Annotated in this window: 102 protein-coding genes, 4 tRNA genes and 1 pseudogene (1 of these 107 running past the window's edge); 61 read left to right on the top strand and 46 right to left on the bottom strand. The window is 44.5% G+C overall.

Annotation, left to right across the window (positions count from 1 at the left end; all coding sequences use genetic code 11):
• A protein-coding gene (gene sucD / locus AB4507_RS05860) for a succinate--CoA ligase subunit alpha (protein WP_017061945.1) crosses the window boundary here: on the top strand, positions 1–394 show its 3' portion. It extends 479 nt beyond the left edge of the window; the window shows 394 of its 873 coding nt (coding positions 480–873); the start codon falls outside the window, past its left edge; its stop codon occupies positions 392–394.
• 114 nt (positions 395–508) lie between these two features.
• On the opposite strand, the gene znuB is transcribed toward sucD, so the two are convergent.
• Positions 509–1,294, bottom strand: coding sequence for a zinc ABC transporter permease subunit ZnuB (znuB, locus tag AB4507_RS05855; protein WP_017061944.1), 786 nt, complete (start codon positions 1,292–1,294; stop codon positions 509–511).
• Positions 1,294–2,073 carry a zinc ABC transporter ATP-binding protein ZnuC gene (gene znuC, locus AB4507_RS05850; RefSeq protein ID WP_017061943.1) on the bottom strand — a complete coding sequence of 260 codons (780 nt, stop codon included), beginning with the start codon at positions 2,071–2,073 and terminating at the stop codon, positions 1,294–1,296. The genes znuB and znuC overlap by 1 nt, the downstream gene beginning before the upstream one ends.
• A gap of 83 nt (positions 2,074–2,156) precedes the next feature.
• On the opposite strand from znuC, the gene znuA reads away from it, so the two are divergent.
• The 5 genes from znuA to AB4507_RS05825 all read left to right on the top strand — a co-directional run bounded on the left by znuA (position 2,157) and on the right by AB4507_RS05825 (position 9,994).
• Positions 2,157–3,047, top strand: a complete 891-nt coding sequence (znuA, locus tag AB4507_RS05845; protein ID WP_017067380.1) for a zinc ABC transporter substrate-binding protein ZnuA — start codon at positions 2,157–2,159, stop codon at positions 3,045–3,047.
• Positions 3,048–3,316: 269 nt separating this feature from the next.
• The gene (locus AB4507_RS05840; RefSeq protein WP_372132077.1) at positions 3,317–6,679 is read left to right on the top strand and encodes a helix-turn-helix domain-containing protein; all 3,363 of its coding nucleotides are present in this window, start codon (positions 3,317–3,319) and stop codon (positions 6,677–6,679) included.
• A gap of 592 nt (positions 6,680–7,271) precedes the next feature.
• Positions 7,272–7,493, top strand: coding sequence for a ferrous iron transport protein A (locus tag AB4507_RS05835; protein ID WP_372182361.1), 222 nt, complete (start codon positions 7,272–7,274; stop codon positions 7,491–7,493).
• Positions 7,494–9,767, top strand: coding sequence for a Fe(2+) transporter permease subunit FeoB (gene feoB, locus AB4507_RS05830; RefSeq protein ID WP_372182360.1), 2,274 nt, complete (start codon positions 7,494–7,496; stop codon positions 9,765–9,767).
• Positions 9,764–9,994, top strand: coding sequence for a FeoC-like transcriptional regulator (locus AB4507_RS05825; protein WP_017061938.1), 231 nt, complete (start codon positions 9,764–9,766; stop codon positions 9,992–9,994). Before feoB ends, AB4507_RS05825 begins: the two co-directional genes overlap by 4 nt.
• A 132-nt stretch (positions 9,995–10,126) precedes the next feature.
• Here the strand turns inward: AB4507_RS05825 and AB4507_RS05820 are convergent, their stop codons facing one another.
• Together AB4507_RS05820 and argS are read right to left on the bottom strand one after the other, a co-directional pair.
• On the bottom strand, positions 10,127–10,555 hold the full coding sequence (locus AB4507_RS05820; RefSeq protein WP_017061937.1) for an HIT domain-containing protein: 429 nt from the start codon (positions 10,553–10,555) through the stop codon (positions 10,127–10,129).
• Positions 10,556–10,896: 341 nt separating this feature from the next.
• A complete protein-coding gene (gene argS / locus AB4507_RS05815) occupies positions 10,897–12,630 on the bottom strand; it encodes an arginine--tRNA ligase (protein WP_017067376.1) in 1,734 nt (577 codons plus the stop codon).
• Positions 12,631–12,977: 347 nt separating this feature from the next.
• Between argS and AB4507_RS05810 the strand changes: the two genes are divergently transcribed.
• Positions 12,978–13,574, top strand: coding sequence for a VOC family protein (locus AB4507_RS05810; RefSeq protein WP_017070298.1), 597 nt, complete (start codon positions 12,978–12,980; stop codon positions 13,572–13,574).
• 315 nt (positions 13,575–13,889) lie between these two features.
• Here AB4507_RS05810 and purU read toward each other — a convergent pair whose 3' ends face one another.
• Positions 13,890–14,723 (bottom strand): formyltetrahydrofolate deformylase, encoded by an 834-nt coding sequence (gene purU, locus AB4507_RS05805; protein WP_136978848.1) that lies wholly within the window; start codon positions 14,721–14,723, stop codon positions 13,890–13,892.
• Between the two features lie 301 nt (positions 14,724–15,024).
• On the opposite strand from purU, the gene AB4507_RS05800 reads away from it, so the two are divergent.
• The 8 genes from AB4507_RS05800 (at position 15,025) to rnd (ending at position 23,013) form a co-directional block, all read left to right on the top strand.
• Positions 15,025–15,225 (top strand): hypothetical protein, encoded by a 201-nt coding sequence (locus AB4507_RS05800; RefSeq protein ID WP_017062381.1) that lies wholly within the window; start codon positions 15,025–15,027, stop codon positions 15,223–15,225.
• Between the two features lie 160 nt (positions 15,226–15,385).
• Positions 15,386–17,314, top strand: a complete 1,929-nt coding sequence (locus tag AB4507_RS05795) for an ATP-dependent DNA helicase (protein WP_372132009.1) — start codon at positions 15,386–15,388, stop codon at positions 17,312–17,314.
• Positions 17,315–17,373: 59 nt separating this feature from the next.
• Positions 17,374–18,075: a tRNA (adenosine(37)-N6)-threonylcarbamoyltransferase complex dimerization subunit type 1 TsaB gene (gene tsaB, locus AB4507_RS05790; protein WP_017062379.1), complete on the top strand. Its 702-nt coding sequence runs from the start codon at positions 17,374–17,376 to the stop codon at positions 18,073–18,075.
• A 72-nt stretch (positions 18,076–18,147) separates the two neighbouring features.
• The gene (locus tag AB4507_RS05785; protein WP_017062378.1) at positions 18,148–18,453 is read left to right on the top strand and encodes a hypothetical protein; all 306 of its coding nucleotides are present in this window, start codon (positions 18,148–18,150) and stop codon (positions 18,451–18,453) included.
• 35 nt (positions 18,454–18,488) lie between these two features.
• Complete coding sequence (locus AB4507_RS05780; protein WP_017062377.1) at positions 18,489–19,049, top strand: Slp family lipoprotein; 561 nt, start codon at positions 18,489–18,491, stop codon at positions 19,047–19,049.
• A 49-nt stretch (positions 19,050–19,098) separates the two neighbouring features.
• Positions 19,099–19,950 (top strand): alpha/beta fold hydrolase, encoded by an 852-nt coding sequence (locus AB4507_RS05775; RefSeq protein WP_065583833.1) that lies wholly within the window; start codon positions 19,099–19,101, stop codon positions 19,948–19,950.
• 106 nt (positions 19,951–20,056) lie between these two features.
• Complete coding sequence (gene fadD / locus AB4507_RS05770) at positions 20,057–21,751, top strand: long-chain-fatty-acid--CoA ligase FadD (protein ID WP_017062375.1); 1,695 nt, start codon at positions 20,057–20,059, stop codon at positions 21,749–21,751.
• 143 nt (positions 21,752–21,894) lie between these two features.
• A complete protein-coding gene (gene rnd, locus AB4507_RS05765; RefSeq protein WP_372182359.1) occupies positions 21,895–23,013 on the top strand; it encodes a ribonuclease D in 1,119 nt (372 codons plus the stop codon).
• Positions 23,014–23,142: 129 nt separating this feature from the next.
• Here the strand turns inward: rnd and minE are convergent, their stop codons facing one another.
• From minE to minC, 3 genes are read right to left on the bottom strand one after another with little or no spacing between them, the layout of a single operon-like run.
• Positions 23,143–23,406, bottom strand: coding sequence for a cell division topological specificity factor MinE (gene minE / locus AB4507_RS05760; protein WP_010436847.1), 264 nt, complete (start codon positions 23,404–23,406; stop codon positions 23,143–23,145).
• Between the two features lie 6 nt (positions 23,407–23,412).
• Entirely contained in the window at positions 23,413–24,225 is an 813-nt protein-coding gene (gene minD, locus AB4507_RS05755; protein WP_009848498.1) for a septum site-determining protein MinD, read from the bottom strand.
• Between the two features lie 21 nt (positions 24,226–24,246).
• A complete protein-coding gene (minC, locus tag AB4507_RS05750) occupies positions 24,247–24,909 on the bottom strand; it encodes a septum site-determining protein MinC (RefSeq protein ID WP_017063419.1) in 663 nt (220 codons plus the stop codon).
• Positions 24,910–25,128: 219 nt separating this feature from the next.
• On the opposite strand from minC, the gene AB4507_RS05745 reads away from it, so the two are divergent.
• From AB4507_RS05745 to AB4507_RS05725, 5 genes are all read left to right on the top strand, one after another.
• Positions 25,129–25,419 carry a YcgL domain-containing protein gene (locus tag AB4507_RS05745; RefSeq protein ID WP_017062372.1) on the top strand — a complete coding sequence of 97 codons (291 nt, stop codon included), beginning with the start codon at positions 25,129–25,131 and terminating at the stop codon, positions 25,417–25,419.
• 30 nt (positions 25,420–25,449) lie between these two features.
• The gene (locus AB4507_RS05740) at positions 25,450–26,448 is read left to right on the top strand and encodes a lytic transglycosylase domain-containing protein (protein ID WP_017062371.1); all 999 of its coding nucleotides are present in this window, start codon (positions 25,450–25,452) and stop codon (positions 26,446–26,448) included.
• Between the two features lie 135 nt (positions 26,449–26,583).
• Positions 26,584–27,504 carry a LysR family transcriptional regulator gene (locus AB4507_RS05735; protein ID WP_017063421.1) on the top strand — a complete coding sequence of 307 codons (921 nt, stop codon included), beginning with the start codon at positions 26,584–26,586 and terminating at the stop codon, positions 27,502–27,504.
• Between the two features lie 205 nt (positions 27,505–27,709).
• Positions 27,710–28,909 (top strand): NupC/NupG family nucleoside CNT transporter, encoded by a 1,200-nt coding sequence (locus tag AB4507_RS05730; protein WP_017063422.1) that lies wholly within the window; start codon positions 27,710–27,712, stop codon positions 28,907–28,909.
• A 164-nt stretch (positions 28,910–29,073) separates the two neighbouring features.
• Positions 29,074–30,888 carry a cation:proton antiporter gene (locus AB4507_RS05725; protein WP_372182358.1) on the top strand — a complete coding sequence of 605 codons (1,815 nt, stop codon included), beginning with the start codon at positions 29,074–29,076 and terminating at the stop codon, positions 30,886–30,888.
• A 126-nt stretch (positions 30,889–31,014) separates the two neighbouring features.
• On the opposite strand, the gene folD is transcribed toward AB4507_RS05725, so the two are convergent.
• Positions 31,015–31,872, bottom strand: a complete 858-nt coding sequence (gene folD, locus AB4507_RS05720; protein ID WP_017062367.1) for a bifunctional methylenetetrahydrofolate dehydrogenase/methenyltetrahydrofolate cyclohydrolase FolD — start codon at positions 31,870–31,872, stop codon at positions 31,015–31,017.
• Between the two features lie 211 nt (positions 31,873–32,083).
• Between folD and AB4507_RS05715 the strand changes: the two genes are divergently transcribed.
• Together AB4507_RS05715 and AB4507_RS05710 are read left to right on the top strand one after the other, a co-directional pair.
• A tRNA-Arg gene (locus AB4507_RS05715) sits at positions 32,084–32,160 on the top strand.
• A gap of 93 nt (positions 32,161–32,253) precedes the next feature.
• On the top strand, positions 32,254–33,105 hold the full coding sequence (locus AB4507_RS05710; RefSeq protein WP_137001194.1) for a site-specific integrase: 852 nt from the start codon (positions 32,254–32,256) through the stop codon (positions 33,103–33,105).
• Between the two features lie 70 nt (positions 33,106–33,175).
• Here AB4507_RS05710 and AB4507_RS05705 read toward each other — a convergent pair whose 3' ends face one another.
• From AB4507_RS05705 to AB4507_RS05680, 6 genes are all read right to left on the bottom strand, one after another.
• On the bottom strand, positions 33,176–33,928 hold the full coding sequence (locus AB4507_RS05705; protein WP_137001193.1) for a hypothetical protein: 753 nt from the start codon (positions 33,926–33,928) through the stop codon (positions 33,176–33,178).
• 148 nt (positions 33,929–34,076) lie between these two features.
• On the bottom strand, positions 34,077–34,394 hold the full coding sequence (locus tag AB4507_RS05700) for a hypothetical protein (RefSeq protein ID WP_137001192.1): 318 nt from the start codon (positions 34,392–34,394) through the stop codon (positions 34,077–34,079).
• Positions 34,395–34,526: 132 nt separating this feature from the next.
• Complete coding sequence (locus tag AB4507_RS05695; RefSeq protein WP_137001191.1) at positions 34,527–34,823, bottom strand: hypothetical protein; 297 nt, start codon at positions 34,821–34,823, stop codon at positions 34,527–34,529.
• The gene (locus tag AB4507_RS05690) at positions 34,816–35,343 is read right to left on the bottom strand and encodes a hypothetical protein (protein ID WP_137001190.1); all 528 of its coding nucleotides are present in this window, start codon (positions 35,341–35,343) and stop codon (positions 34,816–34,818) included. The genes AB4507_RS05695 and AB4507_RS05690 overlap by 8 nt, the downstream gene beginning before the upstream one ends.
• A 253-nt stretch (positions 35,344–35,596) precedes the next feature.
• The gene (locus AB4507_RS05685; RefSeq protein ID WP_137001189.1) at positions 35,597–36,205 is read right to left on the bottom strand and encodes a recombinase family protein; all 609 of its coding nucleotides are present in this window, start codon (positions 36,203–36,205) and stop codon (positions 35,597–35,599) included.
• Positions 36,206–36,539: 334 nt separating this feature from the next.
• The gene (locus AB4507_RS05680) at positions 36,540–36,851 is read right to left on the bottom strand and encodes a hypothetical protein (RefSeq protein ID WP_372116367.1); all 312 of its coding nucleotides are present in this window, start codon (positions 36,849–36,851) and stop codon (positions 36,540–36,542) included.
• A 468-nt stretch (positions 36,852–37,319) separates the two neighbouring features.
• Between AB4507_RS05680 and AB4507_RS05675 the strand changes: the two genes are divergently transcribed.
• The 3 genes from AB4507_RS05675 (at position 37,320) to aroC (ending at position 39,216) form a co-directional block, all read left to right on the top strand.
• On the top strand, positions 37,320–37,703 hold the full coding sequence (locus AB4507_RS05675; protein ID WP_372116369.1) for a hypothetical protein: 384 nt from the start codon (positions 37,320–37,322) through the stop codon (positions 37,701–37,703).
• An 80-nt stretch (positions 37,704–37,783) separates the two neighbouring features.
• Positions 37,784–37,861: transfer RNA gene (locus AB4507_RS05670), tRNA-Ser, on the top strand.
• Between the two features lie 269 nt (positions 37,862–38,130).
• Positions 38,131–39,216: a chorismate synthase gene (gene aroC / locus AB4507_RS05665; protein ID WP_017062360.1), complete on the top strand. Its 1,086-nt coding sequence runs from the start codon at positions 38,131–38,133 to the stop codon at positions 39,214–39,216.
• Between the two features lie 150 nt (positions 39,217–39,366).
• On the opposite strand, the gene AB4507_RS05660 is transcribed toward aroC, so the two are convergent.
• Positions 39,367–39,990 (bottom strand): trimeric intracellular cation channel family protein, encoded by a 624-nt coding sequence (locus tag AB4507_RS05660; RefSeq protein ID WP_004734183.1) that lies wholly within the window; start codon positions 39,988–39,990, stop codon positions 39,367–39,369.
• Positions 39,991–40,289: 299 nt separating this feature from the next.
• On the opposite strand from AB4507_RS05660, the gene AB4507_RS05655 reads away from it, so the two are divergent.
• The 3 genes from AB4507_RS05655 to AB4507_RS05645 all read left to right on the top strand — a co-directional run bounded on the left by AB4507_RS05655 (position 40,290) and on the right by AB4507_RS05645 (position 41,791).
• Positions 40,290–40,820 (top strand): elongation factor P hydroxylase, encoded by a 531-nt coding sequence (locus tag AB4507_RS05655; protein ID WP_372174726.1) that lies wholly within the window; start codon positions 40,290–40,292, stop codon positions 40,818–40,820.
• Positions 40,821–40,829: 9 nt separating this feature from the next.
• A complete protein-coding gene (locus AB4507_RS05650; RefSeq protein WP_017063425.1) occupies positions 40,830–41,093 on the top strand; it encodes a YfcL family protein in 264 nt (87 codons plus the stop codon).
• A 176-nt stretch (positions 41,094–41,269) separates the two neighbouring features.
• A complete protein-coding gene (locus AB4507_RS05645) occupies positions 41,270–41,791 on the top strand; it encodes an NADPH-dependent FMN reductase (protein ID WP_372182355.1) in 522 nt (173 codons plus the stop codon).
• A gap of 150 nt (positions 41,792–41,941) precedes the next feature.
• Here AB4507_RS05645 and mnmC read toward each other — a convergent pair whose 3' ends face one another.
• Positions 41,942–44,020 (bottom strand): bifunctional tRNA (5-methylaminomethyl-2-thiouridine)(34)-methyltransferase MnmD/FAD-dependent 5-carboxymethylaminomethyl-2-thiouridine(34) oxidoreductase MnmC, encoded by a 2,079-nt coding sequence (gene mnmC, locus AB4507_RS05640; RefSeq protein ID WP_372182354.1) that lies wholly within the window; start codon positions 44,018–44,020, stop codon positions 41,942–41,944.
• A gap of 128 nt (positions 44,021–44,148) precedes the next feature.
• Between mnmC and fabB the strand changes: the two genes are divergently transcribed.
• From fabB to purF, 10 genes are all read left to right on the top strand, one after another.
• Complete coding sequence (fabB, locus tag AB4507_RS05635) at positions 44,149–45,360, top strand: beta-ketoacyl-ACP synthase I (RefSeq protein ID WP_017062353.1); 1,212 nt, start codon at positions 44,149–44,151, stop codon at positions 45,358–45,360.
• Between the two features lie 485 nt (positions 45,361–45,845).
• Positions 45,846–46,979, top strand: coding sequence for a 4-phosphoerythronate dehydrogenase (locus tag AB4507_RS05630; protein ID WP_372182353.1), 1,134 nt, complete (start codon positions 45,846–45,848; stop codon positions 46,977–46,979).
• Positions 46,980–46,991: 12 nt separating this feature from the next.
• Positions 46,992–48,005, top strand: a complete 1,014-nt coding sequence (locus tag AB4507_RS05625; RefSeq protein ID WP_017062350.1) for an aspartate-semialdehyde dehydrogenase — start codon at positions 46,992–46,994, stop codon at positions 48,003–48,005.
• A gap of 207 nt (positions 48,006–48,212) precedes the next feature.
• Positions 48,213–53,060, top strand: a complete 4,848-nt coding sequence (locus AB4507_RS05620; protein WP_372182352.1) for a FimV/HubP family polar landmark protein — start codon at positions 48,213–48,215, stop codon at positions 53,058–53,060.
• A gap of 194 nt (positions 53,061–53,254) precedes the next feature.
• On the top strand, positions 53,255–54,049 hold the full coding sequence (gene truA / locus AB4507_RS05615; RefSeq protein ID WP_004734161.1) for a tRNA pseudouridine(38-40) synthase TruA: 795 nt from the start codon (positions 53,255–53,257) through the stop codon (positions 54,047–54,049).
• Between the two features lie 176 nt (positions 54,050–54,225).
• The gene (gene accD / locus AB4507_RS05610; RefSeq protein WP_017062348.1) at positions 54,226–55,152 is read left to right on the top strand and encodes an acetyl-CoA carboxylase, carboxyltransferase subunit beta; all 927 of its coding nucleotides are present in this window, start codon (positions 54,226–54,228) and stop codon (positions 55,150–55,152) included.
• 42 nt (positions 55,153–55,194) lie between these two features.
• On the top strand, positions 55,195–56,457 hold the full coding sequence (folC, locus tag AB4507_RS05605; protein WP_372132015.1) for a bifunctional tetrahydrofolate synthase/dihydrofolate synthase: 1,263 nt from the start codon (positions 55,195–55,197) through the stop codon (positions 56,455–56,457).
• Positions 56,458–57,033 (top strand): SPOR domain-containing protein, encoded by a 576-nt coding sequence (locus tag AB4507_RS05600; RefSeq protein ID WP_017063432.1) that lies wholly within the window; start codon positions 56,458–56,460, stop codon positions 57,031–57,033. It begins immediately after the preceding gene.
• Between the two features lie 61 nt (positions 57,034–57,094).
• Positions 57,095–57,586, top strand: coding sequence for a CvpA family protein (locus tag AB4507_RS05595; RefSeq protein ID WP_009848678.1), 492 nt, complete (start codon positions 57,095–57,097; stop codon positions 57,584–57,586).
• A 34-nt stretch (positions 57,587–57,620) separates the two neighbouring features.
• Entirely contained in the window at positions 57,621–59,135 is a 1,515-nt protein-coding gene (gene purF, locus AB4507_RS05590) for an amidophosphoribosyltransferase (RefSeq protein ID WP_017062345.1), read from the top strand.
• A gap of 100 nt (positions 59,136–59,235) precedes the next feature.
• Here the strand turns inward: purF and AB4507_RS05585 are convergent, their stop codons facing one another.
• Positions 59,236–60,111, bottom strand: a complete 876-nt coding sequence (locus AB4507_RS05585) for a LysR family transcriptional regulator (RefSeq protein ID WP_017062344.1) — start codon at positions 60,109–60,111, stop codon at positions 59,236–59,238.
• Between the two features lie 228 nt (positions 60,112–60,339).
• Here AB4507_RS05585 and AB4507_RS05580 point away from each other — a divergent pair, with 228 nt between their 5' ends.
• The 7 genes from AB4507_RS05580 to recR all read left to right on the top strand — a co-directional run bounded on the left by AB4507_RS05580 (position 60,340) and on the right by recR (position 66,283).
• The gene (locus AB4507_RS05580; RefSeq protein WP_102332530.1) at positions 60,340–61,443 is read left to right on the top strand and encodes a response regulator; all 1,104 of its coding nucleotides are present in this window, start codon (positions 60,340–60,342) and stop codon (positions 61,441–61,443) included.
• A gap of 148 nt (positions 61,444–61,591) precedes the next feature.
• Positions 61,592–61,729, top strand: coding sequence for a hypothetical protein (locus AB4507_RS05575; RefSeq protein ID WP_017067606.1), 138 nt, complete (start codon positions 61,592–61,594; stop codon positions 61,727–61,729).
• A 74-nt stretch (positions 61,730–61,803) separates the two neighbouring features.
• Positions 61,804–62,175 (top strand): YbaN family protein, encoded by a 372-nt coding sequence (locus AB4507_RS05570; RefSeq protein ID WP_372083709.1) that lies wholly within the window; start codon positions 61,804–61,806, stop codon positions 62,173–62,175.
• A gap of 161 nt (positions 62,176–62,336) precedes the next feature.
• Positions 62,337–62,882, top strand: a complete 546-nt coding sequence (gene apt, locus AB4507_RS05565) for an adenine phosphoribosyltransferase (RefSeq protein WP_017062340.1) — start codon at positions 62,337–62,339, stop codon at positions 62,880–62,882.
• Between the two features lie 18 nt (positions 62,883–62,900).
• On the top strand, positions 62,901–65,123 hold the full coding sequence (gene dnaX / locus AB4507_RS05560; RefSeq protein ID WP_372182351.1) for a DNA polymerase III subunit gamma/tau: 2,223 nt from the start codon (positions 62,901–62,903) through the stop codon (positions 65,121–65,123).
• A 152-nt stretch (positions 65,124–65,275) separates the two neighbouring features.
• On the top strand, positions 65,276–65,605 hold the full coding sequence (locus AB4507_RS05555) for a YbaB/EbfC family nucleoid-associated protein (protein ID WP_017062338.1): 330 nt from the start codon (positions 65,276–65,278) through the stop codon (positions 65,603–65,605).
• Positions 65,606–65,683: 78 nt separating this feature from the next.
• Positions 65,684–66,283 (top strand): recombination mediator RecR, encoded by a 600-nt coding sequence (recR, locus tag AB4507_RS05550; protein ID WP_019823189.1) that lies wholly within the window; start codon positions 65,684–65,686, stop codon positions 66,281–66,283.
• Positions 66,284–66,349: 66 nt separating this feature from the next.
• On the opposite strand, the gene aqpZ is transcribed toward recR, so the two are convergent.
• From aqpZ to AB4507_RS05525, 5 genes are all read right to left on the bottom strand, one after another.
• Positions 66,350–67,039, bottom strand: a complete 690-nt coding sequence (aqpZ, locus tag AB4507_RS05545; protein WP_017070317.1) for an aquaporin Z — start codon at positions 67,037–67,039, stop codon at positions 66,350–66,352.
• 242 nt (positions 67,040–67,281) lie between these two features.
• A complete protein-coding gene (locus tag AB4507_RS05540) occupies positions 67,282–68,088 on the bottom strand; it encodes an endonuclease/exonuclease/phosphatase family protein (protein ID WP_019823193.1) in 807 nt (268 codons plus the stop codon).
• A 79-nt stretch (positions 68,089–68,167) separates the two neighbouring features.
• Positions 68,168–69,796, bottom strand: a complete 1,629-nt coding sequence (locus AB4507_RS05535; protein ID WP_017070319.1) for a PTS transporter subunit IIBC — start codon at positions 69,794–69,796, stop codon at positions 68,168–68,170.
• A 59-nt stretch (positions 69,797–69,855) separates the two neighbouring features.
• The gene (locus AB4507_RS05530) at positions 69,856–71,589 is read right to left on the bottom strand and encodes an alpha-glucosidase (RefSeq protein WP_102320046.1); all 1,734 of its coding nucleotides are present in this window, start codon (positions 71,587–71,589) and stop codon (positions 69,856–69,858) included.
• Positions 71,590–71,657: 68 nt separating this feature from the next.
• Positions 71,658–72,623, bottom strand: a complete 966-nt coding sequence (locus tag AB4507_RS05525) for a LacI family DNA-binding transcriptional regulator (protein WP_017070321.1) — start codon at positions 72,621–72,623, stop codon at positions 71,658–71,660.
• Between the two features lie 140 nt (positions 72,624–72,763).
• Here AB4507_RS05525 and AB4507_RS05520 point away from each other — a divergent pair.
• Positions 72,764–73,105: pseudogene (locus AB4507_RS05520) on the top strand (DDE-type integrase/transposase/recombinase); the annotation flags it as partial.
• A gap of 20 nt (positions 73,106–73,125) precedes the next feature.
• Here AB4507_RS05520 and AB4507_RS05515 read toward each other — a convergent pair.
• Positions 73,126–73,374: a YkgJ family cysteine cluster protein gene (locus AB4507_RS05515; protein WP_017059389.1), complete on the bottom strand. Its 249-nt coding sequence runs from the start codon at positions 73,372–73,374 to the stop codon at positions 73,126–73,128.
• A gap of 159 nt (positions 73,375–73,533) precedes the next feature.
• On the opposite strand from AB4507_RS05515, the gene AB4507_RS05510 reads away from it, so the two are divergent.
• Positions 73,534–73,971: a YcgN family cysteine cluster protein gene (locus tag AB4507_RS05510; protein ID WP_017059388.1), complete on the top strand. Its 438-nt coding sequence runs from the start codon at positions 73,534–73,536 to the stop codon at positions 73,969–73,971.
• A 105-nt stretch (positions 73,972–74,076) separates the two neighbouring features.
• Here the strand turns inward: AB4507_RS05510 and AB4507_RS05505 are convergent, their stop codons facing one another.
• The 6 genes from AB4507_RS05505 to gap form a co-directional block, all read right to left on the bottom strand.
• A complete protein-coding gene (locus tag AB4507_RS05505; protein ID WP_017063436.1) occupies positions 74,077–75,963 on the bottom strand; it encodes a BCCT family transporter in 1,887 nt (628 codons plus the stop codon).
• A 122-nt stretch (positions 75,964–76,085) separates the two neighbouring features.
• The gene (locus AB4507_RS05500; RefSeq protein WP_017070749.1) at positions 76,086–76,439 is read right to left on the bottom strand and encodes a hypothetical protein; all 354 of its coding nucleotides are present in this window, start codon (positions 76,437–76,439) and stop codon (positions 76,086–76,088) included.
• A gap of 275 nt (positions 76,440–76,714) precedes the next feature.
• Positions 76,715–77,668, bottom strand: coding sequence for a ChaN family lipoprotein (locus tag AB4507_RS05495; RefSeq protein ID WP_017059385.1), 954 nt, complete (start codon positions 77,666–77,668; stop codon positions 76,715–76,717).
• A gap of 75 nt (positions 77,669–77,743) precedes the next feature.
• Complete coding sequence (gene rlmA / locus AB4507_RS05490) at positions 77,744–78,559, bottom strand: 23S rRNA (guanine(745)-N(1))-methyltransferase (protein ID WP_372133124.1); 816 nt, start codon at positions 78,557–78,559, stop codon at positions 77,744–77,746.
• A 111-nt stretch (positions 78,560–78,670) separates the two neighbouring features.
• Complete coding sequence (locus AB4507_RS05485; RefSeq protein ID WP_017070751.1) at positions 78,671–79,555, bottom strand: D-hexose-6-phosphate mutarotase; 885 nt, start codon at positions 79,553–79,555, stop codon at positions 78,671–78,673.
• Positions 79,556–79,797: 242 nt separating this feature from the next.
• Positions 79,798–80,793 (bottom strand): type I glyceraldehyde-3-phosphate dehydrogenase, encoded by a 996-nt coding sequence (gene gap, locus AB4507_RS05480; RefSeq protein WP_017059382.1) that lies wholly within the window; start codon positions 80,791–80,793, stop codon positions 79,798–79,800.
• Between the two features lie 319 nt (positions 80,794–81,112).
• Here gap and msrB point away from each other — a divergent pair, with 319 nt between their 5' ends.
• Positions 81,113–81,550 carry a peptide-methionine (R)-S-oxide reductase MsrB gene (gene msrB, locus AB4507_RS05475; protein WP_080582205.1) on the top strand — a complete coding sequence of 146 codons (438 nt, stop codon included), beginning with the start codon at positions 81,113–81,115 and terminating at the stop codon, positions 81,548–81,550.
• A 175-nt stretch (positions 81,551–81,725) separates the two neighbouring features.
• Here msrB and AB4507_RS05470 read toward each other — a convergent pair whose 3' ends face one another.
• Complete coding sequence (locus AB4507_RS05470) at positions 81,726–82,532, bottom strand: DUF2989 domain-containing protein (RefSeq protein ID WP_136979116.1); 807 nt, start codon at positions 82,530–82,532, stop codon at positions 81,726–81,728.
• Positions 82,533–82,645: 113 nt separating this feature from the next.
• On the opposite strand from AB4507_RS05470, the gene AB4507_RS05465 reads away from it, so the two are divergent.
• Entirely contained in the window at positions 82,646–82,927 is a 282-nt protein-coding gene (locus AB4507_RS05465; RefSeq protein WP_010437067.1) for a YeaC family protein, read from the top strand.
• A gap of 143 nt (positions 82,928–83,070) precedes the next feature.
• Here AB4507_RS05465 and ansA read toward each other — a convergent pair whose 3' ends face one another.
• Both ansA and sppA read right to left on the bottom strand, forming a co-directional pair.
• Positions 83,071–84,087: an asparaginase gene (ansA, locus tag AB4507_RS05460; RefSeq protein WP_017059379.1), complete on the bottom strand. Its 1,017-nt coding sequence runs from the start codon at positions 84,085–84,087 to the stop codon at positions 83,071–83,073.
• A gap of 118 nt (positions 84,088–84,205) precedes the next feature.
• Complete coding sequence (sppA, locus tag AB4507_RS05455; RefSeq protein ID WP_372182350.1) at positions 84,206–86,056, bottom strand: signal peptide peptidase SppA; 1,851 nt, start codon at positions 86,054–86,056, stop codon at positions 84,206–84,208.
• Between the two features lie 279 nt (positions 86,057–86,335).
• On the opposite strand from sppA, the gene AB4507_RS05450 reads away from it, so the two are divergent.
• The 3 genes from AB4507_RS05450 to AB4507_RS05440 all read left to right on the top strand — a co-directional run bounded on the left by AB4507_RS05450 (position 86,336) and on the right by AB4507_RS05440 (position 91,211).
• Entirely contained in the window at positions 86,336–88,345 is a 2,010-nt protein-coding gene (locus AB4507_RS05450; protein WP_372182349.1) for an FAD-dependent oxidoreductase, read from the top strand.
• 207 nt (positions 88,346–88,552) lie between these two features.
• Entirely contained in the window at positions 88,553–89,101 is a 549-nt protein-coding gene (locus AB4507_RS05445; protein WP_017059376.1) for an NAD(P)H nitroreductase, read from the top strand.
• Positions 89,102–89,216: 115 nt separating this feature from the next.
• Positions 89,217–91,211, top strand: a complete 1,995-nt coding sequence (locus AB4507_RS05440) for a DNA topoisomerase III (protein WP_137001177.1) — start codon at positions 89,217–89,219, stop codon at positions 91,209–91,211.
• 18 nt (positions 91,212–91,229) lie between these two features.
• On the opposite strand, the gene AB4507_RS05435 is transcribed toward AB4507_RS05440, so the two are convergent.
• Genes AB4507_RS05435 through AB4507_RS05425 form a run of 3 tightly spaced genes read right to left on the bottom strand, consistent with a single transcriptional unit; the run spans position 91,230 to position 93,076 of the window.
• Positions 91,230–92,231, bottom strand: coding sequence for a DUF3080 domain-containing protein (locus AB4507_RS05435; protein ID WP_137001176.1), 1,002 nt, complete (start codon positions 92,229–92,231; stop codon positions 91,230–91,232).
• Between the two features lie 7 nt (positions 92,232–92,238).
• Positions 92,239–92,925: an SDR family oxidoreductase gene (locus AB4507_RS05430; protein WP_108111417.1), complete on the bottom strand. Its 687-nt coding sequence runs from the start codon at positions 92,923–92,925 to the stop codon at positions 92,239–92,241.
• 25 nt (positions 92,926–92,950) lie between these two features.
• Positions 92,951–93,076, bottom strand: a complete 126-nt coding sequence (locus AB4507_RS05425; RefSeq protein WP_017063447.1) for a hypothetical protein — start codon at positions 93,074–93,076, stop codon at positions 92,951–92,953.
• A 110-nt stretch (positions 93,077–93,186) separates the two neighbouring features.
• Between AB4507_RS05425 and AB4507_RS05420 the strand changes: the two genes are divergently transcribed.
• Both AB4507_RS05420 and AB4507_RS05415 read left to right on the top strand, forming a co-directional pair.
• Positions 93,187–94,107, top strand: a complete 921-nt coding sequence (locus tag AB4507_RS05420) for a histone deacetylase (RefSeq protein WP_108111418.1) — start codon at positions 93,187–93,189, stop codon at positions 94,105–94,107.
• Positions 94,108–94,300: 193 nt separating this feature from the next.
• Complete coding sequence (locus AB4507_RS05415) at positions 94,301–96,427, top strand: methyl-accepting chemotaxis protein (protein WP_372182347.1); 2,127 nt, start codon at positions 94,301–94,303, stop codon at positions 96,425–96,427.
• A gap of 75 nt (positions 96,428–96,502) precedes the next feature.
• Here AB4507_RS05415 and AB4507_RS05410 read toward each other — a convergent pair.
• The 4 genes from AB4507_RS05410 to AB4507_RS05395 form a co-directional block, all read right to left on the bottom strand.
• Positions 96,503–96,593, bottom strand: a tRNA-Ser gene (locus tag AB4507_RS05410).
• Positions 96,594–97,011: 418 nt separating this feature from the next.
• A tRNA-Ser gene (locus AB4507_RS05405) sits at positions 97,012–97,102 on the bottom strand.
• Positions 97,103–97,240: 138 nt separating this feature from the next.
• Positions 97,241–99,049 carry a DUF3413 domain-containing protein gene (locus AB4507_RS05400; protein WP_017063450.1) on the bottom strand — a complete coding sequence of 603 codons (1,809 nt, stop codon included), beginning with the start codon at positions 99,047–99,049 and terminating at the stop codon, positions 97,241–97,243.
• 28 nt (positions 99,050–99,077) lie between these two features.
• Positions 99,078–99,305: a YejL family protein gene (locus tag AB4507_RS05395; protein ID WP_004734063.1), complete on the bottom strand. Its 228-nt coding sequence runs from the start codon at positions 99,303–99,305 to the stop codon at positions 99,078–99,080.
• An 84-nt stretch (positions 99,306–99,389) separates the two neighbouring features.
• Here AB4507_RS05395 and yejK point away from each other — a divergent pair, with 84 nt between their 5' ends.
• The 3 genes from yejK (at position 99,390) to AB4507_RS05380 (ending at position 103,158) form a co-directional block, all read left to right on the top strand.
• On the top strand, positions 99,390–100,394 hold the full coding sequence (yejK, locus tag AB4507_RS05390) for a nucleoid-associated protein YejK (protein WP_017061190.1): 1,005 nt from the start codon (positions 99,390–99,392) through the stop codon (positions 100,392–100,394).
• A 105-nt stretch (positions 100,395–100,499) separates the two neighbouring features.
• Complete coding sequence (locus AB4507_RS05385; RefSeq protein ID WP_102398080.1) at positions 100,500–101,903, top strand: Hpt domain-containing protein; 1,404 nt, start codon at positions 100,500–100,502, stop codon at positions 101,901–101,903.
• A gap of 76 nt (positions 101,904–101,979) precedes the next feature.
• Complete coding sequence (locus AB4507_RS05380) at positions 101,980–103,158, top strand: chemotaxis protein (RefSeq protein ID WP_372182346.1); 1,179 nt, start codon at positions 101,980–101,982, stop codon at positions 103,156–103,158.
• Positions 103,159–103,262: 104 nt separating this feature from the next.
• Here AB4507_RS05380 and nhaC read toward each other — a convergent pair whose 3' ends face one another.
• Positions 103,263–104,699, bottom strand: a complete 1,437-nt coding sequence (nhaC, locus tag AB4507_RS05375) for a Na+/H+ antiporter NhaC (RefSeq protein ID WP_017063453.1) — start codon at positions 104,697–104,699, stop codon at positions 103,263–103,265.
• A gap of 500 nt (positions 104,700–105,199) precedes the next feature.
• On the opposite strand from nhaC, the gene asd reads away from it, so the two are divergent.
• Positions 105,200–106,318, top strand: a complete 1,119-nt coding sequence (gene asd, locus AB4507_RS05370; RefSeq protein WP_017629874.1) for an aspartate-semialdehyde dehydrogenase — start codon at positions 105,200–105,202, stop codon at positions 106,316–106,318.
• A gap of 152 nt (positions 106,319–106,470) precedes the next feature.
• Here the strand turns inward: asd and AB4507_RS05365 are convergent, their stop codons facing one another.
• Both AB4507_RS05365 and AB4507_RS05360 read right to left on the bottom strand, forming a co-directional pair.
• Positions 106,471–107,313, bottom strand: a complete 843-nt coding sequence (locus tag AB4507_RS05365) for an ion transporter (RefSeq protein ID WP_029235134.1) — start codon at positions 107,311–107,313, stop codon at positions 106,471–106,473.
• A gap of 149 nt (positions 107,314–107,462) precedes the next feature.
• Positions 107,463–108,101: a YchE family NAAT transporter gene (locus AB4507_RS05360; RefSeq protein ID WP_017061184.1), complete on the bottom strand. Its 639-nt coding sequence runs from the start codon at positions 108,099–108,101 to the stop codon at positions 107,463–107,465.
• A gap of 638 nt (positions 108,102–108,739) precedes the next feature.
• On the opposite strand from AB4507_RS05360, the gene adhE reads away from it, so the two are divergent.
• Positions 108,740–111,445, top strand: coding sequence for a bifunctional acetaldehyde-CoA/alcohol dehydrogenase (adhE, locus tag AB4507_RS05355; RefSeq protein ID WP_017061183.1), 2,706 nt, complete (start codon positions 108,740–108,742; stop codon positions 111,443–111,445).
• Between the two features lie 186 nt (positions 111,446–111,631).
• Here the strand turns inward: adhE and AB4507_RS05350 are convergent, their stop codons facing one another.
• The 3 genes from AB4507_RS05350 to sodB all read right to left on the bottom strand — a co-directional run bounded on the left by AB4507_RS05350 (position 111,632) and on the right by sodB (position 113,929).
• On the bottom strand, positions 111,632–112,315 hold the full coding sequence (locus tag AB4507_RS05350; RefSeq protein ID WP_017061182.1) for an SDR family oxidoreductase: 684 nt from the start codon (positions 112,313–112,315) through the stop codon (positions 111,632–111,634).
• 278 nt (positions 112,316–112,593) lie between these two features.
• On the bottom strand, positions 112,594–113,097 hold the full coding sequence (locus AB4507_RS05345; protein WP_276605597.1) for a VC2046/SO_2500 family protein: 504 nt from the start codon (positions 113,095–113,097) through the stop codon (positions 112,594–112,596).
• A gap of 247 nt (positions 113,098–113,344) precedes the next feature.
• Positions 113,345–113,929: a superoxide dismutase [Fe] gene (gene sodB / locus AB4507_RS05340; protein WP_004734050.1), complete on the bottom strand. Its 585-nt coding sequence runs from the start codon at positions 113,927–113,929 to the stop codon at positions 113,345–113,347.
• Positions 113,930–114,198: 269 nt separating this feature from the next.
• Between sodB and AB4507_RS05335 the strand changes: the two genes are divergently transcribed.
• Complete coding sequence (locus AB4507_RS05335; protein WP_004741702.1) at positions 114,199–114,537, top strand: Grx4 family monothiol glutaredoxin; 339 nt, start codon at positions 114,199–114,201, stop codon at positions 114,535–114,537.
• A gap of 98 nt (positions 114,538–114,635) precedes the next feature.
• Entirely contained in the window at positions 114,636–115,265 is a 630-nt protein-coding gene (locus tag AB4507_RS05330) for a DsbA family protein (RefSeq protein ID WP_017061180.1), read from the top strand.
• Positions 115,266–115,343: the final 78 nt, after the last annotated feature.

Below are 115,343 nucleotides of genomic sequence, written 5' to 3'. Positions count from 1 at the left end.
AGCAGTTAAGCAAACAACAGATGAAGGCTTTGGTCAGTCTACATGTGTTGGTATCGGTGGTGACCCTATCCCAGGTTCAAACTTCATTGATATCTTGAAACTTTTCCAAGAAGACCCAGAAACTGAAGCAATCGTAATGATTGGTGAAATCGGTGGTACTGCGGAAGAAGAAGCGGCTGATTTCATCAAAGCAAACGTAACTAAGCCAGTTGTATCTTACATCGCTGGTGTTACTGCTCCTCCGGGCAAACGTATGGGCCACGCAGGCGCAATCATCTCTGGCGGTAAAGGTACTGCTGAAGATAAATTCGCAGCACTAGAAGCAGCAGGCGTTAAGACTGTTAAGTCTCTTGCTGACATCGGTAAAGGCCTACGTGAAATCACGGGTTGGTAATCAGCTGGCTTTTATCGATTGAGATAGAAGTTAATTGAAACGATATTAAAAAGGCTTGGTCACTGACCAAGCCTTTTTTTATGTTTTCGAGATACGAGATCGTACTGCTAAGTGCTAAGCTCGACTTCTAACCATTTGAGATAGCATAAACATTGCTGCCGCACTGATAACCACAGACGGGCCAGCAGGCGTATCATAGAACCAAGACAAGCTTAATCCACCGAATACAGCGATAGAGCCAATAATTGATGCAAGGAAGGCCATCTGCTCAGGTGTGCTCGAGAACTTCCTTGCCGTTGCTGCAGGAATAATCAGTAGCGATGTCATGATTAACGCACCAACAAACTTCATACCGACAGCAATCACGATACCGACCAATAGCATCAGAATCAGACGCATTAAATCAATGTTGATGCCATCAACCGCCGCGAGATCTTCGTTAACCGTCGTTGATAGTAGTGGTCGCCAAAAGATAGCAAGTACTAATCCAATCACAGCAGCACCCGCATAGATGAACACTAAATCCGTTGGAGATACTGCCAGCAAGTCACCAAATAGGTAGCTCATTAGGTCAACACGAACGTTATCTAAGAAACTGACAGCAACCAAACCAAGTGATAGCGCACTGTGCGCCAAAATACCGAGTAGGGTATCGGTCGCGACCAGCTTTTGTTTTTGTAAAGTCACTAGCAACACGGCCAGCATCAAACAACAAATCAGCAGCGCGAAATACAAGTTAATGTTGAACAGAAAGCCAAGTGCTAAGCCCATCAAAGAAGCGTGAGCAAGCGTGTCACCAAAGTAAGCCATCTTACGCCACACCACGAATGAACCTAGTGGGCCTGCAATTAGTGCAATACCCAAACCCGCCAAAATAGAGGGAAGAAGAAACTCAAGCATTAGTGGTGTCCGTGTTTATGGTTTGAACATTCATGCACGTCGCCTTCGACAGGCTGGCCTGCGAGATCATGATGGTGATGTTCGTGTTGGTGATGATAAAACGCTAGCGTCTCTTGGGTCGCGGTGCCAAAGAGCGCAATATACGAAGGATGGTGTTTGATGTCTGCAGGTGCGCCTGAGCAACAGATGTGGTGGTGTAAACAGATAACATCATCTGTTTTTGCCATCACTAAATGCAGATCGTGTGAAACCATAAATACGGCACAACCAAAGCGGTGGCGAATGGTGTCAATCAAGTCATACAGGTCTATTTGCCCTTGAACGTCGACGCCTTGAGCCGGTTCATCGAGAACCAGTAGATCTGGTCTTCTTAGCAATGAACGAGCAATGAGCACACGTTGGTTTTCTCCGCCAGATAGCTGGTGCATGTTACTCTTCTGCAGATGTTCAGCACCAACAAGCTTCAATGCTTCAAGGATCTCTTGCTGACTGAAATTGCCAGTGAGTTTTAGAAAACGCTCTACGTTGAGCGGTAGGGAATCATTGAGCTTTAATTTTTGTGGTACATAGCCAATTTTCAGTTTTTTAGCTTTTGTTATTGTGCCTGAAAATTTGGTCTGTAAACCCAGTACCACTTTTACTAATGTCGACTTTCCTGCACCGTTTGGCCCAATCAGGGTGGTGATTCTGCCGCGCTCTAAATTTAGAGAGATGTTGTCTAGAACTTTTCGACCGTCAAATTCGACGCTCACAGAATCTAGTTGGATTAAGTTATCCATGAATAGAACTCATTTGCAATTCGCTAATGTTATAATGTAACATTTACCTCAAGCCTAAGCTACTTTTCTATTATCGAGGGATTATGTCACGTTCATCTTTTATACTTGCTACTTTGCTTTTAGCGCCAAGTGTCGCAAGTGCCAATACTATTCTAACAAGCTTTAAACCAATTCAAATGATTGTGACAGAATTAACGCAAGGCGTTAGTGAGCCGGATGTGTTGATGAACAGCAATGCTTCGCCGCATGATTATGCGCTTAAGCCATCGGATGTCAAAAAAGTTCATAGTGCCGATATGGTCATCTGGTTCGGCCCTGACCTAGAAGCCTTTCTGACTAAGGTGATTGGTTCAAAAGAAAATGTTATCAAGATCAGTGATATTCCCGGAATCAACTTGCGAGAGTTCGGACACGAAGAGCATGACCACGATGCACATGAAGGGCACCACCACGGTAGCCATGACCCGCATTTTTGGTTAGGTATCGAGCAAGTTGAAGTAGCTGCAAAATACATCTCAGCTAAGTTGATTGAATCTGATCCAGACAACGCAATGGCGTACCAAGAGAATCTCGATTCATTCCTGATTGCATTGAAAGAGAAGCAACAGTCTATTCGAGAGCAACTTGCACCCGTGAAAGACAAAGGTTACTACGTTTTTCATGACGCGTATGGTTACTTTGAGCAAGAGTTTGAGCTAAATAACTTAGGTCACTTTACGGTGAGCCCAGAGCGTAAGCCGGGTGCAAAAAGCCTGATCGCTATTAAGAAAACGATAGTACGTGAAAACGTTCAATGTGTGTTTTCTGAGCCTCAATTCACTCCTGCTGTGATTGAATCAGTGACGCGCGGAAGTAACGCAAAACAAGGTCAGCTTGACCCTATCGGTTCAACAGTTGAAGTGAAGAGTGGAAGCTATTTCGATTTTCTTCAGCAACTTACAGATAGCTATACAAGTTGCTTAGACGAGAAGTAAGTCATAAACGAGTATTCTTTACTCTACTTTGCTCTCGTTAATTTATGAATCATGCCGCTTTTTGCGGCATTTTCGTGACCGCTAAGATAAAACCTCCTAACAAATAACAAACCTCCTTTCTCCTTTTCTAATTTCCGCTAAAATGGAAAGATAATAATAAGCACAAAAAAACTCAGTTTTTGGTTTAGCAACGATAAGACGTTGTGGTACCCAAAATTTCATGTGTTGTTGCTGTTCAGGATTAAGAGTTGTATCGAATTATCTTCAAAATGTTCATGTTAATGAGCATTTCATTTAGCGTTCTAGCGGTAAATACCTCGCCCTCCGTTTTCTATCCTTTGCCCGCTCAAGCGCAAGGGAATTTCCTTGCGGCTAAAAACTTGTATTTAGGTGCCGGAGGTGGGCTCTGGGTTCATGATGTGCATGGAAAAGTACTCTTTTACGATGGTCGAACTCTATTCCCTCGCAAGGGAAGCTTACTGCAATTTTCTTCGGAAAGAGTCGCCTTTCTGAACGATGAGTTTTGGACATTTTTCGACAATGAGGTCTATCGACATAACCCTGGAATTGGCAACGAATTGGCGTTTAGCCTAAGTCCCGGCGCTGAAATAGCGAATATCGGTGCATCAGGCGATTATATTTGGGTTACTGACGGCAGTAATTTCTATACCTACAACACTCAATCTTTAGAATTCAACACCTACTCTCTACTTAAACTGTACCGATACAATAACAGCAGTGACATTGCGATTAACGACGCTGAGTGGGTACTATCAAAGTGGGTGCTAGCGACCAGTTCTGGCGTTTACCTTTCAGAGAATCAAGAGTTTACCCATGTCACCGCATCAGACAAAAACCATATTGAGACGGTTTATTTTTCGAATGCTCGACGTGAGTTAGTGATCGGTACTTTAAATGGTGCTGTGATTGTTGATCTCGCGAACCCAGACAAAGAGACCATCGTTAAAGGGTCGCATGTTCTCTCGTTGGCCGAAACTTCGGACCAGTATTGGATTGGTACAGAGCACGGCCTTATTAGCTACAACTTTATTACGGGACAAATTACTCGATTCGAACAAGCCGCTAGTCAAGACTTCTCGTTACCGGGTGAGAAAATATATTCGTTGATAAACGATCATGCTGGTGGTATGTGGGTTGCGACAAACAACGGTATCCGATACTTCTCACTGTTCAGCAAAACCTTCTCGAGAACACCCCTAACTGGAATGGGCATGCATTCGAGTAGTGTGGTGATCAATAAAGTACTGCCTGTCAGTGACCAGTTATCTTGGGTCGCGTCTTCAATGGGGCTCTACTTGGTTGATTCTGAAAGTGAAGAGAACCCAATTCGTGTTTACTCTAACCCTGTTAATGATTTTGAGATCTTTGGCTCTTCCATTTGGTTGGCGACCGAACAAGGTATCATCAGTCTAAATACGGAAACACTACAACCCGAAGCCCTTGATTTACCAAGGCCAATTGAGGGAGTGCGTGTTGAAAACCTTGCGCTTCAAGCCGATAACGTTCTTTGGATGACCTCTGGGCAAAACCTCTATTCGTTATCTATCGAAACCATGAAACTGACGAGTTATGGCACTGACTGGTTAGTCGACAAGTTCTTGCCTGCGAAGATCACCGCTCTCAATGTAGGCTTGCTAGGTCGCATCTATATAGGAACGGATCATGGCTTCTACTCGTTCATTGATAAACGAATTAGCTTTAGTCGTTCCAGCGAACGGTTTGGCAAAGTCGTCGATATTGAAAAAGCGAAGGATGGAGCGCAGTGGTTTGCGAGCAGTTATGGCGTGTATCGAATCCCGGATGACAGCTCTATTATTCAAGAAATCACTCTTGTTGAAGACAATATTAGCCCCAACTGCCTGATAAGCGATGACAATGGTGTTTGGTTAGGCTCTTCGAAAGGCATCAGTTATTACGGATTGGATGGGCAACTGCATAAACACATAGGTTCGCCATTTGGTTTGATCACCAATGAACTGGCGGCAGGAGCGTGTGCTCTTTTTTACAGTCAAGATAGCCAACCTTCGAGGCTTGTTTTCGGCTCAAAGTATGGTGTAGTCAGCGCGTTATCTAACGAGTTACTGGTATCAACTACACCTCATAGCCGTGCCTTGTTGAGTAAGATAAGTGTCGACCAACAAACGGTATCACTTGGCGGGAAAACGGCAGAGCTGGATGAGATTCCTTATGGTTCATCGATGGGGTTTAAGCTAGGTATCTTACCAGCAACGTTCGCACCTGCGATGGAATACCGACTGAGCGACGATGAACCTTGGAGTGAGTTTGAAGGGGGCTTGTTAACGCTCGATCATCTTCTTCCAGGGGATTACACACTTGAAGTGAAGCCGGTTAAAGACTCCCATTATCGCTTTGTGTCAACCAATCAAAGCTTCTCGATTGCGGAGCCTTGGTATCTGACCAATTGGGCTGCAGCAAGCTCTCTGATATTACTGATTGGCGTTGTGACTATCTTAGTCTTTTGGCGTTCGCGTTATGTCACTTTTGCCAACCGGCACTTAAAAGCGCAAGTTGCACTGAAGACAGACCAATTGAGGCACCAAAGCCGGATATTACTCGCCACTAATCAACAGCTTAAAAAGCAGCTATCCGTGAAGAATGCGCTTGTGTCTCACACTGCCAATGAACTCTCTTCTGAAGTGAATCATATTGCTGCGATGCTCCCGAATTGGAATGACGAGCTCGGGAAGTCGCCGATTCTAACCTTGAAAAATGGCTTAGCTCAATTGAGTAATACGCCTCAAGGAGAAGGGCAAGTTTGTTACGATATAATTTTAATCTTAGAGGTGGTACTCAAAGCTTGGCAGGATGACTTAACCAAAGCCGGTATTGAACTGGATATTAAAGTCGAAACAAAACAACGATATGTCTCGTTGCTGTATTTTAATCTCGATATTATCTTCAATAGCTTGGTTGCGAGCATCATCAAGAGAAACTTTAAGTCGCAGAGTATGGTGGTTCTGGTTGAAGAGGTTAAGGAGCATCTTGTTGTGACCATTCGAGATCATGGGATGCCTTTCCCTAAACTGGCATCAAGCATGGGTGACAATACCGGAAAGTCGACCGACCTTAACATCGAAAAGCTGCCGCTATTGATGAATCAGAGCGGTGGTGAGCTTAATGCCTTTGTTTCGGAGTCTCAAAATAAGGTTCAGCTTTCGTGGCCAATTGAGTATCAAGTACTCGACAATCTTGAAGCCAGCACAATTGAACAGATTGAAACCATTAAGCTTGCCGCCTCAACACCAGAGCAACAAAAACTGACAGCGGAACAAGAGTGGAAGAACAGAGTGTCGCAGCTTGTGAGTGAAAACTACGCTGATGCCGAGTTCAGTACTGCAACTGCCGCTAAGTATTTGTTTATGTCTGAGAGAAGCTTACAGAGACGCTTTAAATCGGCTTACAACAAGACCTTCAAAGAGCACTTGAATGAAGTACGTCTAGAGCATGCGTGTGAGCGCTTACTCGCTGGAGAGAAGATCTCTGATGTGGCGTTTGATTCGGGCTTCAATGACCCTTCCTATTTCAGTCAAAGGTTTAAGCACCACTTTGGTATGTCACCATCTAAGTTTGCTGAAAACAACGAAGAGTAGTTCGCAGAGGATAGTCTGCTAGAACATAGATAAGATACTTTAGCCTCGACATTCGTGTTGAGGCTTTTTTATGCTTCTACGAGATAAGAGATAAGAGATAAGAGATACGAGATAAATGGGGAGTTTAAAAAGGTTGTTGGGATAATACAAAGGGAAGAAAAAAATATCGTGGCATAGCCGGGGGGACTATACCACGGGTGCCAATGACACCTTCGCTTGCTGCCGGAGTGATATAGCAAAGCCATATCACCTCTGGAATAAAATTAAAGAGAAGTAGTTTCTCTTCGATGGAGTAACTATACGTCCAGCTACTTATTTTACTTATAAAATTAACGACAGATACCTATGAGAAAACCGACATTGTCTCAAGTGGTTGATAATTAATGATTTGTTTTTGTTTGGGAGGGTTTGTACTAGTGAGGTAGTTCTCGCTAGTTGTTGAAAGTAACGTTTTTGACGTAAACGTTTTTAACGAAACTTACGAGTATGTATTTTCGAAAACATTGATTTCACACAATAGAATTGTGGGCATGTATGTGTATCATGGCGTTAATAACAATCTTTCTCATTATCAGTCACGAATTGGGTACTTATGAAACTCTCACAACTAGAGCAAGGAAAGGCGGCTTCTATTGTTGCACTAACAGGTTTAACACCAGACGTAAGGAAGAAACTTATGGTCATGGGTATGTTGCCAAAAACCGAGGTGATGCTTATCCGCCGTGCACCTATGGGTGATCCGCTTCAAGTTGAAGTGAGAGGTGTTTCTATCGCCATTCGTGAAAGCATTGCAGAACAAATCGAGGTTATCTAAATGGATTATCAAGTTCTTACCGTTGGTAACCCGAATAGTGGTAAAACAACACTGTTCAACGCACTGACTGGTGCTAAGCAGCACGTTGGTAACTGGGTTGGTGTCACTGTTGAAAAGAAGACGGGTTTATACTCGCACGCTGGTGATCAGTTTCAACTAACGGATTTACCGGGTATCTACGCACTAGACAGTGGTAATGATGCGAACAGCATCGATGAGTCTATCGCGTCTCGCGCTGTTTTAACTCACCCAGCAGATGTGATCATCAATGTTGTCGACGCTAACTGTCTAGAACGAAGCTTATATATGACATTACAGCTGCGTGAGTTGGGTCGCCCAATGATCGTTGTGTTGAACAAAATGGATGTATTAAAGCGCGAACGTCAGGTGATTAACCTTAAAGCACTAGAGAAAGAGCTAGGTTGCCCAGTTCTAAGCTTGTCTGCAAACGATAAAGGTCAAGTGGTTCGCTTTAAAGAGCGTCTGCATAAACTGCTTGTTCAAGGTGTGAGCCTTGACCCTATCTCTATTGATTACGATGCCGCGTTAGAAGCTCTTATCCCTTCTGTTGAGTCACAATTTGATGATGCTGACGTATCTCACCGAGCGCTAGCGATTCGTGCTTTAGAAAATGATTACTTGGTATTGAATGGTTTAGCCCCACAAACTCGCACTCAAATTGATAGCGTGCGTCTTGGTGCCGATTTCGATATTGACCTTGCTGTTGCTGACGCTAAATACACTTTCTTACATGACCTTTGTAAACGTGTTCGTCGCAGCGAAGGCAAACTAAGCCGTAACTTTACAGAGAAAGCAGACCAATTCATTTTGAACAAATGGGTCGGTATTCCTTTCTTCTTCGTTATCATGTACCTAATGTTCATGTTCTCTATCAATATCGGTAGTGCGTTTATCGACTTCTTCGATATTGGTGTTGGAGCAATATTAGTTGATGGTGGACACCACTTATTAGATGGCCATTTACCAGTTTGGTTAGTCACTGTACTTGCTGATGGTATTGGCGGCGGTATCCAAACGGTTGCGACCTTTATTCCTGTTATCGCAGCGCTTTACCTATTCTTAGCGGTACTAGAAAGCTCAGGCTACATGGCTCGTGCTGCATTTGTACTTGATAAAGTGATGCAGAAGATTGGTTTACCGGGTAAAGCATTTGTCCCACTTGTACTGGGCTTTGGTTGTAACGTGCCTTCAATCATGGCAACTCGTACTCTTGACCAAGAGCGCGAACGTAAACTAGCAGCATCAATGGCGCCGTTTATGTCATGTGGTGCTCGTTTACCGGTATACGCACTGTTCGCGGCGGCGTTCTTCCCAGGTGCAGGACAAAACGTAGTATTCGCTCTGTACATCATGGGTATCGTTGCTTCTGTATTTACGGGTTTGTTCCTGAAAAACACGATCTACCCAGGTAGCAGTGATAGCTTAGTGATGGAAATGCCAGATTACGAATTGCCGACAGTGCAAAACGTAATGTTGAGAACTTGGCAGAAGCTGAAGCGTTTCGTACTTGGTGCAGGTAAAACAATCGTGATGGTTGTGGCTATTCTTAGCTTCCTAAACTCTCTAGGTATGGACGGCAGCTTTGGTAACGAAGATAGCGAAAACTCAGTACTGTCTAGAGCAGCTCAAGTTGTAACACCTGTATTCCAACCAATTGGTATTACTGAAGAGAACTGGCCTGCAACGGTTGGTATCATCACAGGTATTTTCGCTAAAGAAGCCGTTGTTGGTACATTAAATAGCCTATATACAACGCCTTCTGATGAAGAAGCAGCTGAGTTTGACTTAGCAGCAAGCCTGCAAGAAGCGGTAATGACGATCCCTGAAAACCTAGCCGGATTGAGCTACTCAGATCCATTAGGTATTGAAGTTGGCGACTTGTCTGACTCTAATTCTGTAGCAGCAGACCAAGAAGTCGATACCTCTATCTTTGGTAACTTGAAAGACAAGTTTGTATCTGGTCATGCGGCATTCGCTTACTTGATTCTTATCCTGCTTTACACGCCTTGTGTGGCCGCGATGGGTGCTTATGTTCGTGAATTTGGTCAGACGTTTGCACGCTTCATCGCGGTTTGGACGATGGCTCTTGGTTACTTTGGTGCGACTTTCTACTACCAAGCGGCAAACTTTGCTGCGCATCCTGTGACAAGTGCAGTATGGATGGTGGCGATTGCTGGTGGTTTTGTGGTGACGTATCGCGTCTTCAAGAAAGTGGGCAGTAAGCAGAAAGCACTAGAGGTGCAAGTAGTATGATTTTAACTGAACTTCATCAATACATTGATAGCCACGGCGTTGCGGCTCGTAAAGAGCTCGCTGCAAAGTTTGGCATGAGTGAAGATGGCGTCGATGCGATGCTGAGTGTTTGGGTCAAGAAAGGGAAAGTTTCTCGCTTGGTCGATACGAATAAGCATGGTCATACAACGCGTATTCGCTACACCATCAGCAAACAAGATGGTTTGTCGCTTAACGTGATGATGTAGTTCGGTCTTCAGAGTCTCGTTGAAAAAGGCGAGATTAGAAAATGACAAAGCCGCTTATCTAAGATGAGCGGCTTTTTGTTATGTGTCTTTTCTGAAGTGTTTTGCTTTAAAGCTCAATGAGATGAACTCGAATTATGCTTTCTTGAAGATAGAGCTCAGTGACAGAACGTTTTGGATACGAGTCAGGATAGCGGCTTGATCTTCTTCACTGCGCTGTTCGCCTTTTGTATTACCCCATACTGGGCCGGGCCAAGCAATGTCGTCTTTGAAGCGTGCAATATGGTGGATGTGCAGTTGTGGCACCATATTACCCAGCGCACCAAGGTTCAATTTGTCTGGTTGGAACGTTGCTTCTAATGCTTGGCTTACCGCCTGAGATTCATGTAGGAACTGCTGTTGCTCTTTCATTGGTAAGTGGTGCAACTCTTTTAGGTTGGCACGTTTTGGTACCAAGATAACCCAAGGCACTGCGTTATCTTTGTGTAGCAGGGCTAAGCTCAGTGGAAATTCGCCGATAAGTGTGGTGTCTTTCGCAAGTTGCGGGTGAAGTTCGAAGCTCATGATCTTTCCAATTAATTGTTTTACATGAGTATAAGGTCGGAGTTTGAATGTGGCTAGGGCTTACGTTCTCAATAAGCAGATTCCCTATCACGTTCGTCCCTCACTGTAGGGAATGATGGCGAGAAGAGGGATAACGATTTGGTGTGGTTTGATGGCGCATCATTGATGTTGTCTTGGATTCACTACACCTATTCTCGTCATCTCCTAGAGTGACGAATGAGCGTAATAGGAGATCTCTTGCTGTGTAGGTTAGCTAATCGCTTAAATAATCGAGTAAACAAACCTCCAGACAAAAAAAGGTTGACGCTTTCACGTCAACCTTTCTAATTTTCTCGAATCGCTTACATGCGCTCTAGAGTGTCGATACCTAGAAGCGATAGACCTTGCTTGATCGTCTTCGCTGTTAGTGCAGCAAGCTTCAGACGGCTCTGCTTAACAGCTTCGTCTTCAGCAACTAGGATAGGGCACGCTTCGTAGAAGCTAGAGAATTGACCAGCTAGTTCGAACAGGTAGCTACACATGATGTGTGGTTGACCTTCACGAGCAACAGACTGAACTGCTTCTTCAAACTGTAGAAGTTTCGCGATAAGTGCTTTCTCTTTCTCTTCAGTGATTTTGATTTCACCTTCAAGAGAGTCCATAGAAATGCCAGCTTTAGCAAATACAGAAGCAACACGAGTGTATGCGTACTGCATGTATGGTGCTGTGTTGCCTTCGAATGCAAGCATGTTGTCCCAATCGAACACGTAGTCAGTAGTGCGGTGCTTAGAAAGGTCTGCGTACTTAACCGCTGCCATAGCAACAGTGTTCGCGATCGCTTTCTTCTCGTCTTCTGCTAGTTCTGGGTTCTTAGATTCGATTAGCTGCGCTGCACGAACTTCGGCTTCATCAAGAAGATCAGCAAGACGAACAGTACCGCCTGCACGAGTCTTGAATGGTTTACCGTCTTTACCTAGCATCATGCCGAATGCGTGGTGCTCAAGAGAAACAGATTCTGGGATGTAACCTGCTTTACGAACGATAGTCCAAGCTTGCATTAGGTGCTGGTGTTGACGTGAGTCGATGAAGTAAAGAACGCGGTCTGCGCCTAGTTCTTCAAAACGGTATTTTGCACAAGCAATGTCGGTTGTTGTGTAAAGGAAGCCGCCGTCGCGTTTCTGGATGATAACGCCCATTGGGTCACCATCTTTGTTTTTGTATTCGTCTAGGAATACAACTTGTGCGCCGTCATCTTCTTTAGCAAGACCTTGCTCTTTTAGGTCAGCAACAATAGTTGGAAGCATGTGGTTGTACATGCTTTCGCCCATTACGTCATCACGTGTTAGAGACACGTTTAGACGATCGTAGTTGCGTTGGTTTTGAATCATTGTTACGTCAACAAGCTTCTTCCACATCTCTGCGCAGAACTCGTCGCCGCTTTGCAGTTTAACAACGTAGCCACGTGCTTTAACTGCGAACTCTTCGTCTTCATCGTAGAGCTTTTTAGATTCACGGTAGAAGCCTTCAAGGTCAGCAAGTTCCATTGAAACTTCACCAGACTCAGCCTGAACGCGCTCAAGGTTTGCGATAAGCATACCAAATTGAGTACCCCAGTCACCGATGTGGTTAGCACGGATAACGTTGTGGCCTAGAAATTCTAGAGTACGAACTACTGCATCACCGATGATAGTTGAACGTAGGTGACCAACGTGCATTTCTTTAGCAACGTTTGGCGCAGAGTAATCCGCAACAATAGTTTGCGTTTCAGCAACGGCAACACCAAGGCGAGAGTCAGCCAATGCTGCGTCTGCTTGTTTGGCTAGGAAAGCTTCATCTAGGAAGATGTTTAGGAAACCCGGACCTGCGATTTCAACTTTAGACGCGATACCGTCTAGGTTTAGAACGTCCAATACTTTTTGAGCAAATTCTCGTGGGTTAGTGCCTAGTCGTTTAGCAACGCCCATAACGCCGTTTGCTTGGTAGTCACCAAACTGTGGTTTCGCAGATTGACGAACAGCAGCAGGAGAGCCTGCAGGTGCGCCAGCGGCTTCTAGAGCCTGAGATACTTTGTCATTAATAAGTGCTTGGATATTCACACGCGTTTCCTTCAATTCAAGGATGATAAGAGTGGCCGTTAATTCTTGGTCATTAAATTGGTTAATTATGCTTCTAGTTAACGATTTAATGCCAAAATCAGCAGCAGACTCTGTTTAAGTTCACAGAAATGGCGGTAATCATACCAATTTTGTGCGGTTTCTTATAGGTCGAATTGATAGAAAATTAACATTTCCTGAGTGGTTTTTGACAATCGACTTTTAGCAAGACGCGTTTGCATGTTTAAGGAGCGAAAAGAACATAGTTATTGAGTGTTTTTTGTAAAAGCAACGCTTGTTGCAAAAGGCAAAACTGATAACATGCAGCCATTATTTGGAGAACACAGACAATGATGATGAGCCTGAAGCAAGCTGAACTAGAACCACAACAAATGATCGCCCGCCTTGATACTTTTATGGCAAAAATCGAGAGCCTAGGAAATACATTAGGTTTGGATTTAAGCTTTGCTCAAGCGGATCATATTGCGCTGCGAATCAATGACACTGAGCTAGCGAAATCTGCCCATCAAGCGTGGTCTGAGTACGGCTCTATGATTTCTGAGGCGATGATTAATGGTCGTCCAATTGTGGTGTTGGCTTTCGATGAACCCTTGCAAAGCCTTGGCTGGAAAATTGAATGTTTGGAGCTGCCATATCCAGCAGAAGGTAAGATTTACCCAAGCCAAGATTGGGAACATGTAGAGTTTGTGATTCCTTCTCATGCCCAAACAGCTGATGAGTATCTAGCGGATCTTAAAGAAACTTACCCGCAGTTCGCTGCTAACTTTGAAACGCTGGGTGAGCAAGGCGTTAAGATCAAACTCTCTAGCCCGAAAGGCGAGGGTGAACGCTTGAATAACCCAACAGTGGCTTTTAAACATCAAGGGATTTGCATCAAGCTGCATCCACACTCTTTGAAGAAGATTGTGGAATCAGAACAGGCTTAATTTGAATAGAGAGTTGCTAGGAAAGAGATTCCTGATCTCGCCTTGGCTCGTCGGAATGACGGGGTGTTCGATGAAATTTTCCAGAGTCTATCTTTGGATAGTGACAGACTGAGCGTTCGAGAGCGTATGTTAGAGCCTATAGCTCGAAGGTTCATCACCGAGTTCGTCATTCCCGATAGCGACGAAGGAGCGTAGTCGGGAATCTCTCAAAGCGAGTCTGATCATCAGATACAAAAAACGCGCGATGGGCTTTCCCTATTGCGCGTTTTTTATTGGGTTCTAACTGGAAGTCTTACCGGAAATCGAATATCCGATTTACAGAATTACAGTCTTGTTGCCGTAAACAAACACATGATCATTGATCACCTTGTTTAACGCCTTACTTAATACATTCTTCTCTACGTCACGACCGGCTTGTGCCATGTCTTTCGCGCTGAAGTTGTGATCCACAGGGATAACATCTTGCTTGATGATTGGACCTTCATCCAAATCATTCGTCACAAAGTGTGCCGTTGCGCCAATGATCTTCACGCCGCGCTCATACGCTTGTTGGTATGGCTTCGCGCCAATAAATGCTGGCAAGAAGCTGTGGTGGATATTGATGATCTTGTGGTTGTATTTTTCAACAAAACCTGGTGTCAGCACTCGCATGTACTTAGCCAAAACAAGGTAATCCGCCTCGTACTGGTCAATCACTTCTAGCATCTTCTTCTCATGTTCTTCACGGTTTAGCCCTTCGTGAGAAACATGGTGGTAAGGGATGTCAAAACGCTCGGTTAGGCTTTGTAGAATGTCGTAGTTACCGACAACGGCGGCAATTTCAACGTCTAAGCTGCCATCGAAGTTCTTCATTAGAATGTCGCCAAGGCAGTGTGCTTCCTTGGTCACGAGTATCACAACACGCTTGCGAGACGAATCAACAAGCTTACGTTTCGTATTTGGTGGCAGGGCTTGATCTAAATCGGCAAGTAAGGTTTCGTCATTGAAATACCCTTCAAGCTCGGTGCGCATAAAGAAGTGGCCACTTGTGTTATCTACGAACTCATTGTTGTGCACAATATTGAGTTGGTGTTTGTAACAAATGTTGGTGATCTTCGAGATGAGGCCTGGGGCATCAGTACAATGTGTTAGTAAAGTTTTTCTTTCCATTTGCATCTTACTTCCATGAAATGTTGCACTTATTATATGAAATCGGGATTCTTCAAATTTAATGCAGGCCGTCGAACGGTGAACTGAGCCGCAATATCACCGTTATAATTAATCTATTATCAAGTTGGTTTCAACAAATTCTGCTGCTGATTTATCGCTTTGATAAATTGTTTGATATAGAAATATCAGTTTTTAGATAGAAAAACAGGCAGAAGCTTCATTTTTAAAAGTTTTGACCGTAGTACGCATTTGAACTTCAACCGAGGCATTTACGCCTTGGCCAAAAATAGAGGTGATACGTATGGATAAAGAGTTACTAGCCAAAAAACTGTACTGCAAGCGAGTGAATTCATTGGCGAGAGGTACCGAATTAGATGGTCATGTTCTAGATGAAATGTGGGAAAGTAAGACCTCACCAACCGATGCAGCGAAAGCCATACAGCCTGGTGATAACCATTTTGAAGGTGCTCCTTGGCTATCACGTTATCTCAGTCGAAAATAAAAACGATTCTCTAATTCCTATTTCTTCAATTCTTACCTTCAAGGTAACTTAAGCCACGTCAAGCCAAACCAAACACCTCCGGTGCGAAGTCATTCTTGATTCGCGCCGGCTCACTAAACCTGCCATAATTCTCCTTCTCTTTTTCTAAACTTCGTACTCTATGATATCTAAAACGTTTTCTGCTGATGGCGCTCTGGGCAAAGCTATCCCTGGGTTTCAACCAAGACAAGCTCAGTTAGACATGGCTGAAGCGGTTTCACAAGCTATTGAAAATCAAAGCCAGTTGGTTGTTGAGGCTGGAACAGGTACTGGTAAGACGTTTGCTTACCTAGTGCCTGCGCTGCTTAGTGGCAAGAAAACCATCATTAGTACGGGGTCTAAAAACCTTCAAGAACAGCTGTTTCACCGAGATTTACCCTTGATGGTCGATGCGCTTGGCTTTTATGGTCAAGTTGCGTTGCTCAAAGGACGTTCAAACTATTTGTGTTTGGACAGACTCAGCCGCCAAATGATCGAGAGTCATGGTGCTCATACCGATCCAACGCTGCTGGCTCAGTTAGTCAAAGTTCGTAGTTGGTCGTCATCCACTCAAACGGGTGATTTAGGCGATTGTGATGATATCGCTGAAGACAGCCCGGTTATTCCAACCATTACCTCGACCAATGATAATTGCTTGGGTAAAGAGTGCCCAAGCTATACCGATTGCTTTGTGCTTAAAGCGCGTAAAAAAGCGATGGATTCCGATGTGGTGGTCGTAAACCACCACCTTTTCCTAGCTGATTTGGCGATCAAAGAAACCGGATTTGGCGAATTGATACCTGAAGCTGACGTGTTTATTTTCGATGAAGCACATCAACTTCCTGACATCGCCAGCCAGTACTTCGGACAATCGGTTTCCAGTCGACAGATCCAAGAGTTAGCCAAAGACATTGAAATTGCTTACCGAACTGAAGCCAAAGACATGCGTCAGCTACAGAAAGTAGGGGATAGGCTCGTTCAATCGTCAGCCGATCTGCGTATTGTGCTTGGTGATACCGGCTTTCGTGGTAACTGGCGCGAAGCTTTGAAATCCGAGTCGATTGCACGCGAGTTAGTTCGTTTGCAAGATGCTCTGCAACTTGCTGTTGATGTATTGAAGTTAGCACTTGGGCGAAGCCAGCTGTTAGATACCGCTTTCGAACGCGCAAATATGATTAAGTCGCGTATCGAACGTGTGTGCGATGTGTCGATCACTGGCTATTCGTATTGGTATGACACTACACCGCGCCACTTTGCCTTACACATAACACCGCTTTCCGTCGCCGATAAATTCCACGAGCAGATTGAGCTTAAACCGGGCGCTTGGGTATTTACCTCTGCAACCTTGGCGGTATCGGACGATTTTGACCACTTTACTTCTCGATTAGGGTTAAAACCGTCGGCACAGTTTTCACTGCCAAGCCCGTTTGACTATCCAAATCAGGCGCGCTTGTGTGTACCTCGTTATCTTCCAGAACCGAATAGCCCCGGTCTCGCGGATAAGCTAGTAAGAATGCTGACTCCTGTGATTGAGCAAAACCAAGGCCGCTGTTTCTTCTTGTGTACTTCACACAGCATGATGAAAGAGTTGGGGGAGCGATTCCGTGAAACCCTCTCGGTTCCCGTTCTATTGCAAGGTGAGACAAGTAAGCAAAAAACCTTAGCCGAATTCATGGAATTAGGTAACGCATTGCTGGTGGCTACAGGTGCTTTCTGGGAGGGGATAGATGTTAGGGGCGACGCATTAAGCTGTGTTATCATCGATAAATTGCCCTTTACAGCCCCTGATGACCCTTTACTTAAGGCTCGAATCGAGGACTGTAAGCTAAAAGGGGGTGATCCTTTTGCACAAGTACAGTTGCCAGACGCTGTGATTACCTTGAAACAAGGTGTCGGCCGATTGATACGTGACAAGCGCGATAATGGTGCTTTGATTATTTGCGATAACCGATTGGTGACTCGCGATTACGGTGGCATATTTTTGGCGAGTTTACCGCCTATCCCTCGTACACGTGACTTAGGGGTCATTAAAGAATTCTTAGCTAAAGACCATTCAACCGCTGCTGAGTAATTGGCATTGTTGAGTTTAGCCATTATTTTTAGATTAGATAACGAATATTTGAGACACAAATGAGCGCGAAAATTCTTGCAGTAGATACCGCAACTGAAAACTGTTCAGTTGCATTAGTAATTGGTGACCAGGTGTTCGCACGTAGCGAAGAGGCTCCTCGAGACCATACGAAGAAAATTCTACCTATGGTGGATGAAGTACTGAAAGAAGCGAATGTCGCTTTAACCGATATCGATGCTATCGCGTTTGGCCAAGGCCCAGGCAGTTTCACGGGTGTGCGTATTGGTATTGGTATTGCTCAGGGCTTGGCTTTTGGTGCGGATTTACCAATGATTGGTGTCTCTACATTGGCAGCGATGGCGCAAGGCAGCTACCGTAAATTTGGTGAAACTCATGTAGCAACAGCGATTGATGCGCGTATGAGCGAAGTGTACTGGGCTCGTTACAGCCGCGAACAAGATGGTCGTTGGACTGCGGTTGATGCCGAATGTGTAACGCCACCAAGTGAACTGGCTGCGCAGTTAGAAGCAGATTCTGAAATATGGGCGAAAGTCGGTACCGGCTGGGAAGCTTATGCCGAGCATATGGATACACTTGCGATCAACACCAAAGCGTGTGAAGTGCTATTCCCAGAAGCTCAAGATATGGCGTTCCTTGCTCAATTTGCTTACGCAGAAGGTAAAGCGGTTGCAGCAGAAGAATCTGAGCCAGTTTATCTTCGTGACAAAGTGACTTGGAAGAAACTGCCAGGTCGCGAATAATTTTTACAAGGTTCTGATGCAAATTAGGTCTAAATGCGTATTATTTAGATTTGAGAGGACGGATATTTAGTCATGGTATCAATTAACAACTTACCTCCTTCTTCGATAGGCAGCACGTCTAAGCCGAATCGAATTAAAAAGAAGGAGCAGGCAAAAAAATCTGATGCTAGCACTGCGGTTGGGCAACCGACTAAGGTCGCTAATGCTGTTTCTCACTCTATTCGTCAAGTTAAAGAGTCTGAGCTACACAAGGCTCAAATCCAGTATGATCTTCCAGAAGGCCGAGGACGTAAGGCTATGGAAGAGTATATGGATGTAATGAATCAGGCGAAGAAAGAAGAACTTGCAAAGCTTATCGGTGTCGATATCTACATCTAGAGCTTCTTATTAATGCCTGTTTAAGGACCAGAACCATGTCAAATTATCTCTCTAAATTACGCTTAATAGCCTTTTCTCTTGGTGTCTTGGTACTTGCCGGGTGTTCATCACTTCCTAGCGAGCTTGAAGCAAAATCAGAGCCTGTAATTAGCGATTACCAACAGTGGGTCGACCAACTACCGGATGCGCAAAGTGTTCGATTAGGTGGCGTTATCTCTAAAGTGACCAACTTGAAAGATAAGACTCGAATCGAAGTCGCTAATATGCCGATTTCGAGTAGCGGTAAGCCAGATCTAGACGCAGAGCCAAGCGGACGTTTTGTTGGTTATATTGAAGGGTACGTTGAGCCTCTAAGCTTTGCAGAAGGTCGTCTGATTACTTTGGTTGGTCAGTCAATTGGAAGTGAAGATGGAAAAATAGGGGAATACCCTTACACCTTCCCTGTAATGAAAGTAGATAACCAACGCCTGTGGAACATTACTGAGCGCGTTGTTGTTAACGATTTTGCACCAACCTACTACTCGTGCAGAAGTTTACATTGCCGCAGTTTTCAAACGATGCCAAGACAAGGTCGAGTGATACAAGACGTAGAGTAATTAACTTTATCCGATGTTGATTACGCAAACAGATGGAACTACATGTTTGATGATTGAAAAGTCATACTCCCTCGCGAGCGGGACGCTTGCAACACAACAGATTGGCAACCCACAAACGACCGCAACGACGGTCGTTTTTATTCATGGGTGGTTGGATAATTCGTCCAGCTTTAATCAGGTTATGCAGCAAGTCGCCAAGTTTGCGCCCAATGCTCACCTTGTTGCTATCGATCTCTTCGGACACGGCTTCTCGTCGCACAAATCGGGAAGTTACTACCCATTTCATGATTATATTGATGACTTGCATCAGTTGGTGACTAAATTATCGCCAAACAGACTGGTACTGGTAGGACATTCACTTGGTGCATTGATCGCAAGTTGCTATAGTGCCGCCTTTCCTGAAAAGGTGTCAGGATTAATTCAAATTGAAGGTCACGGACCTCTTTCAGAAGCTCCCCAAGAAACGGTTTCTCGCTTGAGAGATGGGGTACTCAGTCGTCTTCGACAGCGAAGAAAGCCTTCACGTCCTCTGGCAAGCCTTGAGGATGCTATTAAGCTGAGAGCTCACGCCAATCAAATCAATGCTGAATTAATTGCTCCTATTGTCGAGCGAGGAATTGTCGAGTTAGATAACTCTTGGCAATGGCGATGCGACCCTAACCTAAAATGTGACTCGTTATATCGAATGTCACAGGCGCACGCTGAAGCGATCATGGCGGCTATTGAATGCCCTCAATTAATAGTTTTAGGAAATGATGGATTCCGACATTTGCAGCATAATCGCTACAAATCAGCCCATAGTTCTCTGAATATAGAGACTGTTCCTGGCGGACATCATTGCCATTTAGAGAGCCCGGAGCTAGTTTCAGAGCTAATTCTTGGTGTAGTTAACAAAATTTAAACAAGTGTTTGAGCCTTTTAGTGCTCATGCACTAAAGCTGTGCTGTAATACCGCAATGATAAAAAGCGGCGAAGCAGTCGTCAGCTGATAAACGAGGAGTAACATAGTGGACAAACCTTGGCTTTCACGTTATCCAAGTGACGTACCAGAAACGATCAACCCAGATCAGTACCCATCTCTTGTAGAAATGTTTGAACAGTCGGTACAGAAGTACGCGGACCAACCTGCATTCGAGAACATGGGCTCGATTATGACATTCCGTAAGCTTGAAGAGCGCAGCCGTGCTTTTGCCGCTTACCTACAGAATGACTTGAAACTGAAGAAGGGCGATCGCGTTGCGCTAATGATGCCAAACCTACTGCAATACCCAATTGCACTATTTGGTGTATTGCGTGCAGGTATGATTGCAGTGAACGTCAACCCACTGTACACACCTCGTGAGCTTGAACATCAACTGAACGATTCTGGTGCAAAGGCGATTGTTATCGTATCTAACTTTGCGAGCACGCTAGAGAAAGTCGTTGATAACACGCCGGTTAAACACGTTGTTCTAACTAGCCTAGGGCAAATGCTGCCACGCGCGAAAGGGACAATTGTCGACTTTGTAGTGAAATACGTAAAAGGCATGGTGCCTAAGTATGATCTGCCGGGTGCTATCTCATTCAGAAAAGCGCTGCACAAAGGTCGTCGTCTTCAATATGTGAAACCGTTCATGGCGGGTGATGACATCGCGTTCCTACAGTACACTGGTGGTACAACAGGTGTAGCGAAGGGCGCAATCCTAACGCACCGCAATATGATTGCGAACGTACTTCAAGCGAAAGGGGCTTACGGTCCTGTTCTGCAAGAAGGCCGCGAGTTGGTTGTAACGGCATTACCGCTTTACCACGTATTTGCACTGACGGTGAACTGCTTACTGTTTGTTGAGATGGGTGGTCGTAACCTTCTAATTACTAACCCTCGTGACATTCCTGGCTTTATTAAAGAGCTGCAAAAGGTTCCGTTTACCGCAATTACCGGCGTAAACACCTTGTTTAATGCGCTAGTTAATAACGAAGATTTCCACGAGTTGGATTTCAGTAACCTACGCCTATCTGTTGGCGGCGGCATGGCGGTTCAACGCGCTGTTGCTGAGCAATGGAAGAAAGCGACAGGCATTCACCTATTGGAAGGCTATGGCTTAACTGAGTGTTCACCACTGGTAACGGGTAACCCATACGACCTGAAAGACTACACAGGTGCTATCGGCCTACCAGTACCATCGACAGAAGTTCGTATTGTTGATGATGAAGGTAAGGTTATTGCTAATGACCAAGTAGGCGAGCTACAAGTTCGTGGCCCTCAAGTGATGCAAGGTTACTGGCAGCGCCCTGAAGCGACCAAAGAAGTGATCGATCAAGACGGTTGGTTATCGACAGGTGACATCGTTAAGTTTGATGACGAAGGCTTGTTGTACATCGTTGACCGTAAGAAGGACATGATTCTTGTATCAGGCTTCAACGTCTACCCGAACGAGATTGAAGACGTTGTGGCTCTGCATGGTAAAGTGCTTGAAGTAGCAGCTATCGGTCAACCTCATGAAGTGTCTGGTGAATTGGTTAAGATCTACGTTGTGAAGCGTGACCCTAGCCTGACCAAAGAAGACATTATCGCGCACTGTCGTGAGCACTTAACGGGTTACAAAATCCCTAAATTAGTCGAGTTCAGAGATGATCTTCCAAAGACTAACGTAGGTAAGATCTTACGCCGCGTACTGCGTGAAGAAAACGATGCAGAACTTGCGAAACGCGCTAGCGAATAATTAGCCCGTTTGCGCGAAAGTACTGCACCAAAACCATTGAGGCGCTTAATCTAAGCGAGCGCTGAAAAATGGTGTTAGAATGCCGACAGTTAATGTCGGCATTTTTGTATCCGGCGATCAAATAGAAACCTGTGAGAGTTTTTGTGGATTATCAAATCATTACCCAATTGAAAGACCTTGAGCGAGTTTGCCAACAAGCACGTGAAGCCGATGTCGTTATGCTTGATACGGAGTTCGTTCGTACTAGAACCTATTACCCTCAATTAGGCTTGATTCAGTTATTTGATGGTGAAACGCTGTCACTGATTGACCCTATTGCTCTTGATGACATGACACCGTTCGTTACCTTGTTGAAAGACGCATCAGTATTGAAAGTGCTGCACGCGTGCGGTGAAGATTTGGAAGTGTTCCAGAACGCATTTGGCTGTACACCAACACCAATGGTTGATACACAGATCATGGCGGCTTTCTTAGGTCATGGTTTATCAACGGGCTTTGCTGCTCTGGTTTCAGAGTTTGTCGGTGTCGATCTCGATAAGAGTGAATCTCGCACAGACTGGCTAGCGCGTCCGCTTTCTCAAAAGCAATTGGACTACGCAGCGGCAGACGTGCATTACCTAATGCCAATGTACAACAAGCTTCTAGAAAAAGTGATGGAAGCTGGCTGGTGGGAAGCGGCTCAGCAAGAGTCTGATTTACAAGTTGCCAAGCGCATTCGTAAAGTAAACCCAGATACAGCCTACCTTGATATTAAAGGGGCGTGGCAGCTTAAACCTAAGCAATTAGCGATCTTACGACCTCTAGCAACTTGGCGTCTAAAAGAAGCAATCAAGCGCGATTTAGCGCTGAACTTTGTCTTCAAAGAACAAGACCTATGGGCTGTGGCGCGTTTTGCGATGAAAGATCCCAAGCACATGGAGCAAGAGGGTTTTGATTACCGCTCTGTGCGTCGCCATGGTGCGAAGATCAGCTCAATCGTAAAGTTAGCGGAACATACACCAGAAGAAGAGTACCCAGCACCAGTAGAACGTCTAATGGACTTCCCTGGCTACAAGCAACTGTTCAAAGTGCTGAAAGATGAAGTGAAAACAGCATCACAACACAGTGGTTTGGCGACGGAATTCTTGGCATCGAAGAAGCAACTTAACCAAATGTTAAGCTGGGTGTGGAAGCACGATCGTAACCCAGAAAAGCTGCCTGATGTTATGCAAGGCTGGCGTTTAGATGCGGTTGGCGAAAAGCTGAGTAAAGCGATCAAATAACCGCTTGCTGCCTTAAAGCCTAACTTAGTTACAGTTATAAACTGCACATACAAAAAAGAGAGCCTAGGCTCTCTTTTTTATTCAATCAATACAAGCAAGTGTATTACCTGCCAATCTTGTTCAGAAAGATTATCGATCTTCTTCTGGAAGCTTAACATTCAACTCTAACACTGAGATGTCGTCATCTTTGTGTTCAAAAGTCAGATCAACCATTGATGGATCGACCTCAACGTACTTGGCAATACACTTCAAGATGTCTTCTTTTAGTTGCGGCAGGTAAGACGGCGCTGGGTCGTCATGGCTGCGTCGTTCGGCAACAATGATCTGCAAACGTTCTTTGGCTAGGTTTGCGGTTGTCTTTTTCTGTGGTCTAAAAAACTCTAATAATGACATTGTGCATTAGCCCCCGAACAGTCGTTTGAAGATGCCTTTCTTCTGTTCCGTTAAGAAGCGGAAGTCAACTTGGCTACCCAGTAGTCGCTCTACAGTATCATTGTAAGCCATACCTGCGTCGGTTGCTTCGTCAAAGATAACGGGAACACCCTTGTTCGATGCATTGAGTACCGCTTGGCTCTCTGGAATCACACCCAGTAGAGAGATGTGCAGGATTTCTTCAACGTCTTCAACACTGAGCATCTCACCTTGAGTAACACGTGCTGGGTTGTAGCGAGTCAGTAGAAGGTGTGTTTTCACTGGCTCTAAGCCGTCTTCTGAACGACGAGATTTAGAGTCAAGAATACCTAGAATACGGTCTGAATCGCGTACTGAAGAGACTTCTGGGTTCGTGGTTACAATCGCTTCATCAGCGAAGTACAACGCCATCAGAGCGCCTTGTTCGATACCCGCAGGAGAATCACAGATGATGAAATCAAAGCCCATTTCATCCAGTTCATCAAATACACGACGAACACCATCTTTTGTTAGTGCGTCTTTATCACGAGTTTGAGAAGCAGGAAGAATGAACAGGTTCTCTGTGCGCTTGTCTTTGATCATCGCTTGGTTCAGCGTCGCTTCACCATTGATAACGTTAACGAAGTCGTACACAACACGACGCTCACAACCCATGATTAAATCTAGGTTACGCAGACCGATATCAAAGTCGATAACTGCGGTTTTCTTTCCTTTCAAAGCCAGACCCGAGGCAATAGCTGCACTGGAGGTCGTTTTGCCTACCCCGCCTTTACCTGACGTTACAACGATAATGCGTGCCATTCTGTTTTCCTTTTATTTCTCTTATATTGCGAGGACATCAACGTGTAATACATCGTTTGCCATACTGAACATGGTTTTCTTCTGCCAGTACTCGCTTTCAATTTGATCGCTGAGCCAGTAATTTCCAGCAATGGAAACCAGCTCGGCTTGTAAGTCATTACAAATTATTTTTGCTTCAGTTTGACCACTTGCACCTGCAATCGCACGGCCGCGTAAAGTGCCATGAATATGGATGCTGCCATCGGCAATCACTTCTGCGCCTGCACTCACATGGCTGAGTATCAATAGATCGCCATCTTTCGCATAAACCTGCTGACCAGAACGAATAGGGGTTCTAATCACCTTGATTGGTGCCATCTTCGCTGGAGCTTGAGATGGCGACTTGCTTGCTGTCATCACTGCAAAACCGGCTTCTTTAGCGAGGTTTTGCATGCGCTTATCAGAACAGCCAGCCACACCAACCGGGATCATGCCCGCTTGAGATATACCATTTTTAAGTTGCACAAAATCGATATCGCCCGCGACTTTGCTGATGTTGATAACAACAGGTGCGGCAGCGAAAAACGTAGGTGCTTGGTCTACTTTCTCTTGAAGAAAAGAGACTGCATTTTCGACTTGATCATCGGATAAGTGCAAAACAGATAGCGTAAAGCTGCTACCTTTTAGATCTGGGTTACTAGACATCGAAAAACTACAGGACCTCAATAGCGGATTGGTACAATTTCTTTATCAATAAAATAAAGGGCATTGCCTGAAACTAGGTTTATCATGTTATATTCCCAAACCAAGCACAGCAAGTAATCTTGTTGTCAAATGGACGTTTTGTTCCCAATATTTCCCTAACATAAACTATTGATCTCGCAAGTGAGAGTTTTGTAGTCATAATCAATTAAAAGGTTTGTCATGCTGTGTTCTATATATAAAAGCTCAAAGAAAGAAGGAACATACCTTTATATCCCTAAGAAGGATGATTTTTCACAAGTTCCTGACGCATTGATGCAAATGTTTGGTAAACCTAGTTTTGTAATGGTAATTAAAATGGATGGCCGTAAACTGGCTCAAGTAAACATCGAAAAAGTGAAAGAATCACTGAATACCGATGGTTTCTTTTTGCAGGTTCCACCACCACCAGTTAACGAACTTGAGCTTCATAAAGAGCGTAAAGCTCAACAGAAATCTCAAGACGAAGAGTGATAGCCACCTCAATTCAAGGAGGAATGATCGTTGAGTAAATTTTCGAAAACCATATTGGCTGTGTCGGCATTACTTTTGGGTAACAGCCTGACCATAAGCTCAGTACAAGCAGAAGAACTGAGCTTCGAGCAATATGTAGAAAAACTAAAACAACAAGGCCGTGAAGAAGGCATCTCTGAAGCGATCATTGATGAAGCCTTTGATGGTGTAACGTTTAAGCCAAGAGCGGTAAAAGCCGACAAAAACCAACCTGAGAAAAAACTGACTCTGGATGAATACATTCCACGAGCGGTTCCAGATTGGAAAGTGAAGCAAGCAAGGTCACTCTACAAGGAGCATTACACCGCGTTAAAGCGTATTGGTGATGAATATGGTGTTCAACCAAGATTCATTGTCGCGCTATGGGGCGTTGAGAGTAATTTTGGTAAGTTCACGGGCAATTACAGCGTTATCGACGCCCTAACGACCATGGCTTATGAAGGACGCCGAGAAGCTTTCTTCCGTAGCGAAGCGATGGCGGCATTGAAGATTCTTGATCAAGGCCATATTGCACCAAAAGAGATGAAAGGCTCTTGGGCTGGTGCGATGGGTCAACCTCAGTTTATGCCAAGCTCATTCTTAGCTTACGCCGCTGATGGCAGTGGTGATGGCAAGAAAGACATTTGGGGCACTGAAGAAGACGTATTTGCTTCGGCGGCCAATTATCTCAGCCAATCAGGGTGGGATGACAAATATACTTGGGGTCGTCAGGTTCATGTTCCGTCAACTGTGTCGATCGATTTACAAGGTCGAGACGAAGACAAAGCGAAATACTTAAAAGAGTGGTCTGAACTCGGTATTAAACGCTATGACGATCGCCCACTGCCAACACTTGATGAAGACATTAAAGCTTGGTTAATCATGCCGGATGATGAAACCGGACGTTCGTACCTCATTTATAACAACTACAATGTGTTAATGAAGTGGAATCGTTCTTACTACTTTGCTTTGGCAGTAAGCCACCTAGCCGACAGAATTAAGTTTGATTAACAGACCTAAGTCGCTTTGAATAGCATTTGGCCTATCATAGGCAGAACGAACTAAAGGACTCTTCGGAGTCCTTTTTGATTTTATATTTCAGAGATTTAATAAGGTGATCTTGTGCTAACAGATAGAGCTGCACAGATGGTGATATTCCATGCGCTGATCAAGCACGAAGGCTTTACCAGTGCTGCAAAAAGCTTGAACGTTTCGGTGTCTCATATCAGTAAGCAAGTCGCTTTGCTTGAAGACTCAATCGGCATCAAGTTGGTACAACGAACCACACGAAGCCTCACGCTGACTGAAGCGGGAGACGTGTTCTATCAACATTGTGAGCAGCTGTTTAACACGGTGAAAGCAGCTCAGATGGATATGGATAGCCAGCGCGATGATATCTCTGGAATACTACGCGTCGGTTTGTCGCAGTCATTTGGCACACTCCATATCATTCCGGCGATTGATCAACTCAGACAGCTTTATCCTCAGTTGAGAATCGAGGTCCACTTGTTCGACTATAAGGTGGACATGATTGAAGAGCGCTTGGATCTCTGGATCACCAACAATGAAGATTTGCCTGAAGGTTACATTGCGCAGCGATTAGCCGACAGTCAGTTTGTGGTGGCTGCGTCACCGGATTATCTGATTAAGGCTGGGACGCCACATGTACCTTCCGATTTGATTGACCATAACTGTCTTATCTATCGCAGCCGTGAACGAGATTACACATCGTGGGCGTTTGACAACGGGCAAGAAAACCTCAGCGTCAAAGTCGCGGGCGATTACTCAGTCGATTTGGCTGAGGCAGTACGAGACGCGGCAGTATCAGGGTGGGGCGTTGCTTATTTGGCGACTTACTTAGTGAAAGAAGAGTTTAGAACGGGCAAGCTCATTCAAGTATTGCCAGAGTGGAGAGCCAGTCAGCTGATGCCATTCTATGCCGTTTACCCGAGCCGAAAGAATATGCCGAAGAAGCTTTCGGCAGTGATTGAGTTCATTAAAGATCATATCGGGTCGCCGACGTATTGGGACAAAAACCTCAAAACTTGCGTTGAACTGCATCGCTAACTGTTTCCTAATCTATAAATATAATTTCCATATGGAAAAAGTACGCTTTTTAATCAAAGTTAATTGTTAAAATTCAATAACTTAATTGTACTCATAGTTAAATCGTGATTACCCCAACATCACATTAACAACCTCAGCTTGCCGCAAACGATTTCCTCTATAGAATGCGTCGCCTTTCCTATCTACAACTTTTAGGTTGACGCACATGGCTTCGCTACTTGGAATTATCACTATTTTAGTTGCCGCTTGGTTACTATCTACGGACAGAAAAAATATTCCACTAAGAACAGTCTCTTTGGCTTTCTTATTACAAATCTCATTCGCGCTATTGGTTCTGTATGTACCAATGGGTAAAGAAGCGTTGAATGCAGCCACGGGTGCGGTATCTAGCTTGATCAACTACGGTCAAGAGGGGATTAACTTCCTATTTGGTGGCCTAACTAATAACGGATTTGTTTTCGCGATTAATGTTCTTGGCATCATTATCTTTTTCTCTGCACTGATTTCAGGCTTGTACCACATCGGCTTTATGCCAAAGGTGATCAACCTTATTGGTGGTGCGCTACAGAAGTTCTTGGGCACAGGTCGTGCGGAATCATTGTCTGCGACTGCCAATATCTTTGTCGGCATGATTGAAGCGCCATTGGTGGTTAAGCCTTACTTAAAACACATGACAGATTCACAACTGTTTGCTGTGATGGTGTGTGGTTTGGCGTCTGTAGCTGGTGGTACGCTAGTGGGTTATGCATCGCTTGGCGTTGACCTAAACTTCCTGATCGCTGCGGCATTCATGTCTGCACCAGCCGGCCTATTGATGGCTAAGATCTTAGTACCTGGCAGCCCAAATGACGCTCAAGAAAATATTGAGTCTGATGTAGAAATTCCACGAGCAACAAACGTAGTTGAGGCGATGGCAGATGGGGCTATGTCTGGACTTCGTATTGCCGTTGCGGTGGGTGCAACACTTCTTGCCTTTATCAGTGTGATTGCAATGCTGAATGGCTTGCTAGGTATCGTTGGCGGCTGGTTTGGCGTAAACCTAAGCTTCGAACTTATCCTAGGTTATGTGTTTGCACCCGTTGCATGGCTGATCGGTGTACCGTGGTCTGAGGCTGTGGTTGCGGGCTCATTGATCGGTAACAAGATTGTCGTGAACGAGTTCGTGGCTTTCATCCAACTAATGGATGCTAAAGAGGCACTAAGTGAGCACTCGCAAGCGATCGTAACTTTCGCTCTATGTGGCTTTGCTAACATCTCTACCATGGCGATTCTTATCGGTGGTTTGGGCAGCTTAGTTCCAGAGCGTCGTTCTTTCATCTCACAATATGGCTTCAAAGCAATTTGTGCAGGTGTGTTTGCTAACCTAATGAGTGCTGCTATTGCTGGTGTTGTACTTTCTCTATAGTTAACTGATCATGACTTTACTCCCCCTATAGTAAAGTGACTGATTAATCACAATAATATTCGGTTAGCGTGAAAAAGAGAGCCTATAGTGTAAGAACGTAGGCTTTCTTATTTCATTGAATAGTTTGTACCACAGGGTGTGGTGCAAACCTTTTAGGGGCACAAATGGATTTGTCGATTACTTCTTCTTTGGCGTTAATTGGACTCTTGTCTTTAGCTTGTCAGCAGCTCGGCTGGCGTTTACGTCTTCCCGCCATTCTCCCTCTCCTTATCGTTGGCCTATTGTTAGGTCCCGGCCTGAATATTCTAAATCCCGATGCCATTTTCGGTGATGTGCTGTTTCCTATGATCTCCTTAGGGGTTGCCATCATCTTGTTTGAAGGAGCATTGACCCTAAATTTCAAAGAAATCAGAGGCCATGGTCGCATGGTGACTCATCTAGTGAGTGTCGGCATGTTGATTACATGGGCGTGTATCGTGGTGGGGGCATACTACTTTGTGGACTTCAGTTGGCCGTTAGCCGCACTGTTTGGTGCATTAGTTGTGGTAACTGGCCCTACGGTAATCGTGCCCATGCTTCGCAGTATTCAGCCTAAATCTTCGTTAGGCAGTATCTTGCGATGGGAAGGGATAGTAATTGATCCGATTGGCGCTCTGTTTGCGGTTCTCGTCTACGAGTACATTGTTTCTTCTGCCGACCCTACCGGACACGTTCTGTCAGCTCTGGGCCTGACGTTAGTCATAGGTTTAGGCTTAGGGATCATCGGTGGCCATTTGATTGCCAAGATGCTGCAAGGGCATTGGGTACCGCACTATTTACGTAATGTGGCTGTGCTGACGCTAATGTTGGCGGCGTTCTCGTTTTCTAATGATCTGAGTGAAGAATCGGGTTTATTAACCGTGACCATCATGGGGATCTGGCTTGCCAACGTGAAGGGCTTGGACATCGAAGACATCATCGAATTCAAAGAAACCCTGACCGTGTTACTTATTTCTGCGTTGTTTATTCTGTTAGCCAGTCGACTCGATTCGGGGGCTTTCCTTTCGATAGGTTGGGGCGGTATTGGGTTGCTAGCGGTGGTTATGTTGGTGGCTCGCCCGTTAAGCGTGTGGATCAGCGGGATCGGTACGGATCTTAATTCGGCGGATAAATGGTTTTTGAGTTGGATGGCACCGCGCGGGATCGTTGCAGCCGCGGTTTCTTCTCTGTTTGCAATCAAACTTCAAGAGAAGCAATTAATTGAAGGCGCAGATTTACTGGTGCCAATGGTGTTCTTGGTCATCATCGGTACGGTTGTGATTCAGAGCCTTACCGCGAGTTGGTGGGCGAGAAGGCTAGGTGTGACTCAAGAGAAGGCACAAGGCGTTATCTTCTTTGGTGCGACTCAGTTTTCACGCCAGTTTGCCAAAGTGTTGGCGACACACAACATCAACAGTGTGCTTGCCGATACCAACTGGGAAAGCATTCGCTTAGCGCGCATGGAAAACTTGAATGTTTATTTTGGTAACCCAGCTTCGAGCCACGCTGAAAATAATCTGGAATTGGATGGAATAGGGCGTGCGATGATCGTGTCGCCTTATCGTCAAACCAACCCGTTAGTTAGCATGCACTATCAAGACGAGTTTGGTGAGAATAAGGTGTTTGAGCTTGAATCCTCAGAGAATAAACATGAAAGGCACCAAGTGAGCCGCGATGGCAATAGAAGTCTGTTTTCGGAAGGGATCACCTATTCTAAGCTTAACTCGTTGATGGCTCAGGGTAGCCAAATTAAAAGTACAGGTTTGACCGAGGCATTTGATTTAAAAGAGTTTAACGCTTTGTATCCTAAAGCCATTCCTCTTGGGGTGATTAATGGCGGTGATTTCCGTTTAATTACACAAGGATCTGAGTTGGAAAAACTCATATCAACGGAGTGTGAGCTTATTAGTTTATTACCGCCTTCTGAACAGACGGAAAAAGTCGAGACTCCAGATAAGTAGCAACGAGCACTTCATCAAAAGCGAGTCACCCCGTTGTAAAAACGAATAGCTAAGTACCAAAGCATCAAAAAAGCCGCAACGTTCATCACGTTGCGGCTTTCTAATTTTATTTATATGCGCTGCGGACTACTTCGAGTGAAATTGCTCGCAAGCGATCATGGTGTTCTCGATTAGGCTCGCAACCGTCATTGGGCCAACACCACCCGGCACAGGTGTGATGAAGCTTGCGCTTTCTTTCGCTACGTCGTATTCAACGTCGCCCACTAGTTTGCCAGATTCTAAACGGTTGATACCAACATCGACCACAACAGCGCCTTTCTTAATCCAAGCGCCAGGAATGAAGTTAGGCTTACCAACGGCAACTACAACAACGTCTGCTTGACGCACGTGACCTTCAAGGTCTTTGGTGAAGCGGTGACATGTTGTCGTTGTACAACCTGCTAGAAGAAGTTCTAGCGTCATTGGGCGACCTACAATGTTTGATGCGCCAACCACAACCGCGTGTTTACCACGTAAGTCGATGTTGTAACGGTCAAGCAGCGTGATGATGCCTTTTGGCGTACAAGAGCGAAGCTTAGGCATGCGCTGAGCCAAACGGCCGACATTGTAGGGGTGGAAGCCGTCAACGTCTTTCTCTGGCGTGATACGCTCAAGAACGTGAGTGCTATCAATGCCAGCTGGTAGAGGCAGTTGAACAAGAATACCGTCGATCTCTGGATCGTCGTTCAGTTGGTCTACCAATGTTAACAATTCGTCTTCTGTCGCAGTGGCTGGCAAGTCGTAAGATTTAGATACGAAGCCAACTTCTTCACACGCTTTACGCTTACTTCCAACGTAAACCTGAGAAGCAGGGTCTTCACCCACTAAAACAACCGCTAGGCCCGGAGCGCGTAATCCAGCTTCAGTACGAGCTTTTACACGTGCAGCTACTTCGGAGCGAACCGTTTGAGAAATTAGCTTTCCATCAATATTTTGAGCAGTCATGAATTTCCTTAGTATTGATATTCAAGTTAGTGGCTGATGTTTTTGGCGCATTATTCCAGAAAATCTTTTTGATTACCATCAAGCAAACGTTTGCTTTGCTCTATTTTCCAACACTTATATGTTTGTTGGCCTTTTTTTACCCACTTAGATCAGAATGTTACATAAAGCCGTTGCTTTACTGATTCGAATTCGTATAATTCGTTCCTGTAGCGCGCCCTTAGCTCAGCTGGATAGAGCACCTCCCTTCTAAGGAGGTGGTCGAAGGTTCGAATCCTTCAGGGCGTGCCATTTATTTAGAAAGTCCCGATAATTCAATGAGTTATCGGGATTTTTGCTTTTTAGCGTCACTGTCCCTTTTCATACCCTTGAGAGGACAGATACTTGAATTTTGATACCCACGTCACACTTTCTCTGCACACACCTATCCCTGTACTGATAGAACAGTACTCAATTCAGAAAGCTCAATACTTCAAAAGCTACCTCTGCACTATCCAATATCGCCTAAAGCGTTTAGCTGAATGGTTCTCAGATAGCTGTGTAAAAGACATTTCTCCAGAGGTTGTGTCTAAGTTTCTACGAGAGCGACAGACACAGGTTAAATCTGGCTCAGTTAGAAAAGATGCCTCGGTGTTACGAGCGATGCTTAACTGGCTGAGAAAGGACATAGGTTTGCAGATACCTGATGTGTTTAAGCACGTTCGCATCCCAAAAGACTACACAGTGCGACAGTTCACACCTACAGATGAACAACTACATAAAGTGATAGGGAATCTCAAAACTCTGGAACTCAAAGACATTTGCTTGCTGCTATCTGAAACAGCTTGTCGGCGCAGCGAAATACTAGGATTAAAGCTCGGTGATGTGTGCCTTGCGGGGCGTTATCTTCAGCTTAGAGATACGAAAAACGGTGAGGATAGGCGAGTTCCATTATCACGACCTGCAATGGCAACTCTTGAGCGCAGATTGCATGAGTTAGACGGATACTCAGAATCAAAACTTTTATTTAGTACTCAACCTATGTACTTGAGTAAAGCCTTTAGAGTTGCTGCTGATGAAGAAGGGTTAAATGATTTTGTGCTTCACTCACTGCGACACTACCGCCTATCTAAGCTCATACAAGCAGGGCATGACCATATGCTCGTAGCGAAGCTATCAGGCCACAAGGATATTCGAGTGCTGAACCGCTATGTGAAAGTTGACGTATCTCAGTTGGCAGTGACACTATTTGACTAAAGAAAACAGATACCTGTTGATGGGTATCTGCTTGTTCTATTTTAGGTTGTACTGAGTCTATGTAGGGCTATCACTTCAGATTGGCTTTTTTCAATTGGTTGCGCACTGTATTAACGTGGCAGCTACATGCTCTAGCTATATCAGTCATTGTGTAACCATCTTTGAATAGGCTGATAATTTTCTTGTTACGTTCTGATTTCGTGATGCTTTTGACTTCTTTGTTTGACAGCGAAGTTTGAGGAATAATCTCTGTTATTTTGTCAACGGTAGCACTGGTTATTCCTGTCTTCACCTTTAGTTCTAGCAATTCAGATTGCATTGCATTAAAACGGTCTTGAATTGCTGTAGTCATTGATACTTTCTCAAGCAAGTGGTTTATTCCATTATTAATTGTCCTATCACGGTAAGAGGCAGGGTCGAGTTCCATTCCGAGGTTCTTCATTTCGAGAGCCTTGCTGTGGCTCTTGTGCTCCTTGCACCCTTTTGAAAATCCTCGTTTGGATTTCTTGTGCATACTACGTTCAACATACTTTCTCTGCTTTTTCCCTTTCAGCCCAAGGGAGCGAGCATATATTGCGACTAACGTTAAAGCATTGACTTTTGGCTTATATTCCTCATCCAGTTCCACCTCTAATCCCGCTTTCATTAGCTTTACAATGTCTTCTGCAAAGACTTGAGGTTTTGCTTTGTAGCCAGATTCTTTGAAAGCGGCTACAACGATATCATTAGCTTCTTCTCTCATCTCTCTTGCTGTTTGTAGTGCTGCTGCAACTTGTGCCTTGGGGCTTAAAGCTTGTTCATCCCATCTATTGGATTTTTCCATTGCTGTACTCCTGTAAGTGATGTTTACCAGAAACGGGGTGGTTTTTTTGTAGGTTTTTTGTAGGTTTTGTTTGTGCTTTGACTGCTGAAGTCCAACTCCAGTTTGGTGGATTAGCCCTTTAGAGCTAAAGGAGGTACACGGTTTTCTTTTATTTCAGAAAGTTAGAGAAGATGAATATCGCCAATTGTTTTTGATGATACTTGTATGCTGTCTTCCCATTGCTTTGGCGCTTCATCTTGAACTTTACTTCTTTGCTTTTCCTTGCTGCTTTTAGTGCTTCACGGCTCCAACAGGTAGACACGCCTTTAGGATTAAACCCTTGAACTTTTAGCCAATCTTTAAAGTTGGTTTGTCTGAAGCTTAGGTACTTCTTTTGATTCGATGGAATGTGAAGTTTGTTAGGCGATTTGTATTTTTTGTTTTTTCGGTAATGGCAATCTAGTTTGATTAGTTTACTTTTTCTCACAGTAATTCCTTAATGACGCTATGCACGCCATAAGCATGTTTTAGATTTGATAGGTAGGTTGATTCCAAAGGGAATCAAGCAGGGTTTAGATTGGGGGGGGCTCCCCAATCACCGGAGCTGCGTTCCTCCGTCTTATCGGTGCATTTTTAGTTTGTTTCGTTGGTCAATTCGGATGCGCTCAAGCTCATTGCCTAGCTTCTTGTCTTTCTTTGTAGGCTCTTCCCTTGCAGTGGTCTTGTTGAGGCGTAGCAGCTTGATAGCATTGTCAATAGTGTCCTTTTGGACGCACATGGTGAGATTGTCGTCCTTGTCAGTACTGTTCTCTGCTTCCGCTTTTTGCTCCTGAATCTGCTTAAGGAGTACATCAGCTACAACATCATGCAGCTCTTGCACTTGTGACGCTGTTCCTACTTTGTTCTTCTTAGCCATTGGTCTTTCCCTTCTTTTTATTTCGATTTTTCAGTAGCTTTGCTTGCTGTACTCGCTCCATGTCCCACCCCTTAAGCTTGACGTACATCAGCTTGAGCTTCCGCTTTCGGGCTAGTGACTGTCGCGTACTACCGTTTATATCTCTAAGGTCATGCTGTAGCTCACAACGTTTACGGTTGTACTCCTTGCGGTTTATAGCCTTCATTCGCTTACGCCATTTGTATTCGTTGAGTGCACACTTTTTAAAATGAATAGGCGTACCGTGAACAGTCATTCTCAGCTTCCACGCATTAGGTTTGATTCCGTCCTCTCTAAGCCATTCCCAATGGCTTGAACTCATATCGGCTAAATTTTTTACAAATGATTCGGATAATCCACATGTTTGGCTTATTTGTTTAGCGGAGAGTCTGGGTCTTAGCACTAGTCGGCCATTTTTCTTGATGAGTTCTTCTTCTGGCTGTGAATACAGCATTTGAATAGCTTTTCTTACTTTGTCTTTACTTACTTTTTGTCTACCCATACCACTTACCTTATTGGTTTTCCTGAAGCTTCTATCTCCTATAGCTACGTTTAATAACCAATCGGTAAGGAAAAGCGAGTAAGGTACGGTGTGAAATATTTCTGAAGCTGTTGATTTTATTGGTCTGTTATTGGTGTGGTGTCTGATATAAAAGTCCGATATATCGTACACATGCACGCTGAAATTAAACTTCAGATAAAAGAAAGCCCCACCGTAAGGTAGGGCTGCCTGTCGGGATTTTTAGTGGTTGTGCTTATAAGGACTTTTTGATGTTGTAGATTGAGCTACGAGTAACGCTATGCTTTCTAGCCATCGCCGCAACAGGTTCCCCATTCGCTAATCCTTGAACGATACTCTTATATGTCTCTGCACCCATCTTCAAAGGTCGTCCACCTTTTACGGCTTTCTCTGCATCTTCCTTTGTTGCTCCTGCTTCAATACGTTTGGCGACACTGTGAGCCTTGCCTGACTGCATACGGTCTTCAATCATGTCCCTTTCCATCTCAGCGAACAAAGCAAGTAAGTGAACCATTGCTTTGCCCATTGGGTCGTTAGCTCCGGTATCTACTCCTTGCTCAATGCATTTCACTGTTATACCACTCGCTTTGAAGGTTTCGAGGTTTAGTAGTACCTGTGACAGTGAACGACCTAGGCGGTCTAGCTTGGTAATTACTACAGTGTCTCCTTCTCGTGCGTACTCAAGGAGGTTATTGATTAGCTCTTGGTGTTCTTGGCTCTTACCTGAATGTTTAGCCTTCCATACTTTGCTACAGCCATAGCTCTCAAGTTTGCTAACCTGTGCATCTAAGTCTTGCTCCTTAGTAGATACACGAGCTAATCCAAGTAATGCGCCATTCTTCATCTGTACAATTCTCTGTAGTTTTGTTCTTTAATTGGAATGCATCATATTTCTGTGGACACAACTCTGTCAATTGGTTTTGTACATGTGCAAAAGTGTTTAGGTTAGGTGGGTTAGTGTTTTGTTCACTCAGCTTTGTGCAGTCTTTTACTTTGTTGAGGTTTTGTTTCTTCGGATTTCGGGAGGGTATTGGGGGACATTAGAAAAAGCACCGCAGCGGAAGCTCTCGCACATTTTCGACCCGTGAATTCTAGGTGTGTTAGTTTGATTTTGGTTATCGGCATCAAGAGAAGACGCCGATATTCTTTTGCATTGTTTTCAGTCTATGGTTAGCTTGTTAGTCTGTCGGATTGTTAGTAAAACGGATGTTACCGAAACCGTCTCGGATAACGTACCCTTGGTCATCAAATGAGACGTTGCCTAATTGATTGGCGAATACAGGGTATACCTTCCACTTTTCAAGAGATACATCGTCCCCGATGCTTTGTCTCCATTTGAGGGCGTAGTCCAGAGAATCGAACACCATATAGTCGGCTGTGTTCTCTAACAAACTACATTCTTGCGAGTTTAGTTCGCTGTAATATTCATGCAGTAGTTCGGAATTGAGTTGGTTTGCATGTTGTGCCAATTGATTTGCTTGGTCACGCATAGCCCACATTATTTGATTATAATGGTCCTTACCTACAGCCATAGATGAAATCTTGATACGTTCAATAAACTTCCCTTGAAGAACATTTTTATTCGAGCATCGTCCAAGCTGAGAATACATCCGTGCATACTCTCTTCCCCAGTCGTAGAACTGTGCGTATTTTCCATCTGGAATAGGATTATAAATCGAGATTATTTTCCTTCCAACTATGTAACTTGTTGGCTCTTGGTCGATGACGTGAGAAGTGTTTGCACATGCAGCTATTGATAATGAGAGCAGTGCTAACAAGGTAGGTTTTATCATGTGGATTTCAGTTTTCTGGTTCATATTGAGTATATAATAACACATAAAATTTGGGGTTTGGGCAGTCGTTCTTATGTGTAAAGTAGACCTTGACGACCAGCAACGCTAAAGTGATTCAAAGCACATATAAGTACAATCAGACATTAATAATTTTAGGTAACTCTTATGAAAAAATACTTCACTATCTTCTGCCTGTTACTACCAAGCGTGACTTTAGCGAAAACTTACACTACAGCTCAGATTAGTTGTCAGCTTGATGAGTATTGGGACCCAACGGAGATTCACAACTTCATTTATACGGATGATAAAATGGTAAGTTATGGCAGTACCTTTGAGCTTGAAGTCATCAAGCCAATGACGGAAGACGAGAATGGCGTCATAATTATGGAGTATAAATTTGCTGACAACGGTGGTATGTACTTTTGGTCATATGACCCTAGATACAAAACATTTCAATATAAGTTCTTAAAATACAAAGAAAATGGCGAGGTTATGTGGGTCGGTACAGGTCAAGAGAACTACAAACGTTGTAAGGCAAGCTTTAGTTAGTTTTCGAGTGGGATACTCTTTACAGCTACAGTAGCACTGTCTTACAATCACGTCTCACTCGGGAAGTGACAAGCTATTAAACGCATGAACTGTATGATTCCTATCGATACTCCCTTCTAAGGAGGTGGTCGAAGGTTCGAATCCTTCAGGGCGTGCCATTATTTAAAGAAACCCGATAACTCTCCGAGTTGTCGGGTTTTTTGCATTTTACATATCATAAAACACTTCTTTTCAAGCGCGACTCATTTTCTTCTGTTATTCGTTTCATTCGGCTTATGTAATAGAAAGTTAAAATTGTTCGTTTTTTGGGGTTTACATCATTTGGTAATAAAGCCACTATGAATTCACGAAGAATAGACAAGTAAAGCTATTAGCCAGTCGGTTTAGGAATCAAACCTTCTGCTCAATAGCTGATTTAGAGGAAGTAATGGCAGGAAACAGTATCGGACAACATTTCCGCGTGACCACGTTCGGAGAAAGTCACGGTATCGCACTAGGATGTATCGTAGATGGGTGCCCACCAGGATTAGAAATTACCGAAGCAGACCTTCAAAGAGATTTGGATCGTCGTCGTCCGGGCACTTCTCGCTATACAACGGCTCGTCGTGAAGCGGATGAAGTGAAAATCTTATCAGGTGTATTTGAAGGCCAAACTACGGGTACTTCTATTGGTCTATTGATTGAAAATACAGACCAACGCTCTAAAGACTATTCCGAAATTAAAGACAAGTTCCGCCCTGGCCACGCTGACTATACGTACCATCAAAAGTACGGTGTGCGTGATTACCGAGGTGGTGGTCGTTCTTCAGCTCGTGAAACTGCAATGCGTGTTGCTGCAGGTGCAATTGCGAAGAAATACCTAAAACAAGAATTTGGTGTTGAAATCCAAGCTTACCTTTCTCAAATGGGTGATATCTCAATTGATAAAGTGGATTGGAACGAGATTGAAAACAACGCTTTCTTCTGTCCAGATGCCGACAAAGTACCAGAATTTGATCAACTGATTCGTGACTTGCTAAAAGAAGGCAACTCGATCGGTGCGAAGATTCAAGTGGTTGCGACTAAAGTGCCAGTAGGCCTTGGTGAGCCAATCTTTGATCGTCTAGATGCTGACATCGCGCACGCTCTAATGAGCATTAACGCTGTGAAAGGTGTTGAGATTGGTGATGGCTTTGATGTGGTTAATCAACGCGGTAGTGAACACCGTGACCCATTAACTCCAGAAGGTTTCAGCAGTAATCATGCTGGCGGTATCTTAGGTGGTATCTCTACTGGTCAAGATATTGTGGCAAGCATTGCGCTTAAACCAACATCAAGCATCACTGTACCTGGTGACACAATCACGAAAGATGGTGAAGCAACGCAGTTAATCACGAAAGGTCGTCACGATCCATGTGTTGGCATCCGTGCGGTACCTATTGCAGAAGCAATGCTGGCTATCGTGCTGCTTGACCACTTGCTACGTCATCGTGGTCAAAACTTTGGTGTGACAACTGAAACACCACAAATCTAATTCTGCTTCTTTTTATTTAGAATAGAATTGGTAGAAACAAAAAAGGGTTGCTTCGTAATGAAGTAACCCTTTTTCACATTAGCAGGATTATTCGTCCGGTTAGCGACTATCGTCATTAAAGACAGCTAGCAGCTTAAGGCTCTTAATCCATTAATGCACTGAACTTTCAGGATCAAGCTGGAACGAAGGCAAACGCCATTTGAATCTTACAGCCGCCATGCGCAGCAAGTAACCAACTACAAGCGTCACAATTGTCGCCGTTACGTCGTTGATGCCAAGCTCAAGCAAACCTAGGTACAAACCTGAAGCGACAAGTGCGACAGACGCGTATAGCTCTTCATGCAACACTAATGGTGTTTGACGACAGATAAGGTCGCGCAGCAAACCACCAAAGACACCGGTGACTAGCGCAGACACCATACAGATCATTGGGTGAAGACCCATGGTCATCGCTACCTTAGTACCAATGATACTGAACACGATAAGCCCTAGTGCATCCAAACGAATGAATAGCCCTTTGAGCTTGATAACCCATTTAGCCAGTCCGGTTGTAATAACACCTGCGATACAGGTGATTGCCAGATACTGCGGGTTTTCAACCCAACCTAAAGGGTAATGGCCAAGTAAGATATCTCGTACTGTACCGCCGCCAATTGCCGTTGCACTCGCAACCAACATTACACCAAACCAATCCATTTTTTGTTTGCCAGCACTGAGAGCGCCGGTCATGGCTTCTGCCGTGATGCCAATGATATACAAAACACTTAGTAGCATTGCTGTAGCTCTATAATATAGGTCTATAAATTGGAGTCTTATAGGCCATAGGGATATAAAAATGAAGCGCGAGTGTAGTAGTAAAAACGCTGATTGACGAATGAATATTTGTACCGTGAATAGGCATTTCAGATTAGCTAAACTAATCATTCACCTCAAAATGGTGTAATCTGGGATCAGCAATCGATTGTCATCGTAAAGTATTATGATGAACCTAATGTCATTGCCAGTGATAGGGCTTTACCGAGCGCTTAAAAAAACGCAAAATGCCCCAGTTCTTTTTATTTAAATTTGATCTTATGACGCACCAATACCCAGATATCATCGACATTTTCAATCAAACCTTTTTCGAGAGCTTTAATACCAAGCTAGAACTGGGAGCGGACGAGCCTATTTACCTGCCAGCCGATGGGGAGGTTTCTCATCACCGTATCGTATTTGCTCGCGGATTTTATGCGTCTGCACTTCACGAGATAGCGCACTGGTGTGTCGCTGGTCCTGAGCGTCGTTTGTTGGAAGATTTTGGCTATTGGTATGAACCTGACGGTCGAACGGAATCGGTTCAAGCTGAGTTTGAAAAAGTAGAAATTCGCCCACAAGCGTATGAATGGATCATTGCGATGAGCGCAGGCTTTCCTTTTAATGTCAGCTGTGACAATCTACACGGCGATTTTGAGCCAGATCGTTTGGCCTTTATGAATAAAGTACATAGCGAAGTTATGGGTATCTTTGAAGTAGGCTTTCCGCCTCGCGTGAAAATGCTCTCTGAAGCATTACGCAGCTTCTACGATGTAGAACCTTTATGTGCTAGCCAATTTATTGTGAAATAAGAGAATATTATGATTATCGAATTTGAAGAAAAACTACTTGAAGTAATTGATGCTCGCATTGAAAACGCATCAGACGATGAACTGTTTGCTGGTGGTTACTTACGTGGTCATATTTCTCTTTCAGTGGCTTCATGTGAAGAAGAAGGCATTGAAGATGTGGCTGAAGTAAAAGCTCGTATTGAACAGAGCCTAGACGACGCTCGCTCTGAACTAACACCAGCAGACCGCACTATCGTTAATGACCTTTGGGTTGAGCTACAAAACCAAGCTTAATCTCGATGTATTAATACTATCCGCTCAGTCCCTTCCTTTCCCATTTTGCTGAGCGAACTGGTTTATTTGAGACTCGTTCGAAATTTTTGAATGAGTCCGTTCATTTCTTGTGATGGTTACATTTTCTTACTACGTTATTCTAATCCCACTTAACGGAATTACAGAAAGGTCACATCATGAAAGTTATCGCATTTGGCGCAAGCACAAGTTCTACCTCAATCAACAAAACACTAGCAACTTACGCAGCAAACTTGATTGAAGGTGCTGAATTAAAAGTCCTAGACATCAACGATTACAATGTTCCTATGTTCAGTGAAGACACTGAAAAAGAGATTGGCCAAGCGGAAGGTGCTCAAGCATTCCTACGCGACCTAGCTGAAGCTGATGCGTTTGTTATCTCGTTCGCAGAACACAATGGTCACTACCCAGCAGCGTATAAAAACCTATTTGACTGGGCGACACGTATTGAGCGTTCAGTGTTTGGCGAGAAGCCGGCGGTTTACCTAGCGACTTCACCGGGCCCTGGTGGCGCACAAACGGTACTTGGTGCAGCGACAGGTTCTGCACCTTACTTCGGTGGCAACGTGCAAGCGTCAGTTTCAGTACCAAGCTTCTACGATAACTTTGATTTTGAATCTGGTTCTATCAGCAACGAAGAGATTGCTCTACAGATTAAAGACGCGGTTGCTAAGCTGTAAATACTGCTCCATTTAGAACATCAGTTTAGATCAACACGAATAACAAAAAGCCCGAGCGACTTAACTTAGTCACGTAGGGCTTTTTAGCTTTTAACTTATTAGTTTCAGATATTCAGAAATTTCAGATGTTCAAAATAGCTGAACTAGAAACTACGGCTTTGATTTAGAATGCTTGTCAGCAACCCATCCAGCCGTTAATGCCTTACCTTTACGCAGTCTGCGTACCCACATTCGACTTGGGTGAATCGCCTCAAGCACATCAACAGGCAAGGGCAGCGGATCGCCACAGATCTGTGATGCTAATACTTCAGTCAATAATGGTGCAGAGCTCAAACCACGTGAACCCAGTCCGATAAAGCAATAAAGGTTAGGGAAGCTTGTTACCGTTTCTACATCCTCAACCGAGTCACGCTGCGGGTTGAAGTTGTGGAGATCTTGGTACTGCTCCTTAATGGCTTCAAAGTCACCAACGTTTCCGACAAACGGAAGGTGGTCACGGCTTACGCTTCGGATACCTTGGCGCGCTAAGTTGTCACTGGTATCGACATCTTTTGTCCATGCTTGGTCTGGTAGTGACCCATGTAGGCGCTCGCCATTGTGCTGCTGAACCTCAATATCAAATTCTTGGTCGATATTGGTTTTGTCGTAGTTCGCACCAATACAGTGATGACCATTGTTGGGGTTCTGTGGCGTCAAATAGCCATCAAAGCACAACACGGTTTTTAGCTGGCTGAGATTTTCCGTGGTCGGAATATGGCTCACTTGGCCTTTAACCGGAGTCAGTGGTACTGGCTGAGTTTGTTCAAACTGAGTGAACTTGTGTCCGTTTGCGACAACTACTTGGTCGTGCTTGGTTTGAATCTCACCTTGAGGTGTATCCATCGTCAGTATCCATTGTTGTTCAGCTTCGAGCCACTCAAGTTGCGTTACTTGATGTTGATAGTGCGCGCTTACTTGGTTGTTCTCTTCTAACTTGCTAATCAAGCCTTGAGTCAGTTGCAGAGGGCTTAGCCAACCACCCAGCGGAAAGTAAACACTCTCTTTATCGACGGGTAAGCCAATCTTTTCGTTGGCTTGCTCTGGCGATAAACGCTGAATCAGGTCGGTGTGGAAGTTGCCTTCCAACATGCGGTTGAGCTTTTTAGTGGAGCCTTGATCCCACATCAAGATGTTCACGCCACACCAACTGTGATCAAATTGAATAGACTGAGCCGCTTGATTAATAAATTGACGAGCAAACAGTAATCCCGGGCCAAACACGCGAGACACGTTCGAGGTCGCTTCGCTTAATAGCGGGTAAATCGCACCTTGGTTGTTACCTGAGGCATTGCCCGCAGCTTGTGGATGTTCACAATAAAGGGTGATGTTTTTACCACGACGGCTTAGCGTTTTGGCTAATGCAGCACTGGCGACACCACCACCAATGATCGCAATGTCTTGGGATTCAGTGTGTTGAGCGAGGTCATACCAAGGTTTGATGTTGGTGTGAGCGTGCTTTTCGCCAAGTCGGCCGGCGATCATTTCTCGCTTAGTACCAAAGCCTTTGACCTTTTTCATTTCAAAGCCAGCTTCAATTAAGCCACGGCGAACAAAGCCAGCAGCGGTGAAGGTGGCGCAGCTACAATCTTGCTTAGCGAGCTTAGCCATGCCGTTGAATAGGTTTTGATTCCACATCTCTGGGTTCTTGCTCGGAGCAAAACCGTCTAAGAACCAAGCATCAACCAAACCTTCACGCGGGGTTGGTACGTTGGGCATGCAATCTTTAATATCGCCAAACCACAAATCAAGCGTGATTGCACCGTCGCCCAGCACAATGCGGTGACATTCAGGTAGAGCAATAGGGTAGTGTTCTTGGAGTTGCGTCGCATACTCGGCTAATTCTGGCCACGATTGGTGTGCTTTGATCAGATCCTCTTTATTTAAAGGATATTTTTCAAAACTGATGAAATGTAACTCTTTGGTCATCGCTTGTGGGTTATCTTTAAGAAAAGCATCGAACCATTGCCAAACTGCAAGAAAGTTCAAACCTGTGCCAAAGCCGGTTTCAGCAATCACAAAGCGGCGTTGTTCATGTTCAAGCCAACGCTCTGGAAGGTGGTTTTGCTTTAAAAAGACGTAGCGAGTTTCTTCTAAACCGTTAACATTGGAGAAGTAAACGTCGTCAAATTGGTCTGAAACTGGCGTGCCAGACTCATTCCATTCCAGTTCTGCATTAGTAATTGAAGTCATAAAATCTATCATTTTGTGATTTGAAGCGATATGTTGGTAGGGATTGTACGAATTTCTAGGAAAGCTGACCACTTTTGTTAGGCTTCTTAGTTATCATCTAGCTGAATTTAGAATTATAGGAATGTCACATGAAACGAGTCGTAATCACCGGTATGGGTATTGTTTCAAGTATCGGTAACAACGTCGAAGAAGTTTTAGCATCACTGAAAGAGGGTAAATCTGGTATTACCGCTTCAGAGCAGTTCAAGGAAAATGGCTTGCGCTCTCAAGTATGGGGTAACCTAAAAATGAACCCTGCTGACCATATCGATCGCAAAAAAATGCGCTTTATGGGTGATGCAGCGGCATTCGCTTATCTTTCAATGGAGCAAGCAATTGCTGATTCTGGCTTAACTGAAGATCAAGTATCTAATGACCGCACGGGTATCGTTGCGGGTTCAGGTGGTGCTTCATCTCTAAACCAAGTAAACGCGGTAGACATCATCCGTGAGAAAGGCGTGAAGCGCGTTGGTCCATACATGGTTCCACGTACAATGGCTTCTACGGTTTCTGCTTGTCTAGCAACTCCTTTCAAAATCCGTGGTGTGAACTACTCTATGAGCTCTGCATGTGCGACATCTGCACACTGTATTGGTCACGCAATGGAGCTTATCCAACTTGGTAAGCAAGACGTTGTATTCGCTGGTGGCGGTGAAGAACTGGATTGGTCTCTGACTATGATGTTCGACGCAATGGGCGCACTTTCTACTAAGTACAACGACACGCCAGAGCTGGCTTCTCGTACCTACGATGCAGACCGTGATGGTTTCGTTATCTCTGGTGGCGGCGGCATGTTAGTTATCGAAGAGCTTGAGCACGCTGTTGCTCGTGGCGCAAAAATCTACGGTGAAATCGTAGGCTACGGCGCAACTTCAGATGGCTACGACATGGTTGCTCCTTCTGGTGAAGGTGCGGTTCGTTGTATGAAGATGGCGATGCAAAACGTTGATGGCGTTGATTACGTGAACACTCACGGTACTTCAACTCCAGTTGGCGACGTTAAAGAGCTAGGCGCTATCCAAGAAGTATTTGGTGGCAACAGCCCAGCAATTTCTGCAACTAAAGCGATGACAGGTCACGCTCTAGGTGCTGCTGGCGTACACGAAGCTATTTACTCAACGCTAATGCTAGATAACGGCTTTATCGCTCCAAGCATTAACGTTTCGAACCTAGACGAAGCTGCTGCTGGCCTAGACATCGTAACTGAAGCTCGTGATCAAGAGCTAACTACAGTTATGTCTAACAGTTTTGGTTTCGGCGGTACGAACGCAACGCTAGTAATCAAAAAGTACCAAGCTTAACTTAAGCTTGAGTTACAGAGACAAGGTTAATCGTTAAAGGGTTGCGCTAGTGCCGATTCAACACGCACAGGTCACCCAGTAATAATGACCATCAGAACAAAGTTTTTAGACGCAGGTTGGTAAACGTGTTTTTTGAACATAGTTTTTAAATCTGGGTTTAGAGATTGAAAGGTTTCCAGAGCTTGACCAGTACTGACTTTGGTTAGTACTGGTTGAACAGACGCAAGACTCTGTCTCCTGGAGAGCGAGATAGGATCCTTTTGTTCTGGATGTTTGCCCGATTGTTTATTCAATCGGGCATTTTTCGTTTTAGCCGTTTGATCTTGGGTGTTCACTCTGGTTTCGGTTCTTGTCTGCCAAGGTTAGGTGATTCAGCCCTTTATTTATAATGTATTCCAATTGCTACTCGACACCGTGTGTGGAATTTTGCACAATCATTTCAATTCACATTTAGGTCGATAGACCCCAACAAAAGTACTCGCCAAATGAAAATCTTAATCGACGAAAATATGCCTTACGCTGAAGCGCTTTTTAGCCAGCTAGGGGAAGTGACAATGAAGTCTGGTCGCACATTAACAGCTGACGACCTAGTTGACGTAGACGCATTGATGATTCGCTCTGTTACCAAGGTAAACGAGTCATTGATCAGCAAAGCCAATAAGCTGAAGTTTGTTGGTACTGCGACGGCTGGCATGGATCACGTTGACCAAGAGTTGATGAAAGAGCGTGGTATTTTCTTTACTGCGGCACCTGGTTGTAACAAGGTGGGTGTTGCTGAGTACGCGTTCAGTGCGATGATGGTGCTTGCGCAGCAACAAGGCTTTTCTGTTTTTGATAAAACGGTTGGTATTATCGGCTGTGGTCAAGTGGGCAGTTACTTAGCGAAGTGCCTTGAAGGTATTGGTATCAAAGTTCTGCTGAACGACCCTCTAAAACAGCAAGAGGGTGATACTCGCGAATTTACTGAGTTAGAGACTTTGCTTGAACAATCAGACGTTATTACATTACACACGCCAATCACTAAGACGGGTGAGTATCCAACGCATCACTTGATCAGTGAGCAAGTGCTGAACAACTTACGTGCTGATCAAATCCTGATTAATGCAGCTCGCGGTCCTGTGGTTGATAACCAAGCGCTAAAAGCTCGCCTGCAAAAAACCGATGGTTTCACTGCAGTGCTTGATGTGTTTGAGTTTGAACCTGAAGTCGACTTTGAGCTTCTTCCGTTACTCGCTTTTGCAACGCCTCACGTAGCGGGCTACGGTTTAGAAGGTAAAGCGCGTGGTACCACGATGATCTTCAACAGTTATTGTGAATTTTTAGGTACTGAACAGCGTGCGTATGCAAGCGACTTATTGCCGACAGCGCCTGTACCTCAAATGAAATTAGATAGAGCTTGGGATGAAGCAACACTGCACAATTTGACTCAGTTGATCTATGATGTGCGCAAAGACGACGCCTTATTCCGTCGCAATATCGTTACGCCGGGTTCTTTTGACAAGATGCGTAAAGAATATTGGGACCGCAGAGAGTACAGTGCAGTCGAGTTAACGGGCGACGAATCTTGTAATTTAACGCCGTTATCTAAACTCGGTTTTATGGTAAAGCCAACTTTATAAAAGAGAGAAACAATGAGCCAAGAATTTAATATTGCTATTTTAGGTGCGACTGGTGCGGTTGGTGAAACCATTCTTGAAGTACTTAAAGAGCGTAAATTCCCTGTCGGTGAAATGCACTTACTAGCAAGTGAACGTAGTGAAGGCAAAACTTCCCGTTTTAACGGCAAAACAATACAAGTACAAAACGTAGAAGACTTCGATTGGTCTCAAGTACATATTGCGTTTTTCTCTGCAGGTAGCGAGCTTTCAGAGCGTTGGGCTCCAATTGCGGCTGATGAAGGTGTGGTTGTCATCGATAACACATCACGCTTCCGTTACGAATACGATGTTCCTCTGGTTGTGCCTGAAGTGAACCCTGAAGCGATTGCTGAGTTCCGTAACCGTAACATCATCGCGAACCCTAACTGCTCGACTATCCAAATGGTAGTAGCGCTAAAACCAATTCACGATGAAGTGGGCCTTGAGCGTATTAACGTTTCAACTTACCAATCTGTGTCTGGTGCAGGTAAGCCAGGTATCGATGAGCTAGCGGGTCAAACGGCTAAGCTTCTTAACGGTATGCCAGCTGAAAACTCAGCGTTCTCACAACAAATCGCTTTCAACTGTATTCCTCAAATCGATGAATTTACAGAGAACGGCTACACGCGTGAAGAGATGAAGATGGTTTGGGAAACTCAAAAAATCTTTGCTGACTCTTCAATCACAGTGAACCCGACTTGTGTCCGCGTACCAGTATTTTACGGTCACGCAGAATCTCTACACATTGAAACTCGCGCACCAATCGGTGCAGAGCAAGTGGTTCAGCTTCTAGAGAACACAGAAGGTGTTGAAGTATTCCAAGCGCTAGACTTCCCAACTCAAGTTCGTGATGCAGGTGGTAAAGACCACGTAATGGTTGGTCGTATTCGTAACGACATCAGCCATCACAGTGGCGTAAACATGTGGGTTGTCGCTGATAACGTTCGTAAAGGCGCAGCAACAAACGCAGTTCAAATCGCTGAAGTTCTGATTCGCGATTACTTCTAAGCTTTATTGCTTTGATAAAAAAGCCTCACTCTTTAGTGGGGCTTTTTTAATCGATTAAAAATATTGTTAGTCAAATTGTGTGAAATTGCTGCGAATATTGTTGCTGCAACACATTTTTTGTTTTCATCTCTATAGTTTTACGTCATTTATCCGATATATTTAATAGATCATCACTTTTCCGAATTTAAGCACCTAGCTGAGCCTTTTATGTTTCAAATTTTCAAGCCGTGGTTAATGCCTTTTGCCTTTATCATTGCGACTCAGATTTCCGTTGTTCGTGCAGATTCCATTCGAGTTGTAGGGCCTAATGGCCAGATACAATCAGCGCCTACGTTTTCAGAACCACTTCAAAGAGCGCAATCAAATAGCGCTGAGCCTTCACGTTTCTATGGTCCAACTCGCGGCTCAGAAACATTGTGGTCTATTGCCTCAAAGTTACGCCCTGATAACTCCGTTTCAGTCCAACAAACTCTGTTGGCTATTTATCGCTTAAACCCACAAGCGTTTGAAAACCAGAATATCCATAGCCTGCTGCCTGCGAGCAATCTACGCGTGCCTTCTTTAGAGCAAGCACGTGCAAGCTCGACGCAGCAAGCTATCAACATCATGAACTCACATCTTGCTAAGCTTGATGCTCCTGCAAGTAAGCCTGTCGCTTCAAAACCCAAAGCGCCGAGTTCTGATGCAAAAAATGTTACTCCTGCTAAGCAAGTAAGCACTACTGAAACTGCTAAAAAGCCATTGTCTCCAACTCAATCATCTCTAGCTCAATCTGCACCAACCCAAGAGATGAACAAGTTAGAGAAGCAGCTAGAGCTTTCAGAAACTGAACTGCTGTCACTTGAAGAGAAAAATCACCAACTTCGTTTGATGTTATCGAATGTTCAATCGGAAGTGGATGAGCTAAAAACAGAGCTCAGTGATGAAGACCGCATTCGTAGCGAAGTGGAAAAGCTGCTTGATGAAGAGCGCAGAAAGAACGCCGAAATTGAAAAGATGGCACCAAGTGTCATGGACGAACTGTTATCGAATGGTTGGTTAGTGGCGGCTCTTGCGATTATTCCAGGTCTGCTCATTGGTTTGATCGTTGTGATGCTGTTAGGCCGTCGTTCTAAAAATGATGAGCAACAGCAGACGACTCAAGAACAACCGCTCCAGCCAGAACCAAGTACCGTTGCACCTATTACATTGGGCGACGAGATGGACGACCTTAACGAGCTGTCTTTAGATGATGACTTGTTTGGTACGGAAGATGACGCCAACAAGCTGTTTGACGATCAAGCGCTAGCCGAAGAGGATGATGTCTTTGCTGGTTTAGATGAATCTGATCTCGATTTCAATCTAGATGGTGAAGACGATGACCCATTTGCTAGCATTGGCGAAAACGGTGATTTAGACACCAACTTCGACGATCTAGATTTAGACAGCAGCAACGGCATTAGTGTTAATGGCGAAGAGAAAGCGCTTGGCCTTGAAGAGATGGAACGTGCGCTAGACAAAACAGCGGAAAGCGTCGTCGATACTGATGATGTCGACTTTGATCTTTCTGATGATAACGCAATGTCTGCTGATGACATTGAAGCTTTACTATCTCAAGAGTCTGAAACTGAAGATCTCGGTTCCAACGAGCTAGACCAATCTTTATTAGATGATCTGTTTGCTCTTGATGACGAAGATGACGACAGCTTCGATATTGATGCTCTGATTTCGGAAGAGCAAAGTGATTCGCCTTCTAGCACTGAAACACCAGCAAGCGATGATTTTGACATCGATGCGCTTATCTCTGAGCAACAAAGTGAGACTAAGCCTGTTGATTTGAGCAATGACGATTTTGATATTGATGCTCTAATCTCTGAACAACAGTCCCCTGAGCCAGCTTCACCGACAGCGAATGATGATATTGATGACATCTTTGCCCAAGTTGCTGCTCAGAACGATCAAGCGAATGACCCTTTCAACCTCGATAGCGACGATGAGATTGCCACTAACCTAAACAGTGGTTTGGCGTCTGATGATGATATCGAAAACATTCTGTCTCAGTTCGATAAGCCCATCGTAAATGAAGAACCTCAAGACAGCGTTGATCTGCTTGATGAGCAACTGGCAGGCGATGACGTAGACCTAAGTAACTCGACAGACCTTCTTGATGAGATGCTAGGGGACGATTCGGATGATGAGCCTGAAAGCGAACCTCTTGGCTTTGATTCTCTGTCTGAGCTTGAAGAGCTTTCTGGTTTATCGACCGATGATGACCTCAACATCGCAGAAGACAGCACGGAAACCTTGGATGAATTAATAGGTGACTCTGACGACGATGATTTCGAACTCGACGCCGAAAGTACCGACTTATTGGATGATTTCCTTGATAGTGAATTGTCAGATGATGAGCTTTTAGCGGATGCATCAAAATCAGAATCTCTAGACCCATTTGATGACTTACTGACAAGTGGCATTGAAGACGAGCTTGAATCTGAAGATAAGACGTTTGATAAAGAGTTAGACGCAGCCTTTGGTTTGGACAACGCCAGTGAGGAGCCTGAAAAGGACTCAGACGTTGAGCTTACTCCGTTAACCTCTGAAGGTGAGCCTGAGCAAGATCCGGACATTAGTGAAACACTACAACCTGAAGTCGTTACTGATGAATCGTTAGATTCGGAACTGATTCAAGACAGCGCTGACGTTAAGCCAGAAAATGATGAAGCCTTTAATCGTGATGGTTTTATCGATGATTTGTTCGGTGTTGCACCAGCAACGGATGCTTTGCTTGATGACTCGCTAGAAACAACAGACGAAGCGTTGATTGATGAGTTAATGACTTCTGATGACAATGATTTGTTGTCAGCAATAGAAGAGCCTGTTGAACCATCAATTGAAAATACGGTTGAATCAGAGCAAGCGCCTCTTTCAAACAGCAACGAAGTATCAGCGCAAGAAACCGCATCATCGGTGGAGGATGATAAATTGGATATCGACTCGCTGTTATCTGAGAATTCTGATTTTGATAAACCAGATTTTGAAGAGCGAGTTCAAGAAGAAAGCGCACAACAAGAATCTGAGCCGAAAGGAACCGACGTCCAAGAACAGCGTGAAGACATTGCTGCTAGCTCTGAAGAGCAAGCTTCGCCATCCTCTTTAAATGATATCTCTGAAGATGATGAAGAGACGGTTGAAGACTGGCTAGCTGAGGCTATCGACGATGTAGAGTCGCCAGCTAACGTTACCTCTGATTTTGACTTTGAACCGAAAATCCAAGGTAGCGATCAGCTTGAAGATGTCGTTGAATCCTTGCCAGAGCCAGAGCCAGAGCCAGAGCCAGAGCCAGAGCCAGAGCCAGAGCCAGTTCGTGCTGCAAACATGCCAGAGGTCATTCCAAATGAATTTGGTGTGCCAGAAGACGATGATTGGCTGATTGAAGATGAGGCGTCTGAACCAGAAGCATTAGCGGAAACTGACGTAACACCAGAGCTAGTGACACCTGTCGCTGAACCGAAAGTTGAAGCTACACCACAAGCGGAAGTTCTAGGACAAGAAGGCGAAGAAGAATTCTCGTTTGATGACTTCGAATTGCCAGAGTTTAATGAAGAAGATGCACTAGCGGAAGCTGATGCTGAATCAACACCAGAACCAGTAACGCCAGCTATTGATGCTCAACCAAGTGTTGAGCCTCAAACTGAAGCCCAAGTTATAGCTCAGGCGCAAGACGACGAAGAGTTTTCGTTTGATGATTTCGACTTACCAGAGTTTAGTGAAGAAGACGCACTAGCGGAAGCTGATGCTGAATCAACAACAGAGCCAGCAACGCCTGCTATAGACTCTCAATCAAGTGTTGAATCGCAACCTACCGCTGAGCCTCAGTTAGATGCTGCACCACAAGTTGAAACTGCGAAACCAGAAAGCGAAGAAGAATTCTCGCTTGATGACTTCGAACTACCAGAGTTTGGTGAAGACGATGCGTTAGCGGAAGTGGTGAGTGAACCAGATGAAGCACAGTTAGAGCAAGACTTAGCGCCTGACACAGAGAAGTTCGAGTTCGATGACCTTGATCTTCCGGAGTACGATGAAGAAAGCGCAAAAGCAGACTCTGTTTTAGATGATATTGAGCAAAGCAATGCCGAGCCGGTGGCGGAAGCCCAAGGCGTAGAGTTCGATGAGTTTGATTTACCGGAATATGGTGAAGATGAAGCCATCTCTGATGCGTTTGCTGAGAAGCCAACACCACTGACTTCTTTCAGCCCACAAGGCGAAGAGCAAGATGCGTTGCATGATCTGTTCTCAAATCCGCAGAGCTATAGTCAGGCTGATGATTTCTCGAATGCTGAAGACTCTGAACCGGCTGGTTTTGCACAGCCAGAACAATCACTGAGCGCGGCTTCAGAGCCAAACTCAACGCCTGCAGCGGTTCAAGACGAGCCACTAGAAGGCTTTGATGACTTTGATGAGACAGCATTAGCTGAGTTGCTTTCTGAAGATGTTCAAGACTCTGTCGACAACATGTTCGATAAGCCATTGGACGCAACTTCGATTGATAGCGCAGGGTTAGATATTGACGCCATGCTTGAAGTCGGCGGCGAAGACTGGAAAGGCTTTAACCTAGCGCCAGAACAACAATCGAGCATGCATAATGATGTGCCTGATGACCAACAAGAGATTTGGGCATCGGCTGAACAGCAAGCTGAACCGAAAATCAAAGAAGAGAATTGGGCTGAACAAGACAATCTAACCGAATCAGGCAACAGTCGTGATAAGCAGTACATGACGATTGATGAGCTAATGGCTCAAGTCGAGCAAGAAGGTGAAGAAGTCATTAATCCAGACGATGAAGAGCTTAAACTGGATGTGGGTCTTAACGAATTCCCTGATGTTATCGGTGATATTGGCAATTATGATGTCGACAGCAATGCAGAAGCTGCGGGTAAGCTTGATTTAGCCAAAATCTACATCGAGATGAGTGACTCGCAAGGGGCAATTAAGCTTCTAGAAGAGGCAATCGTTGACGGCAGCGATGATATTCGTCGAGAGGCAAAAAATCTTATCGATACGTTAAACGGTCGATAAATTTACAAATCAGAAAGGGTAGCGTTGGCTACCCTTTATTTTAAGGCGATACAGAGCGCTATCGTTTCATTTGGTTTTTCAACAGCATCGTCTCGGTCGATGCTGATTGTTTATTGAAGTTTTAGCCCCATCCTATTTGGGCTAGCACTGATTTCCGTATATAATTCTCGCCCATTTTCAAAGAGAACAAGAACATGAAAATTGCTTTAGGTATTGAATATAACGGTACCCACTACTTTGGTTGGCAGCGCCAACGAGACGTGAAAAGTGTCCAAGAAGAATTGGAAAAGGCTCTTTCAGTTGTCGCGAATCACCCTGTAGAAGTTATGTGCGCAGGTCGTACAGATGCCGGTGTTCACGGTACGGGACAAGTCGTTCACTTTGAAACTAATGTCGATCGTAAAATGGTGGCATGGACAATGGGCGCGAATGCCAACATGCCAAAAGATATTGCGGTTCGTTGGGCGACAGAAGTGAATGAGGATTTCCATGCTCGTTTCTCGGCTACTGCCCGCCGTTATCGCTACATTATCTTTAACCATGCACTACGCCCAGGCATTTTGAATTCAGGTGTGAGCCATTATCATGGTCATCTTGATGAGAAAAAAATGCATGAAGCGGGTCAGTACTTACTTGGTGAGAATGACTTCACTTCGTTCAGGGCAACACACTGTCAATCTCGTAGCCCATGGAGAAACATGATTCACTTGAACGTGACTCGTCATGGACACTACATTGTGATCGATATTAAAGCGAATGCGTTTGTTCACCACATGGTGAGGAATATTACGGGTAGCCTTATTGCCGTAGGTAAAGGTGAGCAGAAACCAGAGTGGATCCAGTGGCTTTTAGAAGCTAAAGATCGAAAAGTAGCCGGCGCAACTGCAAAAGCGGAAGGTTTGTATCTGGTGGATGTTGATTATCCTGAACATTTTGAGCTACCACGAGAGCCAATTGGTCCTCTATTTTTACCGGATAATTTGAACTAAATGTGAGACTTAGGTTCAAAAATTATTACGGTTTAGTGCGTAAGATAGTCCCAGGAAATAGGTACAACCAGTTTTTTATCTACAGTCGCTGTTTTATGTGCTTTAATTCCCACGCATAATTCCCAAATTTATTTCTTTCGCAATCAAGCGGAAGAATCGAAACAAAAAGGTCTTCCATGAGTTGGCTTGAAAAGATTTTAGAAAAAAGCAACATCGTAACATCTCGTAAAGCGTCTATCCCTGAGGGTGTTTGGACGAAATGTACTTCTTGTGAGCAGGTTCTGTACCATGCTGAACTAGAGCGTAACCTAGAAGTATGTCCAAAATGTGACCATCACATGCGCATGAAAGCACGTCGTCGTCTGGATACATTCCTAGACAAAGGTGAGCGTGTTGAACTAGGTGCTGATCTTGAGCCACAAGACAAGCTGAAGTTTAAAGACTCTAAGCGTTACAAAGAACGTATCTCTGCTGCTCAAAAGAACAGTGGTGAAACAGACGCATTAGTTGCAATGAAAGGCGAACTATTGGGTTTACCTATCGTAGCGTGTGCTTTTGAATTCTCATTCATGGGCGGCTCAATGGGTTCTGTTGTTGGTGCTCGTTTCGTGAAAGCGGTAGATGCTGCTATCGAGAACAACTGTGGTTTAGTGTGTTTCTCTGCAAGTGGTGGTGCTCGTATGCAAGAGGCATTGATGTCTCTAATGCAAATGGCGAAAACCAGTGCTGCGCTTGAGCGTTTATCTGCGAAAGGCCTACCGTTTGTTTCAGTTATGACTGATCCAACAATGGGTGGTGTTTCTGCAAGTTTGGCAATGCTTGGCGATATCAATATTGGTGAACCAAAAGCACTGATCGGTTTTGCTGGACGTCGTGTAATCGAACAAACGGTACGTGAAGACCTTCCTGAAGGTTTCCAACGCAGTGAGTTCCTACTAGACCACGGTGCTATCGACATGATTGTTGACCGTCGTGAGATGCGTCAGCGCGTTGCAAGCCTTGTTGCTAAAATGACCAACCAGCCTTCACCATTAGTAGTTTCTGTGAACGATTCACCGAATGAAGCTACTTATGAAGTACCAGAAGCGCCAGAAAAAGGGTAAAGTACCTTCTAACAAACCAACTTAATTATGGTTATGAGTTAGATGAGTCAACAACCTATTCCTCAAGCCACATCCTCTTTGGAGATGTGGCTTGATTATTTATCAAACATCCACACAAGCGCTATTGATCTTGGATTAGACCGAGTTCAGGCCGTCGCCTCTAAGGCAAACCTCACCAAGCCTGCTCAACATGTTATTACTGTTGCCGGAACCAATGGCAAAGGCTCAACATGTGCACTGATGGAAGCGATTCTATTGGACGCTGGTTACTCAGTTGGTGTCTACAGCTCTCCTCACTTAATTCGCTATAACGAACGTGTTCGTATCAACGGCCAAGATCTATCTGATGAAAAGATGGTTCAGTCTTTCGATTTCATTGAGAAAGAGCGTGGCGAAATCAGCCTGAGTTTTTTCGAATATGGCACTTTAGCGGCGTTACGTGCATTTCAAACTGAAGCGGTTGATGTTGTGCTTTTAGAAGTGGGTTTAGGCGGGCGTTTAGACGCGACCAATATCGTTGAGCATGATGTTTCTGTGATTACTAGTTTGGCTGTCGACCATGTTGACTGGCTAGGTGATGACATCAATGTGATTGGTTTTGAGAAAGCGGGCATTTATCGTAGCGGTAAACCCGCTATCTGTGGTCAACCCAAGCCACCGGCTACGGTTGCAGCGCACGCTGATGACATTAAGGCTGAGTTCTACCAAGTCGGTATTCAATACACTTATGATGTTGACGGTGATACGTGGAACTGGCGCAGTGGTGCATTCCAACTAGAATCACTACCTATTCCAAGCCTGCCGTTACCTAACGCTGCAACAGCGTTGATGGCATTGGGCACATCAGAGCTTAGTATTAGCGACGTGAACGTGGTTAACGGCATGAAGAATGCGCAGCTTCCAGGTCGTATGCAGCAAATTAGCGAACAACCCGTGATTGTGCTTGATGTGGCGCACAACCCGCATTCTGCTGAGTACTTTGCGCAGCAAGTCGCGAAGAAGTATGCAGGCAAAAATTTACACGTTGTAGTCGCCATGCTTCATGACAAAGATATCCCCGCGACATTGGAAGTATTAGCGCCAATCACAACTCATTGGTATCCAGCTTCATTGCAAGGGCCACGCGCAGCGACAGCTGCTGAATTGTGTCAAGGCCTACCCGAAGGCGTAGAGCAGCATTCAAACCCTGTCACAGCTTTTGAAGCGGCTTTAGCTTCTGTTAAAGGTGACGATGTTGTGTTGGTTGTCGGTTCTTTCCATACAGTGGGTGAAGTGTTGGAGCATTGGCAGAAAAAAGGAAACTAAATGGCAAGTAAATTCCAAAGCCGGTTAGTCGGCACCATCATTTTAGTGGCCATTGGCGTGATTGTATTGCCCGATGTACTAGATGGTAAGAAGCTCCACTACAAAGAAGAGTTTGCAAGCATTCCAATTAAGCCTGAGCTTGATAGTAATGTTGAAGTGTTTGAAGTACTCGATCCCGTTGAAGATCAGATAGCGCTACCGGATTCTCCGGTTGAGCAAGTGGTTGAAAGTGGTCGTACTGATAATTCAAACACGCAAACCGCGTCTTCTTCTAATGATAAAGAAGCAGACAAAGTGGCAGTTGTGGTTAAGCCGGTACCTGAAAAAAATGAATACCAAGACAGTGCTTGGATTATTCAATTGATGGCTTTGAAGAATGCTGACAACGCAAAAAACGTTGTTAAGGATCTGCAAAAGCGCGGTTATCAGGCTCACACCAAGCAAGAAAAAACTTTTACGCGAGTAATTATTGGCCCGGATGTCTCTAAATCCAAACTTGAGCGACAAATTAAGGAATTAGAAAAAATTACGGGTTCAAAAGGCCAGTTGCTCAAATTTAAACCGTTAAATCCATAAGAAAACGTTTGCGTCAGCATTTTTTCTGTTAAAATGCGCGCCAACTTAAGATGAAGAATTCATGAATTGGTTAGATTTTGTCATTTTAGGCGTGATCGGCTTCTCTGCCGTGATCAGTTTAGTTCGTGGTTTCGCTAAAGAAGCCTTGTCACTCGTTATTTGGTTTGGAGCATTTTTTATTGCTAGCCAGTACTACGCTAAATTAGCGATGTACTTCACCAATATCGAAGATGAGATGTTTCGAAACGGAACTGCGATAGCAGCATTGTTTGTTGCAACGTTAGTTGTGGGTGCCTTAGTTAACTATGTCATCGGTCAACTAGTTCAGAAAACAGGCCTGTCAGGTACAGACAGAATCCTCGGTGTCGTCTTTGGTGGCTTACGTGGTGTTCTGATTGTGTCAGCAGTGTTGTTTTTCATGGATGCGTTTACTGCATTCCCAAGTTCTGAGTGGTGGAAGAATTCGCAATTGGTTCCAGAATTTAGTCGAATCATTGCGCCGTTCTTCGAGCATTTACAAGCAACATCTAGTTTCTTATCTGGCGCGCTCTAGCGCCAGTTAATGTCGAAAAATCGAGGATTAGGACATGTGTGGTATTGTTGGAATCGTGGGTTCAACACCTGTAAACCAGTCTATTTATGACGCTTTAACGGTATTGCAGCATCGTGGCCAAGATGCCGCTGGTATTTGTACCATAGAAAGCAATCGTTTCCGTCTGCGTAAGGCGAACGGTTTAGTAAAAGATGTTTTTGAAGCAAAACACATGCAGCGCCTACAAGGTGAAGTTGGTATTGGCCATGTTCGTTATCCTACTGCGGGTAGTTCAAGTGCGTCTGAAGCTCAGCCTTTCTACGTAAACTCTCCTTTTGGCATTACGTTGGCGCACAACGGTAACCTGACGAACGCAAATGAAGTTCGTGAGAAGTTGTTCGAAAAAGACCGTCGTCATGTAAACACAACCTCTGACTCTGAAGTTCTACTGAACGTATTAGCTCATGAGATCGATACTGTTAAAGGTAACGTAACTTCAGATGACGTTTTCCGCGCTGTGGCAAATGTGCATCGTACAATTCGTGGTGCTTACGCCGTAACGGCGATGATCATCGGCCACGGTATGATCGCATTCCGTGACCCACATGGTATTCGTCCATTGTGTCTTGGTAAGCGTGAAGTTCAAGGTAAAACAGAGTACATGGTTGCGTCTGAATCGGTAGCACTCGATGCTGTTGGTTTCGACTTCATGCGCGACGTAGCACCAGGTGAAGCTATCTACGCAACGTTTGACGGTGAGCTTTTCACTAAGCAATGTGCAGACAACCCACAACTAAACCCATGTATCTTTGAGTTTGTATACTTTGCACGCCCAGATTCATTCATCGACAAAATCTCGGTTTACAGCGCACGCGTTGAGATGGGTGAGATGCTTGGTATGCGTATTAAAGAAGAGTACGCAGACTTAGACATTGATGTAGTTATTCCAATCCCTGAAACATCAAACGATATTGCGCTACGAATCGCTCAAGCGATCAATAAGCCATACCGTCAAGGTTTCGTGAAAAACCGCTATGTTGGCCGCACATTCATCATGCCAGGTCAGCAACAACGTAAGAAGTCGGTTCGCCGTAAGCTCAACGCAATTCGCTCTGAGTTTAAAGGTAAGAACGTTCTTCTGGTTGACGATTCTATCGTTCGCGGCACAACATCAGAGCAGATCATTGAGATGGCTCGTGATTCTGGCGCAAATAAGGTCTTCATGGTTTCAGCTGCTCCAGAGGTTCGCTTCCCTAACGTTTACGGCATTGATATGCCGAGCGCGACAGAGTTGATTGCTCATGGTCGTGATAACGAAACGATTTGTAAGCAGATTGGCGCAGACGCCTTGATTTTCCAAACGCTACCAGATCTGATTTCTGCAGTGGGCATGGGCAATCAAGACATCTCTCGTTTTGATACTTCTGTATTTAACGGCGAGTATGTAACGGGCGATATCGACCAAGTGTACCTAGATTTCCTAGACTCTTTGCGTAATGACGACTCAAAGGTTCAGCGTGAGATTCAACAAGATCTTGCTAACTTAGAGTTACACAACGAAGGCGCTTAACTAGCGTTTCGTTAGTCATACAGAGTTTCGCTAGCGATAGAGAAAATAAAAAACCAGAGCATCGGCTCTGGTTTTTTGTTTATAGAGAAGGGGATTGACCTTAATGAATGTGGTATGCGATCACAAAATCAATAAACAATCTCACTTTCTCTGGTAGATGGTCTTTGTGGTTATAAAGCATGTAAATATCACGAGGGTTAGCGCTCCAGTCTTCTAAGACTTGCACTAAGCTGCCATCTTCAATGTATTCACGAATCATCACGTCAGGCATCAGGGTGATACCTAGGCCTTCTGAGCACGCTTGTCTTACGACATTAAGCGCATTGGCGTTGAAACGGCCTTTCTCGCTATTCACCACCGTCTCTTCATTCGAATTACTCAGCTGCCACTTAATCAGCGGGTAGCCTTTGAGTAGCGAATGGTTCGCTAGCTCTTCAGCATGGCTTGGAGCTGGGTTCTTCGCTAAGTACTCAGGGCTCGCGATAAGAATATCTTTGACTTCACTGATTTTTCGAGCGATTAGGCTTGAATCACGCTGAGGGCCGACTCGGAAAATTACGTCCCACTCCGTTGGATCCAGCTGATCCGCTTGGTTGTTCATCATCAGCTCAATATTGATATCAGGGTATTGAATCATGAATTCACTGAACATTGGCATCATCATGCGCTTGGTCAGGTTTGAGGGTGCCGTAATACGAATCTTACCGGAAGCGCCTTTGCACACGTCAGTTAACTCTTCTGCAGTAGAAGAGAGACGTTGCAACAGCGGAGAGCATTCATTGAAGAAACGTTCGCCTGCCTCTGTTAAAGAAAGTTTACGCGCGTGTCTATTGAGAAGCCTAAGGTTCAAAGAATCTTCTAAGGCTTGGATGCGTCGTGTGATGGTCGCAACCGGAATCATAGTCTTGCGCGATGTTGCGGTGTAGCTCCCATTTTCAACGACGAGTCGAAAGAGGTTTAAATCATCTAATTTCATAAATCCAGACACATTTGTTTACAATCTCATCTAATTTATACGTAACAGTGAGATCAATGTTTGCGTTACGTCAACTCGTTGCACTATTTACAAGTATTCCAACCCTCGTCACGAATTACCAGTAAAGAGTGCAAATTTGTGTATTTAGCATTTTATTACTAAGTTTTATATTAGTTCTTAGAACAGATAACAATAATAATTCGACTTAGTTTTGTGAGGTTATAGATTATGTACAAAACTCACAGTCAGCCAGTAATGACCTCGGCTCAGGAAGTAATTAACCAAAAATGCGTGATGTTGGTTGATGATGATCCTATTTTTCGCCGTATAACCAGCGCGTACCTAGACAAGGTTGGTTATAAAGTGGTTGAGGCTGAAAATGGACTGGACGCTTTGCAGAAACTTAGAGACTCAGCGCCAGATTTAATTGTGTGTGACTTATCAATGCCAATACTTGATGGCATAGAGCTTGTGGAAGAGCTCAGTTTAGAGTACCCGTCACTGCCTATGATCGTTGTGTCTGGCACTGATGATATGTCTGACGTGGCGAAAGCCTTGCGATTTGGTATTAAAGACTTCTTGGCGAAGCCGTTAGAGGATCACCGTCACCTAGGAAGTGCGATTGCGAATACATTGACAGATTCGTTCGATAACATTTCAGACCAACGAGATTTTTCGAGCCAATGGTTCTGTGTGGATGATGGGGGAGAGATCCCTGAAGACCAAGAACTGCATTGGCACCTGAATTACCTTCAAGATAACCCAAGCGCAGCAAAAGACTTACTGCATGCGCTGCTTCCAGAGAAAGATACGCGACAAGGCTCATGGCGTTGCAGTTACCGGTTACTGCAATCAACAGAGATGATGCCACTTGTGTTTGACTATGCGTGGATGATGAACGGGCAGTTTGCTTTTTACCTCGTCGATTCATCGTCGTCTGATAATGGCGGCTCCGCGACAACATTGTTAGTGAGAGCGCTGTTCCACGATTACATAAGAAACAGAAAAGATTTTAATGTTGATCTCAAAGATATTGCTGAAATCTTAGAGAAGGGGATTCGTTGCTCTAAATGCTCCACCCCAGTGAATGCCTTGTTTGGTGTTGCTGACCTTGCCGAGGGAACCATCTCCATTTTGCCTGCGGGTCTAGACGGGCAATGGTCGAATGGTGAATTGAATCAATATATTGCAGCAGGTGAGCGCTTGGGTGAGAACTGCAAGAAGAACTTTATTACGCGGGACCTTCCGATCGAACAGGGCTGCCAACTGTCGTTGAGCCTACTTGGAGCGGCAAGTTTTAGTTTAGACATACACCAAGGGTCTACTGATTAACCCTATATTTCCTCGGTTTTTGTGAATAATTGATTAAGGTATAGTTGCGCAAATGGTGTGGCTATGCCTTTTTTGTTAAATGTCGATTTAGCAAAGCGGGTTTGGTTCGCCGGATACTTACCTTCACTAACAAAAACAAGAAGCAATCATGGCAGATAACAAAGACTTTCAAGACCCGTTTAATGTATTCTACTTTTTAGGATTTTTAGCCGCATTTTTAATGATTCCATTGCTACCAGCAACACTTACGTTGATCCGTGTATTCAATGGTTACGCAACATTCTAGTTAAGCTGTCGTCGCCGATTGGTGATAGCTAACTCAAGGAGGCCACAATTAGCGTTCGAGTTTTAAGCCTCAATATTGCTGGTGGCCTTTGTATATTTCTCGCAGTTCTAGGGATAGTTTTGCCCGTTCTGCCAACCACTCCTTTTCTCCTTCTTGCCAGCGCATGCTTCATGCGAAGCAATCCGCAAGTTCATAAATGGATGCATGAGCACAAAACGCTGGGTCCTTTGCTGAACAATTGGTATCAACACGGTGCCGTCACCAAACAAGTTAAAACGCGTGGCGTATTCTTTATCTTGTTGAGTTTTGCGTTATCCATCTACTTTGCCCCTATCATTTGGGTCAAGGCTTTCCTAATTTGTGTACTTGTTATTCTTCTCACATGGTTTATGCGACTTCCAACCCATGAGTTGGTTGCTGACAGCAAAGAAAATCACTACCATTAAGCCAGTGTGCCTGCTTGTATAGCGGGCGTTTATTATTTCAGCAATCAGAGTTATGACTCTCGTTGCAATGAATACCAATCGTACCTTTCCTTAATTCCGAGCGTTGATGTTTGATTCGTTAACGAGAGTTTGGAAAGCGGCCTAATGAAGTGCATAAGATTATGAACACAGAAAAAATCTCTCTGATCAAAGCAAGCATCAAAAGCATTCCTGATTACCCTAAAGCGGGTATTTTGTTCCGTGACGTAACAAGCTTGATGGAAGATCCAGTAGCTTACAAAGCGACTATCGACCTGCTAGCGGAAACATACAAGGACATGGGCTTTACTAAGATCGTTGGTACTGAAGCTCGTGGTTTCCTATTTGGTGCGCCTTTGGCACTTGAGCTAGGTGTTGGCTTCATTCCTGTTCGTAAGCCGGGCAAGCTGCCTCGTCAAACTGTGGCACAATCTTATGAGCTTGAGTACGGCACCGACACTCTAGAAATCCATACTGATGCTATCGTTGAAGGCGATAAAGTGTTGATGGTTGATGATTTGCTAGCAACGGGCGGTACGATTGAAGCAACAACAAAGTTGATTCGTCAGCTTGGTGGTGTGGTAGAACACGCTGCATTTGTTATTAACCTTCCAGAAATCGGTGGTGACAAGCGCTTACAAGGCTTAGGTCTAGAAGTGTTTAGCATCTGCGAATTCGACGGTCATTAATCCTTTTCGGAATTATTCATGAGCTATCTTGCGTTAGCGCGAAAATGGCGACCAACCAAATTCAAAGAAGTGGTTGGTCAAGCCCATGTTTTAACAGCATTAGAGAATGCCCTTAGCCAGAATAGGTTGCACCACGCATACCTGTTCAGCGGTACACGAGGTGTTGGTAAAACAACCATCGGTCGTTTGTTTGCTAAGGGACTCAACTGTGAAACAGGCATTACCTCAACACCTTGTGGTGAATGTGCAACCTGTAAAGAAATCGATGAAGGTCGCTTTGTTGACCTGCTCGAGATCGATGCGGCATCACGAACTAAGGTAGAAGATACCCGCGAGCTTCTGGACAATGTTCAGTACAAGCCTGCACGTGGTCGCTTCAAGGTTTACCTAATCGATGAAGTCCACATGCTTTCCAGGCACAGCTTTAACGCGCTTCTAAAGACCTTAGAAGAGCCGCCTGAGTATGTGAAATTCTTGCTCGCAACAACGGATCCACAGAAGCTTCCAGTAACGATCTTGTCGCGTTGTTTGCAGTTCCATCTTAAGCCGATCAGCGTTGATAATATTCACGAGCAGCTCGATCATATTCTTGAACAAGAAGATGTGACGTCTGAATCTCGTGCGCTTGGAATGATTGCTCATGCTGCTGATGGCAGTATGCGTGATGCGCTAAGCCTTACAGACCAAGCTATCGCATTGGGTAATGGCAATGTCGTAACAGATACTGTTGCTCACATGCTCGGAACACTGGATACCGACCAAGCTATCCACTTGCTTGAAGCGATTAGCAGTAAGCAGCCACAGCAAGCGATGGCGTGTATCCAAAGCCTTGCTGAGAACGGTGTTGAGTGGGATGGTTTGCTGAATCAGCTTGCGGCCCAACTGCATCGTCTTGCGATGTTCCAAGCTTTGCCATCTACATTAGATAAGGCACAGCCTGACGCTGAGAAGCTTGAACTACTGAGCAAAGCGCTTAGCCCACAAGACATTCAACTCTATTACCAGATCGTGTTGAAAGGTCGTGAAGACTTACCATTGTCGCCAACCGCTCGCGTTGGTATTGAGATGGTGGTTCTGCGTATGTTGGCATTCAGACCTGCTGAGCAAACTGTTGCTACGGCTATCTCGACTGAGTCGACTAGCCCAGCGCCTGCTCCTGCAGCTCAGAATCCGGTTCAGAACGTTGCTCAGTCAGTGAGTCAACCTGCGCCAATGGCAGCTCCGAGACAGCCTCAGATGCAACAACAGGCGCCTCAACAGCAAGCTATGCAGCAGCCACCCGTGCAACAGACTCCAGCACAGTATTCAGATTCGCAAGGTTACGCTGAACATTCAGGCAACCAAGGTTATCCTGAGCAGGATTACCCGCATAGCCAGTATGACGCGCCTCCTGCTTATGATGAGCGTCCAAGCTACGGTGCAGAGCAGCCTCAGCAGCAACAAACGAATTATCAAAACCAGAGTCCGGTTCAACAGCCAAGCGTTGCACCTTCTGCTCCGCAAGAGCAGCCAGCGCGTGCAACTTCGCCTGTGAGTGGTTTACGCCACCAATTACGTTCTCAACGTAGAGGCAGTTCGGCAACAGAAAACAAAGGCTCGGCGCCAAAAAAGGCTAAAGCGACACCAGCTAAAACTTCAGTTCTTGATCGAGTTGCTCAGCAACACGGTGGTTCTGAGCGGGTGTCGCCAGCTTCTTTATCAGCCTCTTCGACAGAAAATGTGACCAACGATAATGAACCTTATCGCTGGAAACCGTCTAAACCTGTAGTGAAAGAGGTGAGCAAAGAGCTTACACCTACTCAGATCAAACGTGCGTTGGAGCATATTAAGACACCAGAAATGGTCGATAAATTGCTTCAAGAGTCGATTGCTCAAGATGAATGGTCAGCCACGATTCAAAAGCTAGACACAGCCAAGCTTGTTGAACAGTTAGCATTGAACTCAGTGTTTGCTAAAAACGACACATCAATCACTTTAACGTTAAGAGCGAGCCAAGCTCACTTGAATACCGACCGCGCGCAGAGTGAGTTATTGCAGTCTCTCAATACTGTGCTTGGAGAAGAGTGTCATTTGAGTGTTGAAATCGGTGATGGTGGAGAAACGCCGCTAGAATTACGAGAACGATTGTATCAAGGTAAGTTGAAAGACGCGTTTACCGCTTTAGAAAACGATGCCAACGTACAGTTCATTGAAAGACGTTTTGCCGCTGAACTCGACAGAGACAGCGTTCGTCCTATCTAGAACGTTTTCTTGTTTAGTGACCGGCGTATCATCCCAGATAAGCAAATCTGAGAACTGAACATCGAGGGGTTGAATCACACTGTTTTAACCCCCATTTAAGCTCGTATAGCTTAATTAATTTTAATAAACCAATTAGACCAGAGAGTATTAACATGTTTGGTAAAGGCGGTATGGGCAACATGATGAAGCAAGCCCAGCAAATGCAAGAGCGCATGCAAAAGCTTCAAGAAGAAATCGCAAATATGGAAGTTACAGGTGAGTCAGGTGCTGGCCTTGTAAAAGTAACGATCACTGGTAGCCACAGCGTTCGCCGTGTTGATATCGATGAAAGCCTAATGGAAGACGATAAAGAGATGCTTGAAGATCTTATCGCTGCTGCTTTCAACGATGCGGCTCGTCGCGTTGAAGAAACTCAAAAAGAGAAAATGGCTAGCGTAACTGGCGGAATGCAACTTCCACCAGGTATGAAGATGCCTTTCTAAGTAACTTATTCTTAAAGGTTAATTCAGGTGGTGGTTTGTGTTGAACAGGCTATTACTTGAACATTAGAACGGTTAAATATGCGTACCAGTCATATGCTGGAGCATTTGATGGAGGCCTTACGTTGTCTACCTGGGGTTGGCCCCAAGTCGGCGCAGCGTATGGCCTTTCATTTGTTACAGCGCGATAGAAAAGGCGGCCTACAGTTGGCTGAAGCTCTTAGCCAAGCAATGACCGAAATTGGTCACTGTAATGAGTGCCGTACTTTTACTGAAGAAGATACTTGCCACATTTGTACCAATCCTAAACGTCAGGAAAATGGTCAAATCTGTGTAGTAGAGAGCCCTGCAGACATTGCAGCTATCGAAGCAACTGGCCAATATTCAGGTCGTTACTTTGTATTGATGGGTCATCTTTCACCACTTGATGGTATTGGTCCAAGCGACATCGGTCTCGATGTTTTGGACTACCGCCTGCGTCGTGGTGATATCTCGGAAGTAATCCTAGCGACTAACCCAACAGTTGAAGGGGAAGCGACAGCGCATTACATTGCTGAGCTATGTAATGCCCATGAAGTGAACGCAAGCCGTATCGCTCATGGTGTTCCCGTTGGTGGTGAGCTAGAGCTGGTGGATGGCACCACGCTTTCGCACTCCTTACTCGGTCGTCATAAGATCTAAAAAAGCCGCTTGGTGAAGCATCACTAAGCGGCTTTTTCTTTTATTGCTTTAGACGTTTTTCAGCGCTTAATCTGAACCTCTTACCGCTTTGTATATCATCGCGCCAATCACGGCACCAATAATCGGTGCAACCCAGAATAGCCACAATTGCGAAACGGCCCAATCACCGACAAATACAGCCACGCCGGTACTTCGAGCAGGGTTCACAGAGGTGTTGGTTACAGGAATACTGATAAGGTGAATCAAGGTCAAACAGAGACCAATCGCGATAGGTGCAAATCCAGCCGGTGCTTTCGAATCAGTCGCGCCCATAATCACGAATAGGAAAACCATGGTCATGACTACTTCACAAACGAGAGCCGCAGTGAGCGAGTAACCGCCCGGTGAGTGTTCACCATAACCATTGGAAGCAAAGCCAGAGGCAGCTGCATCAAAGCCAGCTTGGCCTGAAGCAATCACAAATAGCACGCCGCCCGCGATAATACCGCCAATCACTTGGGCAATAATATAAGGCGCAACATCCTTGCCATCAAAGCGACCACCACTCCATAGACCGATGGTGACAGCAGGGTTGAGGTGGCAACCGGATATATGACCAATAGCGAAAGCCATAGTGAGTACGGTTAAACCAAAGGCAAGGGAAACTCCGAGTAGACCAATTCCCACATCAGGGAAAGCCGCGGCTAAGACGGCACTACCACAACCGCCTAACACCAACCAAAACGTACCGAACATTTCTGCGATATACTTATTCATAACTATCCTTATTAATCTTTACCAGTATCAATAAGATAGTTTAGATTTCGCAGAAGTGTGAAATCTTGTGTATATAGTTGAAAGAAAGAACAGAGAATCTTATGTAATCACTTCGAACTCGCACTAAAGATCGTTAAGGTCAGTCGTATTCTATCGCTATTTTAGCAAGTAAGAGTGACCTGATAATTAGCCGTATTTGTGTCAGTATTCTTTTTATTTAAACTACGATGAGTTGATAAAAATTAAGTAAGTTCTACTTCTACCAACACCCCAAAGTGATCTGATACAACCGGATAAAAATCGTGATTAAAAATCACCTTATGCTGCTTTACCACTACAGGCTGATTACTAAGTACTAAATCAATGCGTAACGCTTGGCTATTTTGCTCCCAACCATCAATGTTTTTAATGACAGTGGTTCCATCATCTTTGATTTCAGCAACTTCATAACAATCCATCAAACCGCGTTGTAATACGTAATCATAGCCTTCATTACGTATATGGCTTGGGTTGTTGAAATCGCCTAATAGAAAGCTCAACTCTGTTGGTAAAGTTGCCTTGATTCGGTCGAACTGATCCTCAAATGAGTTCTCTGAGTCATTCCACCAGCCACAATGACAATTATAAAGATTAAAATCACCCTGTTGAGAGGTCACTTTAATACGCACTGCTCGCCGATGTTTCCAAAAGCTCACATCATAGTTATCACTTAAATCAATGACCTCATGTTCGACAATCGGTAGTCGCGTTAAAAATGAGAGCCCCTCTTGATATACTTCATAACTTTGATGAACGAAATCCCACGTAAGTTGGTAGTGATGACCGTATTCCATGAGTTTTTTCTGTAATAAATAACCATAGTTATTCGCCAACACAGTGTGATTGGTTAATATATTGGCATCAACGGCCGGGCTATCTTGATGTTGATTCACTTCCTGTAATGCAACCACATCGCACCCTTGCTCGATAATGGCTTGCGCGACCACATCTAACTTTTCTAGCTGTTTTTCTTCTTGCCAACTGTGGGTATTTAGTGTCATTAACTTCATTATTATTCACTTATTTATTCTAGTGAGATAAAACGCAGCGCACGGCTGCGTTTCTCGAGGTTATTTGATCTAAAAAGAATTACGCAGGTTGTGCTGAATATTTCTCTATTAACTTAGATTTAATAACATCCACCCCAGGGCCATAAATAACTTGTACACCCTGTTCTTTAATCACAGCACCAAGAGCCCCTGTCGGCTTCCATGACGCATATTCAGCAACCAACTTTGGATCATTAACTGTAATACGCAAGCGAGTCATACAAGCATCAATCTCAGCAATATTGGCACGGCCACCTAAATTCTGAATAATAATGTTCATCTTCTCATCTTCTGACATCGATTCTGAGCTTTCATCCAGGTAGTTACCCATACGACCCGGTGTTGGTAACTTCAATTTCACGATTAGGAAGCGGAACAATCCATAGTTAACCACAAAGAAAACAATAGAAACTAATGCAAAGCGAACCAGATCACCACCGATGCCCGCTGAAACCATCATAGGTATACGAGTGAGTAACTCAATCAAACCAAAGGCATGTACACGTAGGTCCATCACATCGACCAACGCAAATGCAACTCCTGTTAACACAGCATGTGCAACATACAAAACGGGAGCGATAAACATAAACATGAATTCAATAGGCTCAGTCACACCGGTTAATAACACAGCAAGACAGGCAGATAAGAACATTGGCTTATATTGTGCGCGCTTATCACTATCAACACAGTGATACATCGCAAGTCCAATACCAATCAATGAAGAGGCTGCGATAATAACTTGGCCTGCTTTAAAGCGTGCTGGGTGCACCGTATCTAACAGGTGTTGGTAAGTTGTCGGATCGCTTAATTTAAGATTATTTAAATCGCTGACCCAAGCAAGCCATAATGGATCTTGACCATAAACACTTGAGCCCGCATTCATCCCAGTCAAAAGCTCATAAGTACCACCCAACTCGGTGTAATTCATTGGAATAGTTAAAGTGTGGTGTAAACCAAATGGCAGTAATAAACGCTCTAACGTACCATACAAGAAAGGAGCAGTGATCGGCGCAGTGTCTTTAGAGGTAGCAATCCATTGACCAAAATCATTAAGCGCACCTTGAATTAAAGGCCATATTACAGATAAACCAAACGCAATAATCAGCGAATAGAAAATAACAACAAAAGGTACAAAACGCTTACCGTTGAAAAATGCTAATGCCTGAGGTAAGCGAGCGAAGTCATGATAGCGGTTAAATAAGTTGGCACCTAAATAGCCAGACATAATACCGATAAACACACCCATATTTAGGGCAGGAGCACCCAAAATATTCGTGAAGAATTGAGAGACAGGTAACTCAGAACCAAATAGGCTCATCACAACCGCTTCTGGGTCACTGAGCATAGCGTTATCCACGCCCAATATAACCCCAGTGATACGGTTGATTAAGATGAAGGCAATTAGCGCGGCAAATGCGCCACCTGCACGCTCTTTTGCCCATGAGCCACCAATCGCGACCGCAAATAATAGGTGAAGGTTAACAATGATCCCCCAACCTATGTTTTCCATTATAGCGCCTAGTGTTTCAATGGCACCAAACCCACCCGCATACATTGCGACCACTTTACCTAGTGATATCATGATACCAGCGGCAGGCATCACCGCGATAACAACGATAAGGGACTTCCCAAATCGTTGCCAAAAATCAAACGATAGTAACTTACTCATAAATAGTTCCTTGATTTAAATACAGGCTAACGTTATCAGCGCCTAGCCATAAATATAATTTAGTGCTTTCTTGCAAATATATACGCGGCATAAGCGGGGGCTATTTGCGTTGTTATAAAATCTGAGCGAACGTGTTCATTGTTAATATTCTGATTATCAAGCATTAACTCGCCTAATTGGGTGCAGTCGATATCAACAACGCTCTCTTGTGGACTTAAATTGGTAATAATGGTCCATGTCATATCTTGAGCAACACGTTGATAAACATAGATATTAGGATCGTTAGCTAGCAGTAATTGATAACGGCCAACCACTAAGCTTTCATGTGACTTGCGCAAAGCAATCAACTGCTTATAGAAACCTAAGATCGAATTTGGATCTTGCTGTTGTTGCTCAACATTGATATCTGCATACTGTTGATTCACCGAGAACCAAGGTTGCACCTCAGAAAAACCGGCAAAATCCTGGTCATTCCATTGCATTGGCAAGCGACTGTGGTCGCGGGATACTTGATTTAACAAGGCTAAGATATCGGCATCGCTCTGACCTTGTTGCGATAGCTTTTGAATTAAATTTCTCGCAGACACATCGTTAAATTCGTCAAGAGAAGTAAACTGATGATTTACCATACCAATCTCTTGGCCCTGATAAATAAATGGAGTTCCTTTCATCAAGAAATAACAACTCGCTAACGCGGTAGCACTGGCATACCTAGAGTTAGGATCGGCAAAAGTATCAATACTACGAGCTTGATCGTGGTTTTCTAAATAAAGCGCATTCCAGCCTTTACCTTCTAAGGCATCTTGCCAACGCGATAAAATGCGTTTGAACGCCACGAGATCGAAATTCTCGTTGCTTTGTTCTTCCGACCATAGCTTCATGTGTTCAAACTGAAAAATCATGTTAAAAACACCACCTTGATCGTGCTCGGTCGCTTCAGCAACCCAAGGCAATGCGTTGTCGGCCGTCACCCCATTGGCCTCACCAACGGTCACGATATCAAAAGGCGAAAACGCCTGCTCTTTTAACTCATACAGATGTTTTTCAATCCCTGCCACATTCATATGATAATCGAATGAAGAGACATAGTTTTCACCCTTTGGATTGGGTAAAGAGGGTAAACCAGCTTGTTTTTGAATATGGCTAATTGCATCGACACGGAAACCATCAATACCTCGTTCCAACCACCAATGAATCATTTTAAATAGTGCTTGTTTAACTTCAGGGTTTTCCCAATTAAGATCTGGCTGTTTTTTAGAAAATAGGTGCAAATAATATTGTGCAGTTTTGTCATCATATTCCCATGCACTACCATGAAAAATACTTTCCCAGTTATTTGGTTCGCAAGTCGGCTTTTCAGCTGTAGGCTCACAACCATCACGCCAAATATACCAATCACGCTTAGGGCTATCTTTGTTATCTCGCGATTCGATGAACCATGGATGCTCATCGCTAGTGTGGTTTATCACTAAATCCATAATAATGCGAATGCCACGTTCATGAGCAGCAGTGATTAATTTATCCACATCCTCAAGGGTTCCAAAGTCAGGATGAATCGCTTGATAGTCACTGATATCGTAACCGTTATCATCATTCGGTGATGCGTAGAATGGGCAGATCCATATTAAATCAATGCCCAAATCAGCAAGATAATCTAGCTTAGCAATGATCCCATTGATGTCACCAATACCGTCCTGGTTTGTATCATAAAAACTACGGGGATAAATTTGGTAGGCAGTTGCTTTCTTCCACCACGCGAGTGGTTTTGAGTGTAGATTATTAGCGAGTGTCATCGGTTATACTATGTGTGTTATCGTTAACACATAGTGTTAAATGGAACCTATTTGGACTCAATACAATTTCAGAGAAACTGTGAACTTTCTCTCATTCTTATGTCGAATGTGCCTTCAACGGAACTGAAATCGCGCTTGAGCAATTTTTTGACAGCTTGGTAGCCCACTTGATAGTAGTTAAAAGCGACAGTAGTCAGGCTTGGGACTAACAAATCGCTGTAGTCATAGTCACCCATGCCTACAATCCATAAGTTATGACCAATCTTGAGTTGCTGTTCTTTGGCGCGACGATATAAACGAATCGCAATATTATCGGTGGCACAAAAGTAGACATGATTAGGCTGTAATTGAATTGCCTGGTAGCCGGCTTTGTCCTCCGAGTTGGCTAGAGCTTGTAGTGAAAAATTCAACTCAGGGACGGTGTCAGTAATGGTGGCTTGCATCAACTTAGTACGGCTGGAAAGCATACGCTCATCATAAATATAATGTACGGCTGCCAGCGGTGCCTGCTGTTGTTTTAACTGAGTGATGGTTTGGGAAACGAGTGCTTTAATTGCAGCATGGTCAGGGTAATATAAACAGCAATGGTGGGGGGTGTTTTTACCAATAAATAACACATTGTCTAAGGTTTGATAAAACGTCTCTTCGACACTGTGCTTTGAAGCAATAATAATAGTGCCCAATGCATTTAAGCCATTAAACTCTCTCACAGCTTGGCATTCTGACTCATGGTTAAACCCTGAGGCATGAAAAAGCATTCGTACTTGTGATTCATTGGCAGCCGCCAGTGCCCCTTTGATTACTAAACTGGTTGTATATGACTCAATGCGAGGAGCAACGAAACCAATAATATTAGATTGGCTACGAATGGAACGAGCAAATATATTAGGGGTATAATGATTTTCTTTGACGATAGCATCAATTTTAAGGCGATTTTCAGCTGAGACATAACCGTCATTAAAGTAACGTGACACGGTCATTGTTGAAATTCCAAGCTGTCTTGAAATCTCCGCCATGGTCATTTTTTTACTCATCACATTTTCCTTCCATAATGTATTATTGCCATATTATCCAATATATTGGCTGACAACAAAGTAAATAAAAACGCTACCTGATGATATACACATAGTACTTCAAGTTTATAAGATATTGTCCACTTCTTGACCTGAACTGAATACCCGTAGTTACGGCCTTGCTCGCTCAGGTCTTCAGTGCAACGACTGCTAATTTAAAAATGGGCAGGAGATATCACCGACGTAGCTACAAACAAATATTGGCTATAATTAGTTGCCATTATTGACCTTTATTCAAGGCAAGTTATTGGTTGGTTTATGGGTACGAGAATAAAGGCCTCATTGATCTGTGATGTCTTATCGATGGCTTTATTTCGCCGAGAGTTTCCTGAAACGGTTATTACTCATAGCGAGGTAGTCAGTATTGTTTGAAAGACTATTGAGGCCTCATAAGCACCTATAACCTAAAGCAAAGTATGAGTAGGAAAAGAAATTGCTGGGATATAGAAAAGGGCTAATACGCTTAGGTAATAGCTTCTAACTCGATCAGGTTATCAAGGGCTTCTTGGTCGGTTTTACCACAAATGACAGGGCAAGCTTTGAATTGGTGACATACCTTCGGGCGTGAAGGTTGACCAAATAATTTGCAGAGATCTTGCTCATTTAATTGGATGCAGCGTACCCCAGCAGGCTTACCATTAGGCATTCCAGGAATAGCAGATGTAATACTTGGAGCGATACAGCATGCTCCACAACCTAGGCGACATTCCATCAAATTAAACTCACTAAATAACAGGGTGCGCGATAGTAGCAAAAAATGATGAGAGTGACAGCTGTTGATTGAATCAAAGAATGAACAATTATTATCCTTGAACTTTTTATGGGCTAGCGGTATAACACGCACCCCAGTAAAAGAGTAAGAAGTAATCCTATGACGAATCCATTTTGGCAAGAAAAGACACTAGAACAGATGACCGAGAACGAGTGGGAATCACTTTGTGACGGTTGTGGTAAGTGCTGCCTGCATAAACTAATGGATGAAGATAGCGATGAAGTTTACTACACCAATGTGGCGTGTAGCTGGTTAAACGACAAAACATGTTCGTGTAAAGATTACCCGAACCGCTTCACTTCAGGTGAAGAGTGTTTGAAGCTGACTCGTGACAAGATCGATGAGTTTCACTGGCTACCAGACACTTGTGCTTACCGTCTTCTATCAGAATCTAAGCCGATCCCTGAATGGCACCCGTTGATCACCGGATCAAAAACAGAGATGCATGCAGCAGGTGAAAGCGTTCGTAACAAAGTGGTATACGAAATCGATGTTGTCGATTGGGAAGATCACATCTTGAACCACCCGAACCGCTAGTTAACGAAGACTAGTCAATCACCCGAATAAAAAAAGGCTCACATTTCTGTGAGCCTTTGTCGTATTTAGGAGGGTCCAAATCAATGGACTGTGTCATGGCTAATGTCAAGCAAGCGGTAAGTCTGCAACCACCTGATTGAACGTGATACGAGCATTCTGAGCTTGCTCAGATAACTCGATCTTTTTCGCTTGTGCGGCACTAAGATTACTCTCGGCCTGCTCAAGTGCTTGTTGTAGGTTCTCTGGTAACTCGTGAGTTTCCATTTGTGAACCTTGTTCTAACACATAAGCGCGAATTTCTTTCTTCACTGCGGCAAGTTCTGTGTAAGCAACACGCTCAAGTTCTGCGGCTTCTTGTGCTGCATCTCTTTCTTTCTCAAACTGAGCCAACGCCATACCTTCAGCAGACCAAGGGTCCATGTCTGGCAGTTCTTCGATGTTGATCGTTGGCTCGATATACGCATCTTGATGGCGTAGGTCGAGGTTAGTCGCACGAACCGCTGAAATCATCAGCATCACAGAGATAGCAAGCAGTGGTAAGCCACCAACAATCGCCGCCGTTTGTAGCGTACTTAGACCGCCTAAGAACATTAGAATCGTTGGTAAGAACGACAGAGTAAATGCCCAGAACATACGGTTCCAGCGCATTGGCTCTTCGGTCACGTTATTTTGTACAACAGACGCTAGGATGTATGAGATAGAGTCAAATGTTGTTGCCGTGAAAATGATACACAGCATTGTAAATACAGCGATAACCAGCGTGCTCATTGGCAATTGTGCAAGCATCGAGAAGATAGCTTTGGTTGCGCCTTCCGCATTCAAAATGGCAACGACATCTAGCTCACCAGAAAGCTGCAGTGATAGGCCGTAGTTACCTAAGATCATGAAGAACAGGAAACAACCTAGAGAACCAAAGAAGATCGACCCTGACACCATTTGTTTGATGGTTCTGCCGCGAGAGATACGCGCAACAAACAGACCCATACTCGGTGCAAATACTAGCCACCATGCCCAGTAGAAAATCGTCCAGTCTTGTGGGAAGTGAGTGTTTTCGAATGTACCGTAACCACCAAATGGTTCAGCCCACGTTGCCATCACGAAGAAGTTAGACAGTAGACGACCAATTGAGTCTAAGCCTGTTTCTAACATGAAGATTGTTGGACCCGCGATCAGAACGAAAGCCAGTAGACCCATCGCACCCCAGAAGTTGATGTTACTTAGGATCTTGATGCCTTTTTCCAATCCAGCATAAGATGAGTAAGCAAAAATCGCAGTACACACTAAAAGCACCATCACTTGCGTTAGGTTATTTTTAGGTAGACCAAATAGGTGATTTAGACCTTCAGTGATCAGAGGAGCGGCTAAACCTAATGTTGTTGCAGCGCCGCCTAATAGACCGAAAATGAATAGGATATCAACGATCTTTCCTGGTACGCCTTTACTACGGTGTTCACCAAGAACAGGCATTAATGCGCTTGAAATCTTTAGAACAGGTTGTTTACGTACGTAGAAGAAGTAAGCGATAGGAATTGCCGGGATTAGGTAGATAGACCATGCGATTGGTCCCCAGTGGAATAGGCCGTAGGTCGCAGCCCAGCGTACTGCTTCTTCACTGCCAGGTTCTAGTTGGAAAGGCGGTGATTGGTAGTAGTAAGCCCACTCAATACAGCCCCAATACAAGATACTTGCACCGATACCGCCACAAAATAGCATGGCAGCCCATGATGCAGTTTTAAACTCAGGCTCTTCATCAGCTTCGCCTAGTTTAATTTGTCCCATATCACTGAATACTACGTACACCATAAATGCACAGGCTGCGAGACCTAGAGCAAGATACAGGAATCCGAGTTGATCAGTCATGAATGTTTTCGCAACCGCAATCCAGTCTGCGCCCTGTGCAGGGAACAAAATGAGCGGGAAAACTATCGTGAGTAGGAGTGCTATAGCACCAAAAAAGGTTGGCTTATCGATAAGCTCAAAAGTGTTTTTCACGAGTATTATTCCATTAAAATGAGAGCGGAATTATGGAATGAACTCGTTTTTTAGACCTAATCGGGTCTATTGTCGTAACGATAAATCGCTTTTATTCTAGAGAATGCGATAGGTTGGCAAGGCTAAATGAGTGCGAGAAGAATACCGCCTACGGTTGCCGCTGCGGACAGGTATTGCCCCGCTGAATAAGAACCATCATCTTCTTCTTCAATCTTATCTGGGTGATCCATACCCAAGGCACCATGAGCGAATGACTCAACTTTATCGGTAACTGTCGCGTTTTCTGCTTCGACTTTCTTCGCTTCTTTATCAATTTCTTTTAGGGCAGATAAGAGTGCTTTGCCTTCATCAGAAAGCTTAACCGTATTTTGCTCAACCTTAAGCGGTGTAGGCTTTTCAGCTTCGTTAGCTGAACTCTTAGCGTTCATCTGCGAAGGCGAATACAGCTGAGTATTACTCGTTCCTACTGGCGTCATATAGCTCTCCTTACCTATCCTTAAATATAGTATCGGCAGAGGTGTGAAAAACTTGTGCAATTAATCATCGATAGTGATGTTTTTTATTCGCACATTACATTTTCGTCTGCTTGGTTAAATCGTCTATTTACTAAGCAAGTCTTGTGCCGATAAGAATGTTTGATTTTAGATAGAGTTAGGATGAATGACGGGAACGTGATCAAGTTGTGACGATGGGCTAATTATCTAGGATTAGCCCATCGACTCTTTAGCTTAGAAGAGTGGATCAACAGATCCTACTCACACTCTAGGCTAGCGCTACGTTTTGACAGATGCTTGTATGCCTTCATTCGGTTCTCTTTCTTTACAAAGCGAGCCGGCGGCGAAAGCACTTCAAGCTGATAATCACCGCTATCCGATGAGATCGCTTCAACCGGGCTGATGATGGCGATTTTTAAATCAGGGTTACGACGTAGAATTGATGCCGCCGTCCCTAAACCACCCTCGGTGTGGAACTTGCCAGCCACGTGAATCACTTGTTTATCAGGGTTTGATGCTAGGTAATCCACAATCGACTCAGCCATGGTTTCGTCCCAGGTAACCTGAGCGGCAAACTGCTTTTCTGTTTGCTCTGGCGTACCGTGATGCATAGAAGCCATGAACTTTTCTTTGTAAGGGCTATCGCCAGTATCCACTTCGGCAGCAATCCATTGGCGTTGCTCGGTCGATAATTGGTCTAGGTAAGGCAATCCTTTACGGCCAATACACTGCACGAATGGCTTTGGTGCATTTGCCGCAATAACATCGACGTCGTTGGCTTTTGCGAACTCAACTAACGCGCGGTAATCACTTTCGTAATTTGGCCAAGCTGCCGCTTGAGACATGAGAATTTGTTCGCCAATTTCGCCGTTTAAGTATTGGTCAAGTGTGGCTTGGTGCTCTCGAGTGAACTGTTCCATTGAAAGCGCAATGTTTGATGTTGCGTTGCGGCGCGCTTTTAAGAAGTCGGTTTGGAAGCGGTGAATGGCAGAATGCGTGTGCCATTCGCCAATTAGAACCACATCAGCGTCAATCAGCTGCTCGGGTAATGCATCGAGAGAAAGTGTTTCGCCTTGTGGAGAAGCGAACTGGTAGTCATAGAATGTGGAAACGGATTCCGTTTGAGCCACTTTTTGAGAAGTGTCTTTTGCAGGTTGACTAGCACAAGCCGTGAGAAGAGTAGCTAATCCGATAAGAATAATACGTTGCATGAAATGCCTCCTTGAAGAACACGCATACTAAAGGAGGCAAGATAAGATTTCAATGCAAACGATAATCAATATCAATTAAATTTGTTTGCGGTACACTCGCAGCATAAAGTCAGCTTCACAGTTGAATTGCTCTGCCTCGGTGAGTTGTAGTTTAAACTCTTCACTCGCCTTCCAAGCAAACGGCGTCATCTGTAGCAGGTCGAATGCATCTGACCCCGATAGTTCCATCATATAGTTTAGTTGCTCTTGATGCTCAAGCGTAAAACCTTCGATCACTTCTGGATCTTCGTCGTGCAAGCGAACGCCATCATAAATTGCATCACGCAGTTGATACAGGTGTCGGCTAGCTGGTGTCACGGTGATCACCACACCATTATCTTTGATGGTGCGTTGTAACTCTTCAGCCTTGCAAGGCGCGTAAATGCGTAGAATTCCGTCTAAGCTGTTTTCAGCAAAGGGTAGGCGATGGCTTGATGCAACTGAGAAGTCGACAGTAGGGTAGCGTTTAGCGGCGTATTTGATAGCAATCTTAGAAATGTCTAGGCCAAAAGTAGCCCCTTTCTTTTCTTGAAGATTCACAGCAATTTCGTTGGTGTAATAACCTTCGCCACAACCAATATCCAATAGGCTAGGCGTCTCTTCTGGTAGATAGCGAGAACACAACGTCACCACCGCTTGGCGCATTGGGTCATAGTGGTTACCTTCAAGGAAGCGACGACGTGCCTGCATCATCTCTTTGTTGTCACCTGGATCTTTTGAGCGTTTGTGGTGCGCAGGCATCAAATTGACGTAGCCTTCTTTCGCTAGGTCGAACTGATGGTTCTTTTCACACTTAAACGTACGATCGTTTTGAGATAAAGGTTGGTGACACAAAGGGCATTGGTAAGTCATGGAGACCTCTAAAGGAGAATAGACAGCGCAAGTGTAACGAGCTAAAACCAAAAAGTAAAAGAGCGACATAAAGCCGCTCAAAAATCGTTTTTTATAACTGTATTTATACGGTTATTGGGCACTAATCACAGTGATCAGTTGGTGGTTTTCACCCGGCCGGAGCGTTTTACCGGCTTCTAGGCTTGGTGCGTGCAGTGTTGATTCAACACATAGCATGGTTAGGTAACCGTCGTCTTGCATGTCGCCCATACTTGCAGCGCCTTCTGCCCACGGGTTCCACAGTACTGCAGAGTTATGACCGTGGTTTTCAACTGTTAGCGTGCGATCCAGCTTCTTGTCAGCAACAAAGATTTGCGCTTCTGGTTGCGTGTAAACGCGGTCAATCGTGTCGGTCAGTACCAGTTCAGATCCACCTTGGCAGATCTTGCCACCTTGCAGGCTATCAATGTACTCAGCACCCATACCAGTGGTGGTTGTGTTGTGGATATCGCCAACGTTTAGGTAAGTGTGTAGTGCACCAGAGAAAGTCCATGGCTGAGAATCAGTGTTCTTCACGTCCAGCGTTACTTTTAGTTGTTCGCCGATCTCAACATTCAAGCGAGCATCAAACTGATGAGGCCATACTGCTAGCGTCTCTTCGCTTGGCTTCAGACCTAAGCTAACAATCACGCCAGCTTCGCTTTCACGGTGTTCAACCAATTGCCATTCACTTGAACGGGCAAAACCATGTGCTGGTGCTGCAATGCGACCAAACCAAGGCCAACATACTGGAATACCACCACGCAGAGCCGTTTTACCATCGAACTTAGCTTGTTGGCTCATCCAAATTAGGTCTTCTTGACCTTGCGGTTGGAATGACACCACATGGCCGCCAAACAGTGAAATCGCTGCGTTTGCTTTATCGTGGATAACGCGAACCAGTTTTACACCTTCGTGTTCAACGATAGTGACGTTGTCAGAAAGTACCGCCAGTGCAGGTAGAGTAGATAAATCCATTACATGATCCTTCTAAGGAAATTGAATTCAAATGCTGACTAGAGTGATGCTTGTGTTTTCATGAGTAACAAGCAGAGTCAGTATTAGAATTGAATTTTGCGTTTGGGCTATCTTGATGAGCTTAGACAGACGCGGTTTAAAAGATAGCAGGCATTAAAAAGGCGACACTAAGGTCGCCTTTTTCAAAGTCTGCTCAAAACAGTCTTCGCTAATGCTTATCTAAAGCGATTTCTAAAAAGAAATTACTTAGAGATGTGAGCGATTAGGTCTAGAACTTTGTTTGAGTAACCGATTTCGTTGTCGTACCAAGATACAACTTTAACGAATTTGTCAGTTAGAGCAACACCAGCTTTAGCATCGAATACTGAAGTTTGAACTTCACCGATGAAATCTTGTGATACTACTTGGTCTTCAGTGTAACCAAGAACGCCAGCCATTTCGCCTTCAGAAGCTTCTTTCATTGCAGCACAAATTTCTTCGTAAGATGCAGCTTCTTTTAGGTTAACTGTTAGGTCAACTACAGATACGTTAGCAGTTGGTACACGGAAAGCCATACCAGTTAGAAGGCCGTTTAGTTCTGGAAGAACAACGCCTACAGCTTTAGCAGCACCAGTTGAAGATGGGATGATGTTTTGAGAAGCACCACGGCCACCGCGCCAGTCTTTAGCAGAAGGGCCATCTACAGTTTTTTGAGTTGCTGTAGTAGCGTGAACTGTAGTCATAAGACCAGACTCAATGCCCCACTTATCGTTAAGTACTTTAGCGATAGGTGCAAGACAGTTAGTAGTACAAGAAGCGTTAGAAACGATGTCTTGACCAGCGTAAGATGCTTGGTTAACGCCCATTACGAACATTGGAGTTGCATCTTTAGAAGGACCAGTAAGAACTACTTTCTTAGCGCCAGCAGTGATGTGCTTACGTGCAGTCTCGTCAGTTAGGAAAAGACCAGTTGCTTCAGCAACTACGTCTACGTCGATAGCATCCCACTTAAGGTCTTCTGGGTTACGCTCAGCTGTAACACGTACAGTTTTACCGTTAACGATTAGGTTACCGCCTTCAACTTCAACAGTACCGTTGAAACGGCCGTGAGTTGAGTCGTACTTAAGCATGTATGCCATGTACTCTACGTCGATTAGATCGTTAATACCTACTACTTCGATGTCTGCACGCTCTTGAGCTGCGCGGAATACGAAACGGCCGATACGGCCAAAACCGTTAATACCTACTTTGATAGTCATTGTAGTTGCTCCACAACTTAATTTCTGATTAAAGATAACTGGTAGTAAAATTACAGAATCCAGTATACATCTGCAATAGATAATCCGACTTAACTTGTTTAATGTCAAAAAAAAGCGACGCTTTTCTTAACAATTGGGTGTAAGTGATTGAAAATTGACCATTGCAAGTGGCTCTGTACCCTTCCAGTTGGGTAAAATACCCCTAAATGATGATTCACTTATGAGTGTATATGTACAATGTTTCCTGGTGAGAAAGTATGTGCTACAAAACGACTCATATGCAAGCCTTTATAGAAAAAAGTAAATATAATAACTGAGAATGTGGAGAGATATTAACGTGATTCAAAAGGGAGGAAATATGATAAAGCCTGATGAATACTGGCGTGAGCGCCTAACGGACGACGAATTTTCAGTGTGTCGTGAGCGTGGTACTGAAGCCCCATATAGCGGCAAGTTACTGCACAACCATAAGACTGGCGTCTATAGCTGCACATGCTGTGAAAGCCCTTTGTTTCTGTCGGATAACAAATATGACTCTGGGTGTGGTTGGCCAAGCTTTGATGCCCCAGTGAATGATGAAGCAGTACGTTATATAGAAGATCTAAGTCACGGAATGAAGCGTGTAGAGATCCGTTGTACCGCCTGTGATAGCCATTTAGGTCACGTTTTTCCAGATGGCCCGAAGACCACAGGTGAACGGTTCTGTGTTAATTCAGTGTCGTTAATTTTCAACAAAAATGACGAAAGTACGAAATAACTTGTAACTATTGTCTAATCCTTACAGGTCGCATTTGTCGATTTAGGAATGCTGAAACGCCCAAGATTTCAGATTTAACTCTAGTACAAATAAAAACAGCTACCAAAAAGGTAGCTGTTTTTATTTGAAAGCAGGTGAATAAGAAGCTTAAGTAAGAACACTATAAATGAAGCGATCAGTAACTCGGGACGATTGAAGGGCTGTAAATTCCATCCTCAATCGCTTCGACGATGTTATCTGCGTCTTTATTTAGCTTCTTATAGGTTGCCTTGTCGAAATGGTACAACACCGTGAGCTCGGCTTCAGAAGCAATCGGCACGTCAAAGTCTTTGGCAACCATTGCCCAAGCGTACGCTTTTTCCATATGTCCCAGGCTGTGGTTGATACTGGCCATCGACTTGAAGATTTCAGTGTTGGCTACCGAGCCATTAGAAAGCGTTAGCGCATTATTGAGTAGCTTAAGTGTCTTTATATGATTGCGGGTGGTATAGAAGGTTGCCAAGGCATATTGCATCTCAGCTGTGTTTAACGCTTCAGAGCCTTCTAGTTGTAGGAAACTGCGTCTGGCATTGGTGTCCCCAGTTTGCGACCACAAGAAGTAAAGCGTTTCCGGTGTATCAGATTTCGATAGCTCATCAACAATGCGCTCAGACTCTTCGATACTGTGCATTAAAGAGGTAAAGCGACGCTCTTGCAGCTTAGATTGATCGATCGTTTCGATCTGTGCCGCGAGCTCTAGGCACTTTTTGTAGGCAGTGACTAATTCGAATTCTTTAATTTTGTTGATTTCGGTGGGTTGCTTCTGAACTTCAAATCGATGCCAGATGAGGTCGGTACGTGCGACACGACATTGCCCATCGTTCATGTTCAATTGTTCACACTGAAGACCCGGATTGCTTTGGCACAGTTGATCGGTATTTTTGTTCCCTTCAAGACACCCAACCAGAGTGAAAGGCAATAGGCTAATCGCCAACCATTTCATAATTTTCATATTCCTTCACTTGTGATCAGATGCACTTATTATTGGTCAGGTTCTTGACTCAATTCTGTTACGGGTTATTTTCTGGTGAAAATTGTTAAAACTAAGGCTTTACCATGGATGCAGAACAACTTCTTAGCGCAATGACACCCGAGGTCTACGAACGTTTAACCTACGCAGTTGAAACGGGTAAATGGCCAGAAGGTACGGCGCTCTCAAAAGAACAGCGCGACTCGTGTATGCAAGCGGTTATGTTATACCAATCTAAACATAACTCTGAAGCTCAACATATGACAATTGCAGCTGGTGGTGAGATTAGCTTTAAATCTAAGTCTGAACTAAAGAAACAGTTTAAGTCAGATCAAGAAGACATTGTTAGGGTTAACCCGAATCATTAAGCTTAAATTACAACAAAGGGGTGGCAATGTGCCACCCCTTTTAGTTTAACTCGTTTATTTATAAGCAATAAAACGATTTAGTTCACGTTAAGCCGCCGTTACTTTCATAGAATAACTGGCTTTAACGTGAATCCTTGAACAGGTTATAAGCTCATCTCACCGCGCAATACTTGTTGCATCTGAGCCTTCACTTCTTCGTAGCCTAGGTTTTGGCTTAATAGATAATGCAACTTCGCCAGTGCCGCTTCTGGTGTCATATCGTAACCACTCACCACGCCCGCTTCTGCTAGTGCACAACCTGTCGCGTAACCACCCATGTTGACTTTACCAGCCAAACATTGAGTTAGGTTCACCACAATAACACCGCGCTCTGAGGCATCTTTCAGGTGCTGAAGCAGTTCTGGGTTTTGTGGTGCGTTACCCACACCGAAAGTAAGCAGAATCATCGCGTTAACAGGTTGTAATAGCGTGTTACGGATAACTTCGTGTGAGATGCCTGGGTACATTGTGATTACGCCGATAGGTTGCGGAGTAATGTTATGAACCTTGAAAGCACCTTTAGGTTGTTCGTTTACCTTTACGTTATTGCTAAGTTGGATATTGATACCCGCTTCTAGCAATGGATTCAGGTTTGGAGACGTAAACGCATTGAAGCCATCTGCGTGTGATTTTGTGCTGCGGTTACCACGCATCAACTTGTTGTTGAAGAACAGTGTCACTTCGTTGATAGGGTAGTTTGCGGCAATGTGTAGCGCATTCAGCAGGTTTGCTTGTCCGTCTGAACGAAGCTCTGCTAGTGGGATCTGAGAGCCCGTAACAATCACAGGTTTGCCGAGGTTTTCAAGCATGAAAGACAGTGCAGAGGCAGTGTAAGCCATAGTGTCTGTGCCATGCAGGATAACGAAACCATCGTACTTATCGTAGTTCGCGCGAATGTCATCAGCGATAGTCTGCCAATCAAGTGGCGTCATATCTGAAGAGTCCATTAATGGAGAGTATTCGTGAATGGTGTACTCAGGCATCTCTGGGCGATGGAATTCAGGCATGCCAGCTAGCTGCTTATCCATGAAACCTGCGACAGGAACATAGCCGTGGTCAATAGACTTCTGCATGCCAATTGTGCCGCCGGTGTACGCGATATAGATGTGTTTTCTTTCCATGGCGATTAATACTTAGTGTGATGTAGGGAACAGGGGGGCGATTATAGCGAATTATCATGCAATAAAAAGAGGCACCTCACACAGAGGTGCCTCTTGATAATAAAGCGTTGAGCTTATCTTATTGAACTTGGCAGTTTAAGCAGAAAGCGTATCGGCCTTGTGGGTCGTTAAAGTTGCCTAACAGCTGGCTATCTTGAGCTAACTGTTGAGTAACGGGCTGTAAACTGCTTGGAATCATTGACTGAATATCAAGGCCTATCGACATCTGAATTTGGTTCATAAATTCTTGAATAAATTGCTCAGTCGCCGAAAGTGGTTCTTCTACCCAGTAGATGTTGTAGCTTTCAAGCTCTGCAAGTGAAGCCGCAGCTGCAACCGCATCATCGAAATCACCAATCTCATCGACTAAGCCTTTCTGAATCGCATCTTGACCTGTCCAAACTCGACCTTGAGCAATCTTGTCGACAGCATCGACTTCCAGACCGCGATTTTCTCCAACTAGGCTGATGAATCGGCGGTATCCGTTTTCAATGCCCATTTGGAACGCGTCCTTCGCGCCATCGCTAAGTCCAGTTGTAATACCAAGACCAGAGAAAGGTGAGGTGCCAACGCCATCAGTGTAAACACCAATATCGTTCAACCCTTTTTCGAAGGTGGTGATAACACTGAAGATACCAATTGAACCCGTTAGTGTGGTTGGTTGAGCTAGGATCTTATCCGCACCCATCGAGATCCAGTAACCACCTGAAGCAGCAAGGCTCGACATCGACACAACAACCGGTTTACCCGCTTGCTTGATCGCTTCTATTTCATTACGGATAACTTCAGAAGCAAAGGCACTGCCACCTGGGCTATCGACACGAAGTACAACCGCTTTCACTTTATCGTCGTTACGTGCTTGGCGCAGTAGGGCTGCAGTGGTGTCTCCGCCAACGGTGCCACGCGGTTGCTTGCCATCCATAATTGCGCCGCTCGCTACAATCACGGCAACGTCGTGTGATTCACTAGTCATGTTTGGAAGCATGGTTGTACGGTATTCGTAGTAACCAAACGCGTTGTAGCTGTCTTGGCCGTCACTGCCGAAAACATCGGCAAGCTCTAGTCGAACTTGCTGGCGTGTCGCTAGCTCATCCACTAAGCCAAGTTTCTCGGCCAGTTTTGCAATGTCACCGTCCACAGACTCAAGTTCTTTCAAGAAGGTGTCCATGCTTGGGTTCAGTGTCTTAGCGTCTATTTGACGGTTGTTGCTGACGTCATCAACGTACGCACCCCATAGTTGGCTTAACCAACGAGAAGCGGACTCTTTCGCTGCGTCTGACATGTCATCACGAATGAAAGGCTCAATAGCTGACTTATAAGTGCCCACACGGAACACGTGCGTGTTTACGTCTAGTTTCTCTAACAACGTTTTGTAGTAAAGCGAGTAAGCGCTATAGCCTTTAAGAAGAACCCCACCATCTGGCGATAGGAAGACCTTAGTTGCGTAGCTGGCTAGGTAGTATTGGCTTTGGTTGTAAAAGTCACCCACCGCATAAATCGGTTTGCCTGTTGCTTTGAACTCATTCAATGCTTTAGCAATGTAGCGTAGCTTGGTCAGGTTGGTTTCTGGCAGCTCTTTGAGAGCTAAAACGATACCAGTAACCTTGTCATCGTCTTTTGCGTAGCGAATCGTTTCAACGATATCAAACAGGATGTTCTCTTTTGGAAGGTCTTTGCCAAGTAGTGAACCTGTGACCGAATCCATCGGATTGATATAGCGGCTTTGTTCCACAATAGGGCCAGACAGATTAAGCACTAAAGCCGAATCCTGAGGAACCGTCGGTTGAGCCGTATCTGAATGGAAGTACACAAAGTAGATGATGGCGATACTGAGTAAAAAGACTAGGTTAACCAGCGCAAGACGTACAAACGTAATGAGCTTCCAAATCCCTTTAAAGAACATGCCTATAAATTTGAATATTTTTTTCATTCTGTCTCCGCAGTGAGATCACGTCGCTTTAACAAGCCGTAGTACCATTAATCTCAATAATATGAACTGCTTAGTATCCTACGATAATTCCCAAGCTCAAACTACACCAAGAATTGTTAATCGATATATATTCTCATTAAGTGTAGTCAAATTAAGGGCTTCTGAACGATTAATACGTGCAGCATTATGATCGGTGTTACAAAAATGTAAACGGTTGTTTGAACTTTTGGTAATTGAACTATACTGTGGTCAGACCACAAGGATAAAATAATAGAAGTGATGTCTGCCATGTACCCACATTTACTTGAACCACTCGATCTTGGATTTACCCAGTTACGTAACCGTGTATTGATGGGATCAATGCATACAGGTTTAGAAGAAAATAAAGAAGGTCTCCACAAACTCGCCGCGTTTTATGAAGAGCGAGCAAAAGGAGGCGTTGGCCTTATTGTTACCGGTGGTTTCTCTCCTAATTTACGTGGCAGATTAACCCCATTTAGTGCTGAATTCAGTAAAGTAAAGCACGCTAAAGCGCACCAAGTTGTTACCGAAGCCGTCCACAAGCACGGCGGTAAAATTGCGCTTCAATTGTTGCATGCAGGTCGTTATGCGATGCACCCATTTGCGCAAAGTGCGTCTGGCATTAAAGCGCCTATCGCTAAGTTCGCTCCAAGTGAGATGAGCCCTCGTCAGATTAAAAAGACCATTGGTGCCTTTGCCAACAGTGCCGAACTCGCCCAAGTCGCGGGTTACGACGGCATTGAGATTATGGGATCTGAAGGTTACTTGATTAACCAATTCATCTGTAAACGTACCAATATGCGTTACGACGAATGGGGCGGTTCTTATGAGAAGCGCATGCGTTTCCCGCTGGAGATTGTTAAATCGATTCGCGAAGCAGTGGGTGACGACTTCATTATTATTTTCCGACTGTCGATGCTGGATTTGGTTGAGCAAGGCAGCACCTTTGAAGATGTTGTTCTTCTGGCTCAAAAGCTGGAAGAAGCCGGCGTTACCATTATCAATACCGGTATCGGTTGGCATGAAGCACGTGTTCCGACTATCGCGACGCAAGTACCACGAGGCGCATTCTCTTGGGTGACGGAAAAAGTGAAACCATACGTGTCGATCCCAGTGGTGACATGTAACCGAATTAATACGCCAGAAGAGGCCGAACGTATTCTTAGCTCTGGGCAGGCTGATATGGTGTCTATGGCGCGTCCATTCTTGGCAGACCCGGATTTTGTTAATAAAGCAGCTCAAGACCAAGCTCAGTTCATCAATACCTGTATCGGTTGTAACCAAGCTTGCCTTGATAACGTGTTTAAAGGTAAACGTGCGAGCTGTTTGGTGAACCCACGCGCTTGTTACGAGACTGAAATTGTTGTTCAGCCAGTGCAAGCGACTAAGACCATTGCGGTTGTCGGCGCAGGCCCAGCCGGTTTAGCCTGTGCAACGACTTTAGCTCAGCGTGGGCATAAGGTTGACTTGATTGAGAAAAATGACCGTATCGGCGGTCAGTTTAGATTGGCAATGCAGATTCCGGGTAAAGAAGAATTCAGAGAAACGATTCGCTACTTTGCTAACCAAATCGACGCATCAGGCGTGAACCTGAAACTGGATACTGAGGCAACGTTTGAGATGTTGTTGAAGTACGATGAAGTCGTGATGGCGGCTGGCGTAGAGCCAAGAAAGCTCGATATTGAGGGCATTGACCAAGAAAACGTGGTCGATTACCAAACCTTGATTCGTGAAAAGACACCAGTAGGCGAAAAGGTCGCGATTGTTGGTGCTGGTGGTATTGGTGTCGATGTGGCAACCATGCTGACAGAACCGACTTCACACAGCCTAGACGATTGGCTGCATGAGTGGGGCATCGATAAGAATATGGAACACCCAGGCGGACTTTACCCTTACCCTGATTCATTCAGCGATAAAACGGTGTGGGTGATGCAGCGTAAAGCGGGTCGTGTTGGTAAAGGTCCGGGCAAAACTACAGGCTGGATTCACAAACGCACACTAGAAAAACGCGGTGTTAATCTACTGGGTGGCGTGAGCTACAACAAGATTGATGACCAAGGTCTGCATATCAGCGTTGGTAAGAAAGAGCAGGTGCTGGATGCTGACTCGGTTATCGTATGTGCAGGTCAGGTGTCAGTTCGTCCATTCGAAGACATGTGGCAAGAGTTTGGTGGCAAACTGCATGTGATAGGCGGCGCCGATTACGCGGGTGAATTGGATGCAGTACGCGCAATTCGTCAAGGTGTTGAGCTAGCGATTAAGTTATAGAATCAGCTATCAAACTGTAATCTTATCAGTAGATATTGTTACTTAATTTGCTGAGTTAGATTTTGAACAAGGCTCCTAAGTCATAGATTTAGGAGCCTTTATTGTTTCTAATCTAGCCTAAATGGACAGCCGTTGAGATTTATTATCGTTTGTATTCTGTGCTAAAGTTCAAGTATACAAATAATAAAGAAATAGTAAGGACTTCAAATGGATGCTTTGGATCTATTGCTCAACAGACGCTCAATCGCAAAACTCTCTGATCCGGCACCTGAAGGTGTGGCGTTAGAAAACATCATCAAAGCAGGGCTGCGTGCTCCAGACCACGGTGCACTAACACCATGGCGCTTTGTTATCGCGCAAGGTTCAGGCCTACAAAAGCTTTCAGACATCTTGGTGCGCGCCGCTGAAGCGGATGACAGCGAAGAAGCGGTTATCGAGAAAGTAAAAAAAGCGCCGTTCCGAGCTCCGATGGTGATTACTGTGATTGCCAAAGTAACTGAGCACGAGAAAGTGCCTGCTATCGAACAACATCTGTCTGCGGGTTGTGCTGCACAGGCGATGCAAATGGCCGCAGTCGCACAAGGTTTCCAAGGCTTTTGGCGCTCAGGTAAATGGATGTTCCACCCAGAAGTACACCAAGCATTTGGCCTAGAAGGCGACGATGAAATTGTTGGCTTCCTATACCTAGGCACTCCAGGCTGTACACCAATGAAAGTGCCAGAGCGCGACTTCTCTAAGTTCGTTGAGTTTTTATAAAGAAAGCTGAAGCTTGAATAGTGGAATGCTAACTGTATAAACAACCAGTTTTTCTTGATTTATTAGAGCCACATTAGATAATGTGGCTCTAATTGTTTGTAGCATCTGGAAAAACATGTCTCGCCTTATTATTGCTGAAAAACCAAGCCTCGGCCGCGCGATCGCCGCTGCACTACCTAATCCACAAAAGAAAGACCAAGGGTTTATCAAATGTGGCAATGGGGATGTGGTGACTTGGTGTATTGGACATTTATTGGAGCAGGTTGAGCCAGATGCTTATGATGATCGTTATAAGAAGTGGAATTTAGCCGATCTTCCTATTCTGCCAGAGCAATGGCAACTAAGACCTCGTAAGACGTCAAGCAAACAGCTCACGGTGATCCGAAAGCTATTGAAGGACGCCACTCAAATTGTTCACGCCGGAGACCCGGATAGAGAAGGGCAGTTGCTGGTTGATGAAGTGATTGATTACTGCAAAGTCTCTAAGGCTAAGAAAGAGTCGATGGACAGGCTACTGATCAGCGACTTGAACTTACCTGCCGTAAAACGTGCACTTTCTCAAATGCGCAGCAACCGTGACTTTATTCCGCTTTCTATTTCCGCATTAGCGCGCTCTAGAGCCGATTGGCTGTATGGCATGAACATGACTCGTGCTTATACCTTACTCGGTCAAAAGGCTGGCTACCAAGGTGTGTTGTCGGTCGGGCGAGTACAAACGCCTGTACTTGGTTTGGTGGTAAGGCGCGATGAAGAGATCGAAAACTTTATTCCGAAAGATTACTTCACTTTGCACGCTTTGATCCCTTATCAAAATCACGGCCAGAGCTTTGATATTCGTGCGCGTTGGAAGCCAAGCGAAGCATGTAAACCATGGCAAGATGAAGAAGGGCGCGTGCTCAATCGAAAGCTGGTTGAGAATGTGGCTAACCGAATTGCGAATCAACCCGCGACGGTGACGGAATCAGAGCAAAAGCAAAGTAAACAAGCTGCGCCACTGCCTTACTCGCTGTCAGCTTTGCAGATTGATGCGTCTAAGCGTTTTGGTATGAGTGCTCAACAGGTGTTAGATACGTGTCAGTCATTGTACGAGAAACATAAACTCATCACTTACCCACGTTCTGACAGTCGCTATCTACCTAAAGATCACTACTCACAAAGAGAGTCGGTCGTGGATGCTATCGCTAACAATGCCAAAGAGCTGCAAAGTGGTGCTCAAGGCGCGGATCTTTCACTTAAATCAAAAGCATGGAACGACAGCAAGGTTGATGCTCACCACGCGATTATTCCTACTCCGAAGAAATCATCGGTGAATGGTTTGTCTGCTAATGAGATGAAGATCTATCAGCAAATCGCTCGCCAGTATCTAATGCAGTTTTACCCACCTGCGGTTTTTGCTGATGCTAAGCTGGTCTTTGATATTGCTGGTGGTGTGTTCATCGCAAAAGGGCGTCAGCTTATCAACCCGGGTTGGAAGGTGTTGATGGGCAAAACAGATACCGAAGAGAAAGGTGATGGCACGGATACGGTTCCTCCATTGGATAAAGGTACCGTGTTGACGTGTCGTGAAGGCGTGATTGGCGATAAGAAAACCGAACCACCAAAGCACTTCACGGAAGCTACATTGCTTCAAGCGATGACAGGTATCGCGCGTTTTGTTGCGAACAAAGACCTTAAAGCCATTTTGAAAGAGACCGATGGCCTTGGCACAGAAGCCACCCGTGCGGGTATTCTCGATACTTTATTCAAAAGGCAGCTGCTAACGCGCCAAGGTAAGAGTATTCACAGTAGCCCTGCGGGCAGAGGCTTGATTCATGCCTTACCTGAGGATTCTACCTTTCCAGACATGACAGCGCACTGGGAGCACCAGTTGCAAGGCATGGCAGAACGCAATCAAGCGTATCAACCTTTTATGCAAGCGCTGGAAAGCAAAATTGATGGTTTGATGGGCAAGGTAAAAACGGGAGTAGTTCCTGAATCACTTCGCCACCTTCCTAAAGTCGAAAGACCAGCGTTTAAACGTCGTAAAGGCGGTGGTGCAAAGAAGTCTTATGCCAAGACAGGTTCGTATGCTAAGAAAGGTACTTCCGCTAAAAAGAGCACCAAAAGCTAAGACTTATTGAGGTTAGGATTAACGACCGACTTTACGCCCACAACGTTTAAACAGTTGCTGCCAATAGTCAACATGGCGACGAGTGGATGATCGAAAAGCTTGATGTGCATCTTGGATGGGAAAGTAATAACTGTGCAGTTCAGGTTGCGCGTCAAACATTCCTAGTTGCGGGGCTATGTGCTGATAGTAGCCATCCAGTTGCGCCATGTAAGGCTGAACCTTACCTATGTATTGTTGCTCGAACACATTGTTGAGATAACGAAACTTGGTCGTGTCTCGTTGTTTACCACAGATGATATTGTCATCAAAAGTTGTCAGCTGTTTGGTGATGGTATCAAGCTCGGCTGAAGCTCGCGTGAGCGAGTAGTATAAATCCCCGAGCGTAGAGCTCTTCTCTAATACTTCTTGAACCTCAGTAGTCTTTCCCGAAACGAGCGGAACGTTTAACGCTTGATTGATATGTTGTAAGGCATCACTGGTTTGTCGTACCTGATCGCCGATATCAGCGTGTAACCACTGACTACCCCGCATTTGTGACTGCATCGCATCGCTGGCATAGATTAGATTCCACTGGTGCCGCGGAAACTGTGCGAGCTTCTGCTGCTCGATTTCTTTCAGTAGCTCTACGACCTCAGGGTCTAATTCGCTACCGGATAAGCATCTCCCGACACCTGCAAGTAGGGCGACTTGATAATCGTAATTACGAAACTCATCCGCGACTTTCCCAAGAACCGAATTTCTTTCTGCAATCAGATTGAACAATCCACACTGACGAAGCTGGTAACTGTCGATGAGACCGATAGAAAGCGAGGGCACGTCAAGCAGCAGTTCTCGTTTTCTCGGTAGGCTTTCAAATTCCCATTCCTCTTTTATCTCGTCAGCATCTTGTACTCTGGCTATCTTGGTTTGGTAGTCGTCGAATAAGTCACCAGGGCCATCACTAAAACAGCCAGCTAGCATCACCGTCAGACAAAACAGTGTTGAGTGCTTAACTAGGTTTGAGAGAGGGCTATAATTCATCTGCGGGTTACCAGTCTATTTTGCTGCCATCGAAATTGAAGAAGTGACCACTTACTTCGGTATTCGCGGACTCGATGACTTTTATAAGACCAGAAGCTGAGGTGTCGGTGTCGATCAAAGCATTAGGGCCGCCCATTTCGGTCTGTACCCAACCAGGATGCAGAGCTAACACCGTAACGCCGTTATCGGTTAAGTCGTTACTTAGGCTCTTCACAACGGAGTTTAGAGCGGCTTTAGATGAACGATAGATGTAGCCTCCGCCTGATGTGTTCTCGGACATGCTACCGACTCTGGAAGACAGGCAGGCGATCTTTTTGACGTCACTACTTTCTATAAGAGGTAATAGAGTCTCAACAAGCTTTAGTGGGGCAATGGTGTTGACTTCGAATACACGGCGCCACTCTTCGACATCAGTATTACCCAGACCATAACCTTTAGGACCATAGTAGCCAGCGTTGTTGATCAAGATATCAATCGACTCTATTTGCGAAGTGAGGTGGCTCACCGCTTGGTAATCAGTTATCTCTAATTGAATGCAGGTCAGGTTGCTATTGTGGTCTGCGAGTGAGAGCAGTTCTTTTGCTGAATTGTCATCACGATAAGTCGCGTACACCTTGTGATTACTTTCCAAGTATTGTCGAGTCAGGCTTAAGCCAATGCCGCGGTTCGCTCCAGTAATAAAAATAACGCTCATGGTGATTCCTTTTCAGTTCAATTAGTTAAGTTTGATGGCTTAACACGAGAAAATCAACGCTCCACCAACTGGCCATTAGCATTCCTACAAAAATCATTACTGCTGCCGCTGAGCCACAGATCACCCCAAAGATGAGTATTACGTTTTTCATTGTTGTCTCTTTTTGAAAATCAAGTTAATGATAACTATTATCATTAATTAAGGTTGTCGCCTAGGCTGAGACTGTTATGATTTTGAGAAAGATACGCAATTAACCTGATTATGATTCCTTTAATTTACCACCCAATCTATTCGCAGTTACCTTTACCAGAAGGTCACCGTTACCCGATTAACAAATATCAGTTGTTACACAGTGCTGTTGAGGCGTTAATGGATCGTGATCCTCTATGGAAGCGTCAGTTTGAAATCTTCCAACCAACGCCGGTTTCGGTTGAACAGGTAAAACAGGTTCACGATAGTGAGTATGTGGATTTGCTTGTTTCTGGTAATTTGCCCGCAGCAAAGATGAGACGTATCGGTTTCCCCTGGAGTGAACAACTTATTGAGAGAACACTCTACTCAAGTGGTGGAACCTGCTTGGCCGCTGAAATGGCAATAGAGAGTGGTTTAGCGATTCATTTGAGTGGTGGTTATCATCACGCACACCATGATTTTGGTAGCGGCTTTTGTTTGTTGAACGATCTGGTGTTAGCGGCAAAACATGCGCTGACCTTTGAACATATCGATAAAGTGCTGATCGTTGATAGCGACGTTCATCATGGTGATGGCACAGCAACTCTTTGCCAAGACAACGACGACATCATTACTCTGTCGTTCCACTGCGATAAAAACTTCCCTGCACGAAAGCCGCTATCCGATTTAGATGTGCCATTAAGTCGTGAAACAGAAGATGAAGAGTTCCTACGTTGTTTTGAACAAGTCACTAAGTTAGCGATTGCTCACCATCAACCTGATCTGATTATTTATGATGCGGGGATAGATATTCATCAAGACGATGAACTGGGTTATTTGAATGTCTCGACACAAGGGATATTTGAGCGCGACTGTTTCATGATTGAATTAGCGAAATCAGAGTCTATTCCGATGGCTTGCGTAGTCGGTGGCGGGTACCGCACTAAACACCAAGATCTGGTGCCGATTCACATGCAGCTGTTAAAAGCGGCTTATCATGTTTACGGTTAACCTCTCAAATTAGCGCCTGATAGCTCATTGAAATGATGGTGTGAAATAAGCGCATCCTGCACCATAAAAGACACGGTTGCACCATTTTGATTCATATAAAGTGCTTTTTTATTAATTAGTTACGTATTTGTGTGATTAATTGTGGTCTGTAAATTGCTTTACCCATGTGTCTATAAAAACACAAGGGATAAAAATGAACCTGACGGACAAGGAACGTAGTTGGCTTAATTGGTTTGGCGCAACAGGAAAACTGGCTATGCGCAGAGCTTGTTTCCTCAATAGAAGTAGGACGGAAGAGCTTGAACAAGCTTTTGAAAGTATTGCTCACACGCGAGTTCAACTTCTTCATAATTGGGTCAAGAATCAATGGGATTTTTTAGAAGACTCTGCGGTTTATTTAGCTAGTCGCACGGAAGAACAAGCTCAGGGGACGTTATCTAGCCTTCTTAAACGCAGTACGGATTTTTCTGAGTTGGCGATCGTCGATGCTAAGGGGATAGCACAAGCATCGAGTTATCATGAGCATGTAGGGGTTAACCTTGGAGACAAGAAGGCTTTAGTTGAAGGGGCTTCAAAGCGTTATCTGCATGGGCCGTATATGGATCAGCGCACGTTGAACGTAGGGGCTTCGAGTTCATCGTTTCATGACCAAGTAACGCTGATGTTTTATGTCCCCTTTTCTCGGGATGAAGGGGCGCCGCAATTCCTATGTGGTCGTGTTCCAAATGATGTTATTGGTGACATTATTCAAAGAGAAGCGGGGCATATTTATAGCGAGTCGGGTGATAACTATATCTTTATGGTCGACTCCATTCATGATCCTCATACTCAGCCGGGTGTTGCGCTCTCTCGTTCTCGCTTTGAAGATAATACCTTTTCACACGGCGAGAACTTAAAGCAAGGGATTCATACTGATTGGGGAACGGTTAAGATCCAGCACCACACCGAATTTGAGATTCGCTTTACAGACCCAGCCACTAATCAGCTTCACCCAGGCGTAAGAGAAACCATTAAAAATGGCAATAACTTGTTTATTGGTTATCCGGGGTATTCTGACTATCGCCACATACCCGTTATTGGCAAAGGTATCACTTTTCAATTGGATGGTTCACCAGATACCTTTGGCATGATGTGTGAGTCCGATTTAGAAGAGGTCTACAGAGACCGAAGTCTAAGTTATACCTTATCTAAGCACTTTATCAGCTGCATGCTACTGCCTCTATTTGTTCCATTACTGTTTGCCAACCTTTATACACTCACACCTTTTATGCAGAGTGGCATTATGTTCGCTTGCGCGTTGCTTTCATTGGGCTTATTCCGTTTAGTTAGCGCCAAACCACTAGCGAAGAAGATCCATGAAATGACCGGGGTAATGCAGACCTTAGCTGAAGGTGATGGCAACTTAAGTCGGAGACTTGATCCCACCACATTCAGTCATAATGAACTTGGCAACTTAGGGCGCTGGACTAACAGTTTTATCGACAATTTAGATAACACGGTGAGTGAGTTGATCCATGCGAGTCACGAAGTTAGAGAGGTTTCGGAATCGATGTTTCGTCGCAGTGTCGTGATGAAGCAAACCAGTGATGATGCATCACAAGCGTTAAGCAATATGCTTCAGTTGAGTCAGTATCAACAGAGTGAAATTACTCATGCGAGTGTCTCAGCTACGCAAATGGACACGGTGATGAAGCAAGCCGTTCTGAGTGCGGAGAAGGAGTACAATCAGTCCGTCGAAGGCATGGAGATTGTTCGCAATATCGTAGAAAGCTCGGCGCATAGCGTGAATGAGGTGAATAATGAAATGACCAAGGTGTCTGACATTATAGATATCATTACTGACATTACCGCGCAGACTAACCTTTTGGCCTTGAATGCGGCCATTGAGTCGGCAAGAGCAGGTGAACACGGGAGAGGGTTCTCTGTCGTCGCTTCTGAAGTAAGAACTCTGGCTGACCGCACTTCACAAGCTGCTAACCATATTAGTGACCTAATGAAAGAGCTGCATAGTAAGTCTCGCAGTGCTGTTGAGTCTATGGAGCGAGGCGTTGAGAATGTGAGTAAAGGAAACTTAACAGTCGACTCAAATGCTCGCAGTGAGCAAATTCAAGCAGCGGTGAGCGATCTCTTTACCACGATGTCTAACCTAGATGAGAATAGTCAGAAAAATGGGCAAACGGCAGATAAAGCGCAACGTTCAATATCTGACTTACAACTGTCTACTAAGCAACTCGCACGTCGAGTTTCTTTGATGGGCAATGCATTGAGCCGCTTAGACCAATTGATCGGGCGTTTTGAAGTGAGCCGAAAGGTGGCGTAGTAGAAACTGCGTAAGTTCTTTACGCAAACGCCAGATACAAAAAAGCCGCTGATTTCTCAGCGGCTTTCTTTAATGTGGTGGAGGGATAGGGATTTGAACCCTAGAACCGCTATTAACGGTTGCCGGTTTTCAAGACCGGTGCTTTCGACCACTCAGCCATCCCTCCAATGGCGCGTATAATATAAGGGTGTCTTTCGCTTGTAAATACCCTTATTAACTGACTGCTTTTTTTATGAACGCTTTTTGGTATTTTTGTTCTGAATGATTATTTATTGTTCGGTTTATTAAGAAGCCGACAAAATCTAATATTCAATAAGCCAAGTATTCCCAACTTTTGTTATACGTGAAGTGTTTCTGTGCTATTAAAAAAGAAAGTATCTAATTGGCTTTCAGGTAAAGTTATGAGGGGAGTGGCTTAGGCGCATGAACTTTTAGTTTAGAACGGTGAGATCGGAATTTAAAACTAGGTATAAAGTGAATGGGTTTGAAACTGGGACTGTAGAGAGTTTTGTTAGATGAGCTTTATATTTTAAAAAGCTTCAGATGCAAAAAAGCCGCTGATTTCTCAGCGGCTTTCTTTAAAGTGGTGGAGGGATAGGGATTTGAACCCTAGAACCGCTATTAACGGTTGCCGGTTTTCAAGACCGGTGCTTTCGACCACTCAGCCATCCCTCCAGTGGCGTGAATAATATAAGGGGTGGAGGATCTTGTAAACCCTTAATTTTCATAATTTTGTTTTGTTGCTTGTTTTCTAATCATTCACGGCAATAAAAAAGGGAAGCCATTGGCTTCCCTTTGCTGTTTGCTGATTATTTAGTCATTTTTTGTGTAGAAACGCTGTAGCTCTGTCAGGCCTTGCATCAACACAGGTAAGCGAGGGCTTACGTTTTTCAGGCGCTTGTAATTTTGGTCGTACAATTTGTAGTTACCAAATTTATCCAACACCGTTGTTTGCTGGTCAGTAACAAGAGCAAGTTCACGAGAGTCGCCCGCGAGAATCCACTTTCTGTTACGTTCATTAAACAGGCTGCGACCACTACTGAAATCTGTTGGGTTCGAAGATACACCCAATAGCTCTTGCATCAGTGTTACTGACACGTCTAGATGACTAGAACGGTGGGTGTATTCAGAAGCAGACTTGCCAGGCCAGCTGATAAACAGTGGTACTTGTAACTGATAACGACTGTAGTTGGAGTTTGCACCCCAGCTGTTGGTTTTGGTTTCGTTAAACTCAGTACCGTGGTTAGAGGTAATGATAACCACCGTGTTATCGGCAAGCTCTAAGCGTTCCAGTTCAGCGTAGATAGTTGCTAGCTGAGCATCGGCCGCTGTCGCCGACTTTTGATAGTCTGCTGCAAAACGCTCTGCTGTCGTTAGCGTAGAGTCCGACTCTGAACTTGAATCGTAGCTGGCGAAGTTATCCAGTGTGGTTAATTCAATAAAGTTAAACCAAGGGCGTTTAGCTTGCGGTGATTGAATCCAGTTAGACCAAGCTTTTATGGCACTCTGGTCATCATAAGTTGCTTGCTCTGGCATCACATCACGGCCTCGGAAGATGATATCCGAGTAAAGTGCATCGCTAAAGTTGTCGCCACTGAAAGCAGCGAACTTGTAATCGTGATTCTCTAAAACATCGAGCAATACTGCGCTTGACCCCTGAGCTTCAATGCTGCTTGCGTAGCTGCTCGGTAGGCCGTAGAACAAGCCGAAAATACCAAACATATCGTTACTTGAACTGTAGTGGTTGGTGAAGTTGATCGACTGTTGTGCGTAGGCATAGCTGTTTGGCATCGCTGTCGCATTAAGTGCGTCAGAGCGAAGGTTGTTCACACTCACCATCAGGATATTAAGATCATCACTGCGGCGGTTGTATTGAATTTTTTCTAGCGGGTAGCTAACTAGGTTTACGTTCTCTTTGTTCGCTTCTAAACGCTCAAGGTACTCTTCACGGTCTAATAGGCCATGTTTTTCCATAAAGCTTTTCGCTGTCATTGGATAAGACAGTGGGAAGTTCGCTTTCTGGCTAGTAATTGGGTTATAGAAGTACGCATCAGCCCACATGTAGGTCAAGTGGCTGCTGATGAAACACAAGAAGAAGACGGCAGTAATCGGACGGCCAATGTGTTTATGAGACAGTTTACGCTGCTTACGCCAAACCCACTCAGACAGACCAAGCTGTAGTAAGAAGATAAATGGCATAACAATGAAGAGGTGCTGCAAATCAGACGTGAATGCAGATTCCTCTCCACTGAATAAAACCTCCCACACGACAGGCGTCAGGTGGAGGTTTATATTTTGATACGTTTGGGTATCAATCAGTAGGACAGTTAAACCTATGGTCGCGAAGATAACGGCAACCAAACGTAATAACTTCCTCGACGGAAGAATAAAAGTGAGCGGGAACAGCACTAATAGATAGAGCGCGAACACTAAAAAACCAAAATGACCAACCCACGATGCAGCCAAATAGAATTGGCCTAGCAAGGTTTCTGGCCAAGCAGATTGAGTAATATAACGAGTACCAATCAACATCGCAGCAATGATGTTGAAAAATGCAAACCAGTGACCCCAACCAACCAGTCGAGATACACGATCGCTATATGAGTTTGCGCTGTCTACCATTTATAATTCTTTTATCCGTCAATCAAATTTAGTGAGACTTTTTATCTTCAAGAGAAGAAATTAAAGCCTCGGCAAATTTTTCAGCAATTCCTTTGCGTTGTGAAGCAGCAACATTCTGATTTAAGACATTGGTTGCGATATTTCCAGCGATCATCAGTGAAAGTTCTGGCGAAGCTTTGTGCTTAGTTAGTACAGCACCTACTTCAGCTAGGATTTTTTCAACTTGATCATCTGTGTATTTAGATATAATCGGCATAAGGACTCTAATAATGATAGTAAAAGCGGCTTATGATAACCTACTATGCACGACAACTGAAACCTGAACGGTAATATTTTCACTATGAGCCTTCACCTTTCCAACGTAATTTTACACCAGCTGAGCAAGAACGATCAGGATGAGCTGATTGTTAACTATCGTGCTGAATCTCTAGAAAACGATGCTTCATCTGAAAGCCTAGTTGCTGAACTTCACCGTGTTTTTAATTCAAAAGCAGGCAAAGGGTTTGGTTCTTTCAAATCTGACAGCGAATTCCAGCAGTGGTTGCATCAACTTCGTGCTGGTGAGACAAACTTTTACGATTTTTCTCAAAAGAGTGCGCAACGTCTAAAAGACGAACTATCAAAGTACCCATTCGCTGACGAAGGTATCTTGGTAATGGCTGAATATCAGTCACTTGCAACAGATTACCTTTTCATTGGTTTATTGCCTTCAAACCAAAGCCTAAAGGTAACTGAAGGGCTTGATATTAGTGCGACTGACTACCTTGATATCTCAAAAATGGATATCGCGGCTCGTCTAGACCTTTCAACTTATGAGACTGATAAAGAATCAAACCGTTACTTAACTTACATTAAAGGACGTGTTGGCCGTAAAGTCGCGGATTTCTTCTTAGATTTCTTACAAGCTGAAGTTGGTTTGGATGCGAAACAGCAAAACCAAGTACTGATGCAAGCGGTAGAAGACTTCGTTTCTGACTCTAAATTAGAGAAAGAAGAAGCGATCAGCTACAAAAAGCAGGTTGCGGATTACTGTAACGAGCAGCTTAAAGCGGGCGATGAAGTACAAGTTCGTGAACTTTCTGGTGAGTTGCCAGCAAGCACAGATGGCACAAGCTTCTTTGACTATACTAGTGAGCAAGGCTACGAGTTAGAAGACAGCTTCCCAGCCGATCGCGCAACTATGCGTAAACTAACAAAATTTGTTGGTGCTGGTGGCGGTTTGAATGTTAGTTTTGATAGTCTGCTTCTAGGCGAACGTATCTTTTACGATCCGGAGACAGACACGCTAACGATTAAAGGCACTCCACCGAACTTACGTGACCAACTGACTCGCAATAAGTCATAGTCCGAAGTTAACGGATAAAAGCGGCAGCAGGACGTTGTCGCTTATTTTGTGCTTAATCTTTTAGCTACGGTCATGGCTTCAAGTTAACACGCACAAGGAATATAGATGGAACAATCAGTAGCAAAGCCCAAACGCTTTAAAAAACCAGCCACCTTTTTGGTTGTGCTCTTGGCTCTGTGGTTACTTCCTTCATTGGCTCTTCTTAATCTAAGCCGTTCCTACACCAATTCTCTAGCTCAAATCGAAGAGCTCGGTATTCGAGTCAACGAATTGAGGCAATCGCTTTATTTCTCAGAACCGCTTCGAGTCTCTCGTATCAATGATCTCGCACTCGATGCTCAGTTGGTTTATTCGATCCGACTGCAGATTGAATCTGATTTCCAACACGCCTTGTTTCGTCCTGATGTCAACCAACTGTTGTACGTAGCTGATCAGTTCCTAGAAAAGTTCGATGAGTTCATTCCAATAGAAAGCCAAGTTCAAGACATCGTTGATAACATTAAGATCTTGCGTGCTGATAAAGAGCTTTCCCCTCAGCTAAAACCGCTCCTCAACGAATTCGGTGTTGTGGTATTTGAAGCCATGTATTCTGAAAATCAAAGTTCGTCAGCGACTTATCGCGCCTTTGATTCCATTCTAGAAAAATCTTATTCCTTAGAAAACGAAGAACAAGATGCACTCCAACAACTACTGGCTGATGCGTCAGCATTGTTGAGTGATTATGCTCAGCTTAACTATTTGGTTGATAAGATTAAGAAAAACTCAGTAAATGAACAGATCATAAAACTCGAAGCTGAGTTCCATGATCGTCAATTCAACCTATTGTTGGTGATGCTAGGCTTAAGTTTGGTGGCGATGAGCGGGATAGTGTTTTGGGGCGTTAGGTCCACAAAAACGATGAAAGAAGCAGACCAAGAACTCAGCTCTGAACTAGAAATTAATTCAAGTAAGGAAGACGCTTCTTATAGCGATGTTGTTTCCTCAGCAGTGAAACAAGCAGATAGTGACGCTTATGTATCCGAGAACAGGCCAACGCGCCAGTCTTCCGACTCTCAACCTCCGCAGAGCGTTAACGTTACAAGCCAACCCGTTGTACCGCAATACTCTATTCAGCAAGTCCCTGAACAGGCGCCAGTAGTAGAGAAACACGTTGCCAGTGTGACAGATTCAAAGCCTGCGATTGATATCGAAGACATGTTAGAAACGCTCGATGGTGATGCTGAGTCTGTCGAACTCTTGCTTGGTGTGTTTGTACAAGACCACGCAGGTGACTACGAGAAGTTTAAGTCTTTGTTGACCAAAGATGAAACCTCCGCGGCTCGCATTGTACATAGCTTAAAAGGCGTGGCTGGCAGTATTAAAGCGTCTCGGTTAGCCATCATTGCCGCAACCATTGAAATGACAATGAAGCAGTCCAGAGCGATCAGTGAACATGATTTAGCTGAACTAGAGCAGGCTATAAAAGCCTCTGTGGATTCTGCTCATGAATATTTAGACAGTCAGCGTTAACTTTTACAGGATTTTTGACAATACTCTGACGAAGCGCTCATACAATCAGCGCCCTTAGTCTTTGTCAGAGGTTTATATGTTACGAGTTTCGAGTCGAAGTTGGATGGTGTTGGTGCTTAGCATTGTGCTAAGTGGTTGTTCTCTCTTAGAAGTTAAGTTAGATAGTCAAACGACGCCCCTCACTCAACAAGAGTTAAATGCTCGGCTCATGACGCGTGAATACGCCAAGATGTTTTTTACACGAGTAGAAGACTCGGCTGATTTAATCGCGCAATTTTATCCTGCTGATGACACTTTACATCAATCTTATGTGTTGCTTTGGAAGATCCATGCAGAGCAGGGATTACAACAAGCGGCTTACCAAACTTCCCCAATGTCTGCGTTAATTGACTCGTGGGTTTTCACTGCCCAAATGAATCAGTTTTATAGCCAAGGCGATGGCGCGGACCTATTCGCGACGGATGATGCGGTAGAGGCTGCTCGTTTTCTTGATCAAGAAGCCGAGAAGCTGGCAAAGGGTGTATTGAGCTCGAGTGATTTCAAAAACAGCAAAGCGTTCGTTGCGCAGTTTTCTGCTAGCCACCCATTTAAAGACCTCACATTCAGAAGCACACCTGCTTACCGTGAATGGCTAAATTACCTTGGTAAAGACGAATCGCAAATCGTTCAGAGCTTAGGCACCATGCCAGAAGCAATGAGTGACGCATCTGATCGTTTAAGCCTTATGGCTGACCAGACACCAAAACTGATGTCGTGGAAAGCGGAGTTGGTTGCATTGAATAGCTCACTAACGGGTGAAGACCTATCGATGACGCTGGAAAGCCTTCGTCAAACATCAGCAAGCATGCAAGACTTCATTGAGAACAATCCGGAGTACATGCAAACACTGGCTTCTATTATGTCGACAGAAATGCAACCATTGCTCAACGACCTCAGTGATAAAACCGACCAAAAATTAGCGATGCTGAGTGATGAACGTGTGGCATTAGAAAAAATGGTGACACGTGAGAGAGAAGCTCTAGTAGAGATGATTGCGAAAGAGCGCATCGAGATTGCCGGCATTGTGACTTCAGAAAGAGAACTGTTCACGCAAGACCTTGATCGCGTCTCTCAAGAGGTGGTGGTACTGGCGATTGATAAGCTAATGGAGTTAATCAAAGGTGTGATTATCTACTTCATCCTGTTTATCTTAGTAGTGTTCTTTGCACCGTTAGGCATCGGTTACTGGTTGGGTAAACGAACCGCCAATAAATAGATAAATAAGTAAATCAGCAGATCAAAAAAGAGCGCTCTAGGGCGCTCTTTTTGCATTTATCCATTAACGTTTTGAGTTACGTTCGAAAGCGTTAGCTCCTGAACTTAAGCTTGTTGCTTGCTTAACTCGGTCGCTTCTTCAGCTTCAAACGCTGGTGCTGTTGGTTCACACTTATCAACGAACCAACCCATGTAAGATGTCACGATAGTCACGATGATACAGATGAAGCTTAACCACATGAAGGGTGCGTAAGACAGCGTCGCAACACCAAGAATACTCGCCATGTAGATACCGTTATCACTCCAGGGAACCATACCCGACGTTAGCGTGCCACCAAACTCAGCATTACGAGATAGGTTCTTACGCTTGTAGCCTAAACGGTCGTAGTTTTTCGCACAGATTTTTGGCGTAAGGATTAACGATACGTACATTGCAGAACCGAACACGTTACCCATGAAGGCCGTACCAATTGTGCTCGTCGCTAGTGAGCCTGCGCTGTTTACGCGGCGCTCAAACACCTTAGCGATTGTCTCTAGTACGCCCACTTTATCCAGTAAGCCACCGAAACCTAGACCAAATACGATAACCGCAACTGAACCTAGCATTGAAGACATGCCGCCACGGTTAAGAATCGAATCAATAAACTCTACGCCAGATGAGATTGAGAACGGTGCCCAAGCAGTGTTGAATGCCGTTAGGAAGTCGATATCTTGGATCATGACTGCCCAGATAATACCCAGCAGAGAACCAAAACTGATGACCGGGAATGAAGGCATACGGAAAGCCAACAGACCAAGCACGATAAGTACCGGAACGAATGAGTAAGGCGTGATGTAGAACTGAACTTCCATCGCTTTGATGACAGAGTCTACTTGGCTCATGTCAACGTTGCCCGCGTAGTGGAAACCAAACGCAGTAAACATGATGCCTGTAATCACGTAGCTGATTAACGCAACTGGAAGCATGCCCTTGATGTGTTCAACCACTTCAACACCAGACATTGAAGAAGCCAGAATCACTGAATCAGAAAGAGGAGACATCTTGTCACCGAAGTAACAGCCTGACAGCACGGCACCTGCAGTAATCGGTGCTGGAACACCTAGGCCTTGGCCGATACCCATCATCGCGATACCTGCTGTACCCGCAGCACCCCAAGAAGTACCGGTCGCCAATGCAGTTAGAGAACAGATGATCATGGTCGCTAAAAGGAAGATAGAAGGGTGGATAGCTTTCAGACCATAGTAAATGATAGTAGGTACGATCCCGCCTGAGATCCAAGTACCAACAAGAGCGCCAACGGCTAAAAGTATTAAAACCGCGCCTAAGCCATTGGATATTCCTTTGAGTGCTGCTTTTTCTAAGTCTTTGTATTGGTGTCCAAGACGAATACCAAGAACCATGATAATGAACCAGCCAATATACAAGGCAAGTTGAATTGGAAGGTCAAGCTTTGCAGTAAAGGAAAAAGCAAGGGATAGAAATAGTCCTAACGCGATGAATACCTGCAATAGGTTCGGTAGGCGAGTTTTACTCTGCTTCATAAAAGCCTCTTGTGATTTCGAGCATTTATAGTGCTTCGTTATAGTGTGTGGTGCAAAACGGACACTACAGTAATTAGTTTATTATATCGAAAAAATACGCCCAAGTTGTGATATTTGACTGTTAACTCAATCAATTGTGGTTTCATAATCTAAATTTTTGTTACATTCATGATTGTTACATGTTGAAATCTGTCGCACGTTGTTTTCGTTTTGTAAGATAAAACTCTGATTAACCTTGGTTTAAAAGAGGGGTTTACTGTTTGTGATGAGCGTCGATTGAATCGACTTTGGCGATGTAAATGTTTGAATTTGACGATAATGGACGCTTAATCAATGAGGTGGAGATGGAATGTCGATACAGAGATAACTGCACGATTCATTACGTTCACTTAAAAGAAACGAAAAAGTTACACTTTTTGACAAAAAGCACTTGAGTTCTGTTTCTGAAAAACTTATAGATGGGGGAGAGCAATTTTTAATTTATACATGGAGAGTGAGCGATGAGAGTAGGTCTAGTTGGTTGGCGCGGTATGGTTGGTTCTGTACTGATGCAACGTATGGTTGAAGAGAAAGACTTCGACTTGATTGAGCCTGTTTATTACAGCACATCTCAGATTGGTATTCCTGCCCCTGTTTTAGGTGGTAAAGATGCGGGTCTACTTCAAGACGCTTTTGATATTGATAGCCTAAAACAGCTTGATGCTGTGATTACCTGTCAAGGCGGCGATTACACATCAAAAGTATACCCAGCACTGCGTCAAGCAGGTTGGAAAGGTTACTGGATTGATGCAGCATCTACTCTGCGTATGGATGCTGATTCAATCATCACTCTTGATCCTGTTAACTTGGCTCAAATCCAGCAAGGCATTCACAGCGGCACCAACACGTTCGTTGGCGGTAACTGTACTGTGAGCTTAATGCTTATGGCTCTAGGTGGTCTGTACGAGAAAGGCATGGTTGAGTGGATGAGTGCCATGACTTACCAAGCAGCTTCTGGTGCGGGTGCTAAGAACATGCGTGAGCTGATCTCACAAATGGGTGTGATCAACGACAGCGTAAGTTCTGAGTTAGCAAACCCTTCAAGCTCAATTCTTGATATCGATAAGAAAGTGGCTGATACGATTCGTTCATCTTCATTCCCAACAGACCAATTTGGTGCTCCGCTTGCAGGCTCACTGATTCCTTGGATCGATGTGAAGCGTGAAAACGGTCAGAGTAAAGAAGAGTGGAAAGCCGGTGTTGAAGCGAACAAGATTCTTGGTCTAGATGGTCAGCCAATCCCAATTGATGGTACTTGTGTACGAATCGGTGCAATGCGTTGTCACGCTCAAGCACTAACGATCAAGCTTAAGCAAGACGTGCCAATGGACGAGATCGAAGAGATCATCGCAACGCACAATGATTGGGTTAAAGTGATTCCTAATGACCGCGACATCACGGCACAGGAGCTAACACCAGCGAAAGTAACAGGCACAATGTCTGTACCTGTCGGTCGTCTGCGTAAGATGTCGATGGGTAACGACTTCCTAAACGCCTTCACGGTTGGTGACCAACTACTTTGGGGTGCTGCAGAACCACTACGTCGTACTCTGCGCATTATCCTTGCTGAGAAAGCGTAATAGGCAAGATTGCTTAAATTCTATTAGCTGATAAACCGAAAGGGTTGACGACAAACGTCAACCCTTTTTAGTTTATTGCTACCTCGTTATTCGGCCCTCGAAACTGCCCTTAAATCTCTTCGCATCTCGCTACTCGAATCTCGTGTCTGCTTTTATTTCTCGTCGGTGACGACACGCTTGTCTGGATCCGCTAATTCGCTAGCACAGTGCTTGCAATACATGGCGTCTGAATCATGACCCGCTCGGTTACAGTTCGGGCACTTAACCAACTCTTTGTGCGAGTTCATCTCATTACTGAGTTCTGCAGTAATGATCCCGGTTGGCACTGCTAAGATAGAGTAACCCAATAGCATGGTCAGTGATGCTATGGCTTTACCAAGCGCGGTCTGCGGCACCATGTCACCATAACCTACCGTAGTGATAGTCACGATGGCCCAATAGATACTGTGAGGAATACTGGTGAAGCCATTGTCAGGACCTTCAATAACAAAGATCAAGGCGCCAAAGATAACCACCAAGATGCCGACGGTGCTAAAGAAGATCAGTATCTTTCGTCGTGCCATTAATAGTGAGCGCAACAGAATATTGGAATCTTGCAGGTAGCGAACCAGCTTTAGAATTCGGAAGATACGCATCACACGCAGCAGTCTCACCACACCCATAAATGAAGCGCCTGGGAAGATGATTGCTAGGTAGGTCGGAAGAATCGCCAATAGGTCAACGACACCATAAAAACTGGTGGCGTAAGATTTTGGCTTTGGGGAGCAATAGAGCCTTAACAAATACTCAAGAGTGAAGAGTGCAGTGAAGGTGTATTCGATATAACGCAGCTGTTGTGACCATTCGGTCATCACATTAGGGATGGATTCTAAGATCAGAACCAACAGCGAAGCCAAGATTGCAACGATCAGAGTTATATCAAATGCACGTCCGGCTGGCGTGTGAGTACCAAAGATAATGACGTACAAATGATGCTTGAGTGGCTTGCGTGACATAAGGAGAGGTTCGTCTTCTGTTAAATGCATTAACAGTCATTATACAAGCTTCATAATAACGAGGCGAGTGAAAGCCCAATTGCTTTACTCGCCTCATCTATATTTCAATATTGTTGCCCTTTATAGAGCAACCGAAATGTTGTTAAACGTTATGCCAAGCCTGGGAACAGATTACGTAGGCCATTGGCGATGAACTCGATGCCCAATGCGCCAAGAATCAGACCCATGATACGAGTGATCACGTTGATACCCGTTTGACCTAAAAAGCGAACGATAACCGGCGCTGAACGGAACAAAAGCCAAGAGCACGTTGCGAATGCGATGATGCTAATGCCGATGCCGACCGTATCAATAGCAGCAGGGTAGCGAGAACCATAAACAATGGTCGAGCTGATTGCACCTGGGCCTGCCATTAGCGGCATAGCAAGTGGAACAACGCCGATCTGCTCTTTGCTGATGTATTCAGACTTCTCTTGTTTGTTCTGCTTATCTTCACCGAGCTTACCGCTCATCATCGAAAATGCGATGCTCAATAACAGTAAGCCACCAGCAACGCGGAATGAATCCAACGAGATGCTAAACATATCAAGCAGCATTTGCCCTGCAACAAGTGACATAATCAAGATCACGGCAACAGCAATATTTGCTTGTAAGGCTGTCCTGTTCCTCTCTTCTGGCGGCATATGAGCAGTAAGAGAAACAAAAACAGGCATGATGCCGATTGGGTTTACGGCAGCAACAAGCCCAAGGAAGAATTGCATAAAAATTGCGAGTTCTAAGCCTTGCATGAGAGCGATCTCCAGTTAGCGTACTTAAGGTTGAAGGGTTGATCTGTGAATAGTTTAGGCGCGTAATGTAAGGGACAAACTCAATTTACGCGAATGAAAAAAACTAACTTGAAATGGGTGATTCTTTTTAGAAAAACTAATTGAATCTCACTTTTGTTTTAAGCCTGTTGCAAGCTAGTTGGTAGTGTTTCATTTTGTAATTTATTATTGAGTAACTGTTAACCGACGCACGAAATTAATAAAAATTATGTCAGAATCTAGCCCGTACAACGCTATGGATATACTCTCAGTAGCACGAATATAGCTGTATACATGTAATTTAACGGACTAAAAATGAAACTTTTTTACAGTTTATTACGCTATGTAGAAAAAAGTTGTCTGTTTGCTTGTTTTTTGCGCGAACGAAAAGTGTGAGTTTAATCTATACAAATCATGCTCTTAAGTTCATTTTTGCGATTGCCTTACTACTTTCTGGTTAATTCTTTTTGGGTAACTGATCTGGGTCAATTTTTTTCACACAGTGAAATAATATACTCAGCCCTGAAAGCAATTTACTAAGAACGCTGGTGTTTAAGGTTAACGGCAAGCAGCGAATTTAATAAAAAGTTTTTAATATTTATTATTTTAGGAGATCCACCATGCCTGTAACTAACTTAGCGGAACTTGATGCTCTAGTAGCTCGCGTTAAAGCAGCACAAGAAGAGTTTGCAACATTCTCTCAAGAGAAAGTAGACGCAATCTTCCGCGCAGCTTCTCTTGCTGCTAACCACGCTCGTATTCCACTTGCTCAACAAGCAGTTGCTGAATCTGGAATGGGTATTGTTGAAGATAAGGTTATCAAAAACCACTTTGCATCTGAATTTATCTACAACAAATACAAAGACGAAAAAACATGTGGCATCTTAGAAGAAGATGACAACCTAGGCACAATGACTATCGCTGAGCCTGTAGGTATCATCTGTGGTATCGTTCCAACAACGAACCCAACTTCTACAGCAATCTTCAAATCTCTAATTTCTCTTAAGACACGTAACGGCATCATCTTCTCGCCACACCCACGTGCAAAGAACTCAACTAACGACGCAGCGAAACTAGTTCTAGACGCAGCTGTTGCAGCTGGTGCTCCAAGAGACATCATCGGTTGGATCGACCAACCATCTGTAGAGCTTTCTAACGCGCTTATGAAGCACGACGGTATCGCACTTATCCTTGCTACTGGTGGTCCAGGCATGGTTAAAGCAGCATACTCTTCAGGTAAGCCTGCTATCGGTGTTGGTGCTGGTAACGTTCCTGTCGTTATCGATGAAACAGCTGACATCAAACGTGCTGTAGCATCTATCCTTATGTCTAAGACTTTCGATAACGGCGTAGTATGTGCTTCTGAGCAAGCTGCAATCGTAGTTAGCGAAGTATATGACGAAGTTAAAGAGCGTTTCGCTTCTCACAAAGCTCACGTTCTATCTAAAGCTGACGCTGATAAAGTACGTAAAGTTCTGCTTATCGACGGCAACCTAAACGCTAAAATCGTAGGTCAACCTGCTCCAGCAATCGCTGAAATGGCTGGTGTTAAAGTTCCTGCTGATACAAAAGTACTTGTAGGTGAAGGTCTTGGTAAAGTTTCTTACGATGACGAATTCGCTCACGAGAAACTATCTCCAACTCTAGGTCTATTCCGCGCAGATGACTTCGAAGACGCAGTTGCTCAAGCGGTAACTATGGTTGAAATCGGTGGTATCGGTCACACATCTGGTCTTTACACTAACCAAGATACTAACGCAGACCGCATCCGTTACTTCGGTGACAAGATGAAGACTGCTCGTATCCTAATCAACATCCCGACTACTCACGGTGGTATCGGTGACCTGTACAACTTCAACGTTGCACCTTCTCTAACTCTAGGTTGTGGTTCATGGGGTGGTAACTCTATCTCTGAGAACGTAGGTCCTAAGCACCTTATCAACAAGAAAACTGTAGCGAAGCGAGCTGAAAACATGTTGTGGCACAAACTACCTAAGTCTATCTACTTCCGTCGTGGTAGCCTTCCAATCGCAATGAGCGACCTAGAAGGTAAGAAACGCGCATTCCTAGTAACTGACCGTTTCCTATTCAACAACGGTTACGCAGATGACGTAGTTAGCTTGCTTAAAGCACAAGGCATCGAAGTTCAAACTTTCTTCGACGTAGAAGCGGATCCAACGCTATCTGTTGTTGAGAAAGGCGCTGAAGCAATGAAGAGCTTCCAACCTGACGTAATCCTTGCTCTAGGTGGCGGTTCTCCAATGGATGCTGCTAAGATCATGTGGGTTATGTACGAGCACCCAGAAACTCACTTCGAAGAACTAGCAATGCGCTTTATGGACATCCGTAAACGTATCTACAAGTTCCCTAAAATGGGTCAAAAAGCTGAGCTTGTATGTATCACTACAACTTCAGGTACAGGTTCAGAGGTTACTCCATTCGCTGTTGTTACTGACGACAAGACTGGTGCTAAATACCCACTAGCTGATTACGAAATCACGCCAAACATGGCTATCGTTGATGCGAACCTAGTAATGAACATGCCTAAGTCTCTAACAGCGTTCGGTGGTTACGATGCAGTAACTCACGCTCTTGAAGCTTACGTATCTGTTCTAGCGAACGAGTACTCAGACGGTCAAGCTCTTCAAGCTCTTAAGATGCTTAAAGAATACCTACCATCAAGCTACAAAAATGGTGCGGCTGACCCAATAGCTCGTGAGAAAGTACACAACGCAGCAACTATCGCTGGTGTAGCATTTGCGAACGCATTCCTAGGTGTGTGTCACTCAATGGCTCACAAAATTGGTGCTGAGTTCCACCTACCACACGGTCTTGCTAACGCACTACTTATCTCAAACGTTGTACGTTACAACGCGAACGATAACCCAACTAAGCAGACTGCATTCTCTCAGTACGACCGTCCACAAGCACGTCGTCGTTACGCTGAAGTTGCTGACCACCTAGGCCTAAGCCAAGCTGGTGACCGTACAGCTCAGAAGATTGAACGTCTACTGACTTGGTTAGAAGAGCTTAAAGTTGACCTAGACATCCCACTATCTATCCAAGCTGCGGGTGTTAACGAGTCTGACTTCATCGCTAAACTAGACGAGCTAGCTGTTGAAGCGTTCGATGACCAGTGTACAGGTGCTAACCCACGTTACCCTCTAATCACTGAGCTAAAAGAAGTTCTAACAACTTCTTACTTCGGCCAACCATACGTTGAAGGCGAAACTTTCGAAGGTACTACAGTTATCCTTAAGAAAGCAGACCAAAAGCCAGCTGAAGCGAAAGCGCCAAAAGCTAAAAAAGAAAAAGCTAACGCATAATAAGTAAGCATTAGTTTTGAGATAAGTTTTCGCTAGCACGATACTTATCTATCGGGAAAAGATGAAAGCCCCAGTCGAGAGACTGGGGCTTTTTTTATGTTTGGTTCGTTTGTAAAACGGATTGAGAGGCAATAGCTCTGCTACTTAATATGAGCTGAGCCAGTCATGTTCAATTGGAATAGGGAGTTAAACCTCTGCCGCGACAACTCGCCCACTGAAGTAGTCATTCGAGACAATGTATTCGGTTGTTCTGGTCAGCTCGTCTTGCAGCTGCGCCCAGTGACATCGGTTGAGCTTGCCATCGGAGTTATGAACGGCGGGAACAACGCCACCGACTCGAATGCCAAAGGGAGTCAGCTCTTTCGCCCAACTATGGGTAAAGCCAGTGATCATTGAGTTTGCGCTCTCTAAGCCAGACACATCGTGAAAGTCATCATGAGATATCACATTCACAATCACGCCTTCCTTATCTTCCTCTCGCAATCTCTCAGCACTGATTTGCCCAAATGCGAACAGGGTCGATGCCATCGATGAGAGATCATTAATAAAGCTGCTCACAGGCTGATCGCCAATTAGGCTAGGCATTGGGGAGCTTATCCAGTTATTGACCAGCACATCGGGTGTCGTGTTGAAGGTGGTTTGAATAAAATCATATACGCTGAGAATCGCTTGGCTGTCATTGCCTTTGAGCGTGTAGTGGTAAACAGAGTCAGAAAACCGGGCACACTGTAGATACGTCGCTTTAAGTGCTTCCGTGTCTTTATCACAAAGGATGACGGTGGCTCCAAGGTTAACAAAGTGGTTCGCAATCGCCCCCCCCAGTCGCGAGCCGGCAGATGTCACCAATATGATTGAGCTTTTTATTTCCATCCCAGTACCTAAACAAATCGTCCATGTCGGATAAGGATGGGTTAAAATTTGTACAACGGGTGTGAATTGGTTCAAACTAAGGTGTGCCAATTAATAAGTTTTTATGAAGTTAGTGGCACGTCACATTTTGTAGTAACTTCAAGCGGTAACCGACATCAGGTGTTTTTAGGTTGCCTAAGGCTAGTGGTTCATATCACTCGTGTGAATACTTTGAAGTGTGCGAGTTAGTCGAAGAAGAGCTATGGATAGACAGCGAAAAAGGGAAAGGTAGGCGACCGCTATACTTGAGCTTGAATTTGATACTGACGTTGCGCGGTGGTTAGCTCATTGTAGAGCGTGGCATGTGGCAAATCAGGTAAATGCTTGTTTGCGAGTTTGCGTCGGTCATGACCAGAAAGGTTTTGGTAAACCTCTTCGGGTAAGTCGGCTGTATCTTCAGGCATGAAGGCAAGCGCTTCAGGTTTCAAGTAATGGCTGAGCTTGGCGCTGGCAAGGCTAGCTTGATGAAAATGATTAGATTGCTGAGCTGAAATCTCATATGAAGACTGGTTTGAACGCAGTTGTTGAGGTTCTGCTATGCCAAATTGTTTGCGCAGGCGATCTTCATTTGTCTCTGTGATTTCAATGGTGTCAATTGGCGTGCAATCACGGACATCATTAGAAAACATAGATAACAGCAACGCGAAATCTGCACGGCGACCTTGCTCAACCGCTTGGCTGATCCCGATGCCGAACTTCAGTTCGTTGATGATTCCTGGTTTGTCTAAAGTATGTATTTGCATGTCGCCTCTCATTGGATACACCTTTAACGGCATGGAGTCGGCAAACTTTAGTGTTTAATTACAGGCAAATAGAGAATTTATGTAGGGTTGGGAAGAAGGCTATCAATAGTTCGAGAAATAAGCGCTATTGGCGGGTTTATTACGAAATGTTTAGATTTTGTGGAACACGACAGATACAAAAAAGCTCACGCCGAGGCATGAGCTTTCAATAGATAACTCGCTATAAATAGCGCAGCGTAAGCAATAATTACTTAGCTAGGTTCTCTTCTACGAAAGACCAGTTTACTAGGTTCCAGAATGCAGCCATGTAGTCAGGGCGAACATTGCGGAAATCGATGTAGTAAGCGTGTTCCCATAGGTCAACAGTTAGAAGTGGAGTAACACCTTCTTCTGTTAGAGGAGTAGCAGCGTTAGAAGTGTTAACGATGTCTAGAGAACCGTCAGCTTTCTTAACTAACCAAGTCCAAGAAGAACCGAAGTTGTTGATTGCTGAATCAGTGAATTTCGCTTTGAATTCTTCGAAAGAACCGAATGCAGCGTTGATAGCTTCTGCAACAGCGCCAGTTGGTTCGCCGCCCGCTTTAGGAGCAAGACAGTGCCAGTAGAACGTGTGGTTCCAGATTTGAGCAGCGTTATTGAAAACACCACCAGTAGAAGTCTTAACGATCTCTTCTAGTGTTTTGCCTTCAAACTCAGTACCTGGGATAAGGCCGTTTAGCTTAACAACGTAAGTGTTGTGGTGCTTACCGTGGTGGAAATCTAGCGTTTCTGCTGAGATGTGTGGTTCTAGCGCGTCTTTCGCGTAAGGAAGAGCCGGTAGTTCAAATGCCATTGCTCAATTCTCCATTGATATGAAAGAGTTAACTCTTTCGATTGCTTCCAGTGATATTATTATTCATGGCTCGCTATACTGCCAACCATGGTCAATTTGCTGACTTGCGATATAGTTTAGCAAGTTTTTACTTTATTAAAAGCTTATTTCATTACTTTTGTGTGAATTGTTAGCTTAGCTTGTTAACCGCTTTTTTTATATGGTTTTTATTCTTTTAGTTTGGGGTAGAATAAAGGCAATAAAAGCCGTAATCCATTAACGAGGAAGCAATGGAAACTATCGATAAAATCAAACAGCAAATTGAAGAAAACACTATTCTACTGTACATGAAAGGTTCTCCTAAGCTACCTAGCTGTGGTTTCTCTTCTCAAGCGTCTCAAGCTCTAATGGCATGTGGCGAAAAATTTGCTTACGTAGATATCCTACAAAACCCTGATATCCGTGCAGAGCTTCCTGCTTACGCACAGTGGCCAACTTTCCCACAACTTTGGGTTGAAGGTGAGCTAATCGGTGGTTGTGACATCATTCTTGAGATGTTCCAAAAAGGCGAACTTCAGCCAATCATCAAAGAAGCAGCGGCTAAAGTTGCTGGCGATGACGCTGAATAAGTTCTAGCCTTTGCGCTGAATAGTTAAAATGAGGGGCCTTAATCAGGCTCCTTTTTTGTTTGAATTGATCGAATCATTGACTCGATAAGGAATGAACAATGAACGTAAAACTTCATTATGTGCATGATCCAATGTGCAGCTGGTGTTGGGGTTACAAGCCAACACTTGAGTTATTGAAACAACAATTGCCTGCGAGCATTGAGTTTAACTATGTAGTGGGTGGTTTGGCCCCGGATTCTGATGAGCCAATGTCAGAAGAGATGAAAGGCAAGCTGCAAGCGATTTGGAAGCAGATCGAAGCTAAGTTGGGTACTGAGTTTAACCATGATTTTTGGACAGAGTGCCAACCTGTTCGCAGTACTTACCCTGCGTGCCGTGCCGTGATTGCTGCAGGTTTTCAAGACCACTACGAAGCGATGCTTGAAGCGATTCAACATGCTTACTACCTTCGTGCGATGTTGCCACATAGCCAAGACACACATTTGCAGTTGGCTGAAGAGCTAGGTATGAATGTTCAACAGTTTGAAAATGACCTTTCTAGCAAGTTATTGGAAAGTGAGTTAGATGACCAGCTAGGCTTTAAAGAAGCGATGGGTGTATTTTCTTACCCGACCTTAATGCTTGAAGTGAACGGCATCTTTAGTGAAGTTGAATTGGATTATCATTCAACGGAAGCGACGCTTAAGTCTATTCGCGAAATTTTAGTGAGTAATGCTCCCGCTGCGTAATTCAGCGAGAGTCATCTGTATTCGCAATGATTTCTAAGGCTTACTCATCAGAGTAAGCCTTTTTTGTTGTGCGCCGAG

This window comes from Vibrio sp. 10N.222.54.A3, from assembly GCF_041474095.1.
Classification (GTDB): domain Bacteria; phylum Pseudomonadota; class Gammaproteobacteria; order Enterobacterales; family Vibrionaceae; genus Vibrio; species Vibrio crassostreae_C.
This window is presented reverse-complemented; position numbering and strand designations above follow the sequence as displayed.

What these genes read in the sequence shown, in the direction of transcription:
- AB4507_RS05345 (WP_276605597.1), bottom strand. Translation starts at nt 113,097, where the DNA reads ATGCAAATACATACTTTAGACAAACCAGGAATCATCAACGAACTGAAG.
- AB4507_RS05795 (WP_372132009.1), top strand. Translation starts at nt 15,386, where the DNA reads ATGATATCTAAAACGTTTTCTGCTGATGGCGCTCTGGGCAAAGCTATC.
- feoB (WP_372182360.1), top strand. Translation starts at nt 7,494, where the DNA reads ATGGATTATCAAGTTCTTACCGTTGGTAACCCGAATAGTGGTAAAACA.
- AB4507_RS05450 (WP_372182349.1), top strand. Translation starts at nt 86,336, where the DNA reads ATGTCTGCCATGTACCCACATTTACTTGAACCACTCGATCTTGGATTT.
- asd (WP_017629874.1), top strand. Translation starts at nt 105,200, where the DNA reads ATGAGAGTAGGTCTAGTTGGTTGGCGCGGTATGGTTGGTTCTGTACTG.
- AB4507_RS05420 (WP_108111418.1), top strand. Translation starts at nt 93,187, where the DNA reads ATGATTCCTTTAATTTACCACCCAATCTATTCGCAGTTACCTTTACCA.
- recR (WP_019823189.1), top strand. Translation starts at nt 65,684, where the DNA reads ATGCGTACCAGTCATATGCTGGAGCATTTGATGGAGGCCTTACGTTGT.
- AB4507_RS05360 (WP_017061184.1), bottom strand. Translation starts at nt 108,101, where the DNA reads ATGCAAGGCTTAGAACTCGCAATTTTTATGCAATTCTTCCTTGGGCTT.
- AB4507_RS05580 (WP_102332530.1), top strand. Translation starts at nt 60,340, where the DNA reads ATGTACAAAACTCACAGTCAGCCAGTAATGACCTCGGCTCAGGAAGTA.
- ansA (WP_017059379.1), bottom strand. Translation starts at nt 84,087, where the DNA reads ATGGAAAGAAAACACATCTATATCGCGTACACCGGCGGCACAATTGGC.
- AB4507_RS05425 (WP_017063447.1), bottom strand. Translation starts at nt 93,076, where the DNA reads ATGAAAAACGTAATACTCATCTTTGGGGTGATCTGTGGCTCAGCGGCA.
- minC (WP_017063419.1), bottom strand. Translation starts at nt 24,909, where the DNA reads ATGTCTAGTAACCCAGATCTAAAAGGTAGCAGCTTTACGCTATCTGTT.
- AB4507_RS05430 (WP_108111417.1), bottom strand. Translation starts at nt 92,925, where the DNA reads ATGAGCGTTATTTTTATTACTGGAGCGAACCGCGGCATTGGCTTAAGC.
- AB4507_RS05525 (WP_017070321.1), bottom strand. Translation starts at nt 72,623, where the DNA reads ATGAGTAAAAAAATGACCATGGCGGAGATTTCAAGACAGCTTGGAATT.
- AB4507_RS05630 (WP_372182353.1), top strand. Translation starts at nt 45,846, where the DNA reads ATGAAAATCTTAATCGACGAAAATATGCCTTACGCTGAAGCGCTTTTT.
- aroC (WP_017062360.1), top strand. Translation starts at nt 38,131, where the DNA reads ATGGCAGGAAACAGTATCGGACAACATTTCCGCGTGACCACGTTCGGA.
- AB4507_RS05495 (WP_017059385.1), bottom strand. Translation starts at nt 77,668, where the DNA reads ATGCAACGTATTATTCTTATCGGATTAGCTACTCTTCTCACGGCTTGT.
- apt (WP_017062340.1), top strand. Translation starts at nt 62,337, where the DNA reads ATGAACACAGAAAAAATCTCTCTGATCAAAGCAAGCATCAAAAGCATT.
- AB4507_RS05530 (WP_102320046.1), bottom strand. Translation starts at nt 71,589, where the DNA reads ATGACACTCGCTAATAATCTACACTCAAAACCACTCGCGTGGTGGAAG.
- AB4507_RS05685 (WP_137001189.1), bottom strand. Translation starts at nt 36,205, where the DNA reads ATGAAGAATGGCGCATTACTTGGATTAGCTCGTGTATCTACTAAGGAG.
- fabB (WP_017062353.1), top strand. Translation starts at nt 44,149, where the DNA reads ATGAAACGAGTCGTAATCACCGGTATGGGTATTGTTTCAAGTATCGGT.
- AB4507_RS05395 (WP_004734063.1), bottom strand. Translation starts at nt 99,305, where the DNA reads ATGCCGATTATATCTAAATACACAGATGATCAAGTTGAAAAAATCCTA.
- AB4507_RS05655 (WP_372174726.1), top strand. Translation starts at nt 40,290, where the DNA reads ATGACGCACCAATACCCAGATATCATCGACATTTTCAATCAAACCTTT.
- folC (WP_372132015.1), top strand. Translation starts at nt 55,195, where the DNA reads ATGAGTCAACAACCTATTCCTCAAGCCACATCCTCTTTGGAGATGTGG.
- mnmC (WP_372182354.1), bottom strand. Translation starts at nt 44,020, where the DNA reads ATGACTTCAATTACTAATGCAGAACTGGAATGGAATGAGTCTGGCACG.
- AB4507_RS05825 (WP_017061938.1), top strand. Translation starts at nt 9,764, where the DNA reads ATGATTTTAACTGAACTTCATCAATACATTGATAGCCACGGCGTTGCG.
- sodB (WP_004734050.1), bottom strand. Translation starts at nt 113,929, where the DNA reads ATGGCATTTGAACTACCGGCTCTTCCTTACGCGAAAGACGCGCTAGAA.
- rlmA (WP_372133124.1), bottom strand. Translation starts at nt 78,559, where the DNA reads ATGACTTACCAATGCCCTTTGTGTCACCAACCTTTATCTCAAAACGAT.
- sppA (WP_372182350.1), bottom strand. Translation starts at nt 86,056, where the DNA reads ATGAAAAAAATATTCAAATTTATAGGCATGTTCTTTAAAGGGATTTGG.
- aqpZ (WP_017070317.1), bottom strand. Translation starts at nt 67,039, where the DNA reads ATGAATAAGTATATCGCAGAAATGTTCGGTACGTTTTGGTTGGTGTTA.
- AB4507_RS05380 (WP_372182346.1), top strand. Translation starts at nt 101,980, where the DNA reads ATGTTACGAGTTTCGAGTCGAAGTTGGATGGTGTTGGTGCTTAGCATT.
- dnaX (WP_372182351.1), top strand. Translation starts at nt 62,901, where the DNA reads ATGAGCTATCTTGCGTTAGCGCGAAAATGGCGACCAACCAAATTCAAA.
- AB4507_RS05820 (WP_017061937.1), bottom strand. Translation starts at nt 10,555, where the DNA reads ATGAGCTTCGAACTTCACCCGCAACTTGCGAAAGACACCACACTTATC.
- AB4507_RS05415 (WP_372182347.1), top strand. Translation starts at nt 94,301, where the DNA reads ATGAACCTGACGGACAAGGAACGTAGTTGGCTTAATTGGTTTGGCGCA.
- AB4507_RS05625 (WP_017062350.1), top strand. Translation starts at nt 46,992, where the DNA reads ATGAGCCAAGAATTTAATATTGCTATTTTAGGTGCGACTGGTGCGGTT.
- yejK (WP_017061190.1), top strand. Translation starts at nt 99,390, where the DNA reads ATGAGCCTTCACCTTTCCAACGTAATTTTACACCAGCTGAGCAAGAAC.
- AB4507_RS05780 (WP_017062377.1), top strand. Translation starts at nt 18,489, where the DNA reads ATGTCAAATTATCTCTCTAAATTACGCTTAATAGCCTTTTCTCTTGGT.
- AB4507_RS05680 (WP_372116367.1), bottom strand. Translation starts at nt 36,851, where the DNA reads ATGCGTGACCAAGCAAATCAATTGGCACAACATGCAAACCAACTCAAT.
- AB4507_RS05725 (WP_372182358.1), top strand. Translation starts at nt 29,074, where the DNA reads ATGGATTTGTCGATTACTTCTTCTTTGGCGTTAATTGGACTCTTGTCT.
- AB4507_RS05735 (WP_017063421.1), top strand. Translation starts at nt 26,584, where the DNA reads ATGGTGATATTCCATGCGCTGATCAAGCACGAAGGCTTTACCAGTGCT.
- accD (WP_017062348.1), top strand. Translation starts at nt 54,226, where the DNA reads ATGAGTTGGCTTGAAAAGATTTTAGAAAAAAGCAACATCGTAACATCT.
- AB4507_RS05840 (WP_372132077.1), top strand. Translation starts at nt 3,317, where the DNA reads ATGTTCATGTTAATGAGCATTTCATTTAGCGTTCTAGCGGTAAATACC.
- AB4507_RS05650 (WP_017063425.1), top strand. Translation starts at nt 40,830, where the DNA reads ATGATTATCGAATTTGAAGAAAAACTACTTGAAGTAATTGATGCTCGC.
- AB4507_RS05435 (WP_137001176.1), bottom strand. Translation starts at nt 92,231, where the DNA reads ATGAATTATAGCCCTCTCTCAAACCTAGTTAAGCACTCAACACTGTTT.
- AB4507_RS05675 (WP_372116369.1), top strand. Translation starts at nt 37,320, where the DNA reads ATGAAAAAATACTTCACTATCTTCTGCCTGTTACTACCAAGCGTGACT.
- adhE (WP_017061183.1), top strand. Translation starts at nt 108,740, where the DNA reads ATGCCTGTAACTAACTTAGCGGAACTTGATGCTCTAGTAGCTCGCGTT.
- AB4507_RS05690 (WP_137001190.1), bottom strand. Translation starts at nt 35,343, where the DNA reads ATGGGTAGACAAAAAGTAAGTAAAGACAAAGTAAGAAAAGCTATTCAA.
- znuC (WP_017061943.1), bottom strand. Translation starts at nt 2,073, where the DNA reads ATGGATAACTTAATCCAACTAGATTCTGTGAGCGTCGAATTTGACGGT.
- minD (WP_009848498.1), bottom strand. Translation starts at nt 24,225, where the DNA reads ATGGCACGCATTATCGTTGTAACGTCAGGTAAAGGCGGGGTAGGCAAA.
- znuB (WP_017061944.1), bottom strand. Translation starts at nt 1,294, where the DNA reads ATGCTTGAGTTTCTTCTTCCCTCTATTTTGGCGGGTTTGGGTATTGCA.
- AB4507_RS05620 (WP_372182352.1), top strand. Translation starts at nt 48,213, where the DNA reads ATGTTTCAAATTTTCAAGCCGTGGTTAATGCCTTTTGCCTTTATCATT.
- nhaC (WP_017063453.1), bottom strand. Translation starts at nt 104,699, where the DNA reads ATGAAGCAGAGTAAAACTCGCCTACCGAACCTATTGCAGGTATTCATC.
- AB4507_RS05785 (WP_017062378.1), top strand. Translation starts at nt 18,148, where the DNA reads ATGGTATCAATTAACAACTTACCTCCTTCTTCGATAGGCAGCACGTCT.
- AB4507_RS05440 (WP_137001177.1), top strand. Translation starts at nt 89,217, where the DNA reads ATGTCTCGCCTTATTATTGCTGAAAAACCAAGCCTCGGCCGCGCGATC.
- AB4507_RS05335 (WP_004741702.1), top strand. Translation starts at nt 114,199, where the DNA reads ATGGAAACTATCGATAAAATCAAACAGCAAATTGAAGAAAACACTATT.
- AB4507_RS05500 (WP_017070749.1), bottom strand. Translation starts at nt 76,439, where the DNA reads ATGACGCCAGTAGGAACGAGTAATACTCAGCTGTATTCGCCTTCGCAG.
- AB4507_RS05595 (WP_009848678.1), top strand. Translation starts at nt 57,095, where the DNA reads ATGAATTGGTTAGATTTTGTCATTTTAGGCGTGATCGGCTTCTCTGCC.
- AB4507_RS05555 (WP_017062338.1), top strand. Translation starts at nt 65,276, where the DNA reads ATGTTTGGTAAAGGCGGTATGGGCAACATGATGAAGCAAGCCCAGCAA.
- tsaB (WP_017062379.1), top strand. Translation starts at nt 17,374, where the DNA reads ATGAGCGCGAAAATTCTTGCAGTAGATACCGCAACTGAAAACTGTTCA.
- AB4507_RS05575 (WP_017067606.1), top strand. Translation starts at nt 61,592, where the DNA reads ATGGCAGATAACAAAGACTTTCAAGACCCGTTTAATGTATTCTACTTT.
- purU (WP_136978848.1), bottom strand. Translation starts at nt 14,723, where the DNA reads ATGGAAAGAAAAACTTTACTAACACATTGTACTGATGCCCCAGGCCTC.
- AB4507_RS05485 (WP_017070751.1), bottom strand. Translation starts at nt 79,555, where the DNA reads ATGGATTTATCTACTCTACCTGCACTGGCGGTACTTTCTGACAACGTC.
- AB4507_RS05745 (WP_017062372.1), top strand. Translation starts at nt 25,129, where the DNA reads ATGCTGTGTTCTATATATAAAAGCTCAAAGAAAGAAGGAACATACCTT.
- AB4507_RS05330 (WP_017061180.1), top strand. Translation starts at nt 114,636, where the DNA reads ATGAACGTAAAACTTCATTATGTGCATGATCCAATGTGCAGCTGGTGT.
- AB4507_RS05600 (WP_017063432.1), top strand. Translation starts at nt 56,458, where the DNA reads ATGGCAAGTAAATTCCAAAGCCGGTTAGTCGGCACCATCATTTTAGTG.
- AB4507_RS05465 (WP_010437067.1), top strand. Translation starts at nt 82,646, where the DNA reads ATGGATGCAGAACAACTTCTTAGCGCAATGACACCCGAGGTCTACGAA.
- AB4507_RS05695 (WP_137001191.1), bottom strand. Translation starts at nt 34,823, where the DNA reads ATGGCTAAGAAGAACAAAGTAGGAACAGCGTCACAAGTGCAAGAGCTG.
- msrB (WP_080582205.1), top strand. Translation starts at nt 81,113, where the DNA reads ATGTGGAGAGATATTAACGTGATTCAAAAGGGAGGAAATATGATAAAG.
- AB4507_RS05660 (WP_004734183.1), bottom strand. Translation starts at nt 39,990, where the DNA reads ATGCTACTAAGTGTTTTGTATATCATTGGCATCACGGCAGAAGCCATG.
- gap (WP_017059382.1), bottom strand. Translation starts at nt 80,793, where the DNA reads ATGACTATCAAAGTAGGTATTAACGGTTTTGGCCGTATCGGCCGTTTC.
- AB4507_RS05385 (WP_102398080.1), top strand. Translation starts at nt 100,500, where the DNA reads ATGGAACAATCAGTAGCAAAGCCCAAACGCTTTAAAAAACCAGCCACC.
- AB4507_RS05730 (WP_017063422.1), top strand. Translation starts at nt 27,710, where the DNA reads ATGGCTTCGCTACTTGGAATTATCACTATTTTAGTTGCCGCTTGGTTA.
- AB4507_RS05510 (WP_017059388.1), top strand. Translation starts at nt 73,534, where the DNA reads ATGACGAATCCATTTTGGCAAGAAAAGACACTAGAACAGATGACCGAG.
- minE (WP_010436847.1), bottom strand. Translation starts at nt 23,406, where the DNA reads ATGTCATTATTAGAGTTTTTTAGACCACAGAAAAAGACAACCGCAAAC.
- AB4507_RS05810 (WP_017070298.1), top strand. Translation starts at nt 12,978, where the DNA reads ATGATGATGAGCCTGAAGCAAGCTGAACTAGAACCACAACAAATGATC.
- AB4507_RS05515 (WP_017059389.1), bottom strand. Translation starts at nt 73,374, where the DNA reads ATGGAATGTCGCCTAGGTTGTGGAGCATGCTGTATCGCTCCAAGTATT.
- AB4507_RS05775 (WP_065583833.1), top strand. Translation starts at nt 19,099, where the DNA reads ATGATTGAAAAGTCATACTCCCTCGCGAGCGGGACGCTTGCAACACAA.
- purF (WP_017062345.1), top strand. Translation starts at nt 57,621, where the DNA reads ATGTGTGGTATTGTTGGAATCGTGGGTTCAACACCTGTAAACCAGTCT.
- AB4507_RS05350 (WP_017061182.1), bottom strand. Translation starts at nt 112,315, where the DNA reads ATGGAAATAAAAAGCTCAATCATATTGGTGACATCTGCCGGCTCGCGA.
- AB4507_RS05585 (WP_017062344.1), bottom strand. Translation starts at nt 60,111, where the DNA reads ATGAAATTAGATGATTTAAACCTCTTTCGACTCGTCGTTGAAAATGGG.
- znuA (WP_017067380.1), top strand. Translation starts at nt 2,157, where the DNA reads ATGTCACGTTCATCTTTTATACTTGCTACTTTGCTTTTAGCGCCAAGT.
- truA (WP_004734161.1), top strand. Translation starts at nt 53,255, where the DNA reads ATGAAAATTGCTTTAGGTATTGAATATAACGGTACCCACTACTTTGGT.
- AB4507_RS05540 (WP_019823193.1), bottom strand. Translation starts at nt 68,088, where the DNA reads ATGAAGTTAATGACACTAAATACCCACAGTTGGCAAGAAGAAAAACAG.
- AB4507_RS05835 (WP_372182361.1), top strand. Translation starts at nt 7,272, where the DNA reads ATGAAACTCTCACAACTAGAGCAAGGAAAGGCGGCTTCTATTGTTGCA.
- AB4507_RS05800 (WP_017062381.1), top strand. Translation starts at nt 15,025, where the DNA reads ATGGATAAAGAGTTACTAGCCAAAAAACTGTACTGCAAGCGAGTGAAT.
- folD (WP_017062367.1), bottom strand. Translation starts at nt 31,872, where the DNA reads ATGACTGCTCAAAATATTGATGGAAAGCTAATTTCTCAAACGGTTCGC.
- AB4507_RS05445 (WP_017059376.1), top strand. Translation starts at nt 88,553, where the DNA reads ATGGATGCTTTGGATCTATTGCTCAACAGACGCTCAATCGCAAAACTC.
- AB4507_RS05365 (WP_029235134.1), bottom strand. Translation starts at nt 107,313, where the DNA reads ATGTCACGCAAGCCACTCAAGCATCATTTGTACGTCATTATCTTTGGT.
- AB4507_RS05470 (WP_136979116.1), bottom strand. Translation starts at nt 82,532, where the DNA reads ATGAAATGGTTGGCGATTAGCCTATTGCCTTTCACTCTGGTTGGGTGT.
- AB4507_RS05535 (WP_017070319.1), bottom strand. Translation starts at nt 69,796, where the DNA reads ATGAGTAAGTTACTATCGTTTGATTTTTGGCAACGATTTGGGAAGTCC.
- AB4507_RS05705 (WP_137001193.1), bottom strand. Translation starts at nt 33,928, where the DNA reads ATGGAAAAATCCAATAGATGGGATGAACAAGCTTTAAGCCCCAAGGCA.
- AB4507_RS05645 (WP_372182355.1), top strand. Translation starts at nt 41,270, where the DNA reads ATGAAAGTTATCGCATTTGGCGCAAGCACAAGTTCTACCTCAATCAAC.
- AB4507_RS05400 (WP_017063450.1), bottom strand. Translation starts at nt 99,049, where the DNA reads ATGGTAGACAGCGCAAACTCATATAGCGATCGTGTATCTCGACTGGTT.